This is a genomic window from Roseateles sp. 22389, from assembly GCF_052044995.1.
GTDB lineage: Bacteria > Pseudomonadota > Gammaproteobacteria > Burkholderiales > Burkholderiaceae_C > Roseateles.
This window is the reverse complement of the sequence record NZ_JBQEOF010000003.1, coordinates 55,713-168,665: the sequence shown is the minus strand read 5'-3', so window position 1 is coordinate 168,665 and position 112,953 is coordinate 55,713. Positions and strand designations below refer to the sequence as shown.

The 112,953-nt window shown below is 70.2% G+C and carries 92 protein-coding genes and 2 pseudogenes (2 of these 94 running past the window's edge); 40 read left to right on the top strand and 54 right to left on the bottom strand.

Annotated elements, in window-relative coordinates; genetic code table 11:
- Positions 1-3,491: the 5' portion of an indolepyruvate ferredoxin oxidoreductase family protein gene (locus ACTJKJ_RS05740; protein WP_440819852.1), read on the bottom strand. 97 nt of this gene lie to the left of the window's left edge; only the first 3,491 of its 3,588 coding nucleotides appear in the window; the start codon lies at positions 3,489-3,491; its stop codon lies off the left edge, out of view.
- Positions 3,492-3,644: 153 nt separating this feature from the next.
- Between ACTJKJ_RS05740 and ACTJKJ_RS05735 the strand changes: the two genes are divergently transcribed.
- On the top strand, positions 3,645-4,115 hold the full coding sequence (locus tag ACTJKJ_RS05735; protein ID WP_147241570.1) for an Lrp/AsnC family transcriptional regulator: 471 nt from the start codon (positions 3,645-3,647) through the stop codon (positions 4,113-4,115).
- Positions 4,116-4,354: 239 nt separating this feature from the next.
- Positions 4,355-5,044 (top strand): CBS domain-containing protein, encoded by a 690-nt coding sequence (locus ACTJKJ_RS05730; RefSeq protein WP_440819851.1) that lies wholly within the window; start codon positions 4,355-4,357, stop codon positions 5,042-5,044.
- A gap of 31 nt (positions 5,045-5,075) precedes the next feature.
- Here ACTJKJ_RS05730 and ACTJKJ_RS05725 read toward each other — a convergent pair whose 3' ends face one another.
- Positions 5,076-5,522 carry a hypothetical protein gene (locus tag ACTJKJ_RS05725; protein ID WP_440819850.1) on the bottom strand — a complete coding sequence of 149 codons (447 nt, stop codon included), beginning with the start codon at positions 5,520-5,522 and terminating at the stop codon, positions 5,076-5,078.
- 296 nt (positions 5,523-5,818) lie between these two features.
- Between ACTJKJ_RS05725 and ACTJKJ_RS05720 the strand changes: the two genes are divergently transcribed.
- The gene (locus ACTJKJ_RS05720) at positions 5,819-6,370 is read left to right on the top strand and encodes a protein phosphatase CheZ (RefSeq protein ID WP_440819849.1); all 552 of its coding nucleotides are present in this window, start codon (positions 5,819-5,821) and stop codon (positions 6,368-6,370) included.
- Positions 6,371-6,388: 18 nt separating this feature from the next.
- Here the strand turns inward: ACTJKJ_RS05720 and ACTJKJ_RS05715 are convergent, their stop codons facing one another.
- Complete coding sequence (locus ACTJKJ_RS05715) at positions 6,389-7,207, bottom strand: zinc-dependent peptidase (RefSeq protein ID WP_183489014.1); 819 nt, start codon at positions 7,205-7,207, stop codon at positions 6,389-6,391.
- A 354-nt stretch (positions 7,208-7,561) separates the two neighbouring features.
- Here ACTJKJ_RS05715 and ACTJKJ_RS05710 point away from each other — a divergent pair, with 354 nt between their 5' ends.
- Both ACTJKJ_RS05710 and ACTJKJ_RS05705 read left to right on the top strand, forming a co-directional pair.
- Positions 7,562-7,948, top strand: a complete 387-nt coding sequence (locus tag ACTJKJ_RS05710) for a hypothetical protein (protein ID WP_141225185.1) — start codon at positions 7,562-7,564, stop codon at positions 7,946-7,948.
- A 67-nt stretch (positions 7,949-8,015) separates the two neighbouring features.
- Positions 8,016-8,840: a lectin gene (locus ACTJKJ_RS05705; RefSeq protein ID WP_440819848.1), complete on the top strand. Its 825-nt coding sequence runs from the start codon at positions 8,016-8,018 to the stop codon at positions 8,838-8,840.
- On the opposite strand, the gene ACTJKJ_RS05700 is transcribed toward ACTJKJ_RS05705, so the two are convergent.
- From ACTJKJ_RS05700 to rsmI, 3 genes are all read right to left on the bottom strand, one after another.
- Positions 8,841-9,989: a 3-deoxy-7-phosphoheptulonate synthase gene (locus tag ACTJKJ_RS05700; protein ID WP_183484652.1), complete on the bottom strand. Its 1,149-nt coding sequence runs from the start codon at positions 9,987-9,989 to the stop codon at positions 8,841-8,843.
- A gap of 315 nt (positions 9,990-10,304) precedes the next feature.
- A complete protein-coding gene (gene tldD, locus ACTJKJ_RS05695; protein WP_440819847.1) occupies positions 10,305-11,768 on the bottom strand; it encodes a metalloprotease TldD in 1,464 nt (487 codons plus the stop codon).
- A 101-nt stretch (positions 11,769-11,869) separates the two neighbouring features.
- Positions 11,870-12,850 (bottom strand): 16S rRNA (cytidine(1402)-2'-O)-methyltransferase, encoded by a 981-nt coding sequence (rsmI, locus tag ACTJKJ_RS05690; protein ID WP_183489020.1) that lies wholly within the window; start codon positions 12,848-12,850, stop codon positions 11,870-11,872.
- On the opposite strand from rsmI, the gene ACTJKJ_RS05685 reads away from it, so the two are divergent.
- From ACTJKJ_RS05685 to ACTJKJ_RS05670, 4 genes are all read left to right on the top strand, one after another.
- The gene (locus ACTJKJ_RS05685) at positions 12,849-13,256 is read left to right on the top strand and encodes a YraN family protein (RefSeq protein ID WP_183484657.1); all 408 of its coding nucleotides are present in this window, start codon (positions 12,849-12,851) and stop codon (positions 13,254-13,256) included. The genes rsmI and ACTJKJ_RS05685 overlap by 2 nt on opposite strands.
- Before the next feature lie 204 nt (positions 13,257-13,460).
- Positions 13,461-14,030, top strand: a complete 570-nt coding sequence (locus ACTJKJ_RS05680; protein WP_091720410.1) for an SIS domain-containing protein — start codon at positions 13,461-13,463, stop codon at positions 14,028-14,030.
- 29 nt (positions 14,031-14,059) lie between these two features.
- Positions 14,060-14,719 (top strand): BON domain-containing protein, encoded by a 660-nt coding sequence (locus tag ACTJKJ_RS05675; RefSeq protein WP_091720414.1) that lies wholly within the window; start codon positions 14,060-14,062, stop codon positions 14,717-14,719.
- A gap of 204 nt (positions 14,720-14,923) precedes the next feature.
- Positions 14,924-15,982 (top strand): hypothetical protein, encoded by a 1,059-nt coding sequence (locus ACTJKJ_RS05670; RefSeq protein WP_440819846.1) that lies wholly within the window; start codon positions 14,924-14,926, stop codon positions 15,980-15,982.
- 35 nt (positions 15,983-16,017) lie between these two features.
- On the opposite strand, the gene ACTJKJ_RS05665 is transcribed toward ACTJKJ_RS05670, so the two are convergent.
- The 4 genes from ACTJKJ_RS05665 to ACTJKJ_RS05650 form a co-directional block, all read right to left on the bottom strand.
- A complete protein-coding gene (locus ACTJKJ_RS05665; RefSeq protein WP_440819845.1) occupies positions 16,018-18,285 on the bottom strand; it encodes a molybdopterin-dependent oxidoreductase in 2,268 nt (755 codons plus the stop codon).
- 113 nt (positions 18,286-18,398) lie between these two features.
- Positions 18,399-19,169 (bottom strand): LytR/AlgR family response regulator transcription factor, encoded by a 771-nt coding sequence (locus ACTJKJ_RS05660; RefSeq protein ID WP_091720425.1) that lies wholly within the window; start codon positions 19,167-19,169, stop codon positions 18,399-18,401.
- Entirely contained in the window at positions 19,166-20,281 is a 1,116-nt protein-coding gene (locus tag ACTJKJ_RS05655) for a histidine kinase (RefSeq protein ID WP_440819844.1), read from the bottom strand. The genes ACTJKJ_RS05660 and ACTJKJ_RS05655 overlap by 4 nt, the downstream gene beginning before the upstream one ends.
- Positions 20,278-21,459, bottom strand: coding sequence for a sensor histidine kinase (locus ACTJKJ_RS05650; RefSeq protein ID WP_440819843.1), 1,182 nt, complete (start codon positions 21,457-21,459; stop codon positions 20,278-20,280). The genes ACTJKJ_RS05655 and ACTJKJ_RS05650 overlap by 4 nt, the downstream gene beginning before the upstream one ends.
- A gap of 111 nt (positions 21,460-21,570) precedes the next feature.
- On the opposite strand from ACTJKJ_RS05650, the gene ACTJKJ_RS05645 reads away from it, so the two are divergent.
- On the top strand, positions 21,571-22,419 hold the full coding sequence (locus tag ACTJKJ_RS05645) for an alpha/beta fold hydrolase (protein ID WP_440819842.1): 849 nt from the start codon (positions 21,571-21,573) through the stop codon (positions 22,417-22,419).
- 87 nt (positions 22,420-22,506) lie between these two features.
- Here the strand turns inward: ACTJKJ_RS05645 and ACTJKJ_RS05640 are convergent, their stop codons facing one another.
- The gene (locus ACTJKJ_RS05640) at positions 22,507-22,872 is read right to left on the bottom strand and encodes a PilZ domain-containing protein (protein ID WP_091720443.1); all 366 of its coding nucleotides are present in this window, start codon (positions 22,870-22,872) and stop codon (positions 22,507-22,509) included.
- A 28-nt stretch (positions 22,873-22,900) separates the two neighbouring features.
- Complete coding sequence (locus ACTJKJ_RS05635) at positions 22,901-23,329, bottom strand: hypothetical protein (protein ID WP_440819841.1); 429 nt, start codon at positions 23,327-23,329, stop codon at positions 22,901-22,903.
- Between the two features lie 253 nt (positions 23,330-23,582).
- Between ACTJKJ_RS05635 and ACTJKJ_RS05630 the strand changes: the two genes are divergently transcribed.
- Positions 23,583-24,242 (top strand): DUF1134 domain-containing protein, encoded by a 660-nt coding sequence (locus ACTJKJ_RS05630; protein WP_255489907.1) that lies wholly within the window; start codon positions 23,583-23,585, stop codon positions 24,240-24,242.
- 14 nt (positions 24,243-24,256) lie between these two features.
- Here the strand turns inward: ACTJKJ_RS05630 and ACTJKJ_RS05625 are convergent, their stop codons facing one another.
- Positions 24,257-24,907: a GGDEF domain-containing protein gene (locus ACTJKJ_RS05625; RefSeq protein WP_440819840.1), complete on the bottom strand. Its 651-nt coding sequence runs from the start codon at positions 24,905-24,907 to the stop codon at positions 24,257-24,259.
- Between the two features lie 251 nt (positions 24,908-25,158).
- Here ACTJKJ_RS05625 and ACTJKJ_RS05620 point away from each other — a divergent pair, with 251 nt between their 5' ends.
- Positions 25,159-28,128 (top strand): adenosylcobalamin-dependent ribonucleoside-diphosphate reductase, encoded by a 2,970-nt coding sequence (locus ACTJKJ_RS05620; RefSeq protein ID WP_440819839.1) that lies wholly within the window; start codon positions 25,159-25,161, stop codon positions 28,126-28,128.
- Between the two features lie 144 nt (positions 28,129-28,272).
- Positions 28,273-30,123, top strand: coding sequence for a peptide-N4-asparagine amidase (locus ACTJKJ_RS05615; protein WP_440819838.1), 1,851 nt, complete (start codon positions 28,273-28,275; stop codon positions 30,121-30,123).
- Positions 30,124-30,210: 87 nt separating this feature from the next.
- Here ACTJKJ_RS05615 and ACTJKJ_RS05610 read toward each other — a convergent pair whose 3' ends face one another.
- Together ACTJKJ_RS05610 and ACTJKJ_RS05605 are read right to left on the bottom strand one after the other, a co-directional pair.
- Positions 30,211-30,735, bottom strand: coding sequence for a hypothetical protein (locus tag ACTJKJ_RS05610; RefSeq protein ID WP_440819837.1), 525 nt, complete (start codon positions 30,733-30,735; stop codon positions 30,211-30,213).
- 147 nt (positions 30,736-30,882) lie between these two features.
- On the bottom strand, positions 30,883-31,293 hold the full coding sequence (locus ACTJKJ_RS05605; protein ID WP_175538127.1) for a hypothetical protein: 411 nt from the start codon (positions 31,291-31,293) through the stop codon (positions 30,883-30,885).
- A 483-nt stretch (positions 31,294-31,776) separates the two neighbouring features.
- On the opposite strand from ACTJKJ_RS05605, the gene ACTJKJ_RS05600 reads away from it, so the two are divergent.
- The 4 genes from ACTJKJ_RS05600 (at position 31,777) to ACTJKJ_RS05585 (ending at position 36,437) form a co-directional block, all read left to right on the top strand.
- Positions 31,777-33,768 (top strand): methyl-accepting chemotaxis protein, encoded by a 1,992-nt coding sequence (locus ACTJKJ_RS05600; protein ID WP_440819836.1) that lies wholly within the window; start codon positions 31,777-31,779, stop codon positions 33,766-33,768.
- A gap of 256 nt (positions 33,769-34,024) precedes the next feature.
- Positions 34,025-34,711: a class I SAM-dependent methyltransferase gene (locus ACTJKJ_RS05595; protein WP_221211196.1), complete on the top strand. Its 687-nt coding sequence runs from the start codon at positions 34,025-34,027 to the stop codon at positions 34,709-34,711.
- Positions 34,712-34,795: 84 nt separating this feature from the next.
- Positions 34,796-35,806 (top strand): VTT domain-containing protein, encoded by a 1,011-nt coding sequence (locus ACTJKJ_RS05590; RefSeq protein WP_440819835.1) that lies wholly within the window; start codon positions 34,796-34,798, stop codon positions 35,804-35,806.
- 52 nt (positions 35,807-35,858) lie between these two features.
- Positions 35,859-36,437: a 3'-5' exonuclease gene (locus ACTJKJ_RS05585; protein ID WP_297387315.1), complete on the top strand. Its 579-nt coding sequence runs from the start codon at positions 35,859-35,861 to the stop codon at positions 36,435-36,437.
- Positions 36,438-36,453: 16 nt separating this feature from the next.
- Here the strand turns inward: ACTJKJ_RS05585 and ACTJKJ_RS05580 are convergent, their stop codons facing one another.
- The 5 genes from ACTJKJ_RS05580 to ACTJKJ_RS05560 form a co-directional block, all read right to left on the bottom strand.
- Positions 36,454-38,766 carry a diguanylate cyclase domain-containing protein gene (locus ACTJKJ_RS05580; RefSeq protein ID WP_440819834.1) on the bottom strand — a complete coding sequence of 771 codons (2,313 nt, stop codon included), beginning with the start codon at positions 38,764-38,766 and terminating at the stop codon, positions 36,454-36,456.
- 39 nt (positions 38,767-38,805) lie between these two features.
- A complete protein-coding gene (locus tag ACTJKJ_RS05575; protein WP_440819833.1) occupies positions 38,806-39,057 on the bottom strand; it encodes a cysteine-rich CWC family protein in 252 nt (83 codons plus the stop codon).
- A 22-nt stretch (positions 39,058-39,079) separates the two neighbouring features.
- Complete coding sequence (locus ACTJKJ_RS05570; protein ID WP_440819832.1) at positions 39,080-40,630, bottom strand: malonate--CoA ligase; 1,551 nt, start codon at positions 40,628-40,630, stop codon at positions 39,080-39,082.
- Between the two features lie 29 nt (positions 40,631-40,659).
- Positions 40,660-41,670: a Bug family tripartite tricarboxylate transporter substrate binding protein gene (locus tag ACTJKJ_RS05565; RefSeq protein WP_183489075.1), complete on the bottom strand. Its 1,011-nt coding sequence runs from the start codon at positions 41,668-41,670 to the stop codon at positions 40,660-40,662.
- 106 nt (positions 41,671-41,776) lie between these two features.
- On the bottom strand, positions 41,777-43,054 hold the full coding sequence (locus ACTJKJ_RS05560; RefSeq protein WP_440819831.1) for a malonyl-CoA decarboxylase domain-containing protein: 1,278 nt from the start codon (positions 43,052-43,054) through the stop codon (positions 41,777-41,779).
- Between the two features lie 232 nt (positions 43,055-43,286).
- On the opposite strand from ACTJKJ_RS05560, the gene ACTJKJ_RS05555 reads away from it, so the two are divergent.
- The 9 genes from ACTJKJ_RS05555 to ACTJKJ_RS05515 all read left to right on the top strand — a co-directional run bounded on the left by ACTJKJ_RS05555 (position 43,287) and on the right by ACTJKJ_RS05515 (position 53,937).
- Positions 43,287-44,879, top strand: a complete 1,593-nt coding sequence (locus tag ACTJKJ_RS05555; RefSeq protein ID WP_440819830.1) for a sigma-54 interaction domain-containing protein — start codon at positions 43,287-43,289, stop codon at positions 44,877-44,879.
- A gap of 170 nt (positions 44,880-45,049) precedes the next feature.
- The gene (locus ACTJKJ_RS05550; RefSeq protein WP_147242027.1) at positions 45,050-46,687 is read left to right on the top strand and encodes a methyl-accepting chemotaxis protein; all 1,638 of its coding nucleotides are present in this window, start codon (positions 45,050-45,052) and stop codon (positions 46,685-46,687) included.
- A 219-nt stretch (positions 46,688-46,906) separates the two neighbouring features.
- Positions 46,907-48,109 (top strand): substrate-binding domain-containing protein, encoded by a 1,203-nt coding sequence (locus tag ACTJKJ_RS05545; RefSeq protein ID WP_297387331.1) that lies wholly within the window; start codon positions 46,907-46,909, stop codon positions 48,107-48,109.
- A 63-nt stretch (positions 48,110-48,172) separates the two neighbouring features.
- On the top strand, positions 48,173-49,432 hold the full coding sequence (locus tag ACTJKJ_RS05540; RefSeq protein WP_440819829.1) for an extracellular catalytic domain type 2 short-chain-length polyhydroxyalkanoate depolymerase: 1,260 nt from the start codon (positions 48,173-48,175) through the stop codon (positions 49,430-49,432).
- Positions 49,433-49,458: 26 nt separating this feature from the next.
- Complete coding sequence (locus ACTJKJ_RS05535; protein WP_147241545.1) at positions 49,459-50,214, top strand: ABC transporter ATP-binding protein; 756 nt, start codon at positions 49,459-49,461, stop codon at positions 50,212-50,214.
- Positions 50,211-50,972: an ABC transporter ATP-binding protein gene (locus tag ACTJKJ_RS05530; protein WP_091720511.1), complete on the top strand. Its 762-nt coding sequence runs from the start codon at positions 50,211-50,213 to the stop codon at positions 50,970-50,972. The genes ACTJKJ_RS05535 and ACTJKJ_RS05530 overlap by 4 nt, the downstream gene beginning before the upstream one ends.
- Entirely contained in the window at positions 50,969-52,006 is a 1,038-nt protein-coding gene (locus ACTJKJ_RS05525; RefSeq protein WP_297387337.1) for a branched-chain amino acid ABC transporter permease, read from the top strand. The genes ACTJKJ_RS05530 and ACTJKJ_RS05525 overlap by 4 nt, the downstream gene beginning before the upstream one ends.
- 21 nt (positions 52,007-52,027) lie before the next feature.
- On the top strand, positions 52,028-53,095 hold the full coding sequence (locus ACTJKJ_RS05520) for a branched-chain amino acid ABC transporter permease (protein WP_440819968.1): 1,068 nt from the start codon (positions 52,028-52,030) through the stop codon (positions 53,093-53,095).
- Complete coding sequence (locus ACTJKJ_RS05515) at positions 53,092-53,937, top strand: alpha/beta fold hydrolase (RefSeq protein ID WP_440819828.1); 846 nt, start codon at positions 53,092-53,094, stop codon at positions 53,935-53,937. The genes ACTJKJ_RS05520 and ACTJKJ_RS05515 overlap by 4 nt, the downstream gene beginning before the upstream one ends.
- Positions 53,938-53,959: 22 nt before the next feature.
- On the opposite strand, the gene ACTJKJ_RS05510 is transcribed toward ACTJKJ_RS05515, so the two are convergent.
- From ACTJKJ_RS05510 to ACTJKJ_RS05500, 3 genes are all read right to left on the bottom strand, one after another.
- On the bottom strand, positions 53,960-54,220 hold the full coding sequence (locus ACTJKJ_RS05510; protein WP_297387342.1) for a hypothetical protein: 261 nt from the start codon (positions 54,218-54,220) through the stop codon (positions 53,960-53,962).
- Between the two features lies 1 nt (position 54,221).
- Positions 54,222-54,440, bottom strand: a complete 219-nt coding sequence (locus ACTJKJ_RS05505; RefSeq protein WP_440819827.1) for a hypothetical protein — start codon at positions 54,438-54,440, stop codon at positions 54,222-54,224.
- Positions 54,441-54,631: 191 nt separating this feature from the next.
- Positions 54,632-55,153: a response regulator gene (locus ACTJKJ_RS05500; protein WP_440819826.1), complete on the bottom strand. Its 522-nt coding sequence runs from the start codon at positions 55,151-55,153 to the stop codon at positions 54,632-54,634.
- A 336-nt stretch (positions 55,154-55,489) separates the two neighbouring features.
- On the opposite strand from ACTJKJ_RS05500, the gene uvrA reads away from it, so the two are divergent.
- Positions 55,490-61,126 (top strand): excinuclease ABC subunit UvrA, encoded by a 5,637-nt coding sequence (uvrA, locus tag ACTJKJ_RS05495; RefSeq protein ID WP_440819825.1) that lies wholly within the window; start codon positions 55,490-55,492, stop codon positions 61,124-61,126.
- 115 nt (positions 61,127-61,241) lie between these two features.
- On the opposite strand, the gene ACTJKJ_RS05490 is transcribed toward uvrA, so the two are convergent.
- Together ACTJKJ_RS05490 and ACTJKJ_RS05485 are read right to left on the bottom strand one after the other, a co-directional pair.
- The gene (locus ACTJKJ_RS05490; RefSeq protein WP_091720540.1) at positions 61,242-61,538 is read right to left on the bottom strand and encodes a hypothetical protein; all 297 of its coding nucleotides are present in this window, start codon (positions 61,536-61,538) and stop codon (positions 61,242-61,244) included.
- Between the two features lie 65 nt (positions 61,539-61,603).
- Positions 61,604-62,215: a hypothetical protein gene (locus ACTJKJ_RS05485; RefSeq protein WP_440819824.1), complete on the bottom strand. Its 612-nt coding sequence runs from the start codon at positions 62,213-62,215 to the stop codon at positions 61,604-61,606.
- Positions 62,216-62,357: 142 nt separating this feature from the next.
- Between ACTJKJ_RS05485 and ACTJKJ_RS05480 the strand changes: the two genes are divergently transcribed.
- From ACTJKJ_RS05480 to ACTJKJ_RS05460, 5 genes are all read left to right on the top strand, one after another.
- On the top strand, positions 62,358-65,027 hold the full coding sequence (locus tag ACTJKJ_RS05480; RefSeq protein ID WP_440819823.1) for a prolyl oligopeptidase family serine peptidase: 2,670 nt from the start codon (positions 62,358-62,360) through the stop codon (positions 65,025-65,027).
- A 200-nt stretch (positions 65,028-65,227) separates the two neighbouring features.
- Positions 65,228-66,214, top strand: coding sequence for a hypothetical protein (locus ACTJKJ_RS05475; RefSeq protein WP_440819822.1), 987 nt, complete (start codon positions 65,228-65,230; stop codon positions 66,212-66,214).
- 78 nt (positions 66,215-66,292) lie between these two features.
- A complete protein-coding gene (locus ACTJKJ_RS05470) occupies positions 66,293-66,841 on the top strand; it encodes a hypothetical protein (RefSeq protein ID WP_440819821.1) in 549 nt (182 codons plus the stop codon).
- Positions 66,842-66,936: 95 nt separating this feature from the next.
- Positions 66,937-68,211 carry an HlyD family secretion protein gene (locus tag ACTJKJ_RS05465; protein ID WP_440819820.1) on the top strand — a complete coding sequence of 425 codons (1,275 nt, stop codon included), beginning with the start codon at positions 66,937-66,939 and terminating at the stop codon, positions 68,209-68,211.
- 1 nt (position 68,212) lies between these two features.
- Positions 68,213-70,360 (top strand): peptidase domain-containing ABC transporter, encoded by a 2,148-nt coding sequence (locus ACTJKJ_RS05460; RefSeq protein WP_440819819.1) that lies wholly within the window; start codon positions 68,213-68,215, stop codon positions 70,358-70,360.
- Between the two features lie 23 nt (positions 70,361-70,383).
- Here the strand turns inward: ACTJKJ_RS05460 and ACTJKJ_RS05455 are convergent, their stop codons facing one another.
- Both ACTJKJ_RS05455 and ACTJKJ_RS05450 read right to left on the bottom strand, forming a co-directional pair.
- Positions 70,384-71,094, bottom strand: a complete 711-nt coding sequence (locus tag ACTJKJ_RS05455) for a response regulator transcription factor (protein WP_297389276.1) — start codon at positions 71,092-71,094, stop codon at positions 70,384-70,386.
- A 49-nt stretch (positions 71,095-71,143) separates the two neighbouring features.
- Complete coding sequence (locus tag ACTJKJ_RS05450; protein WP_440819818.1) at positions 71,144-71,725, bottom strand: DUF4148 domain-containing protein; 582 nt, start codon at positions 71,723-71,725, stop codon at positions 71,144-71,146.
- A gap of 335 nt (positions 71,726-72,060) precedes the next feature.
- On the opposite strand from ACTJKJ_RS05450, the gene ACTJKJ_RS05445 reads away from it, so the two are divergent.
- Positions 72,061-72,666 carry a DUF4148 domain-containing protein gene (locus tag ACTJKJ_RS05445; protein ID WP_440819817.1) on the top strand — a complete coding sequence of 202 codons (606 nt, stop codon included), beginning with the start codon at positions 72,061-72,063 and terminating at the stop codon, positions 72,664-72,666.
- 47 nt (positions 72,667-72,713) lie between these two features.
- Here the strand turns inward: ACTJKJ_RS05445 and ACTJKJ_RS05440 are convergent, their stop codons facing one another.
- From ACTJKJ_RS05440 to ACTJKJ_RS05425, 4 genes are all read right to left on the bottom strand, one after another.
- A complete protein-coding gene (locus ACTJKJ_RS05440; RefSeq protein WP_440819816.1) occupies positions 72,714-74,210 on the bottom strand; it encodes a M48 family metalloprotease in 1,497 nt (498 codons plus the stop codon).
- Between the two features lie 85 nt (positions 74,211-74,295).
- On the bottom strand, positions 74,296-74,907 hold the full coding sequence (locus ACTJKJ_RS05435; RefSeq protein WP_091720550.1) for a UPF0149 family protein: 612 nt from the start codon (positions 74,905-74,907) through the stop codon (positions 74,296-74,298).
- 67 nt (positions 74,908-74,974) lie between these two features.
- Positions 74,975-75,217, bottom strand: a complete 243-nt coding sequence (locus tag ACTJKJ_RS05430; RefSeq protein WP_091720554.1) for a hypothetical protein — start codon at positions 75,215-75,217, stop codon at positions 74,975-74,977.
- 6 nt (positions 75,218-75,223) lie between these two features.
- A complete protein-coding gene (locus ACTJKJ_RS05425; RefSeq protein WP_440819815.1) occupies positions 75,224-76,138 on the bottom strand; it encodes a DUF808 domain-containing protein in 915 nt (304 codons plus the stop codon).
- A gap of 113 nt (positions 76,139-76,251) precedes the next feature.
- Here ACTJKJ_RS05425 and ACTJKJ_RS05420 point away from each other — a divergent pair, with 113 nt between their 5' ends.
- Positions 76,252-76,737: a thioredoxin family protein gene (locus ACTJKJ_RS05420; RefSeq protein WP_091724904.1), complete on the top strand. Its 486-nt coding sequence runs from the start codon at positions 76,252-76,254 to the stop codon at positions 76,735-76,737.
- Between the two features lie 200 nt (positions 76,738-76,937).
- Positions 76,938-77,768: a transposase gene (locus ACTJKJ_RS05415; RefSeq protein ID WP_440819814.1), complete on the top strand. Its 831-nt coding sequence runs from the start codon at positions 76,938-76,940 to the stop codon at positions 77,766-77,768.
- A gap of 182 nt (positions 77,769-77,950) precedes the next feature.
- Here ACTJKJ_RS05415 and ACTJKJ_RS05410 read toward each other — a convergent pair whose 3' ends face one another.
- From ACTJKJ_RS05410 to ACTJKJ_RS05375, 8 genes and pseudogenes are all read right to left on the bottom strand, one after another.
- A complete protein-coding gene (locus ACTJKJ_RS05410) occupies positions 77,951-78,427 on the bottom strand; it encodes a hypothetical protein (protein ID WP_440819813.1) in 477 nt (158 codons plus the stop codon).
- Between the two features lie 191 nt (positions 78,428-78,618).
- Positions 78,619-79,992: a bifunctional UDP-N-acetylglucosamine diphosphorylase/glucosamine-1-phosphate N-acetyltransferase GlmU gene (glmU, locus tag ACTJKJ_RS05405; RefSeq protein WP_440819812.1), complete on the bottom strand. Its 1,374-nt coding sequence runs from the start codon at positions 79,990-79,992 to the stop codon at positions 78,619-78,621.
- Positions 79,993-80,144: 152 nt separating this feature from the next.
- Positions 80,145-80,786, bottom strand: coding sequence for a DUF4136 domain-containing protein (locus tag ACTJKJ_RS05400; RefSeq protein ID WP_343602591.1), 642 nt, complete (start codon positions 80,784-80,786; stop codon positions 80,145-80,147).
- A gap of 437 nt (positions 80,787-81,223) precedes the next feature.
- Complete coding sequence (ttcA, locus tag ACTJKJ_RS05395) at positions 81,224-82,219, bottom strand: tRNA 2-thiocytidine(32) synthetase TtcA (RefSeq protein WP_440819811.1); 996 nt, start codon at positions 82,217-82,219, stop codon at positions 81,224-81,226.
- Between the two features lie 106 nt (positions 82,220-82,325).
- Positions 82,326-82,694: a dihydroneopterin aldolase gene (locus ACTJKJ_RS05390; protein ID WP_254783363.1), complete on the bottom strand. Its 369-nt coding sequence runs from the start codon at positions 82,692-82,694 to the stop codon at positions 82,326-82,328.
- Positions 82,695-82,778: 84 nt separating this feature from the next.
- Positions 82,779-83,759 (bottom strand): annotated as a pseudogene (locus ACTJKJ_RS05385) (NAD(P)/FAD-dependent oxidoreductase); the annotation flags it as partial.
- Between the two features lie 219 nt (positions 83,760-83,978).
- Positions 83,979-84,641 carry a LuxR C-terminal-related transcriptional regulator gene (locus ACTJKJ_RS05380; protein ID WP_297390103.1) on the bottom strand — a complete coding sequence of 221 codons (663 nt, stop codon included), beginning with the start codon at positions 84,639-84,641 and terminating at the stop codon, positions 83,979-83,981.
- Between the two features lie 149 nt (positions 84,642-84,790).
- Positions 84,791-85,621 (bottom strand): APH(3') family aminoglycoside O-phosphotransferase, encoded by an 831-nt coding sequence (locus tag ACTJKJ_RS05375; protein ID WP_440819810.1) that lies wholly within the window; start codon positions 85,619-85,621, stop codon positions 84,791-84,793.
- 94 nt (positions 85,622-85,715) lie between these two features.
- Between ACTJKJ_RS05375 and ACTJKJ_RS05370 the strand changes: the two genes are divergently transcribed.
- Positions 85,716-86,213, top strand: a complete 498-nt coding sequence (locus ACTJKJ_RS05370) for an NUDIX hydrolase (protein WP_440819809.1) — start codon at positions 85,716-85,718, stop codon at positions 86,211-86,213.
- A gap of 51 nt (positions 86,214-86,264) precedes the next feature.
- On the opposite strand, the gene ACTJKJ_RS05365 is transcribed toward ACTJKJ_RS05370, so the two are convergent.
- The 6 genes from ACTJKJ_RS05365 to ACTJKJ_RS05340 all read right to left on the bottom strand — a co-directional run bounded on the left by ACTJKJ_RS05365 (position 86,265) and on the right by ACTJKJ_RS05340 (position 93,322).
- A complete protein-coding gene (locus ACTJKJ_RS05365) occupies positions 86,265-86,837 on the bottom strand; it encodes a hypothetical protein (protein WP_440819808.1) in 573 nt (190 codons plus the stop codon).
- 294 nt (positions 86,838-87,131) lie between these two features.
- Positions 87,132-87,806: a sulfite oxidase heme-binding subunit YedZ gene (locus ACTJKJ_RS05360; RefSeq protein WP_440819807.1), complete on the bottom strand. Its 675-nt coding sequence runs from the start codon at positions 87,804-87,806 to the stop codon at positions 87,132-87,134.
- Positions 87,807-87,876: 70 nt separating this feature from the next.
- Positions 87,877-88,869: a protein-methionine-sulfoxide reductase catalytic subunit MsrP gene (gene msrP, locus ACTJKJ_RS05355; RefSeq protein ID WP_091720610.1), complete on the bottom strand. Its 993-nt coding sequence runs from the start codon at positions 88,867-88,869 to the stop codon at positions 87,877-87,879.
- A 186-nt stretch (positions 88,870-89,055) separates the two neighbouring features.
- Positions 89,056-90,474, bottom strand: coding sequence for a c-type cytochrome biogenesis protein CcsB (ccsB, locus tag ACTJKJ_RS05350; protein ID WP_440819806.1), 1,419 nt, complete (start codon positions 90,472-90,474; stop codon positions 89,056-89,058).
- A 1-nt stretch (position 90,475) separates the two neighbouring features.
- A complete protein-coding gene (locus tag ACTJKJ_RS05345; protein WP_440819805.1) occupies positions 90,476-92,614 on the bottom strand; it encodes a cytochrome c biogenesis protein ResB in 2,139 nt (712 codons plus the stop codon).
- A 126-nt stretch (positions 92,615-92,740) separates the two neighbouring features.
- Positions 92,741-93,322 (bottom strand): c-type cytochrome, encoded by a 582-nt coding sequence (locus ACTJKJ_RS05340; RefSeq protein ID WP_404932364.1) that lies wholly within the window; start codon positions 93,320-93,322, stop codon positions 92,741-92,743.
- Positions 93,323-93,837: 515 nt separating this feature from the next.
- Between ACTJKJ_RS05340 and yihA the strand changes: the two genes are divergently transcribed.
- Entirely contained in the window at positions 93,838-94,554 is a 717-nt protein-coding gene (gene yihA, locus ACTJKJ_RS05335) for a ribosome biogenesis GTP-binding protein YihA/YsxC (protein WP_440819967.1), read from the top strand.
- On the opposite strand, the gene ACTJKJ_RS05330 is transcribed toward yihA, so the two are convergent.
- From ACTJKJ_RS05330 to ACTJKJ_RS05310, 5 genes are all read right to left on the bottom strand, one after another.
- A complete protein-coding gene (locus ACTJKJ_RS05330; RefSeq protein ID WP_343602613.1) occupies positions 94,530-96,872 on the bottom strand; it encodes a patatin-like phospholipase family protein in 2,343 nt (780 codons plus the stop codon). The genes yihA and ACTJKJ_RS05330 overlap by 25 nt on opposite strands.
- A gap of 97 nt (positions 96,873-96,969) precedes the next feature.
- A complete protein-coding gene (locus tag ACTJKJ_RS05325) occupies positions 96,970-99,042 on the bottom strand; it encodes a DUF1631 family protein (RefSeq protein WP_440819804.1) in 2,073 nt (690 codons plus the stop codon).
- Positions 99,043-99,368: 326 nt separating this feature from the next.
- Positions 99,369-101,006 (bottom strand): chaperonin GroEL, encoded by a 1,638-nt coding sequence (groL, locus tag ACTJKJ_RS05320; RefSeq protein ID WP_183484771.1) that lies wholly within the window; start codon positions 101,004-101,006, stop codon positions 99,369-99,371.
- A gap of 56 nt (positions 101,007-101,062) precedes the next feature.
- Positions 101,063-101,353, bottom strand: a complete 291-nt coding sequence (groES, locus tag ACTJKJ_RS05315; RefSeq protein ID WP_091720640.1) for a co-chaperone GroES — start codon at positions 101,351-101,353, stop codon at positions 101,063-101,065.
- A gap of 176 nt (positions 101,354-101,529) precedes the next feature.
- The gene (locus tag ACTJKJ_RS05310) at positions 101,530-103,803 is read right to left on the bottom strand and encodes a LamG-like jellyroll fold domain-containing protein (protein ID WP_440819803.1); all 2,274 of its coding nucleotides are present in this window, start codon (positions 103,801-103,803) and stop codon (positions 101,530-101,532) included.
- A 396-nt stretch (positions 103,804-104,199) separates the two neighbouring features.
- Between ACTJKJ_RS05310 and ACTJKJ_RS05305 the strand changes: the two genes are divergently transcribed.
- Positions 104,200-106,371, top strand: a complete 2,172-nt coding sequence (locus ACTJKJ_RS05305; RefSeq protein ID WP_440819802.1) for a dockerin — start codon at positions 104,200-104,202, stop codon at positions 106,369-106,371.
- A gap of 134 nt (positions 106,372-106,505) precedes the next feature.
- Entirely contained in the window at positions 106,506-107,609 is a 1,104-nt protein-coding gene (locus tag ACTJKJ_RS05300) for a non-reducing end alpha-L-arabinofuranosidase family hydrolase (protein WP_440819801.1), read from the top strand.
- Positions 107,610-107,654: 45 nt separating this feature from the next.
- Here ACTJKJ_RS05300 and ACTJKJ_RS05295 read toward each other — a convergent pair whose 3' ends face one another.
- Positions 107,655-108,617: a pectate lyase family protein gene (locus tag ACTJKJ_RS05295; RefSeq protein ID WP_297389680.1), complete on the bottom strand. Its 963-nt coding sequence runs from the start codon at positions 108,615-108,617 to the stop codon at positions 107,655-107,657.
- Between the two features lie 793 nt (positions 108,618-109,410).
- On the opposite strand from ACTJKJ_RS05295, the gene ACTJKJ_RS05290 reads away from it, so the two are divergent.
- Positions 109,411-111,531: a LamG-like jellyroll fold domain-containing protein gene (locus ACTJKJ_RS05290; RefSeq protein WP_440819800.1), complete on the top strand. Its 2,121-nt coding sequence runs from the start codon at positions 109,411-109,413 to the stop codon at positions 111,529-111,531.
- Between the two features lie 66 nt (positions 111,532-111,597).
- Here ACTJKJ_RS05290 and ACTJKJ_RS05285 read toward each other — a convergent pair whose 3' ends face one another.
- From ACTJKJ_RS05285 to bufB, 3 genes and pseudogenes are all read right to left on the bottom strand, one after another.
- Positions 111,598-112,095 carry a DoxX family protein gene (locus ACTJKJ_RS05285; protein ID WP_440819799.1) on the bottom strand — a complete coding sequence of 166 codons (498 nt, stop codon included), beginning with the start codon at positions 112,093-112,095 and terminating at the stop codon, positions 111,598-111,600.
- Positions 112,092-112,853 carry an HvfC/BufC N-terminal domain-containing protein gene (locus ACTJKJ_RS05280; protein WP_440819798.1) on the bottom strand — a complete coding sequence of 254 codons (762 nt, stop codon included), beginning with the start codon at positions 112,851-112,853 and terminating at the stop codon, positions 112,092-112,094. The genes ACTJKJ_RS05285 and ACTJKJ_RS05280 overlap by 4 nt, the downstream gene beginning before the upstream one ends.
- A pseudogene (bufB, locus tag ACTJKJ_RS05275) lies at positions 112,850-112,953 on the bottom strand (MNIO family bufferin maturase) (it continues 732 nt past the right edge of the window). The gene ACTJKJ_RS05280 and the pseudogene bufB overlap by 4 nt, the downstream one beginning before the upstream one ends.

Sequence of the window (112,953 nt, the reverse complement as noted above, 5' to 3'; positions counted from 1 at the left end):
AGGTCCTTCCACTGCGCGCGCACGGTCACGACGTTGGCCAGCTTCACGTGACCGTAGCCGCGGATGCCTTCCGGCAGGCGGGCGAGCTTGATCGCGAGGTCCAGCTTCTCCGCGCTCAGGCCGGCGAGCAGCTCGTCGACGAGGGCTTCGTAGTCGCGGATCAGCTGGCGCTCGATGCGGCGTTCCTCGGTCTTGCCGAAGAGGTCCAGCGCGCCGCCGCGCAGGCCCTTGAACTTCGCCAGCGTCTTCAGCGCCTTGAAGGTCCACGAGCCGAGCTCGACCTTCTTCGCGCGGCCATCGGCGCCGGGCTTGGCGATCAGCGGCGGGGCCATGTGGAAGCTGAGGTGATCCCAGTCCTCGAACTGCGCCTTCAGCGCGGCCTCGAACTTGCCGTCGGTGTACAGGCGCGCGACCTCGTACTCGTCCTTGATCGCCAGCAGCTTCGCGTAATAGCGCGCCACCGCCTTGGTCAGGCGCAGGCCCTTGCCGGCCTCACCCAGCGCCGATTCGGCGGCGCGCACGCGCTGCACCAGCGCCTCGTAGCGCGACGCGTAGGCGGCGTCCTGGTATTCGGTCAGGAAGGCCTTGCGGCGCGCGATCAGGCCGGGCTGGCCGTCCTTGTCGTCGAGCTGGTCGAAGTTGAACCACTGCACGGCCGAGCCGCTCTGCTCGCCGGCCAGGCGGCGCAGCGCCTCGGGCGCGGCGATCGCCAGACGGCCCAGCGCGAAGGCGGTCTTGTTGTTCTCCACCGCCACGCCGTTGAGCTCGATCGCGCGCATCAGCGCCTCGAAGGACACCGGCACCAGGCCGCGTTGCCAGCACGCGCCCAGCATCACGATGTTGCTGGGCATGGTGTCGCCCATCAGGCGCTGCGCGATGTCCTGCGCGTCGATGCTGGCCAGCAGGTCCTGGCCCTCGCCGACGGCGTGGCGCATCTTGGCCAGCAGCGAGTCCGCCTGCAGGCTCGCATCCGGGTTGCGGACGAAGGCGGCGGTCGGCAGCTCATGCGTGTTGGCCAGGATCACCGTGCGGCCGGCCTTCACCGTCGCCAGCGCATCGGCGCTCGCGCCCACGACCATGTCGCAGGCCAGCAGCACGTCGGCCTGCTGCGTGTCGATGCGGACCTGGTTCAGCAGGTCCTGCGTCGGCGCCACGCGCACGAAGGACAGCACTGCGCCGCCCTTCTGCGCGAAGCCCATGAAGTCCAGCACCGAGCTCTGCTTGCCCTCCAGGTGCGCGGCCATCGTCACCAGCGCGCCCACCGTCACCACGCCGGTGCCGCCAACGCCGGTGACCAGCATGTCGAACGGGCCGGTCCACGCCCAGGCCGCGGGCGGCTGGATCGCGGCGATCTCGCGCGCCAGGTCCGCGGGCCCGAAGGCCGCGCCGGCGCGCTTCTTCAGCTTGGCGCCATGCACCGACACGAAGCTCGGGCAGAAGCCGTTCACGCAGCTGAAATCCTTGTTGCAGCTGCTCTGCTCGATCGCGCGCTTGCGGCCGAAGTCGGTCTCCACCGGCACCACCGACAGGCAGTTGCTGGCCTGGCCGCAGTCGCCGCAGCCCTCGCAGACCGACTCGTTGATGAAGATGCGCTTGTCCGGGTCGGGGAACTCGCCCTTCTTGCGGCGGCGGCGCTTCTCGGCGGCGCAGGTCTGGTCGTAGATCAGCACCGTCACGCCCTGGATCTCGCGCAGCTCGCGCTGCACCGCGTCGAGCTCGCTGCGATCGTGGAAGGTCGTGCCGGCGGGGAACAGGCCGTGATGGCCGTCGTACTTGCCGATCTCGTCCGAAACCACGACCAGGCGCTTCACGCCCTCGGCCTCGACCTGGCGCGCGATCTGCGGCACCGAGGTCTGGCCGTCGACCGGCTGCCCGCCGGTCATCGCCACCGCGTCGTTGTAGAGGATCTTGTAGGTGATGTTGGCCTTGGCCGCGATGGCCTGCCGGATCGCCAGATAGCCCGAGTGGTAGTAAGTGCCGTCGCCCAGGTTCTGGAAGACATGCTTCTCGGTCGTGAAGCGCGAGTGGGCGGCCCAGTCCACGCCCTCGGCGCCCATCTGGATCAGGCCGGACGTGCCGCGCTCCATCCAGCTCGCCATGAAGTGGCAGCCGATGCCGGCCAGCGCGCGCGAGCCCTCGGGCAGCTTCGTCGAGGTGTTGTGCGGGCAGCCCGAGCAGAAATAGGGCTGGCGGCGCACCGCGTCGGCGCTGTTGGACAGCAGGCAGGGCGTCAGGAAATCGACGACCAGATGGCGGCGGTCCAGCGCCGGATTCAGCCGCGCCAGCCAGTCCGCGACGGTCGGCATGATGCGCGACGGCCGCAGCTCGCCGAGCGCGCTCAGCACCGCCGCCCCGTGTTCATCGGACTTGCCGACCACGCGCGGACGCTGCGCGTCGGGCAGGTGATAGAGCAGCTCCTTGATCTGGCGCTCGACGACCGGCGCCTTCTCCTCGATCACCAGCATGTCGGTCAGGCCCTGCGCGAACTCGCGGATGCGCGTCGGCTCCAGCGGATAGACCAGGCCGACCTTGTAGACCCGCACGCCGGCCGCGGCCAGCGCGTTCGGGTCCAGGTCCAGGCGCCGCAGCACTTCCATGAAGTCGTAATGCGCCTTGCCGACGGTCACGATGCCCAGCGACGCGCGCGGGCTCACCACGATGTGCTTGTCGATCGAATTGACCTTCGCGAAGGCCAGCACCGCGTCGATCTTGTGTGCCAGGCGCGACTCCAGCTCCAGCGACGGCAGGTCCACCGAGCGGATGTGCAGGTCGGTTGGCGGCTTGTGGTCGACCGGCAGCTCGAAGTCCAGCGGCACCGCGTCCAGGTCGACGGTCATGCCGGATTCGACGACTTCCGAGATCGCCTTGAACCCGACCCACGCGCCCGAGTAGCGCGACAGCGCCCAGCCGTAGAGGCCGAACTCCAGGTACTCGGCCACGTTGCCGGGATGCACCAGCGGCATCGACCAGGCCTGCAGCGCGAGGTCGCTCTGATGCGGGGTCGAGGAGGACACGCAGCCATGGTCGTCGCCGCAGACGACGAGCACGCCGCCCTGTTTCGCGGTGCCGTAGACGTTGCCGTGCTTGAGCGCGTCGCCGGAGCGGTCCACGCCGGGGCCCTTGCCGTACCACATCGCGAAGACGCCATCGACGGTGCGCTTCGGATCCAGCGCCACGCGCTGCACGCCCAGGCAGGCGGTGGCGGCGAGGTCCTCGTTGATCGCGGGCAGGAAGTTGACCTCGGCCTTGTCGAGGAACTTCTTCGCCTTCCACAGCTGCTGGTCGACCATGCCCAGCGGGCTGCCGCGATAACCGCTGACGAAGCCGGCGGTCTTCAGGCCCTGGCGCTCGTCCTGGGCCTTCTGGGCCAGCAGCAGCCGCACAAGGGCTTGCGTCCCGGTGAGGAACACCTGGCCGGACTGCGCGGCGAGGTTGTCCGACAGCTGGTAGTCGCGCAGGGCCGGCGCAGCGGCAAGACGGGCTTCGGTCATGGCTTGTCTCCCCAACGGGAAGAGCCGGCCGGCAGGACCGGTCGGCTCGAATGTATGAATGAGGAGATTCTTTCCTAGACAATCGGCAGTTTCTTGCTCCGTTTGCTCGCTGCATCGCAAGGATCGATAGAGACATTCTCAAAAGAGGCGGATATGGAGAACGAACGTTTCGACCGGGCAACGCGCCTGATCCTGGAGGCGCTCCAGGCCGACGCCCGCCAGAGCACCCAGCAGCTGGCCGACAAGGTCGGACTCTCGGCGACGCCAGTCTGGCGACGCGTCAAGGAGCTGGAGGAGCGCGGCGTCATCCGCCGCCATGTCGCGCTGGTGGACCGGGAGCAACTGGGGCTCTCGATCTGCGTGCTGGCCAATGTCAGCCTGGTGAGGCACACCGAGGGCGCGGTCGAGGCCTTCGAGGCGATGGTCGCGGGCAGCCCTGAGATCGTCGAATGCCAGGCCATCACCGGCGAGGCGGACTACGTGCTGAAGATCGTCGCGCCCGACATGAAGGTCTACGACCAGTTCCTGCAGAGCAAGGTCTTCAAGGTGCCCGGCGTCGCGAGCGTGCGCAGCAACGTCGTGCTCCGCGAGGTCAAGTACGAGACCGCCTACCCGGTTCCCTGATCGCCTCCCACGCCACCACCACCTCCATCCCACCGCCACGCCCCGCCTCCCGCCTCCGCCTCCGCCTCCGCCTCCCGCGGACCTCTTCCTGGAAGGCAGCAAGTGGCGATGGGGCCGGAATGATGCGAGGGGGTCCAGGAGGGAGCCCCCTCGCGTCGTGGAGAGCCCGCGCTTGTCCCTCCGGAGTTAGGCGTTCTCCTCAATGGCCCCCACCGCCTCCCCATGCCATCCTCCCCCGCATGTTTTCCGTCTACGGCACCTCTGGAAAGATCCTGACGGGCGGCCTTGAGCAGGTGCGCGACCTCGCGCCGGTGCAGGCCGTGGCCCGCACCCGTGCGGTGGCGCCGACCGCGCGCCAGGGGGATCTGACGCCGTCGACTGTCGTGCTGGCTGGCGTGGGTCAGGGCGGTGCCGGGAGCGGGATGGCGAGCGGCGCGTCGGCCTATGTCGCGCACGAGGCGCTGGCGGCCTATGCGGGCGACACGCAGCGCCAGGTGCTCACGCAGGTGCATCAGCTGATGAGCCGCAAGCTGATCAGCGTCATGTCGGGCGCCCCGCTGCGGAGCGCGATGCGGATGATGTCGCGTGCTGGCGTTGCGCAGGCGCCGGTGCTGGGTCCGATGGGCGAGGTGCGCGGTCTGGTGTCGCGTGGCGATCTCACGCGGGGTTTGGCGGACGATCTCGACGAGATCGCCGAGATGATGGTCATCGCGCGGCGCCTGGCCGCGCCGGTGGATGACGTGATGTGGACGCCGGTGCCGGTGGCGCAGCCGGACACGCCTTTGCGCGAAGCGGCGCAGCTGCTGCTGGACCTGGGGCTGCCTGGCTTGCCGGTCGGCGACGACAACGGCCATCCGATCGGCTTTCTCTCACGCAGCGACCTGCTGCGCGGCATGACGCACGAGCCGCCGCTGGACCTCTGGACTTGACTGCGCGACCCGGGCCGTCGGCTCGGAGGGGTCAGTACTTGCGCATGCCCCGCTCGGCTTCTTCCTGCTCGATCGCCTGCAGCGTGCGCCAGTCGGTGCAGACGAACACGCCGTCCTCGATGATCCGGTCGGACAGGGATCCGTCGCCCCGGGCGATCCGGCCGTCCTTGCAGACCAGCGCGCCGCGCGCCTGTCCCTGCTCCGTCAGCGCCTTGCCGACCGCCATCGAGTCGCGGGTGTAGAGCGCCAGCACCAGCAGCGCGAACAGCACGCCCAGGATCAGCGCCACGCCGACCATGACGTCGCTCACGTCACGCAGCGCCGAGGCCTGCGGGGCCGCAGCCTGCGCCCGCGGCGCGGCGGCGAAGCTGGCGCCGTCGCCGCGGGAGGACGACGATGGACGCGCGGTGCCGGACGAGCCGGACCGCGAGGGAGCGCGATGGAAGCCGGGCGAGGGACGGGTGGTGGCCATGTTCATGAGACGGATCGCTTTGCCAAGAAGGGACAGCAGCAAGGACGGGCCGCGGACGGACGAAGCGAAGGCTACAGGGGCGCCGGCCGGTCGCTGACTTAAATGCAGGACTCCTCACCAAAAATGCACGGGTGACCCTCCCCCTTTCCGTTGGTTACACTAGTTGCAGAACTAAGATTTCCGGGTAATGAAAGCGGCGCTCCAGACCGCTCCCCAGCGCCAGCGCCAATGGCGCCCGCACCGCGCCGGTGCCATCCGCAACCCCGCGTTTCCTTCGCGCTCACCCACCGCGATCCGCCGCCATGTCTCAATCCGAATCCCCGCTCACGGCCGCCGCGCATCAGGCGTTGCACAAGCTGTCCCAGGAGCTGCCGGATGCCTGCGAGCGTCTGGACTACGTCAAGGGCATGACCGACCAGGCCGCCAGCAAGGTGCTGGGCATCGTGGAATCGGCGCAGGAGGACGCCCAGGCGGTGGGCCGGCAGGGGCATGAGTTGTCCGAGTCGCTGCAGCGGCTGGCGGCCGCGCCGGACCTGAGCGTCGAGCGGGCGCGCGCGATGATGCGCCTGTGCGCGGCCTACGCGGCCGGCGCCGCCGGTTTCGCGGATCGGGTGAAGGGTTTGCAGACCGAGATCATGATGGCCCAGGACTTCCAGGACCTGTCCGGCCAAGTGATCAACAAGGTGCTGGCCATGCTGCGGCCGGCCGAGGCGCCGCTGCAGCAGCTGCTCGCCGCGCACGACCATGTCGAGCCGGAAACCGCGGCGCAGGAGCAGCTTGCCGGCGTGCAGACGCCCGACAAGGCGCTGCAGCAGGACGACGTCGACGCGCTGCTGGCCGAGATGGGGTTCTGATCCCCGTCGCCGCGGCGCTCAGGACCAGAGCAGCGGATCGACCTCGTAGAAGCGCCGCAGTTCCCCGTACAGCGCGGGATGCGCCTGCGCCAGCGCCCACGGCTGGCCGAAGAAGCGCTCGCTCGCGACCGCGAAGAACTCCGCCGGCTCGGTGGCCGCGTAGTCCCCCAGCGGATCGGGCTCGCCCGCCGCGAGCCGCGCGCGCAGCAGGTCGAAGCTCTGCTGCATCACCGCCGCCCAGCGCGCCTGCCGCGCGCGGTTGCCCAGCCAGGGCGCGCCATTGGCCCATCCCTTGACCTGATCCAGCTGGTGCGCGAACTCGTGCACCGCGACGTTGTGGCCGCGCTCCGGCAGCGAGGCGTCGCGCAGCACGTCGTCCCAGGACAGCACGACCTGTCCCTCGCCCCAGGATTCGCCGCTCAGCACCTGGCGGTCCTGCATCTGCAACGGGCCTTGATGACGCACGCGATCGACGATGAAGGCGCCGGGATAGACCAGCACCGTGTGCAGCTTCGGGTAGTAGCCGCGAGCGCGGCCCAGCAGCGGCAGCGAGGCCAGCGCGGCGATGGTGACGCGGACCTCGTCGGTGATGACCTGGCCGGCGCAGCCGATGAAGGATTTTTCCGCCAGAAAGACCTGCATCTGGCGCTTGAGCTTGAGCTGCAGGTCCGCCGGCAGCCGCGCCGCCTGCGGCACGTTGCGGCGCAGGATGGCGCGCCATGCGGCGGGGAAGGCCTTCGCCCGCAGCGCGGCCCGGCGCCGGGCCTGCCGCCAGGGCTGGCTCAGCAGCCAGAAGCACAGCAGCGCGGCGGTCAGCGCGAGGAAGATCAGGGCCATGGCTTCGGCGCCTGGGGCGCGTCGCATCGAAGCTTCGAACATGCGCTCAGGGAGCGATGTTTTCAAGAGCGGGCCAGGTCTTGCGCCCGCTTGTGGGTGGGGCGACGGGCGCTTCGCCCGATGCTCGAACACATCTGCGGCGTCGGCGCGACGCTGGGCGCGCGGGCGGGCGATTGACGTCCGACGGGCAGCGGCGCATGTCGGTTTCCAGCGGCTCGCCCCGGACAATTTCGGCCTGGGCGGCGCCGGCTTGAGCGCTCGATGAAGCGCGGCGCGCGGCGCTCGCCCACAGGCACACACGCATCAAGAGGGAGGGCGGCGGACGGTCGGGAAGATCGGGCGCCGTCGGGCGATTTGAAGTTTTCGGAAGTACAGGCGACGCCGCTCAGGACGTCGCCGTTCGATGTCAGTCCGCTGCAGCAGTACCGCGCCAGGATCCAGCAGGAGATGCTGGACGGGCCGCCACCGTCGGTGGTGCTGAAGCTGTCCCCGTTCATCGGGACGGAGGGGCCGCTCCAGGAGATGTACGCGCGCAACCGCGCGGACGTCACCTATGGCCGGCATCCGCTCGGCCAGGAGGCGCCGCCGGCCAGCCGCGTCGAGACGCCGGCCTATTCGCGGGGCACCTACACCGCCGCGAGCTTTCCCGACCTGCAGGTCCAGGTGACGCTGGGGCCCCTGCTCGTCAGCGAGGTGGAGCGCGCCGGCGGCACGCCGCGCGTGCTGGACGTCACCGCCTGAGGCGCCTTAGCATCGCCCGCAGTCGCGTGCGCATGGCGCGCGACGCAGGGAGAGGCAGGAGGCGACCATGGATTCCAAAAACCGGCCTCGCCGCGGGACGCGGCGCGTCATCGCGCTGCCCGTCGCGGCGGGACTGCTGATCGGCAGCCTGCCCGCGCGGGCGGCGGACCAGACCATCGAGCTGAGCTCGCGCGGCGGCTACCAGAGCCATCGGCTGCCGGACGGCACGACCGAGGTGGAACTCGTGCAGCAGACCGCCGGTGGCTGCCGCTTCGGGCGCACCTGGGGCTACGACCTGACGAGCAAGGAGCTGTGGGTCGATGGCGGCTGCAGCGGCCGCTTCAAGATCACGACCTCCGCGGCGGCCAGCGGCGATGGCGCCAGCGGCTCCGACAACTCGAGCAACATCGGCGCGGCGGTCGCGGCGGCGGCGGTGATCGCGGGCATCGCGCTGATCGCCAGCAAGGACAAGGACAAGGATCGCGACCGCGACGACGGCTGGCAGGACGACGGCGGCTGGAACGCGCGCCAGATCCGCGGCAAGGGCGACCTGTGCCTGGACATCGAAGGCGGCGCGCGGCCCGGGCGCAAGCTCATCGTCTACGACTGCAACGGCGGCGGGAACCAGCGCTTCGAATGGAACCGCAACGGCGAGCTGCGCGTCGCGGGGCTGTGCCTCGATGTCGCCGACCGCAACACCGCCGATGGCGCGCGGGTGATGGCTTTCACCTGCAACGGCGGCGCCAACCAGCGCTGGCGCGCGCGTGGCGGCGAGATCCGCAGCGCCGACTCCGGCAAGTGCCTGGACATCGAAGGCGGCCGCGCCCGTCCGGGCACGGCCGTCATCCTGTATCGCTGCAACGGTGGCGACAACCAGCGCTGGTCGTGGTGATCAGCGCGCGACCGTCTCGGTGCGGGCCGCCCGCACCGCCTGGCTGAGCACGTCCAGCACCGCGATCGAATCGTCCCAGGCCAGGCAGGCGTCGGTGATGCTCTTGCCGTACTCGAGCTGCGAGGGATCGTCCTTGCCGGGGCTGAACTTCTGCGCGCCGCCCTTGAGGTGGCTCTCGACCATCACGCCGAAGATGCTGGTGCTGCCGGCGCGGATCTGCGCGGCGATGTCCTTGGCGACGTCCAGCTGGCGCTCGTGCTTCTTGCTGCTGTTGGCATGCGAGCAGTCGACCATCAGCCGGGCGTCGAGCTTGGAGGCTTCCAGGTCCGCGCAGGCGACGGCGACGCTCTCGGCGTCGTAGTTCGGCGCCTTGCCGCCGCGCAGGATCACGTGGCAGTCGCGGTTGCCCTTGGTCTCGACGATCGCGACCTGGCCGTTCTTGTGCACCGACAGGAAGTGGTGCGGCCGGGCGGCGGCCTGGATCGCGTCGGTGGCGATCTTGATGTTGCCGTCGGTGCCGTTCTTGAAGCCGATCGGTGCCGACAGGCCGGAGGCCAACTCGCGGTGGACCTGGCTCTCGGTGGTGCGCGCGCCGATCGCGCCCCAGCTGATCAGGTCGCCGATGTACTGCGGCGAGATCACGTCCAGGAACTCCGAACCCGCCGGCATGCCCAGGCGGTTGATCTCCAGCAGCAGCTGGCGCGCGATGCGCAGGCCTTCGTCGATGCGGTAGCTCTCGTCGAGGTAGGGATCGTTGATCAGGCCCTTCCAGCCGACGGTGGTGCGGGGCTTCTCGAAGTAGACGCGCATCACGATCTCGAGCGTGTCGGCATGCTGCTCTCGCATCGTCATCAGGCGCTTGGCGTATTCGAGCGCCGCGCCCGGATCGTGGATCGAGCACGGGCCGATGATCACCAGCAGGCGGTCGTCCTTGCGCTGCATGATGTCGCGGATGCGCTGGCGCGTGCCGACGACGAGCTGCTCCATGGCCGTGCCACGGATCGGGAAGAAGCGGATGAGGTGTTCAGGAGGCGGCAAGGGCGTGATGTCCAGGATGCGTTCGTCGTCGGTCTGGGAGGTCTTGTCCTGCGGCGAATACCAGCGCTCCGCCTGTTGGGCGCTGGGATACGGGGTCGACTTGGCATTCATGGGAATCACGCTTTCTATGAGGGCTGGGGGTGGTGCTCGGGGCCCGGCCGAAAAAAAACCGCCGGGCTTGTGGGCCCGGCGGTTTCTTGAGGATTCTTGGCGCGCTTGCTTATGCGTTCGCCTCTCCTCCGCCGGGGCGGTGCGAGAACCAAAAATAAGCAAAGTAAAACTTCGGTGCGGAACGCATAAGGGCCAATAGTGCCTGCGCGGGTCGCGGCGCGTCAAGCGCCGCGAGGGGACGGCCGCGGGTGTGGCGCGACGGCATCGGGCAAGCGAGCCTTCGCGGAACCGTGGGGATGCGCGGCCGGCATGGGGTCAGGCCGTGCCGCCGACGGTCAGGCCGTCGATGCGCAGCGTGGGCTGGCCGACGCCCACCGGCACGCTCTGGCCTTCCTTGCCGCAGACGCCGACGCCGGTGTCCAGCTGCATGTCGTTGCCGATCATGCTCACGCGGGTGAGCGCGTCCGGGCCGTTGCCGATGATGGTTGCGCCCTTGACCGGGTACTGGATCTTGCCCTTCTCGACCCAGAAGGCCTCGCTGGCGGAGAACACGAACTTGCCCGAGGTGATGTCGACCTGGCCGCCGCCGAAGTTGGTCGCGTACAGGCCCTTGTCGATGCTGGCGATGATCTCGGCCGGATCCTTGTCGCCGCCCAGCATGTAGGTGTTGGTCATGCGCGGCATCGGCACGTGGGCGTAGCTTTCGCGGCGGCCATTGCCGGTGGGGGCGACCTTCATCAGCCGCGCGTTCATCGCGTCCTGGATGTAGCCCTTGAGGATGCCGTCCTCGATCAGCACGTTGCGCTGCGAGGCGCAGCCCTCGTCGTCGACGTTGAGCGAGCCGCGGCGGTCGGGGATGGTCCCGTCGTCCAGCACCGTCACGCCCTTGGCCGCGACGCGCTGGCCGATGCGCCCGGAGAAGGTCGACGAGCCCTTGCGGTTGAAGTCGCCCTCCAGGCCGTGGCCGACGGCCTCGTGCAGCAGCACGCCGGGCCAGCCCGGGCCCAGGACCACGGTCATCTCGCCGGCCGGGGCCGGGCGCGACTCCAGGTTGGTCAGCGCCGCGCTGACCGCCTGCTCGACGTAGGACGCGATCATCTCGTCGGTGAAATAGGCCAGGCCGAAGCGGCCGCCGCCGCCGCCCGAGCCTACTTCCCGGCGGCCGTCGCTCTCGGCGATGATGGTGACGGACAGGCGCACCAGCGGCCGCACGTCGGCGGCCAGGGTGCCGTCGGCGCGCGCGATCAGCACCACCTCGTGCTCGGCGGCCAGGCCGGCCATCACCTGCTTGACGCGAGGATCCTTGGCGCGGGCCAGGCGCTCGGTGCGCTCCAGCAGGGCGACCTTCTGCGTGCTGTCCAGGCTGGCGATGGGATCCGCGTCGCCATACAGGGCGCGGCTGCCGGACACCACCGGCTCGGCCGGCACCTTGACGCGTTTGCTCTGCCCGGCCGACGCGATCGCGCGCACGGTGCGCGCGGCGTCGAGCAGCGCGGCCTCCGAAATGTCGTCCGAATACGCGAAGGCCGTCTTCTCGCCGGCGACGGCGCGCACGCCCACGCCCTGGTCGATCGAGAAACTGCCGCTCTTGACGATGCCTTCCTCCAGGCTCCAGCCCTCCGCGCGGGTGGTCTGGAAGTAGAGGTCGGCGTCGTCGACGCGGTGCTCGGTGATCAGCCGCAACGCCTGCGACAGCGACGCGTCGGTCAGGCCGAAGGGTTCGAGCAGCTGGGCACGGGCGGTGACCAGGCGGGCGAGGGTGGGTTCGCGCGAAATCATCGGGCGATTGTAGGCATCGCCCATGGCGGCCGGGGGCCGGGCGCGGCGGCCGACCCTGCCGCAAGGATGGGGACCGGGCGGCCCCGGGGTGGAGGGCCGGCTCAGTCGGAGCGGGCGCCGGTGTCGGTGTCGGAGTCGGAGTCGGTATCGCCGTCGCCGTTGGCATCGCCCCCGGCGTCCTGCTTCCAGGCCAGCGCCAGCTGGTACAGCGCCTTGCGCGATTCGCCGGTCAGCTCCGCGGCGAGGGACGCCGCCTGCTTCAGCGGCAGCTCGCGCATGAGCACGCGCAGCGTGCGCTGGGCGTCCTCGGGCAGGCCGGCTTCGCCTGCCGGCGCGGGCGCGGCATGCAGCACCAGCACGAACTCGCCGCGCTCGCGCTGCTTGTCGGCCGCCATCCAGGCGGGCAGCGTGGCGCAGGGCGCGGTGTGGATGGTCTCGAACTGCTTCGTGACCTCGCGGCAGATCGTCAGCGTCTGTTCGGGCGCGAGCTCGGCCAGCAGCGCGATCAGTTCCTGGATCCGATGGGGCGCCTCGAACAGCACCTGGCTGTGGGGCGCGCCGGTCAGCGCCTGCAGCGCCGCGCGCCGCTCGGCCGCCTTGGTTGGCAGGAAACCGACGAAGCGGAAGCCCTGGGCGCGGGCGTCGCCGGCCACGCTGAGCGCCGCCGCCGCGCTGCTCGCGCCGGGCAGCGGCATGACGCGCACGCCGGCGCGCGCGGCCGCGGCCACCAGCACCGCGCCCGGATCCGAGATCGCCGGCGTGCCGGCGTCGCTGACGTAGGCGATGCGCTCGCCGGCGAGCAGCCGCGCGACCAGGCCTTCCGCCGCCTGTTGCTCGTTGTGCTGGTGCAGCGCCAGCAGCGGCTTGTGCAGGCCGAGCCAGCGCAGCAACTGAGCGCTGACGCGCGTGTCCTCGCAGGCGACGGCGTCGACCAGCCCCAGCACGTGGATCGCGCGCAGGCTCAGGTCGGCGAGGTTGCCGATCGGGGTCGCGACGACGTAGAGCGTGCCGCCCGGGAATTGCTGATGACCGGCCGCGGCGGAAGCGGCGGCGATCAGCGAGGCGGACGGGGACGTCGACATGTTCAAGAAACTCTCCATCGGACGGGACGGCGCGGATGCGCAGGCACGGGGCGCCGGCGCCGAGCAGCGCGCCCTGGACTACCTGAGGCGGCAGGGGCTGCGGCTGGTGGCGCGCAATTATCGGGTCGCGCGCGGGCCGTCCGCGCGAGGCGGGGAGGTCGACCTGATCCTGTGGGCGCGGGACGGGACGCTGGTGTTCGTCGAGGTGCGTGCCAGGGAACGCGATGCGCATGGCGGTGCGGCGGCCAGCGTGACGCGGGCCAAGCAACGGAAGGTGATCTTCGCGGCGACCTGTTTCCTGCGCACGCTGGCGGAGATCCCGCCTTGCCGATTCGACGTGGTGGCCATCGATGGCGACCGCGTCGAGTGGCTGCAAGGGGCCTTCGACGTGCCGGCCGAGCACTGAGCTCTGCCACGGCCGCTGGCCCTCACCCCGGCCCTCTCCCGCAAGCGGGAGAGGGAGTCGGGCGCTGACCTTTCACCCCTCGTCCGCTTGCGGAAACATCCCCGCAGCGCTCTTGCATTACCCCCTCTCCCGCTTGCGAAGTGGGAGAGGGAGGGGTGAGGGCCAGCAGCGATGGCCGTGCAGCACCCTTTATCATCCGCGCTCATGTTGGAACAACGCATACAACAACAATTCTTCGAGAGCGCGGACCTGCTCTACCAGGTCGCCGAAGGGCTGTCCCGCCCGCTCGCCGTCGCGGCGCAGATGATGGTGGACGCGCTCACCGCCGGCGGTCGCGTGCTCACCGCCGGGCTCGGCACCTCGGCGGCGGACGCGACCTACATGGCCTCGCTGCTGTCCGGCCGCTTCGAGCAGGAGCGCCCCGGCCTGGCCGCCATCGCGCTGGACGCGCAGGCCCAGGGCTACGCCGATCCCGCCTCCGCGCTGATGCGCCAGATCCAGACCTTCGGCCATCCCGGCGACCTGCTGCTGCTGTACGAGGCGCAGGCCAGCGGCGCGGCCGCCGCGCTGCTGCAGGTGGCGCATGCGCAGGAGATGAGCGTGATCGTGCTCAGCGGCACCCAGGACGACGACTGGCGCGGCACGCTGCTGGACACCGATGTGCAACTGCGCGTGCCGCACAGCCGCTTCGCGCGGGTGGCGGAAGCGCACCGCCTGCTCTCCCACTGCCTCAGCGACGCGATCGACCTGCAGCTGCTCGGCGCGGGCGAATGACCCTCCTCCCGACTTTGAAGGACCTCCCGATGACCTCCGTGACCCGAAGCTCCCGCCGGACCCGCCGCCTGATCCTTGCCGCCGCGCTGGGCGGCGCGTTGCTGCAGACCGCCTGCGTGCCGCTGATCGTCGGCGGCGCGGCGGTGGGCAGCGCGATGGTGGCGACCGACCGGCGCACCTCCGGCACGCAGCTCGAGGACCAGGGCATCGAGCTCAAGACCGCCAACCGCATCCGCGAGCAGCTCGGCGACCGCGTGCACATCAACGTCAACAGCTACAACCGCATGGTGTTGCTGACCGGCGAGACCCGCAACGACGAGGACCGCGCCGCGGTCGAGCGCATCGCGCAGGGCGTCGAGAACGTCGGCAACGTGCTCAACGAGGTGGGCGTGGGCATGCTGAGCTCGCTGTCCAGCCGCGCCAACGACGTGGCCATCGCCGCCAAGGTCAAGGCCAGCCTGGTCGACGCGAAGGACCTGATCACCAACGCGTTCTACGTCGTCGTCGAACGCGGCAACGTCTACATCATGGGCCGGGTGACCGAGCGCGAGGCCACCCGCGCGACCGAGATCGCTCGCGGCGTGCGCGGCGTGCAGAAGGTGGTGCGCGCGATGGAGATCATCAGCGAGGCCGAGCTGGCCGCGATGGGCCAGGCCCAGCAGCCGGCCAAGCCGAAGAGCACGCCCTGAACCGCGCTCGTGCCGGCCGACGCGCCGGCCGCCCCGCCCAGCAAGGGACCGCCACGCGGTCCCTTTTTTCTGGGCGCGACGGGGCCCGTGATTTTTCCGGGTCCCTTGATCTGGCGCATTGATGGAAGGGATCGCTGCTGACGGATGAGCCAGTGCTCATCATCATCGCCCCTCCCTCAATCGAGACAGTTGGAGGCGAAGACCATGTACTTCCCCTATCTCCATGGCAAACAGAAGGAGGTGCTGGCCTTGCGCCACCTGGCGCAGGTGCTGGGCGCGGAAGGCCAGGTGCAGCCGGTGATGGAGCCGGTGCGGGTGATGGCGACCTCGATGCGGCACACGCTGGAGGCCTGCGAGGCGCATCGCCTGCCGGTGTGGCTGGTGGTCAATCCGGTGCGGCAGGATTTCGACCTGCTGCTGCCCGCCGAGGCCTTCGACTGGGGCCGGCAGCTGTTCACCTCGTTGCCGACGCGCCAGTGGATCCATCCGACGCTGATGCTGGGCCCGACGCTGACGCCCGACGTGGTGCGACGCTTCGTGCAGCTGTTCGGCGCGCGGCCGATGGGGCTGGTCGTCGGCCCCGAGGCGCCGCCGCTGTCCGAGCTGATGACGATGCTCGGCGGCGCGCGGGTGCGGCAGGTGTTCTTCAAGGGCGTCGAGCCGACCGCCGCGGACCGCGCCGCGCTCGGGGACACCGCCTGCGTGCGGGTCGAGGACCGGCGCCTGCCGGACAGCCCCGACCTGCGCCAGCATCACCGCCACCCGTTCCTGGATCCGCTGCCCAATCCGCTGTCCAATCCGCTGCCCGACCCGCGGCGGGAAGGCGGCGCGGACTTCTCGGACTACACGACGCTGCCCTCGCGCCCGGACACGCCCGAGGCGCCCTCGCGCCTGGCGGCGTTCCGGCTCAGCTACCTGCGCATCGCGCCAGCGCCGGCGCCGGCCGCGATCTGGCTCGAGTCCTTCCTGAGCGGCCGGCTCGCGCCCGACGAGGACAGCGCCGACCAGCGTTTCCGCCGCGCGCTCCGCGTGTTCCAGGCGGCGCTCGACCGCGACGACGCCTGTTTCGGTCCCACCGAGGCGGTGCGGCGCTACCTGGCCGGCCTCATCGATGGTGTCCAGCCTTCACGGGCGCTCAGCAAGCAGTGGGAGCTGATGCACCACCTCGAGCTGATCAGCGGCGTGCTCGCGGGACGCTTCCCCCAGGCGAGCCCCGCCGGCGTGCCGACCAGCCTGCTGGCGCCCGCGCCGGCCCGGGCCTGAGGCGCGCCGCCGACGTGGTGCCGGGGCGCGGCCGTTCAGGCCTCGGCCGCGCTCAGCCGCACCGGGATGCCGCTGAGCACCGAGGTGCCCGAGACCGGGTCGCGGGCCTCGTCGTCCAGCAGCAGGTTCATGTTGACGCCCGGATGGCGGGCGGCGACGTTCAACTGGCTGCCGCTCAGGTCATGGCCCCAGCCGTGCGGCAGGCTGACCACGCCCGGCCGCATGTCGGGGCTCAGCGTGACCGGGGCGATCACGCTGCCGCGCGCGTTGCTCAGGCGCGCGGACTGTCCGTCCACCAGCCCCGCGCGCGCCGCATCGTCGGGATGGACCAGCAGGGTGCAGCGCTCGCGGCCCTTGGCCAGCACCGGCAGGTTGTGCATCCAGCTGTTGTTGCTGCGGGTCTCGCGCCGGCCGATGAGCAGCAGCTCGTCGCCGGTCGGATGACGCAGCGCCGCGTCCGCATGCGCGAGGTCGGCCAGCAGCGCCGACGGCGCCAGGTCGATGCGGCCCGAGCTCGTGCGCAGGATTTCCGGGACGCGCGGCTGCAGTTCGCCGAGATCGATGCCGTGCGGCGCGGCCTTCACCTTGGCCAGCGTGAGGCCGTCCGGCTTCGCGCCGAAGCCGTCGCCGTAAGGGCCTGAACGCAGCCCCAGGTCGAGCCAGCGCGCCGGGCCGGCGCCGCCCTCGAGCATCCCGAAGACGGCCTCGGCCTGGTCGCCGGCGTGGCGCTTCAGCTCGGCGCGCAGCGCGGCATCGTCGACCGCCTGCAGGTCCGCGTCGACCGGCAGGCCCGAAGCGATCGCCGCCAGCCGCAGCAGCGTCTGCCATTCGGCCCGCGGCGCGTCCGGGGCGTCGGCATCGACGGGCAGCACCGGGCCGGACCAACGCGCATGGTTCCGCCACGAGAGCTGCGCGAAGACCATGTCGTAATGCCAGTCCTCCAGCGGAGAGGGCGGCGGCAGGATCAGGTCGGCGTGGCGGCTGGTCTCATTGATGTAGGGGTCCAGGCTGACCATGAAGTCCAGGCCGTCGAGCGCGCGCGCGAGCCGCGCGCCGTTCGGCGAGGACAGCACCGGGTTGCAGGCCACGGTGATCAGCGCATGCACCTGGCCGTCGCCGGGGGTCTCGATCTCCTCGGCGAGGCAGCTGATGGGGAACTCGCCCATCACCTCCGGCGCCTTGCCGACGCGGCTGTGCCGGCGCCCGGTGGCCACGCCCTTGCCCTGGCCCGGCCGGCCCAGCGTGTTGGCGGCGAAGGCGGCGGCCTTGGGGAACATCAGGCCGCCCTCGGTGTCGAAGTGGCCGGTGACGATGTTGAGCGCGTCGATGAGCCAGCTGTTCAGCGAGCCGAAGCGCTGCGTGCAGGTGCCGAAGCGGCCGTAGAGCACCGCCTTGGGCGTGGTCGCGAATTCGCGCGCGAGGCGCCGCTGGGTCTCGGCGGGGATGCCGCAGTGCGCGGCGCCGCGCTCGGGCGGGAAGTCGGCGACGGCGGCCCGCAGCGCGTCCAGGCCCTCGACATGCGCTTCCAGGCGTCCGAGCCGTTCCAGGCCTTCGTCGAACACGGTGTGCAGCAGTCCCAGCAGCAGGTAGACGTCGCCGCCGGGGCGGATCGCGAGGTGCTCGTCGGCGGCCTGGGCGGTCTCGGTGCGGCGCGGGTCGATGACGACGATGCGCCCGCCGCGCGCGCGCATCGCCTTGGCCTTGCCGCGGTAGTCGGGGCTGGTCCACAGGCTGCCGTTGCTGACCATGGGGTTGGCGCCCAGGCAGATGAAGAGGTCGGTGCGCGGCAGGTCCGGCACCGGCACGCTGAGCCAGTGGCCGTACATCAGCCCGCAGGCGAGCTGCTTGGGCATCTGGTCCAGCGTCGAGGCCGAGAACAGGTTGCGCGTGCCCAGCGCGCGCGCCAGATGCGGGAAGTAGCTGAACAGGCCGATCTTGTGCGAGGCCGGATTGCCGATGGTCAGCGCGACCGCGTCGGCGCCGTACTGCTCGCGCAGCGGCGGCAGCCGGCGGGCGACCTCGGCGAAGGCCTCGTCCCAGCTGATGGGCTCGAAGCCGGCGCGGTCGGCGCGGCGGCGCATCGGCTGGCGCAGGCGGTCGGGGTCTTCGTGCAGGTCCTTCAGCGCGACGCCCTTGGGGCAGAGGTAGCCGTGGCTGAAGGGATCGGCGTCGTTGCCGCGGATCGAGATGACCGAGCTGCCCTCGGGCGTGGTCCGGGTGCGGATCTCGAGGCCGCAGCAGGCCTCGCACAGCGGGCAGATGCGGGTGTGGGTGTGCTCGGTGGCTGTGGCGTCCAGGGCCATGGCGTGTCTCCCGTCGTTTGCCGGCGATTGTGGGAGGCGGCCGCAGGGCCGGTGGTCATGTAGGCGACAGAGGAGGGATGACGTGATGCGCGGGGCCAGCGGCGTCGGCAGTCCTACATCTGCCGGAACAGGTGGGTATAGCTCTCCGCGACGATCAGCGCGTCCTCGCTCTCCTTGAGCTTGACCTGCATGCGGCCGCGGAAGTCGCGCGAGACACCGGCCACCGCCGCCGCGTTGACCAGCGTCGAGCGGTGGATCTGCCAGAACTGCTGCGGATCGAGCTCGTCGACCAGCTCCTTGAGCGGCTTGCGGATCAGCGCCTCGCCCTGGCGCGTGGCGACGCGGGTGTACTTGTTGTCGGACTGGAAGTACAGCACCTCGTCGACCGTGATCAGCTTCAGCGTCTGGCCCACCGACGCGTTGATCCAGCGCAGGAACTGCCGCTGCGGCAGCTTGCCGGCCTGGGCGCCGAGCTGGCTCAGCACCGCGCTCAGGTCCGCCGGCGGGCCCGCCATGCGCTGCTTGACGCGCTGGATCGCGGTGAACAGCCGCGCCGGCTCGAGCGGCTTGAGCAGGTAGTCGACCGCGCCCTCGTCGAAGGCGGACACCGCGTACTGGTCGTACGCGGTGACGAAGACGACGTGCGAGCGCCCCTGCACCTGCCGCGCGACGTCCAGCCCGGTGGCGCCGGGCATCTGGATGTCGAGGAAGAGCACGTCGGGCCGGCATTCCTGCAGCAGGCGCAAGGCCTGCACGCCGTCCGCGGCCTCGCCGACGATGACCAGTTCCGGCCACAGCTGCGCGAGCCGGTCCATCAGTTCATGGCGCAGCGTCTCCTCGTCCTCGGCGACGACGGCGGTCGGTGCGGCGGAATGAAGGCTCATGCGGGCAGCTCCAGCGTGAATTCGGTGTCGTCGGCATTGCTGCGGCATTGCAGCCGCGGCGGCGGCGCGCCGGGCGCGCGGTCCAGGCGCTCGAGGCGCTCGCCGAGCGCGCGCAGCGCGGTCTCCTCGCCGCACAGGCCGCCGCGGTCGAAGGACAGCCGCAGCCGCAGTCCGCCGCCGCTGGCTTCCTGGGCGCTCAGCCGCGCCTGGGTCGGCAGCCGCGCCGCGTCGCGCAGCATCAGCTGGGCCAGCGGCAGCAGCAGCATCGGCGGCACCGGCCGCGGGGCCAGCCAGGCGGACCACTCGGTCGACAGCGGCAGCGCGCCGCGTTGACGGCCGGCCACCACGGCCAGGTAGCTGTCGAGCAGCGCCGCCTCGGATTCGAGCGTCACGCCGCGCTCGCGCAGCCGCGGCAGCGCCACCCGCAGATGGCGGATCAGGCGCTCCATCTGTTCCGGCGCCGCGGCGTCGGCACGCTCATAGGCGCGCTCGATGTCGACCAGCGTGTCGAACAGGAACTGCGGCTCCACCTGCGCCTGCAGCGCCGCCAGGCGCGCGGCCACGGCGTCGCGCTGCATCGCGCTCTGCTCGCGCAGCAGCGCCTCCAGGCGGGTGCGGGTGCGACGGCGGCGCATCGCCATCTCGTACCAGGCCACCGACAGACTGGCGGTGACGCAGATCGACAGGCACTCGCCGATGAAATTGAGCCAGCGGATGGGCTGATGAGGCATCTCGCCCTTGCGCTCGCGCGCCAGGTCGGCGATCGATGGCCAGCCCAGCATCGGCATCAACTGGTCGTAGAGCAGCTTGGCGAGCACCGCGCCGATCAGCACCGCGATGCCCAGCCGGGCGACGCGCCAGGGGCTCTCCAGCGCGCTGCGCGACGCCGGCAGCCAGGTGAAGAGGATGACCAGCGCCACCAGCAGCGGCGTGAGCATCTGGTTGGCGAGCGCCGATGGCCAGCGCGCGTTGTCCATCACATAGAAGATCGACGACGCGTCCACCAGGCCGTAGAAGACGCCCATCAGCAGGAACCACGACAGCTCCTCGCGGCGCAGCGAGCGCCACGCGTGCCAGAGCTGGACGGCGCGCTCGCGCAGGGCCTCCGTCATGGGAGCGCTCCGGCGGGCGTCGCCGGGGCCGCGGACGCGCCGCGCGCCGCGCCGGCCAGCGGCACGCGCACCCGCGCGATCACGCCGCGCGGCTCGGCCGCCTCCAGTTCCAGCCAGGCGTCGCGCCCGAACATCGCCATCAGCCGCGCCCGGGTGTTGGCCAGGCCCACGCCGCTGCCGCCGCTGGCGGCGAAGCCCTGGCCGGTGTCGCGCACCTCCAGCAGCAGGCCCAGGCCGGCGGGTTCGCGCCGCGCGGTGATGTCGATGCGGCCGCCCTCGGGCAGCGGCGACAGGCCGTGCTTGATCGCGTTCTCGACCAGCGTCGGCAGCACCATCGGCGGCAGCGAGGTGGCGAACAGCGCGGCGTCGGCCTCGATGTCGAAGCGCAGCCGCTCGCCCATGCGCATCTGCAGGATGGTCAGGTAGCTGCGCGCCAGCTCCAGCTCCTGGCCCAGCGTCGACATGCCCTGGCGCATGCTGGGCAGGGCCGCCCGCAGGTAGGCGATCAGGCTGGCCATCATGTCGCGGCCGCGCTCGGGCGCGGTTTCGTACAGGCGCTTCACGTTGGCCAGCGTGTTGAACAGGAAGTGCGGCTCGATCTGCGCGTTCAGCGCGGAGAACTGGGCCTCGAGCTGCTGGGCCTGCAGGCGGTCGTGCTGGCGGGCCAGCTCGGCGAGCCGGGCCTGGGCGCTGCGCTCCTCTCGCACGCCGTGCAGCAGCGCGGCGAAGAAACCGCCCAGCACCAGCCACAGCAGCGTGGTCGACAGCAGCCAGTCCCAGTGCAGCGGCGCGTCCGGAACCCCCAGGTTGGCGACCTGGAAGCGCAGCAGCGTGCCCACCGTCGCGCCGGCCGCGACCGCCACCGCCCGCAGCGCCAGCGGCCAGCGCACCCGGATCCGCGCCAGCAGCGCCTCCGCCAGCGCCAGCGCGGCCAGCACGCTGAGCGCGGTCAGCAGCGTCTGGCGGGTGAAGCGCAGCCACTCCATGAGCCAGTCGCCGACGCCATCGTCATGGGTGAGCCAGGTCAGCGAGCGCGCGCCCGCCATCGCCAGGCAGAAGTAGAAGGCCGCCGCGATCATGCGCAGGTTGAAGAGCTGCAGCGCGGCGTCGCGCGCCGAGCGGCGGGGCTCGGTCGGCGCGCCGGCGGGGCCGGTCGGGGACGGGGACGCATCGGACATGGGCGGCATTCTGGCCGCGGGGCCCGGGGCCCGCCAGCAGCCGTGCGACGAAGCCGCCCTGGGCCGGACGAGTCCGGCCTGCGGGGGGCGAAGGCGGCATACTCGCCGCCCATGAAGATCCATATCGGTAACGGCGCGCGACTCTTCGTCGACGTCGAGGGGCCCGGCCTGGTGCCGGACGGGGCGCGGATGCGAGAGAAGCCGACGCTGATCTGCATGCATGGCGGCCCCGGTTTCGACCATGCGGCGTTCAAGCCGGCCTTCAGCCAGCTCGCGGACCTGGCGCAGATCGTCTACTACGACCACCGCGGCCACGGCCGCAGCGATCCGCGGCCGTCGTCGGAATGGACGCTCGACACCTGGGCCGACGACATCGTGCGCCTGTGCGACGCGCTGGGCATCGAGCGGCCCATCGTGCTGGGCCAGTCCTTCGGCGGCTTCGTGGCGCAGCGCTACATCGCGCGGCATCCGGGGCACGCGTCCAAGGTGATCCTGTCCAGCACCTCCCACCACATGGGGCTGGAACGCAAGCTGGCCGCCTTCGAGCGGCGCGGCGGTCCCGAGGCCCGTGCGCTGGCGCAGGCCTTCTGGAGCCGCCCGTCGCGCGAGACCTTCGAGGCCTACTGGTCCGGGGTGCGCCACCTCTACAACACCCGTCCGGCCGCCGACCCGGAAGCCAGCGGCCGCACGCTGGTGAACCTGGACATCCTGCTGCACTTCGTCGGCGGCGAGAAACAGGACCTGGGCCTGCTGCGGGGCCTGGAGCAGGCCCGCTGCCCGGTGCTGGTGATGGTGGGCGAGGACGATCCCGTCTGCCCGCTGGAGGATGCGCTGGAGATCCACGACGCGCTGCCGCCGCAGTGGCGTCAGCTGGCGCGCTTCCCCGGCGTGGGCCACGGCGCATGGCGCGACGACCCGACCGCGGCCTTCGCGGTGCTGAGGAAATTCATCGCCGAATGAACGGTAGTGTTGCTCCCTCTCCCGCTTGCGGGAGAGGGCAGGGGTGAGGGCCAGCGCCCGACGAAGTCCCGCTTGTCCCGCCGCCCCTCAGGGCGCCACCAGCGCCTTGAAGTCACGCTCGGCCAGCGCCGCGTCGCCCAGGTTGAGCTCGATGACGCGGCGCAGGTGGGTGATGCTCTCCAGGTCGATGCCCAGGCAGAGCAGCCCGGCGCGGTCGCCATTCACATGGGCGAGCTGCGCCGCCATCGTGATGCGCCCCTCATGCGGCGCGAGCGGCAGGTCCAGCAGGCACAGCTCCCCGGGCTCGACGCCCGATGACGCCGGCAACAGCAGCAGCGCGCCCTTGAGCGACAGGTCCAGCACCTGCACCGGCAGGCGCTGCTCGACCGTCACCAGTTGCGCCGGCCCGGCGAACGCGATGCGGGAGAAATGACGGCGTTCGGCGGAGCTCATGGTGTCGCTCGGTGGGGGTGGCGCGAGCTCAGAGCTCGGCGTAGATGGTGCTCTTCTCGATGGCCTGGTGCAGGCGCGAGGGCGCCAGCGGCTCCAGGCCCATCGTCTCCAGCAGGTACCACGAGGCGCGCAGCAGCGCGGAGGTGGCCTGGCGGAGCTCGGTCGATTCGGGCGATTCCTGGCGGGCCAGCATCGCCTGCAACTGCCGCGACTGGTTGTGCCCGGCGACTTCCGGCGCCTGCTGCGGCACATGCTGCTGCGTCAGGCGGGCCAGCAGCTGCTGGACCTCGTGGCCGTGCTCGGGCGACTGGATCAGGCGGGCCAGGTCGCCGAGCAGGCGTTCTCCGGCGGCCGCCAGCAGCTGGGCGGAATGGTCCGCGCCGCCGGCGACGTAAAGCGCCGAGGCCATGTCCAGGTACTCCAGCGCGCGCGCCAGACGGGGCAGATCACTGCTCACTGCATGTCCTCCTTGATGCACTCTTGTCATGACTGCTGTTTGCATGCATCGCCGCTCCTTGTTGTGGATTCGGTCCCTCTCGACGGCGTGAGGCCGAGTGTATCGGGGTGCCGCCGCGGCGCGCACGCCGTTTGTCACGCCCGGGGGTAGCATCCATCGGTTCGTAGAGCGGGCACTGTGTTTGCCCGCCCGACCAGGAACGCGCCGGGCGACGCGATTGCCCGACGCCATCCAGACTTACCCGGAGATCCGCATGAATCGCCATGACCGCCAAGACTTTTCGACCGAAGGTCCGATGGAGCTGAACGAAGCGCCGAGCGCGCCGGCGCGACGCGACGCGCTGGGCCGCCTGGGGCGTTACGCCGCCGCGGGGCTGGTGTTGCCGCCGGGCCTGGCGGTGTTCCCCGCGCTGGCGGCCGAGGGCGAGGACGACACCTACGACCAGGATTCGGTGGTGCATGCCGCGACCGAGTTCTTCGGGGAGACGACCGAGGGCCTGGCCAAGGTGATCGAGAAAGCCTTCAAGGAGCAGGGCCGGCCGAACGCCTACATCAAGGGCCAGGAAGCCGGCGGCGCGATCACCGTGGGCCTGCGCTATGGCGAAGGCCAGCTGCTGATGAAGCGCGGCGGCGGCGGGATGGTGTACTGGGCCGGACCGTCGGTGGGTTTCGACCTCGGCGCGAACGCGTCCAAGGTCTTCACGCTGGTCTACAAGCTGCCCAAGGCGAGCGCGATCTACCGCCGCTTCCCCGGGGTGGACGGCAGCCTGTACTACATCGGTGGCGCGGGCATCAACTACCAGCGCGCCGACGGCATCACGCTGGCGCCGATCCGGCTGGGCGTGGGCCTGCGCGCTGGGGCCAGCGTCGGCTACATCCACTACCGGCGCGAGAAGACGATCAATCCGTTCTGATCGACCGGCGCCGCTCAGCCGGTGCGCAGCGGCGCGCCTTCGCGCTGGCTGCGGGTGAGCGCCTGCTCGGCGCGGGCGAGCAGGCCGCTGCCGGTGTCGCCCGGCCCGCGCCAGGCGGTCAGGCCCATGCTGAGCGGACCGGCCGTCGGCTGCTGCTGCATCCAGACCGCGCGGAAGCGCTCGCAGACCTTGCGCCCGGTGGGCAGGTCGACGTCGTGCAGCAGCATCAGCATCGCCTCGCCCTGGCCGAGCGCGAGCACATCCTGCGCGCGGCACTGCTGGCGCAGCATGTGCGGCAGGGCGCCCGCTGGCGCGCGCGCGGCGGCCAGCGCCACCAGGCACCAGGCCATGTCGGGGGATCGCTGCTCCTGGCGCTCGACCAACCGCGCCAGCAGCTGATCGCGCGATGCCAGCGGCGAGGACACGCCGGACTGCACGGCCAGCGCATGGAAGCGCTTGTAGTGGGCCAGGGCGATGTTGAAGTCGCCATGGGCCTCGGCCAGCGCGCTGAAGGTCTCCTGCATCGGCGCATGGTCGTCGCCATGGACCTTGCGCAATTCATCCAGGCGGGAACGGGCCGCGTCGAGCTGGCCGTCGAGGATGAGACGGTGGGCGTCGGCGCAGCCTTGTTCCAGATCGCCCAGGGTGCCGGGACTGGACCGCAAGACCTTCTCGGGAGTCATATCACCAAAGAATAACGTCCGATATCCGACCATCCCATGGGGGCTAACCAGCGGAGAAGGGGCTGAAGACGCATCAAACCGTGTCTGCGCCGCAAGTGCGCGCTTACCGGAGGACACGCGGTTGACGGTTCCGTGACGAGGCGGCGAGGTCGGGATGACGGATTCGTGGCCGGGGGGAGGCGGGCCGGCCGGGGCGGGACTAGGATGGCCCGCGTCGTTCGATGGAGACCCGCATGAGCCAGCAGCCCGCCCCCCAGCACCTGTCGCCGCCGGTTCCGGCCGCCTCGCCCCTGCAGGCCACGGCCGACACCCTGCCGCCGCAGGACATCAGCGCGGAGGTGCTGCTCGAGAAGTACGCCAAGGACGGCGAGCGCAGCCTGGACGAGGTCCGGACGCGGGTGGCCCGGGCGCTGGCCGCGGCGGAGTCGCCGGAGCAGCGCGCGCACTGGGAGGAGAAGTTCCTCGAGGCGCAGCGGCGCGGCTTCGTGCCGGCGGGGCGGATCGCCTCGGCGGCGGGCACGGCCTTGTCGGCCACCCTGATCAACTGCTTCGTCCAGCCAGTGGGCGATGCGATCGCCGAGGAAGAGGACGGCCACCCCGGCATCTACACCGCGCTGACCGAAGCGGCGGAGACGATGCGGCGCGGCGGTGGGGTGGGTTACGACTTCTCGCGGATCCGGCCGCAGGGCGCATATGTCAAGTCGACGCAGTCGAGCGCATCCGGCCCGATCAGCTACATGCGGGTGTTCGACCGCAGCTGCGAGACGGTGGAGTCGGCCGGCTCGCGGCGCGGTGCGCAGATGGGCGTGCTGCGATGCGACCACCCGGACATCGAGGCCTTCATCCATGCGAAGGACCAGGGCGACCTGAAGAACTTCAACATCTCGGTGGGCGTGACCGACGCGTTCATGGAGGCGGTGGAGGCCGATGCCGACATCGAGCTGGTGCACAAGGCCGCGCCCGGCGCCAAGCTGCGCGCCGCCGGCGCGACGCAGCGCGCCGACGGGCTGTGGGTCTACCGCCGGATGCGGGCCCGCAAGCTGTGGGACCAGGTCATGCGCTCCACCTACGACCACGCCGAGCCGGGCGTGCTCTTCCTGGACCGGATCAATGCGGACAACAACCTGCATTACTGCGAATCGATCAGCGCGACGAATCCGTGCGCCGAGCAACCCCTCCCTTCCTACGGCTGCTGCTGCCTGGGATCGGTCAACCTGACGACTTTCGTCAGACAGGCCTTCACCTCGCAGGCCAGCTTCGACGAGGCCGAGTTCACCGACATCTGCAAGACCGCCACGCGCATGCTCGACAACGTGCTCGACGTGACGCCCTGGCCGTTGCCGCAGCAGGCCCGCGAGGCCGCCAACAAGCGCCGCGTGGGCCTGGGCTTCACCGGGCTCGGCGATGCGCTGGTGATGCTCGGCCTGCGCTACGACAGCGACGCGGCTCGTGCGATGGCGCGCCGCATCAGCGAGGTCATGCGCGACGCCGCCTACGAGGCCTCCGCCGACCTCGCGCTCGAGCGCGGTGCATTTCCGCTGTTCAACGCGGATCTCTATCTCTCGGGGGGCAACTTCGCTTCACGTCTGCCCCCTTGGTTGAAGGACAAGATCCGCGCGCAGGGGCTGCGCAATTCGCACCTGCTGTCGATTGCACCGACCGGCACCATCTCGCTGGCCTTCGCCGACAACGCGAGCAACGGCATCGAGCCGGCGTTCTCCTGGAGCTACACCCGCAAGAAGCGGATGCCGGACAACAGCTTCAAGGAGTACGCCGTCGAGGACCATGCCTGGCGGCTCTACCGCCATCTCTTCGGCCCCGACGCGCCGCTGACTGACGCCTTCGTCACCGCGCTCGAGCTGCAGGCCGCCGATCACGAGGCCATGGTCGCGGCCGTCGCGCCGTGCATCGACACCTCGATCTCCAAGACCGTCAACGTGCCGGCGGACTATCCCTACGCCGACTTCCAGGACCTCTACCGCTGGGCCTGGCAGAGCGGCCTGAAGGGGCTCGCGACCTACCGGCCCAACAGCGTGCTCGGCGCGGTGCTGAGCGTCGAGCCGATCGCCAAGCCCGAGCCGCTGAAGGCCGACACCGGTCCGAATCAGCGCCTGCGCGTCGAGCGGCTGCCCAAGCCGGTGCTGGCCTCGCTGCGCTGGCCGAGCCGGCCCGAGATGCCCGGCGGCAATCCCGCGTGGTCGACGATGATCCGCCACCCGCATGGCGACTTCGCGCTGTTCGTCGGCGAACTGCCGGCGGAGGGGCCCGACGCCGGCCTGTTCGGCCGCACGCTGCCCTTCGAGGTCTGGGTCAACGGCGCGGAGCAGCCGCGCGGGCTCGGTGCGATGGCCAAGACCTTGTCGATGGACCTGCGCGCCAACGACGCCGCGTGGCTGCGGCTGAAGCTCGACGCGCTGGCCACCGTCGCCGAGGAGCGCGCCTTCGAGATGCCGATGCCGCCGCTCGGCGAGCCGCGGCTGTTCCCGGGCGTGGTGGCGGCGACGGCCGCGGTGATCCGCTGGCGCTGCGAGCAGCTCGGCGCGCTCCAGGAAGGCGGCCCGACGCCGGTGCTCGACGCGATGTTCTCGCGCGAGGAACCGCGCACCGGCACGGCGGGGACGCTGGCGTGGGCGGTCGACGTCGACAACCCCGCGACCGGCGAGCTGTTCACGCTGACGTTGAAGGAGGTCAGCCTGCCCACGCCCGACGGCGGCAGCGTCACGCGGCCGTGCGCGATGGGCTTCTCGGGCAACTATCCGAAGGCGCTGGATGGATTGGCGCGGCTGCTGTCGCTGGACATGCGCGTGCTCGATCCGGGCTGGATCGGCATGAAGCTGCGCAAGCTGCTGAATGTCGGCGAGCCGCTCGGCCACTTCATGGCGCCGGTGCCGACGCTGTCGGGCGAGCGCAGACAGCAGGTGTGGCCGTCGACGGTGGCCTACGTCGCGCGGCTGGTGATCCACCGCTACGCGATGCTGGGCGTGCTCGACGAGAACGGCTATCCGCTCGTGGACATGGGGCTGATGCAGCAGGCGCCGCTGAAGGTGGGCAAGGCGGGCGCGGTGGCGCGTTCAGCGTCGGAGGCGGGCGGCATCGTCGCGATGGCCGGCAAGAAGTGTCCCGAGTGCGGGAACTCGACGCTCATCCATCGTGATGGGTGCGAGTTCTGCACCGCCTGCGGGTTTGTGGGGCAGTGTGGGTAACAGGCTTGACACACACCGACGCACAAGCCCCGTCTTGGTGAACCCTGGACGACAGACGCTGCCTTTCGGCGTGGCACAGGTCTTGCGCCCGATCCCTGGTCGCCTGACGCGCGACCTTCTTCGTCATTGACCTGGATCTTCCCGATGTCCTTCTTCCTTCCGTCCCCTTCAGCGCTTCGAGCGCCCCGGCAGCGCCGGTTCCTGCACGCACTCGCCGTGTGCGCGCCCTTGTGTCTGCTCAGCGCCTGCGGCGGTGGCCGCGACGCCGCCGCCCCGCCCCCGGGCGATCTGGTGGCCGTGGCGGCGTTCGCGCCGGCCGCGAGCGCTGCTGGTGTCGTCGTCGCCGATGCGCCGCTGCCGCGGCCGACGACCGCGGCCTGCACGGTCAAGCTGTATGACGGCATGAGCTTCCAGGGCTTCGACGCCCACTCGTTCGCCTATGCCGGCGCGGGCGCCTGCCCCGGTCCCTGGGCCAAGGTGGTGCTGGAAGCGGACTTCGCCGTCAACGCCGGCCGCCAGTTCGACCGTACCGCCCTGATCTCCATCGGCGGCATCAACCTGTACGCCGGCACCACGCAGGAGCCCTCGGCCAACGTGGCGCCGAGCTGGCATGTCGAGCGCGACGTCACCGACTACGCCAAAGCCCTGACCGCCTCGGCCGATGGTTTCGTGCGTCTGGACAACGTTGTCGACACGACCTACACCGGCTTGCTGACGGGCTCGGCGCGGCTGGTCTTCTATCCGGCGGGCAGCTCGGCCGATGCGGCCAGCACCCGGGCGGCGGACCTCGTGATCCCGCTGGCGGGCGACCTGAAGACGGGCGACCCGGCCAATCTCAAGTCCGCGGCGGATGCGCTGCAGCGCACGATGTCGCTGCCCACGAACATGGTGCGCCTCTACCTGGACGTTCAGGCGGAGAGCCAGGGGGGCGACGAGTTCTGGTACACCTGCGTGCCCGACGACCAGGTGCAGGTCCTGCAGAGTTGCGGCGGCGGCAGCTTCCGCGAAGTGCTGGTCCGCATCGACGGGCAGCCGGCCGGCCTGGCGCCGGTGGTGCCGCGGGTCTATACCGGCGGCGTCGATCCCGGCCTGTGGCGGCCGACGCCAGGGGCGGAAACGCTGTCATTCGTCCCCTCGCGCGTGGACCTCACGCCCTTCGCCGGTGCGCTGAGCGATGGCACGCCGCACACCGTGGCCATCTCCGTGCAGGGCGCGCAGGATCACTTCGCGGTCGTCGGCAGCCTGCTGGTCTACCAGGATGCCGCCGCGAGCCAGACCGGCGGGGCCCTCAGCAGCAACACGCTGGCGAGCGCGGCGCTGACGCCCCCCGTCACGAGCAACGGCATCACCACGGCCGCCGACAGCAGCGTCGGCGGCACGCTGGGGGTCACGGCGGCTCACAGCTATGCGGTCACGGGCTACGTCAACACCTCCAACGGCCGCGTCACCACGACCGTGCAGCACGACCTCACGTTCAGCAACCAGCAGAAATTCAATATCGCAGGCGCCATCTATCGCCAGACACTGACGCAGAGGACCACCAGCACGGCCACCGTCACGACGGAGGGCAGCGGCCGCCGGACCGTCGACCGGATCGCGTTGAGCTACCCGCTGGACATGGATTACACCTATGACGGCGACAAGAACCGGCAGGACGCCACGGCCGCGCAGGACTTCCGCACCGACGTGTCCCGCACGGTGAACGGGGGCGATGCCTTCCACAGCGCGTTCAGGAACACGCTGGCCGTCAAATCGGCGCTCCTCTTCAGCAGCACCGGCGGTCCCGCGCAGCGTGGGGGCGAGGAGGGCAGCCAGACCGTCACCTACGAAGACAGCCTGGGCAGTTGCTACCAGCGCAGCGTGGTGACGGCGGCCAATGTGCTCGCCTCCTTCCAGGACGGCGCGGGCTGCACGGGCGGCAACCGCCTGAACTGGCTGGCCCAGCCGGATGGCGCGCCGGCGCAGGCGCTGCTGGGCCGCATCTCGGAGCCTTGAGGCACAAATGCCCGCTCCCGGCCGACGCTGGGGGCGGGCGGTACGAAGGCGCCTCTGGCCGGTGTCGCGTCGCGCCGGCCGGCGCTCTCAGGAGCGCAGGTCCTTGCCGTGGAACGCGCGCTCGAACTCCATGAACGCCGACGGCGAGTCATCCCTGACTTCCAGCCGCGAATCCGTGTAGAACTCGGAGCGTCGGTCGGACACCGGTCCACCGAAGGGATCGTCGGACCGGCGCAGCACCGCCACCGCCATCTGCGACCGCAGGCCCGCGAGCACGGGATCGGACCAGTTGCTGACGAGGGCTTCGAACTGCTTCAGCGCCTTCGCGATCACTTCCACCGGCAGATCGTTCAGCGCGTCCTGGCCACGGGCCGCCAGCGCGCGCTCGACGTAGCCGAGATGACGCATCACCCGCCGTGTCTGGCGATGCGTGTCGAGCAGTTTCTTGAGCGCCATGCCGGTGGACTTCTGCGCCTCGAGGGCGCTGCTGTCCGGCGGCGAGGGTTCGGGCGGAGGGGCCGCCACGCGGATGCCGATACGCCGGCCCTTGCGCTCCAGGCGCACGTCGGTCGAAAGGAGCCGGGCCATGCGGCGGAAGGGCGCCGCGAGCAAGGCGACGCCTCTGAGGGAGGCCAGGCGGGACGTGGACATAGGCGGCGGAGGATCCCAGACCCCCCACCGCGAGTCAGCACCAATTCCTAACGGCCTCTCGCGATGCCGTCGGCAACGCGAACTAGCTCACCAAAAGGACCGCGGCGCTCAGGCCGGGCCGGGCTTCTCGCCGTCGGGGGTCTCCGACGCAGGCGCGGGCGGCGAGCCAGCAGCCTTGCGCTGGGCCTTCTCTTCCTTCTTCTTTTTCTTGGCGAGTTCGCGTTGACGTTTCTCGTACTGGTAGTTCGGGGTAGCGATGGTGGCCTCCGTGAGGTTGGGGGTGATCGAGGAGCCTGAGGACGACTCGGCGAGGGCGCGAACGCGGACGATCTCCTGACGGTGGATGTTGGCCCCGGTGGTCGTGAGACGCAAATTGCCACCATGCCACTCCAGCCAGTCCAGATCCACCAGCCGATCGATCAGCTGTTCGGGGATCTCGCTGGCCTGGCGTCTTTGCAGGGCATCGACACTTTGGCGCAACGACACCCGGAGCTCGTCGAGGGTTTGGGGGACAGGCATGGAACACCTCCGCGCGTGTCGCGCCGCGACATGCGGCGCGAACAGAGTCGCCAAGCAATCAAGGCGAGGGCTTGCACGGCGTCCGTCGGAGGAAAACCAGGCGAAGACTTCGGGATGACAGGCTCACGGTCTATCGGGCGATCGTAGCGCAGCGGCACGGACGCTCGTTTCGCGCCCGCCAACCCCCTCACGATCCCCGTGTCAGGCCCCCCGGGCCGCGCTCCCGAACGCCACCGTGGACGACCATTCAGACGAGAAGGCGAGCCCCCGATCTCCCGGGCCGTGACACCGATCACGGTGCTCCTCCCCTCGTTCGCGGGGGCCGGGCCCCCCCTTCCGTACTGCGTCACGCTCGTCCGAAGTGGTGATATCGGCAGCGACGATTTCAAAAATATCATTTCATCAACCCATGCCGCCAGACTGATCGGCCGCCCACCGCGACCGCCCGCGCCTCCCGGCGCCGCTTGTCTCAAGAGCAGATCCATGAATGGTCTTTCCATCAAGAAGCAGCTGTCGTTCGCCTTCGCCGCGCTGGTCGCGGCGGTGATGCTGGTCAGCGTCGTCGCGCTGCGCGGCCTCGCTGCCGCCGATGCGCGGTTCGCCGGTTTCGTGCACGGCATCGATGAACGGGAATCGATGGCCGTCGACGTGCGCATCGCCGCCAACCGCCGCGCCATCGGCGTGCGGGACATGGTGATCGTCAAGGAGGCGGCGGACGTCGAGTCCGCCCGAAAGATGGCCCTCGACGCCCACTCGGCGATCGGCGAGCACCTGCGCAAGCTCAAGGACGCGGTGGCCGCCGCGCCTGACGCCAGTCCCCGCGAACGCGAGTTGGTCGCGCGTCTCCTGGAGGTGGAGGGGCGTTACGGCCCGGTCGCGGCAGGCATCGTCGAGCTGGCGTCCTCCGGCCGGCGCGATGAGGCGATGACCGCCATGACCCGTGACTGCCGCCCGCTGCTGGCGGCGCTGCTGGCCGCCACACGCGAGTACGTCGACTTCGCCGCCCGTGCGGCCGACGAGGAGATCGCCGCGTCCTCCGCCCAGTACCAGGCGCAGCGCTGGTGGCTGACGCTGCTCAGCCTCGCCGCCGTGGCGGCCGCCTGCGGCCTGGGCTGGCTGATCACGCGCCGCCTGATGAGCGCGCTTGGCACCGAGCCGGCGCAACTGGCCGACGCCGCCCGCCGCATCGCCGACGGCGACCTGCGTCCGGTCGAAAACGCCGCGCAGGCGCCGGCGGCCAGCGTGCTCGCCTCGATGGGGGCGATGCAGGGTCAACTGCTCGCGCTGATCGGCCAGGTACGCGGTTCCGCGGAGCAGATCGCCGACGCCAGCACCCGCATCGCGCAGGGCAACAACGACCTGTCGTCGCGGACCGAGGAACAGGCCGCGGCGCTCGAGGAGACCGCCGCCTCGATGGAGCAGCTCAGCGCCACGGTGCGCCAGAACGCCGACAACGCCCAGCAGGCCAACCAGCGGGCGCGCGAGGCCAGCGAGGTCGCGACCCGCGGCGGCGAGGTCGTGGGCCAGGTGGTCGACACCATGCGTGGCATCCACGAGAGCAGCCGCCGCATCGCCGACATCATCGGCGTCATCGACAGCATCGCGTTCCAGACCAACATCCTGGCGCTCAACGCCGCGGTCGAGGCCGCCCGCGCCGGCGAGCAGGGCCGCGGCTTCGCCGTCGTCGCCGCCGAGGTCCGCAGCCTGGCGAGCCGCTCGGCCGGAGCCGCCAAGGAGATCAAGCAGCTCATCGGCGACAGCGTCGCCCGCGTCGAGTTGGGCAGCGGGCTGGTCGACCAGGCCGGCGCCACGATGACCGAGGTGGTCGGCGCGATCCGGCAGGTGTCGGACATCGTCGGCGAGATCAGCGCCGCCAGCGTCGAGCAGAGCGCCGGCGTCGCGCAGGTCGGCGAAGCCATCACGCAGATGGACCGCGCCACGCAGCAGAACGCCGCGATGGTCGAGGAGAGCGCCGCCGCGGCGGACAGCATGAAGCGCCAGGCGATCGACATGGTCGGCGCGGTCGCGGTGTTCCGCACCGATGGGCAGTCGCCGCTCTCCGCGCAGCCCGTGCAGGCAGTGCAGCGGGACGGGCAGGAGAAACCGGCCTGGCAGGACCGCCAAGTGCGGCCTGGTCACCAGTTCCCGCAGGCGAAGCAGTTGCCGCGCGCGCTCGAGGCGAGCCGTCCTGCGGCCATCACGTCGCCGGCGCCCGCGTTGCGCCGCGACAACCCGCGCGCCGAGCCGGCACGGGCAGCCCCGGTGACGTCGTGGGTGCCACGCAAGCCCGCCTCCGCACCTGCACCCGCACCCGTGGCGGCGGCGAACGCGGTCATCCGTGTCGTGGCCGCCACGGCGACCCCGGCGAGACGGGGCGCGCCGGCGCCCGAGTTGCTGGTGGTGCCGACGAAACCGGCCTCTCGCAAGACCGCCGAGCCGGTCCTCGCCGGAGACGACGACTGGACGACGTTCTGACCGGCGATCCGGCCCTCGGGCAGCGCGAGCCAGAGCGGCCCCGGCCGTCTCCGCGACCTCCCAGGCGAGCGCGACCATGCTCGGCGCGAGCTGCAACCCGCGAGCTGCAGCCCGCGAGTTGCAGCCCCGCAGGCACCGGCCCGCGAGCCGTTAGCGCCTCGGGACTTTCCTGTCCCGAAAGCAAAGGATGTTGTCGGCGGCCGGGCGTGACTATGCTGCCCGCACCGCCGCGGTGCCTGCCGCCAAGGAGACGCCCATGCCGGCCGCCCATTCCGCCAGTCCGCTGGTTCGCATCGATTACCCCCACATCGCCCGGCGCGAGATGCTGGCCTTCCTGCCGCCGGACTGCCTGCGGGTGCTGGACGTCGGCTGCAACACCGGCGCGTTCGGGGAGGCGGTCAAGACGGCGCGCCCCGGCACCGAGGTCTGGGGCGTGGAGCCGGACGCCGGCGCCGCCGAGCGCGCCGGCCAGCACCTGGACCGCGTGCTGCAAGGTTATTTCGACCCGACGCTGCCGCTGCCCGAGGCGCATTTCCACGCCATCGTCTTCAACGACGTGCTCGAGCACATGCCCGATCCCTGGGCCGCGCTGAACCACGCCGCGCCGCTGCTGGCGCCCGGCGGCGTGGTCCTGGCCTCGCTGCCCAACCTGCTGCACCTGGACACGATCTGGCCGCTGCTGCACGACCGCGACTTCCGCTACGAGCGCTGCGGCGTCCGCGACCGCACCCACCTGCGCTTCTTCACTCGCACCAGCGCGATGAGGATGTTCGACGAGTGCGGCTACGAGGTGCTCAGCGTGCAGGGCATCAACGAGCAGTGGTACACGCCGTCGATCAAGCGGCGGCTCGCCTTCCGGCTGTTCGGGCGGCAGCTGGAGGAGACGAAGTACGTGCAGTTCGCCTTCGTCGCCCGGCCGGCGCCGCAGCGGCTGGCGTCCTGAGCCGGCGGGGCGCGCGGCGTTCGCGCCATCGCCCAATCGCCCCACCGCCGACCGGAGTCCTCGCCAGCCGCGACAATGCGCCGCATGCGCGCCCTGATCGACCTGCTGATCCAGCACGACTTCCTGCTCGTCTTCCTCGTGACGCTGGCCGCGCGCATCGGCGCGCCGTTGCCGGCGGCGCCGCTGCTGGTGGTGGCCGGGGGGCTGGCGGCGGCGGGGCGGCTGTCGGCGCTATCGCTGGTCGTGGCCGCGGTGCTGGCCAACGTGCTGGGCGACGCGATCTGGTTCATCGCCGGGCGCACCCATGGCCACCGCGTGCTGCGGCTGCTGTGCCGCGTCTCGCTGTCGCCGGACGTCTGCGTGCGCCAGAGCGAGAGCCTGATCGCGCGCTGGGGCGGCAGCTCGCTGCTGGCGGCCAAGTTCCTGCCCGGCATCTCGGTGGTCGCCGCGCCGATGGCCGGCGCGCTGGGCATGGGCTGGCGGCGCTTCGTCGCCTACGACGCCGTCGCCGGCCTGGTGTGGACGCTGTGTTTCCTCGGCCTGGGCCTGGTCTTCAGCGACCAGATCCAGGACGTGCTGGACGCGCTGTCCAACGCCGGCCTGCTGGCGCTGGCGGCGCTCGGCGCGGTGCTGTTGCTGCTGGTGGGCAACCGCTGGCGCCGTCGCCGCCAGATGGCGCGGCTGCAGGGCGAGGTCGAACGCATCAGCGTCGAGGACGCCGCCGCGCTGGTCGACCAGGACATGGCGCCGCTGTTCATCGACGTGCGCAGCGACCCCGGTCGCGCCGCCGATCCGCGCACGCTGCCCGGCGCGCTCAACATCCCGCTGACGCGCCTGCCCGACTACGCCGACCAGCTGCCCCGCGACCGCCTGCTGGTCCTTTATTGCAACTGCCCGAACGAGATCTCCGCGGTGCAGGGCGCCCACGAGCTGCTCCAGCGCGGCCATGCGCGGGTGCTGGCGCTGGACGGCGGCCTGGACGGCTGGCATGCGCTGCAGCGCCGCCGCGGCCGGGATCGCGGCGACAGCGGCGACGGCGATGCGGTCGATCCGCCGTCCTCGCCCGCGCCGACCGCCGCGCCGGCCGTCCCCTGATCTGAGGAGGGGCGACGGCCGGGGCTGGCGCGCCGCTTGCATACTCGCTCCCATGACCGTCGCTGCCCTGCCTGCCGCCGTCCCGGTGCTCGCGCCGACCATCCTCGACCTGGAAGCCTCGGGCTTCGGTCGCGGCAGTTATCCGATCGAGATCGGCTTCGTCGAGCCGGGCGGGCTGCCGTTCTGCTCGCTGATCCAGCCGGCGCCCGAGTGGTCGCACTGGGACGAGCAGGCCGAGGCGCTGCACGGCATCTCCCGCGAGCTGCTGCTGCGCCATGGCCGGCCGCGCGAGTGGGTCGCGGACGAACTCAACCGGCGCCTGGCCGGGCAGACGGTCTATTCGGACAGCTGGGGCCACGACTACAGCTGGCTGTCCAAGCTCTTCGACAGCGCCGACCGGCTGCCGCGCTTCCGCCTCGAGGACCTGCGCCGGCTGCTGTCCGAGGACGAGGCCGGCCGCTGGAACGCGGTGCAGCAGGAAGTACGCGCCGAGGCGCAATTGCGCCGGCACCGCGCCAGCGCCGACGCCAAGGTGCTGCAGATGACGCTGATGCGCCTGAAACACGGCGCCGCGACGCCGACGGCGGGCCTGAACGGCCGCGACCCGGCCGACTTCGGCCAGTGCGGCTGAGCCCGCTCCGCGGCGGTCAGCCCCGGCTTGCGGGCGGCGTCTCGCCGGACGGCCCGAGCCGGTCGGCGCAGAGGCTGCCGTTGGACCGTCCACGGCCCGCGCGCTTGGCGCGGTAGAGCGCCTCGTCGGCGCGGGTGACGAGGTCGTCGATGTCGGCCTGCCGGGCCCATTCGACGCAGAAACCGACGCTCGTGCCGATGTGCAGCTCCAGCGCCCCGATGCGGAAGGGCATCGTCAGCGCATGCACCAGCTTGTCGGCGACCACCTGTGCGTCGACGGGCCGGGCGACGTGGGTCAGGAACACCGCGAATTCGTCGCCGCCGAGGCGGGCGACCAGGTCCTGCGGCCGCAGCGCATGCCGCAACCGCCCGGCGACAGCCTTGAGCAGCGCGTCGCCGACCGGATGGCCGTACTCGTCGTTGACCGGCTTGAAGCGGTCCAGGTCCAGGTAGAGCAGCGCCACCAGCTCGTCGCGGTCGACCGCCCGGCCCAGCGCCGCGTGGACCTGCGACGCGAAGCCGGCCCGGTTGAGCAGCTCGGTCAGCGGGTCGGTGTTGGAGGCGCGCAGCAGTCGCAGCTGTTCCTGCTTCACGTCGGTCACGTCGCGCGCCACGCCGTAGGCGCCGAGGATGGTGCCGTCGTCGTTGAGCAGCGGCGCATAGGTGAGCTCGACGTAGCGGGTCTCGCCGCGATCGTCGCCGTCCAGCGGCATGGGCCGGCTGACGCCGTCGTCGTCGCGCATCTCGACCAGGCTGGTCTCGCCCGCGAAGGCGCGCTGGATCAGCGGCTGCACCGCCGGGTAGAGCTCGTCGAAAACCTCGGACGCATGCCGGCCCAGCCAGGACCGCTCCGGGATGTCGAAGCGGCGCTCGAAGGCCTTGTTGCAGAACAGCACCCGTTCGTCGGTGTCGACGGCCAGCATCATGACGTTGACGCTCTGCGCCATCGCGCCCATGACGGCCTGGCTGCGTTCGCGCTCGCGGCGCGCGGCCAGCTCGGCGCTGATGTCGGCGAGGGTGCCGGCATGGGCGACGATGCGGTCGCCCAGCCGCATCGGTCGCATGCGCAGCCGCACTAGCAGCGCGCTGCCATCGCGGCGGATGAGCTGATGCACGCGGTCCACCGGCTCGCCGCGCGCGACCAGCGCCACCCATTGCGCGCGCGTGGGCTCGCGCTCGGCCGCCGGCAGCCGCTCCAGCCAGCCCCAGGCCAGCGCGTCGCGGTCGACCTCCAGCAGGCGCAGGTAGGTCTCGTTGGCGTAGACGGTGCGGCCGCCGAGGTCGCAGCGGAACAGCCCCATCGGCGAGGCGTCGGCGGTGGCCTCGCTCTCCGCCTCGCGCAGCCGCGCGCGCTGCTGCAGCCGGGTGAACCAGGCCATCAGCCCGACCGCGATCGCGCTGATGACGACCGAGAAGACCAGCACCGCGCGGCGCTGCTGCAGGTAGCCGGCGAGGATGCGGTCGCGCTCGAAGGAGACGAACAGGCGCAGCGGATAGTCCTGCAGCACGCGGTAGGAAACGATGCGCTCGCGGCCGTCGGCGGGGCTGCGGGTCACGATGAACTGGCCGCTGGCCGGCGGGTTGGGCGGCACCACCTCGTCGCCGGGCACCTCGCGCAGGTTGCTGCCGATCAGTCCCGGCACCTCCGGCCAGCGCGCCATCGCGATGCCGTCGTCGCGTTCCAGCAGCACGGCCATGCCCGAGCGCATCGAGCGCGCGCGGTAGCTGCGCAGCAGCGTCTCCAGGTCGATGAAGCCGACGGTGGCAGTGAAGGGGCCGGTGGGCGCGCTCAGCCGGGTGGCCATCGGCATCACGACATGGGCGCCCGGCCGCAGCCGCAGTGGCGCGCCGACGATGACGCTGGGCCCGCCGGGCCGGCCCAGTTCCGACAGGAAACTCTTCGGGCCGAGGTCCACGTAAGGCTCGCCGGTCACCGAGGGGATGCGCCACAGGCGGCCCTCGGGGCTGGCCAGCATCACGTCGGTCAGGCCGCGCGAGTTGTCGCGCAGCGAGTCGGCCAGCAGCGACACCGTCGCGTCCAGGTCCTGCCGCTCGTTGCGGCGCGTCATCAGCAGCAGGTCCAGCGTGCGCAGGCTGCCCTCGGTCTCGCGCAGCAGCTGCTCGGTGTCCTGCGCCGCGTTGAGGGCGATCGCATGCAGGTCCTGCTGGAGGTCCTCGACCAGCGAGCGCGGATACAGCAGCGCGAACCACAGCACCAGCGCCCACAGCACCACCAGCACCAGGCCCAGCGCGAGGAAGGGGCCGTAGACCAGCAGGCGCCGCATCCGCAGGCGCTCGGCGACCGACTGGCTGAACAGGGAGGGAGCCATCCGCGGCATTTTGGACGCGCGGCGCCGGGGTTCAAACGCTCAGAAAGGGGGCACCGGCGGCCCTGTTCGGGACCCATCCGGCACATGGCTGCCGGGGTCGTCGCGAGCCAGTTCCGCGAGGCATTTCAGGCACAGGCATTGCTCGGGCCAGCGCGCCGCCAGGTCCCGCTTGAGGTCCTCCCCCAGGCGCGTGCCGAAGCACGCGCACCAGCCGTCCTCGACGCCGCAATGAAAACCGCCGCCGCAGCGCGGGCAGGCGGTGTTGTCGGGGAGCGGCGTGGGGAGGCTCATGGGGCGGGATTGTCAGCCGGGCTCAGGCGAACAAGCCCCGATGCCGGTCCCGCAGCAGGTTCTTCTGCACCTTGCCCATCGCGTTGCGCGGCAGCTCGGTCTCGACGAACACCCGCTTGGGGACCTTGAACCCGGCGATGCGGTCCTTCAGCGACGCGATCAGGGTCGCGCCGTCCAGCGCGGCGCCGGCGCGCGGCACGACCACCGCGATCACGCCCTCGCCGAAGTCCGGGTGCGGCACGCCCACCACCGCGGACTCGGCCACGCCCGGCAATTCGTTGAGCCAGCCCTCGATCTCGGCCGGGTAGACGTTGTAGCCGCCGCTGATGATCAGGTCCTTGCTGCGGCCGACGATCGTCACGTAGCCCTGCTCGTCGCGGCGGCCGACGTCGCCGGTCTTGAACCAGCCGTCGGCGGTGAACTCCTCCTTCGTCTTCTCCGGCATGCGCCAGTAGCCGGCGAAGACATTCGGCCCGCGGACCTGGATGTGGCCGATCTCGCCCTCGCCGGTGCTGGGGCAGGGCGCGCCGGCGTCATCGACGACGCGCAGGCCGACGCCCGGCAAGGGGAAGCCCACCGTGCCGCCGCGGCGCGGGCCGTCCTCGGCCCGGTAGGGGTTGGAGGTCAGCATGACGGTCTCGCTCATGCCGTAGCGCTCCAGGATGGTGTGGCCGGTGCGGCGCTGCCATTCCTGGAAAGTCTCGATCAGCAGCGGCGCCGAGCCGCTGATGAAGAGCCGCATCCGCGCGCAGGCGTCCGCGGTCAGCGTGGCCTGCTCGAGCAGGCGCACGTACAGCGTCGGCACGCCCATGAACAGCGTCGCGTCGGACAGGCGCGCGATGACGGCGCGCGGCTCGAAGCGGTTGAACCAGAGCATGCGCGCGCCGGCCAGCAGCGCGCCGTGCGACGCGACGAACAGGCCGTGCACATGGAAGATCGGCAGCGCATGGATCAGCACGTCGTCCGTCTGCCAGCCCCAGGCATGGCGCAGCACCTCGGCGTTGGACAGCAGGTTGCCGTGGCTGAGCATCGCGCCCTTGCTGCGCCCGGTCGTGCCGCTGGTGTAGAGGATGGCGGCCAGGTCGTCCGGCTGCTTCGCCGCCACCTGGTGGGTGTCGGGCATCTGCACCGCGCGGTCCAGCAGCGTGCCGCTGCGGTCCTCGTTGAGGGTGAACACCCAGGGCACCTTGGCCTGGAAGGCCAGCTTGCTGATCCAGCCGAAGTGCTTGCCCGCGCAGACCACCACGGCCGGTTCCGCGTTGCCGATGAAGTACTCGAGCTCTGCCGCCTGGTAGCCGGTGTTCAGCGGCAGGTAGACATAACCGGCGCGCAGCACCGCGAGGTAGAGCAACAGCGCCTCGACGCTCTTCTCGGTCTGCACCGCGACGCGGCTGCCGGCGGGCAGGTCCAGCGAGTCCAGCAGGTTGGCGATCATCGCCGTGGCGCGGTCGATGTCGCGCCAGCTGTAGCGCTGGCCGGCATCGGGGCCGTCGGCCAGCTCGATCGCGCAGGCGTCCAGGTCGTCGGAGAAATTCGCGCGCAGTGCCGCGAAGAGATTGGCGTTGGGTGTCATGTCCGTCGGCGGGAGTCAGGCAGGGAGCATCAATCCAGTTTCGCACCGGAGCGCTTGACCACGTCGGCCCAGCGCACCACCTCGCCATGCACGTACTTGCCGAAGGCGTCGCCGTAGAGGTTGGGCATCTCGGTGCCCAGGCCGGTCCAGATCGTCTTGAGTTCCTCGGTGGCGAAGGCCTTGCGCAGCTCGGCCTGCATCGCGGCGACCGCTTCCTTGGGCGTGCCCTTGGGCGCCCACAGGCCGTACCAGGTCGAGACCTGGTATTGCGGGATGCCGGCCTCGACGGCGCTGGGGATGTCGGGGAAACCGGGCGCGCGCTTGGCCGAGGCCACCGCCAGCGCCTTGATGCGGCCGCCGCGGATGTGGGCCGCCGACGAGCCCAGGCCGTCGAACATCAGGTCCACCTGGCCCGCCATCAGGTCCTGCAGCGCCGGACCGGCGCCGCGGTAGGGAATGTGCGTGATGAAGGTCTGCGTCTGCAGCTTGAAGAGCTCGCCCGCCAGGTGGTGGGAGGTGCCGTTGCCGGCCGAGCCGTAGTTCAGCTTGCCGGGGTTCTTCTTCAGCAGGTCCAGCAGGCCCTTCACGTCGGTCGCCTGGACCTTGCCCGGGTTGATCACGATCACCTGCGGCACGCTGGAGATCAGGCCGACGGGGACGAAGTCCTCCTCCAGCTTGTACTCGAGCTTCGGATACATGGCCGGCGCGATCGCATGGTGGACCGCGCCCATGAAGAAGGTGTAGCCGTCGGGCGCGGCCTTGGAGGCGAGCGTCGCGCCGACGGTGCCGCCGGCGCCGCCCTTGTTGTCGATGATGAACTGCTTGCCGGTCTGCTTGGTCAGCACCGCGGTCAGCGGCCGCGCGAAGGCGTCGGTGCCGCCGCCGGCCGGGAAGGGCACGACGATGGTGACCGGCCGGCTCGGCCAGGCGCCCTGCGCGAAGGCCGAGGGCGCGAATGCGGCACCGAAGGCGCCCGCGCCGACGGCGGCCAGGGTGGCGGCGCCGAGCACGCGGCGGCGGGACGGGGAAGTCGAAGTCATGGCGGTCTCCTCTGGGCCTCTGCGGGCGGTGGTGTCGTGATGAAGGGCAGGCGATCGGGGTGGGAAATCGGGGCGTGGCATCGGTGGGGGACGGCGCGGCGCCGGCTCACAGCAGTCCGCTGACGGCGCGCGCGGTGGCGATCTCCCCTTGGGTGAAGGCTTCGTGGTGTTCCTCGATCCGGTCGAGGTCGTACAGGTAATTGACCATCATCCCGTGCGACTGTTTCAGCCCCTTGGCGGAGCGGTCGCCCCCGGGGTTCAGGCGCTCGAGCCGCGCGCCGTTGTCCAGGTGGAAGCGCGCGACCGGATCGCCGCCGGGCAGCGGCGTCTGGCCGATCAGGTAGACGGCGGCGAGCTGGCGCAGGTCGGCCTGCAGCGCCTCGTCCTCGAGCGCGGCCGGCCCCGCGAGCGCCGCGGCCGTGTGGTGCCGCACGCGCTCCAGCGCCTGCGCGGCGCGCTCGCGCTGCGCCGGCTTGAGGCCCGCCAGCTCCTCCAGCGACGACAGGCCCTGCAGCCAGGCGGCGAAGCCGGGCAGCGGCGACAGCGTGCAGAACTGCTTGATCCGCGGCAGCTCGCGCTTGAGGTGCTCGGCGACGCGCTTGATCAGGAAGTTGCCCAGCGACACGCCGCGCAGGCCCGGCTCGCAGTTGCTGATCGAGTAGAAGACGGCGGTCTTGTAGCTGCTGGCCGGCAGCGGCTCGGCGCGCTTGGCGATCAGCGGCGCGATCGCGTCCGGCATGTCCGCCAGCAGCGCGACCTCGACGAAGATCAGCGGCTCGCTGGGCAGCTGCGGATGGAAGAAGGCGAACAACCGCCGGTCCGGCAGCAGGCGCCGGCGCAGGTCGTCCCAGCCATCGATCGCATGCACCGCCTCGTGGTGGATGACCTGCTCCAGCAGCCGCGCGGGGGAGTTCCAGTCCACCTGCCGCATCTCCAGGAAGCCTGGGTTGAACCAGGAGGACAGCAGGTGCAGCAGGTCGGCGTCGACCATGCGCCAGTCGGGATGGGCCTTGAGGCCTTCCAGCAGCCGGCGCCGCATCCGCACCAGGGTGCCGGTGCCGCCCGGTGCCCGGTTCAGGCGCCGGAAGAGCTCCTGCCGGGGCGGCTCGCTGAGCTCGGTGAGCGCGCGCAGCGTCTCGGTGCCGGGCGCGTCGGCGTAGGCCTGCGCGGCGCGGAGCACGGCGGCCGGCTCGGGATTGAAATCGGCGGCCAGCTTGTCGAAGACAGCCGGCCAGGCGGGCGCAGGCAGCGCGCCCATGCGGCCGATCAGGTCCTGCGCCAGGCCCAGGCTGTTGGCCTGGCCGCGCTCGGACAGGAGCTTGCGCGCCAAGGCCAGCACCTGCCTTGCCGCGCGCGCCGAAGTCCAGGAGTCCACGATGGCCATGAGGGCGGTTTATAGCTGGATCGGCCGCGACGCGGGCAGGCCGCCGCCTCAGGGAATCCCCAGGGCGGGCGTGCGGGCGGGATGGCCCTCGCACCGCCGGGCCGGCTGCTACATTGCCTCGCATCAGATCCGAGGCGGCCTCACGCAGTGGCGGCTCGACCCGGACACGGCCCCGGACAGGGCCCGGACGCTTCGCCCAGGAGCGGCCTGGGTGCAGCCAAGGAGACAAGCCATGAACGACATTCCGCAGGATGCCGACGCGGTGCTGCGGCTGGCGGCGCAGTCGATGTTCGACGTGCTGGCCAGCACGGCCCAGGGCGCGATGGTGGTGAACCGCGCGCACCGCGTCGTCTGGATCAGCGAGGGCTACAAGCGCTTCCTGCCGGCGCTGGGTTTCCGCGACGAGTCCGAGTTCGTCGGCCGCCGCGTCGAGGAGGTCGTGCCCAACACGCTGATGGCGCAGGTCATCGACACCGGCCAGCCCATCCTGGTGGACCTGCTGACCAACAAGGCGGGCACCTTCCTCGTCAGCCGGCTGCCGCTGCGCGGCCCGGGCGGCGAGGTGATCGGCGCGATGGGCATGGTGCTGCTCGACCATCCCGAGACGACGATGCAGCCGCTGATGAACAAGTTCGCCTGCCTCCAGGCGGAGCTCGACGAGACCCGCCGCCAGCTGGCCGCCGAGCAGTCGCGCAACCGCCGGCCCAAGCACCGCATCATCGACTTCGTCGGCGCGAGCCCCGCGGCGGTCGAGGTCAAGCGGCAGGCGCGCCGTGTCGCGCAGGCCGATGCGACGGTGCTGCTGCTGGGCGAGACCGGCACCGGCAAGGAGCTGCTGGCGCATGCGATCCACGCGGCCTCGCGGCGGGCGGGCAAGCCGCTGGTGTCGGTCAACATCGCCGCGGTGCCGGAGACGCTGCTGGAGGCCGAGTTCTTCGGCGTCGCGCCCGGCGCGTACACCGGCGCCGAGCGCAAGGGACGCGACGGCAAGTTCCGGCTGGCCGATGGCGGCACGCTGTTCCTCGACGAGATCGGCGACATGCCGCCCGCCTTGCAGGCCAAGCTGCTGCGCGTGCTGCAGGAGCAGGAGCTCGAGCCGCTGGGCAGCAACGAGGTGGTCAAGGTCGACGTGCGCGTCATCGCCGCCACCAGCCGCGACCTCGAGGCCATGGTGCGGCGCGGGGAATTCCGTGCCGACCTGTTCTACCGGCTCCATGTGCTGCCGATCCGGCTGCCGTCGCTGCGCGAGCGGGCCGAGGACATCGAATCGCTGGTCGAGGTGCTGCTCGAGGACATCGCCCGCCGCGGCGGACTGGCGCCGAAGACGCTGAGCGCCGCGGCGCTGCGCGCGCTGACGGCGCGGCCGTGGCCGGGCAATGTCCGCGAACTGCGCAACGCACTGGAGCAGGCCTTCCTGATGAGCGACGAGGCGCAGCTGGAGCCGCGCCACTTCGGCCTGAGGGATCCCGGCGTGCCGACGCCATGCGCGCTGGGCGCGGGCCTTGCGCGCGCGATCGCCGCGATGCCCGAGCCACCGGCGGGCGCCCCGGGGGCGACGGCCTTCCAACGGACGCCGGGTGGCGAGCCGCAAGCGCCCTGGGCGCAGGACCGGATCGAGGACGGCGCGTCCATGCCGGCCTCGATGGCGGCGTCCGGTCCCGCCGCGACGCTGCCGGCCCGCAAGGCCGAGCTGGAGCGTGCCGCCATCGCGCAGGCGCTGCGCCGCACCAACGGCAACCGCATGGCCGCGGCGCGCCTGCTGGCGATCTCCCGCGCCACGCTCTACGAGAAGCTCGCCAAGTACCCGGAACTGGCTTCAGGCTGACGCGTACGCCAGCACCCCGGCGTGAGCCCGGCGCCACATCGTCACGTTTGCGCCGTGTTCATGGGCTTCATCGAGGGTTCGAGGGCTTGCCGCGCGCGGGGCGGCATGCGCATATTGCAGGGCAAGGAACACGACAAGGGCCGGACCCACCGGCTCGCCCAGGAGACCCCATGAACACGCTGACCACGCCCGCGACCGGTTTCCATGCGACCGCGCCCACTGCTTCCACCGCAGGCGCCACGGGAACGGCGAGACCGGCATCGCGCCGGGCCTGGACGCTGGCGACCAAGCTGCGCGTCGCGGTGCTCGCGGCCGTGGTCGGCTTCGTGGTGCTGGTGATGTGGCTCAGCCACCGATCGGCGATGAGCCTGCTGGACGTGAAGATGATCACGACGGTGGAGCAGGTCAAGAACGCCGAGCAGATCGCCAAGCGCTACTTCGACCGCGTCGGCGCCGGCGGCCTGACCGAGGCCGAGGCCCGCAAGCAGGCGGCGGCCGAGATCGGCAAGATCCGCTACTCCGGCAACGAGTACCTCTGGATCAACGACATGAGCCCCAAGATGGTCATGCACCCGATCAAGCCGGAGCTCAACGACAAGGACCTGTCCGGCAACAAGGACCCGAACGGCCTGAAGCTGTTCGTCGCCTTCGTCGACACGGTCAAGAGCCAGGGCAGCGGCTTCGTCGACTACCTCTGGCCCAAGCCCGGCGCCAAGGATCCCGAGCCCAAGCGCTCCTACGTCGCCGGCTTCAAGCCCTGGGGCTGGGTCATCGGCTCGGGCGTCTACATCGACGATGTCTCCGCGATCGCGCGACGCGACGCGACGATCGCGCTGACGCTGGTGATTGCGGTGGGCATCGCCGCGATGGTGGCGGTCGAGTGGTTCGCGCGCGGCCTCAAGCGCCGGCTCGACCAGATGCGTGAAGTCGTCGAGGCCGTGGCCAACGGCGACCTGCGCGCCCAGGTGCTCGGCAACCAGGCGGCCGGCAGCGACGAGATCGGCGTGGTGCTCACGCAGGTGGCGGCGATGCAGGTCCGGCTCAGCGACCTGGTGCGCGCGATCCGCGACGCCACCGACTCGATCCAGCATGCCTCGCAGGAAGTGGCCATGGGCAGCCAGGACCTGTCGCAGCGCAGCGAGCAGGCGGCCTCCAGCCTGCAGCAGACGGCGGCCTCGATGCAGGAGCTGACCCAGCAGGTGACGAACTCCGCGCAGGCGGCGCACCAGACCAACCAGCTCGCCATCGGCGCGGCGGACCGGGCCAAGCTCGGCGCCGACGTGATGGGCGAGGTGGTGCAGACCATGGACGGCATCGCCGGCGCCAGCCGCAAGATCTCCGACATCATCTCGGTCATCGACGGCGTGGCCTTCCAGACCAACATCCTGGCGCTGAACGCCGCGGTCGAGGCCGCGCGTGCCGGCGAGCAGGGCCGCGGCTTCGCGGTCGTCGCCAGCGAGGTGCGGGCGCTCGCGCAGCGCAGCGCCAACGCCGCCAAGGAGATCAAGGCGCTGATCAACGACTCGGTCTCGCGCGTCGACGCCGGCAGCGCCCAGGTCGGCCGCGCCGGCGAGGCGATGGGCCAGATCCTGCAGTCGGTGCAGCAGGTCAGCGGCACCGTCGCCGAGATCAGCCAGTCCAGCGCCGGCCAGTCCGACGGCCTCGCGCAGATCAACCAGGCCGTCGCCCACCTGGACGACATGACGCAGCAGAACGCGGCGCTGGTCGAGCAGACCGCCGCCGCGGCCGAATCGCTGCAGCAGCAGGCCCGCCTGCTCAACGCGCAGGTCGCGACCTTCCGCACCTGAGCCCGCGCGGCCGGGCCGCGCGCACCGCCTGGACTCCGGACACAGCGTCTGGAGTCCGGACAGGCTTGTGTTCGCCACCGCACGCCACTGTCTGGAGTCCGGACGGTGGCGTGGCCATGGGTGCGGTGAATCCGAGGGTTCTCCCGCACGGCACGGGCCTTGCGAAGGAGGGGCACGAGACCGGCGCACGACCGGTCCGCCCCACAGGAGACCCGGCCCATGACCCCTGGCTTCATCCGCGCCACCGCTGGCGCGGCCCTGGCGCTGAGCGCCGCCTTCGGCGCGAGCCTTCCCGCGTTCGCGCAAGGCAAGGAGATCCGTATCGTCCACGTCTACAGCCGCACCGGCCCGCTCGAGGCCTACGGCAAGCAGACGCAGACCGGCTTCCTGATGGGCCTGGACTACGCGACCGGCGGCACGATGACGGTCGCCGGCCGCAAGCTGGTCGTCCTGGAGAAGGACGACCAGGGCAAACCGGACGTCGGCAAAAGCCAGCTGGCGGCGGCCTACGGCGACGATAAGGCCGACCTGGCCGTGGGCCCGTCCTCGTCGGGCGTGGCGCTCGCGCTGCTGCCGGTGGCCGAGGAATACAAGAAGATCCTGCTGGTCGAGCCGGCCGTCGCCGATTCGATCACCGGCGACAAGTGGAACAAGTACATCTTCCGGACCGGTCGCAACAGCTCGCAGGACGCGATCTCCAATGCGGTGGCGCTGGACCGGCCGGGCACCGTCATCGCGACGCTGGCCCAGGACTACGCCTTCGGCCGCGACGGCGTGAAGGCCTTCAAGGATGCGATCAAGAAGGCCAGGGTCGTCCATGAGGAGTACCTCCCCCCGACGACCACCGACTTCACCGCCGGCGCGCAGCGCCTGATCGACAAGCTCAAGGACCAGCCCGGCCGCAAGGTGATCTTCATCATCTGGGCCGGCGCCGGGAACCCGTTCAAGATCGCCGACCTCGACCTCAAGCGCTACGGCATCGAGATCGCCACCGGCGGCAACATCCTGCCGGCGATGGCCGCCTACAAGGCGCTGCCCGGCATGGAGGGCGCGACCTACTACTACTTCGGCATCCCGAAGAACCCGGTCAACGAGTGGCTGGTGGCCAACCACTACAAGCGCTTCCAGTCGCCGCCCGACTTCTTCACCGCCGGCGGCATGAGCGCCGCGATCGCGGTGGTGGAGGCGCTCAAGAAGACCGGCGGCGACACGACGACGCAGAAGCTCATCAAGGCGATGGAGGGCATGAGCTTCGAGACGCCCAAGGGCCGCATGACCTTCCGCGCGGAAGACCACCAGGCGATGCAGTCGATGTACCACTTCAAGATCAAGGTCGACCCCGCCTTCGCCTGGGGCGTGCCCGAGCTGGTGCGCGAGATCAAGCCGGAGGAGATGGCCATCCCCATCCGCAACGCGCGTTGACCGGCGGCGACCCACCACCGTCCCCCAACGTCCAGGAGGTTTCCATGAAGTCTTCCGCAGTCCGTGGTTCCACGATCCGGGCGCTGGCGCCCGCCGCGCCGGCCTTCGNTGGCGGTCACGCTGGCCTTGGCCGCGGCGGGCGCCGCGCAGGCGGCGGCGCCGCTGCCGGTGCTCAACATCGACAAGACGAAGATCACCGTCTCGGGGCTGTCGTCGGGCGGCTTCATGGCCAACCAGCTCGGCTACGCGCATTCATCGACCTTCAAGGGCGTGGGCGTCTTCGCCGGCGGGCCCTACATGTGCGCCGGCCACAGCAACTACACGGCCTGCATGTACAACGCGACGATCCCGGCATCGGCGCTGAGCACGATGCAGGCCGACCTCAACAACTGGAGCGGCACCGCGATCGACGCCAAGAGCAACGTGGCCGCGCAGAAGGTCTACCTGTTCGTCGGCACCAGCGACGCAACCGTCGGGCCCAACCCGATGAACGCCGTGCAGACGCAGTACCTCGACAACGGCGTGGCGGCGGCCAACCTCTCCTACGTGCAGCGCAGCGGCACCGCGCACGTGCTGCCCACCGACTTCGACGCGAGCGGCAACACCAGCTGCGGCACCAGCGCCTCGCCCTACATCGCCAACTGCGGCTACGACGGCGCCAAGGCTGTGCTGACGCAGCTGTACGGCCCGCTCAACGCGCGCAACGACAGCCCGGCCGCCGCCAACTACGTCGAGTTCGACCAGACCGCGTTCAGCACCAACCCCGGCCTGGCCACCAGCGGCTGGGCCTACATCCCGGCCAACTGCGCGGCGGGCCAGCCCTGCAAGCTGCATGTCGCGCTGCATGGCTGCCAGCAGAACTACGCGACCATCGGCGACAAGTTCGTGAGGAACACCGGCTTCTCGCGCTGGGCCGACACCAACAGCATCGTCGTGCTGTTCCCGCAGACCCGGGTGGACAACACCGCGCGCTCGACGGCCGCCAGCGGCCTGCTGCCCAATCCCAACGGCTGCTGGGACTGGGTGGGCTGGTACGGCTCCAACTTCGCGCAGAAGGCCGGGACGCAGGTCGCCGCGATCAAGGCGATGGTGGACCAGGTGTCGGGCGGCGATCCCGGCGACCCCGGCGATCCGGGCACGCCGGCGCCGGTCTGCTTCACCTCGTCGAACTACACCCACACCGTCTCCGGCCGCGCCTACGCGCTGTACGGCCTGACCTACGCGAATGGCTCCAACCAGGCCATGGGCCTGTGGAACATCTACGCCACGACGACGCTGAAGCGAACCGCGCCCAACTACTACGTGATCGGCACCTGCCCCTGAGGCGCCGGCCAGCCACCCCTGCACGCATGCTCGAGACCCGCGACCTCACCATCCGCTTCGGCGGCCACACGGCGGTGGACCGCGTCAGCTGCGCCTTCCATCCGGGCACGCTGACCGCCATCGTCGGGCCCAATGGCGCCGGCAAGACGACCTACTTCAACCTGATCTCGGGCCAGCTCGGCGCGAGCGCCGGGCGCGTGCTGCTCGACGGCGAGGACCTGACGCGCATGGCCGCGCCGCTGCGCACCCGGCGCGGGCTGGGGCGGGCCTTCCAGCTGACGCAGCTGTTCCCGACGCTGAGCGTGCGGGAGAACGTGCGGCTCGCCGTGCAGTCGCGCTGTGGCGAGGGACTGCGGATGTTGTCGGTCTGGCTGCATCACCGGGAGCTGCTGGACGAGGCGCAGGCCATCGTCGAGCGCGTCCGCCTGGGGCATCGCGCCGACGCGCCGGCGGCCAGCCTGCCGCATGGCGACCAGCGCAAGCTGGAGGTGGCGATGCTGATGGCGCTGCGCCCCAAGGTCTACCTGTTCGACGAACCCACCGCCGGCATGAGCGTCGACGAGGTGCCGGTCATCCTGGACCTGATCCGCGCGCTGAAGGCGGAGGGGACCCACACGATCCTGCTGGTCGAGCACAAGATGGATGTGGTGCGCGAGCTGGCCGACCGCATCGTCGTGCTGCACAACGGGCAGTTGGTGGCGGACGGCGAGCCGGCGGCGGTGATCGCCTCGCCGGTGGTCCAGAACGCCTACCTGGGTCTGGCGATGCCGGAGGCCGCATGAGCGCCGCCACCGATCGCGCGCTGCTGCGGCTGGAGGGCGTGCACACGCACATCGGCGCTTATCACATCCTGCATGGCGTCGACCTCGCGGCGCGCGAGGGCGAGGTCACGATGCTGCTGGGCCGCAATGGCGCCGGCAAGACGACGACGCTGCGCACGGTGATGGGGCTGTGGCGCGCGGGCGCCGGTCGCGTGCTGCTGGACGGGCGACCGATCCAGGCGCTGCCGACGCCGGAGATCGCGCGCCTGGACATCGCCTACGTGCCGGAGAACATGGGCATCTTCGGCGACCTGACGGTGCGCGAGAACCTGTTGCTGGCCGCGCGCGGGGCGCGCTCGCTGGACGAGCTGGACACCGCGCGGCTGGACTGGCTCTTCGGCCTGTTCCCGGCGCTGCGCAAGTTCTGGCTGTATCCGGCTGGCAAGCTCAGCGGTGGGCAGAAGCAGATGCTGGCGATCGCGCGCGCGATGGTGGAGCCGCGACGGCTGCTGCTGATCGACGAGCCGACCAAGGGCCTGGCGCCGGCCATCATCCGCAACCTGATCGAGGCGCTGCAGGAGATCAAGCGCGGCCGTGACGGCGCGCGCACGACGGTGCTGCTGGTCGAGCAGAACTTCATGGTCGCGCAGGCGCTGGGCGATGGGGTCGCGGTGATGGACGACGGCCGCGTCGTGCACGCTGGACGCATGGCCGAGCTGGCGGCCGACGAGGCGCTGCAGCAGCGCCTGCTGGGCCTGTCGCTGGCGGCGCACCAATGAGCGGCTTCTCGACGCCATCCTCCGTCGCGCCGTCGCCGGCGACCGACGCGGTGCCGCAGGCGCGCTTCGACCGGGTTCCGCTGCTGCTGATCGCGGCGCTCGCGCTGGGCGCGCTGCCGCTGATCGGGTCGGCGTCGAGCTGGGCGACGCTGACGATCGCCGGGTTGGCGATGGGCCTGATCGTCTTCGTCATCGCCTCCGGCTTGACCCTCGTCTTCGGCCTGATGGACGTGCTGAATTTCGGCCACGGCGTGTTCATCGCGCTGGGCGCCTTCGTGGCCACGACGGTGATGGGCGCGATGGGCGGCTTCGTGGCGAGCCCCTCGCTGGCCGCGAACCTCGGCGCGGTGGCCGTGGCGGCGCTGGCGGGCATCGTCAGCGCGGCGGCGCTCGGGCTGGTGTTCGAGCGGGTGCTGGTGCGGCCGGTCTACGGCATGCACCTGAAGCAGATCCTGATCACGATGGGCGGGATGATCATCGGCGAGGAGCTGATCAAGCTCGTCTGGGGGCCGCAGATGATCCCGCTGCAGCCGCCCGAGTCGCTGCGCGGCGCGCTCATCGTCGGCGACGTGGCGGTCGAGAAGTTCCGGCTGCTGGCCGTCGTGGTGGGGCTGCTGGTCTTCGCCGGCCTGCTGTGGCTGCTGAACCGCACCAAGCTGGGTCTGCTGATCCGCGCCGGCGTGCAGGACCGCGAGATGGTGGAGAGCCTGGGCTACCGCATCCGGCGGCTGTTCGTCGCCGTGTTCGTCGCGGGTTCCGGCCTGGCGGGGCTGGGCGGCGTGCTGTGGGGGCTGTACCAGCAGAGCGTGATCCCGCAGATCGGGGCGCAGGTCAACACGCTGATCTTCATCGTCATCATCATCGGCGGGCTGGGCTCGACGCTGGGCTGCTTCGCCGGCGCGCTGCTGGTGGGGCTGATGGCCAACTACTGCGGCTTCCTGGCGCCCAAGGCGGCGCTGTTCTCCAACATCGCGCTGATGGTCGCCGTGCTGCTGTGGCGGCCGCAGGGCCTCTATCCGGTCAGCCACCGTTGAGCGGAGCCCGCCCTCATGTCCCTGATCCGATCCCTGCTGTCCCATGACCTGCCGCGCAGCCGCGTGCTGGCGGCGCTGCTGCTGCTCACGGTGCTGGCGCTGGCGCTGACGCCCTTCGTGTTCCCCGGCACGAAGGCGCTCAACGTGGCGGCCAAGATCCTCGTGTTCATCGTGCTGGTCGGCAGCTACGACCTGCTGCTGGGCTACACCGGCATCGTCAGCTTCGCCCACACGATGTTCTTCGGCATCGGCGCCTACGGCGTCGCCATCGTGAGCACGCGGCTGGAGCCGGGCTTCACGGCGCTGGCGATCGGCATCGGCGGCGCGCTGGGGCTGTCGCTGCTGCTGGCGCTGGTCATCGGCCTGTTCTCGCTGCGGGTCAAGGCGATCTTCTTCGCGATGATCACCCTGGCCGTCGCCGCGGCCTTCCAGGGCCTGGCGTCGCAGCTGTCGGACTTCACCGGCGGCGAGGACGGCCTGAACTTCCGCCTGCCCGCGCTGCTGTCGCCGTCGACTGAATTCCTGGAGGAGCCCTTCCTCGGCGTCTCCGTCGACGGCCGGCTGCTGAGCTATTACCTGCTCTTCGTCATGACGCTGGTGCTGGTGCTGGCCTTGCTGCGCATCGTCAATTCGCCCTTCGGGCGGGTGCTGCAGGCGATCCGCGACAACGACTTCCGCGCCGAGGCCATCGGCTACCGGCTGGTGACCTACCGGACGCTGTCCACGCTGCTGGCCGCGCTGTTCGCGACGCTCGCGGGCGCGCTGCTCGCGATCTGGCTGCGCTACAACGGGCCCGACACCTCGCTGTCCTTCGAGATCATGCTGGACATCCTGCTGATCGTCGTGATCGGCGGCATGGGCACGATCTACGGCGCGGTGATCGGTAGCGCGCTGTTCGTGCTGGCGCAGAGCTACCTGCAGGACCTGATGCGGGTCGGCGCGTCGGCGGTGGAGGGCGTGCCGGTGCTGTCGCAGCTGATCGCGCCCGAGCGCTGGCTGCTGTGGCTGGGCGTGCTGTTCGTGCTGGCCGTGTACCACTTCCCGAACGGCCTGGTCGGGCGCCTGCGGCAGGCGAGGAGAAGTACTTGAAGTCGACGTCGAACTACCTGCGCTGCGAGGGCCGGGAACTCCATTACATGGACTGGGGCGATCCGGGCGCGGCGCCGGTCATCGCCTGGCACGGCCTGGCGCGCACCGGGCGCGACATGGACGACCTGGCGGCGCACCTGGCGCAGTCCGGGCGTTATCGCGTGATCTGCCCGGACACGATCGGGCGGGGGCTGTCGCAGTGGAGCCCGGACCCGGACAACGAATACCACCTGGCCTTCTACGTGAAGCTCGCGGTGGCGCTGGTGGACCAGCTCGGGCTGGCGGACTGTCACTGGGTGGGCACGTCGATGGGGGGCGCGATCGGGCTGCTGGCGGCGGCGACCTCCCTGCGCGGCCGCATCCGGCGGCTGGTGCTGAACGACATCGGGCCGGAGCTCGCCGAACCCGCGATCCAGCGCATCCGTGCTTATGCCGGCGATCCGGCGGCCTTCGATACGGTGGGCGAGCTGGAGCGCTATTTCCGTCAGATCTACCAGCCCTACGGCTGGATGAGCGAGGCGCAATGGCGCCGGTTGACGGAGACCTCGACACGCCGCCTGCCGGACGGCCGGGTGACGCCGCATTACGACCCGGCGATGGTGCGCCAGTTCTTCGTCCACCCGGACGATTACAAGCGCTGGACCGAATGGGATTCGCTCAGCCTGCCGGTGCTGTGCCTGCGCGGGGAGAGCTCCGATCTGCTGTTGCCGGAGACAGCCGAGGCGATGCGGGTGCGTGGGCCCCGCGCGGAGGTGGTGACGGTGCCGGGTTGCGGGCACGCGCCCGCGCTGAACGTGCCGGAGCACTTCGAGATCGTGGAGCGCTTCCTGGCGGGGGACTGACGGTCGGTGCGCGTCAAGGCGTTCATCGCTTGATCAGCCAGCCGAGGATGCCGCCGAAGGCGGCTGTCAACGTCGACGTGGCCCACCAGCGGTCCTCTTGCGGCGCGCAGGCGTCGAGCAAGGTGACGATGCTGAATCCAACCAGCGTCAGCAGCACCAGCACGCTCACGAAGAACAGCGACAGTTCGCGGATGCGCCGCGCCGTTGCATCGGCCATCGGTTCCCGGGGCGCGATCGCCGAGCGCAACTCATGGTCTTCGGGGAGCAGGTCTGACGGTGGCATGTCAAACCCCTTCGAGCGCTTCGGTCAGCAGGTCCTTGCGGTGCGATTCGATGAACCCGAAAGCGGCCCCGGCGCGGACGCGTCGGCGGATCTCGAAGTACAGCCGGAGCGCTCGAAGGACGACCTGGGCATCCGTGCGCTTGTCCTCCAGCGCGATGAGGTGGATCTCGGTCTGCAGGCGCTCGCTCGGCTCGTACGACGTGAGCGGGTAGGAATACATGCTTCAACCTCCTGGCGGTGGATACGCCCGCAGGTCGGGCGCGGACTGGCAGTGAAGCACGCGCGCATTGTTCCGCGCCAGTCCCGCGAAGGGGGATCCGAGTCAGCTCTGAGCAAGATCAACAGGCCGCGGCGGGCCTGTCGTGTGCACGCCGCGTCGACCCACGGTCCAGCGCGACGGGGCGTGCGGCGTCAGTCGTTGAGCTGCGGCAGATCGAGCCAGCGCGCCAGGCGCCGGCGCAGCGTCAGGAAGTCCAGCGGCTTGGTCAGGTGCTCGTCCATGCCGGCCTTCAGGCTGTCGGCCACGTCGCTGTCCAGCGCGTGCGCCGTCAGCGCCAGGATCGGAAAGCGCGGCAGCCTGCCCTGCGCCTGCTGCTCCCGCAGCCGGCGCGCGCATTCCAGGCCGTCCATGCCCGGCATCTGGATGTCCATCAGCACCAGGCTGGGCGCCGCGTACTCGCACAGGTCCAGCGCTTCCTGGCCATTGCGCGCGAGCTGCGTCTTCAAGCCCATCAGCGCCAGGAATTCCAGCGCCACCACCTGGTTGATCGGGTTGTCCTCGACCAGCAGCACGAAGGGCTCGCCCGGGGCCGGGCGCTGGCCGGAAATCGTCGGATCGGTCATCGAGGAAGGGGGCGACGGCTTGGCGGACGCGTCCGACGTCATCAAGACCAGCGTGGTCTCGGAAATGGGATGGCCGTCGTTTCTGTCCATGTCGCTTGTCGTCCCCGCTCCGGTCGGGAGGCGAGGTATTCCCTGAAAAACGTCGCCCGCCGTTCAGGTCGAACCGGGGTCGGTGTTGCTCGGCGGCGACGGGGTCCATTGTTGCCGCACCCCCCGAAGACTAGCAAGTGTGCGGAAGTCATCGGTCGGAGGCCTTGACAAGAGGTATGCGAAGGCTTCCTGAACGGTCTTCTGTTTTCAATTGCTTACCACTGCGTCACGCCGGTCACGCCGCGCGCGTCCCGCCGGCTGCTGCCAATTCATGGCGGCCGCCCTCCCTAGAATCATCGCCCACTGCCTTTTTCGAGGCTCCCGAGCCCACACCTCATGTCCGACGCCGATATCCGCATCCGCGGCGCCCGCCAGCACAACCTCAAGAACCTCGACCTGGATCTCCGGACCGGAGAACTGACCGTGGTGACCGGGCCGAGCGGCTCGGGCAAGTCCAGCCTCGTGTTCGACACGCTCTACGCGGAAGGCCAGCGCCGCTACGTCGAGACCTTCTCCGCCTACGCGCGCCAGTTTCTCGACCGCATGGACCGCCCCGCGGTCGACAAGGTGGAGGGCGTGCCGCCCGCCATCGCGATCGACCAGACCAACCCGGTCCGCACCAGCCGCTCCACCGTCGGCACGATGACGGAGCTCAACGACCATCTGAAGCTGCTGTTCGCGCGCGGCGCCGACCTCTTCGATCGCGACACCGCGCTGCCGGTGCGCCACGACACGCCGCAGACCATCCACGCCGAGCTGCTGGCGCGCACCGTCGACGGCGACCCGCGCCTGGTGCTGACCTTCCCGGTCGAGCTGCCGGAGACCGTCAGCGCTGGCGAGGTCGAGCAGTGGCTCTCCGCCTCCGGCTTCACGCGGGTGCAGTCGGAGCGCGTCGTCAACGGCCGCAAGGTGCTGGACGTGGTGGCGGACCGCTTCCGCATGCAGGGTGTCGAGCAGGCGCGCGCGATGGAGGCGATCGAGCTGGCGCTCAAGCGCGGCAGCGGCCGCATGACGGTCTACGTGCTGCCGGCCGGGGAGGGCGCCGAGCCGCTGCTCTGGCGCTACTCGACCGGCCTGCATTGCCCGGAGAGCGACATCCGCTACGCCGACCCGCAGCCGGCGCTGTTCTCGTTCAACTCGGCGATGGGCGCGTGCGAGACCTGCCGTGGCTTCGGCCGCGTGATCGGGGTGGACCTAGGCCTGGTGATCCCCGACGAGCGCAAGACGCTGCGCGGCGGCGCGATCAAGCCGATGCAGACGCCGGCCTGGAAGGAGTGCCAGGACGACCTGCTGAAGTACGCCGGCGATGCCGGCATCCCGCGCGACACCGCGTGGAGCCAGATGACGCAGGCGCAGCGCGACTGGGTCATCGAAGGCAGCCCGAACTGGAACGGCAACTGGAACAAGCAGTGGTACGGCGTGCGCCGGTTCTTCGACTACCTGGAGAGCAAGGCCTACAAGATGCACATCCGGGTGCTGCTGTCCAAGTACCGCAGCTACACCGAATGCCCCGCCTGCCGCGGCGCGCGGCTCAAGACCGAGGCGCTGCTGTGGCGCATCGGCTCCAAGGCGCTGGCCGACGCGGCACTGCCGGCCGCGCAGCGCTTCATGCCGGAGGGCGTGAAGTGGACGCGCGCGCAGCTCGAGGCGCTGCCGGGGCTGTCGGTCCATGACCTGATGCAGCTGCCGATCCATCGGCTTAGACGCTTCATGGACGAGCTCCAGTTGCCGGGCTCGATGCTCGACGAGGCGCTGAAGCTGCTGCTCGACGAGATCCGCAACCGGCTCAAGTACCTGGTCGATGTCGGCATCGGCTACCTGACGCTGGACCGCCAGAGCCGCACGCTGTCCGGCGGCGAGGTGCAACGCATCAACCTGACGACGGCGCTCGGGACCTCGCTGGTCAACACGCTGTTCGTGCTGGACGAGCCCAGCATCGGCCTGCATCCGCGCGACATGAACCGCATCGTCGAGGCGATGCAGCGGCTGCGCGACGCGGGCAACACGCTGGTGGTCGTCGAGCACGACCCGGCGGTGATGCTGGCGGCGGACCGCCTCATCGACATGGGCCCCGGCCCCGGCCAGCAGGGCGGCCAGATCGTCTTCGACGGCACGCCGGAACAGATCCGCGCCGCCGACACGCTGACCGGCGCCTACCTCGGCGCGCGCAGGCATGTGGGGATGGGCCTCAAGCGCGTCGTCGAGGAGAACACGCCGCGGCTGATCCTCGAGGGCGCGCGCGAGCACAACCTCAAGAACGTCAGCGTCGAATTCCCGCTGCAGCGCATGGTGGCGGTCACCGGCGTCTCCGGCTCGGGCAAGAGCACGCTGATGCAGGACGTGCTCTATCCGGCGCTGGCGCGCTGGTTCGGCCAGGCCACCGAAGCGCCGGGCGCGCATGACCGGCTCCTGGGCGCGGACTGGCTGGCCGACGCGGTCTTCGTCGACCAGTCGCCGATCGGCAAGACGGCGCGCTCGAACCCGGCCAGCTACGTCGGCGTGTTCGACGAGATCCGCAAGCGCTTCGCCGACACGCCGATGGCCAGGGAGCGCAGCTACGGCGCCGGCATGTTCAGCTTCAACGCCGGCGACGGCCGCTGCCCGACCTGCGGCGGCTCGGGCTTCGAGCACGTCGAGATGCAGTTCCTGTCCGACGTCTACCTGCGCTGCCCCGATTGCGACGGCAAGCGCTTCCGCGCTGAGCTGCTCGAGGTCAAGCTGGAGCGCGCCGGACGGCAGCTCAGCGTCTCCGACGTGCTGGACCTGACGGTGGCCGAGGCGCTGGGCGTCTTCAAGGACGACCGCGAGGTGCTGAACAAGCTGCAGCCGCTGTCGGATGTCGGCCTGGACTACCTGACGCTGGGCCAGCCGGTGCCGACGCTGTCGGGCGGCGAGGCGCAGCGGCTGAAGCTGGCCGGATACCTCGCGGAGGCGGCCTCGAAGCCGCGCCAGGCGACCGCGACCAAGGGCACCCTGTTCCTCTTCGACGAGCCGACCACCGGCCTGCACTTCGACGACATCGCCAAGCTGATGCGCGCGATGCGCAAGCTGCTGTCGGCGGGGCATTCGCTGATCCTGATCGAGCACAACCTGGACGTGATCCGCGCGTCGGACTGGGTCATCGACCTCGGGCCCGAGGGCGGCGAGGACGGCGGCGTGGTCGTCGCGGTCGGCACGCCGGAGACGCTGAAGGACCACCCGACCTCGCACACCGCGCAGGCGCTGCGCGAGTACGCGCTGGAGATGGACCGCGCGCCGGTCAAGGTGGCCGAAGGCAAGCCGCTGCAATCGCTGCTGCGCCAGCGCCGCAAGGCCGATGAAGCGATCCGCATCGTCAACGCGCGCGAGCACAACCTGAAGTCGGTCGACGTCAGCATCCCGCGCGGCAAGTTCAACGTCGTGACCGGCGTGTCGGGCTCCGGCAAGAGCACGCTGGCCTTCGACATCCTGTTCAACGAGGGCCAGCGCCGCTACCTGGAGTCGCTCAACGCCTATGCGCGCTCGATCGTGCAGCCGGCGGGCCGGCCCGAGGTCGACGCGGTGTGGGGCATTCCGCCGACGGTGGCGATCGAGCAGCGCCTGTCGCGCGGCGGCCGCAAGAGCACGGTGGCCACCACGACCGAGGTCTGGCACTTCCTGCGCCTGCTGTATGTGAAGCTCGGCGTGCAGCACTGCGCCAACGACGGCACGCCGGTGAAGCCGCAGAGTGTCGAGGCCATCGCCGCGCAGCTGCTGCGCGACTACAAGGGCCGGCACATCGGGCTGCTGGCGCCGCTGGTGGTCAACCGCAAGGGCGTCTACACCGACCTGGCGAAGTGGGCGAAGCAGCGCGGCTACACCCACCTGCGCGTCGACGGCGAGTTCCTGCCGACCAGTCCCTGGCCCCGGCTGGACCGCTTCAAGGAACACACGATCGAACTGCCGGTGGGCGACATGACCGTCACGCCGGAGACCGAGGCCGAGCTGCGCGAGCTGCTGGCCAAGGCGCTGGACCACGGCAAGGGCGTGGTGCATGTGCTGTCGCCGCTGGACGGGCTGCACGATGCGCTGCGCAATGCGAAGCCCACGCGCGGCATCGGCGAGTTGCGGGTGTTCTCCACCAAGCGCGCCTGCCCGCAGTGCGGCACGAGTTATCCGGAACTGGATCCGCGGCTGTTCAGCTACAACTCCAAGCACGGCTGGTGCACCACCTGCGTCGGCACCGGCCTGGCGCTGACGCGCGAGCAGCGCAAGGCCCTGGACGACAGCCAGCAGGACAAGGACAACCGGGGCCGTGAGCAGAGCTTCCCCGCCGAGGAAGCCGAGATCGAGGACCTGAGCGACGCGCCCTGCCCGGATTGCCACGGCTCGCGGCTGAATCCCGTGGCGCGCGCGGTGAGCTTCGAGCACGAGACCATCGGCACGGTGGCCTCGTGGAGCGTGACCGAGGCGCGCGAGTGGATCGCCGGTCTCGCGCTGACCGGCCGTGATGCCGAGATCGCGCGCGACGTGATCGCGGAGATCCGCGGGCGGCTGGAGTTCCTGGAAGAGGTCGGCCTGGGCTACCTGACGCTGGACCGCGCGGCGCCGACGCTGTCCGGCGGCGAGGCCCAGCGCATCCGCCTGGCGGCGCAGCTCGGCAGCAACCTGCAGGGCGTCTGCTACGTGCTGGACGAGCCGACCATCGGCCTGCATCCGCGCGACAACCAGATCCTGCTCAAGGCGCTGTCGACGCTGGGCGACAAGGGCAACACGCTGGTCGTCGTCGAGCACGACGAGGACACGATCCGTCGCGCCGACCACATCATCGACATCGGGCCGAGCGCGGGCAAGCGCGGCGGCCGCGTGATCGCCGAGGGCACGGCCGAGCAGATCGCGAAGAACCCCGATTCGCTGACGGGCCGCTTCCTGTCCAGGCCGCTGGTGCATCCGCTCAAGGAGCGCCGCGAGATGGACGCCGACGCGCCCAAGCTGACGGTGCTCAACGCCACGCTGCACAACCTGCGCGGCGTCACGGTGGACGTGCCGCTGCACCGGCTGGTGGGCATCACGGGGGTGTCGGGCTCGGGCAAGTCGACGCTGGCGCGCGACGTGCTGCTGGCCAACATGGCGGCGGCGGTGCCGCTGCGCCGGGCGCCGTCGACCTGGCTGGGCTGCGACGCCATCGAGGGCCATCAGCAGGTGGACCGGGTGCTGGAGGTCGACCAGACGCCGATTGGCAAGACGCCGCGCAGCTGCCCGGCGACCTACATCGGCTTCTGGGACGCGATCCGCAAGCTGTTCGCCGAGACGCTGGAGGCGAAGGCCCGCGGGTATGGCCCGGGCCGCTTCAGCTTCAACACCGGCGAAGGCCGCTGCCCGGGCTGTGAGGGGCAGGGCATGCGCACCATTGCAATGAGCTTCCTGCCGGACGTGAAGGTGCTCTGCGACCAATGCCATGGGCAGCGCTTCAACCCCGAGACGCTGGCGGTGAGCTGGCGCGGCAAGAGCATCGGCGAGGTGCTGCAGATGGAGGTGGACGAGGCGGTGGAGTTCTTTGCCGCGATGACCTCGATCGCGCATCCGCTGAAGCTGCTGCAGGACGTGGGACTGGGCTACCTGACGCTGGGGCAGCCGAGTCCGACGCTGTCGGGCGGCGAGGCGCAGCGGATCAAGCTGGTGTCGGAACTGGTGAAGGTGCGCGACGACGTGACGCGCCGCGGTCAGAAGCCGCCGCACACGCTGTACGTGCTGGACGAGCCGACGGTGGGCCTGCACATGGCGGACGTGGAGAAGCTGATCCGCGTGCTGCATCGCCTGGTCGACGGCGGGCACAGCGTGGTCGTGATCGAGCATGACCTCGACGTGATTGCCGAAGCCGATTGGGTGCTGGACCTGGGACCGGAAGGCGGCTCGGCGGGCGGACGCGTGGTCGCGCAGGGTCGGCCGGAGACGCTGGTGGCGCAGGGCACGCACACCGGACGGGCGCTGGAGCCGGTGCTGGCAAGACGCTGACCGGCGGGGCGCTCCGGAACCGGGGCGTCCGGCACGCCGCCGCAAGCGCCAACGACAACGGCCTCTCAAGGAGGCCGTTGTCGTTGGAAGGCGGGAGGAGGGCCGGTACTGGCGCTCAATGCGGCTTGCGTCGCTGGCGCTGCTCGAAGTCGTCGCCGTGATAGACGTTGCCGTCCCAGGTGCCCGAGCGGTGCTTCGCGCGGGCGATCGCGTCGAGGGCCGCGTCATGGGCGGCGCGACGGCGGTCGCGTGAATTGAAGCGACCCTTCAGACCGATGCCGCTACCCATCAGAAGGCCCGGACGCCGGACCCATGCGCGCCAGGCCATCTGGTGCCGCCGCGGCAAGGCCATGTCGATCGCGAGCAGCACGCAGATCAGCAGTCCAAGGGCGGCGATGACTTTGGCGAACATACGTCGGCGCGGTGAATCACGCCTTGCTGGCGTGCAAGCGGCCGACTATACGCGAGGGGAAAACCTCAGTCGCGATGATGGCCGCGTCCATGTCCGTGGCCACGATCACCGCGATCGCCGCGGTCACCGTCGCGGTCCCAGCCGCCGCGACCGCCGCCGCGATGGTCATCGCGGCGTTCTTCCCAGCGCCGGCCCTCCCAGCCGCGATGGTCGTCGCGGTGGTCGTGCCAGTCGCGGCGGCCGTCCCAGCGGCCATCCCAGTCCCGGCGCACCGGCTCCCACCGGGGCGGCGGCGGAGGGGCATAGACCGGCATCGGATGCACGCGCGGGCGACCGTAGTAGACCGGGGCGTAGGTCCGCGTGTACCAGTCCTCGCGGACGAAATACACCGGCCGGCCGCAGGCGCGGTAGTAGCCGCAGTGGCGCGACCAGGCGTGGTAATGCGCGGGCGGTACGCGCAGGTACATCGGCGGGGCGGGGTCGTAGACCCGCTCGATCACCATCGGCTGCGCGTAGATCACGTCCGGGCGGACGTTGCCGACGTCGATGCGGCCATAGAAGCCGGGCTGTCCGACGCTGATGGACACGCCCACGTCGCCTGCGAAGGCCGTTGGCGCAGCCAGTGCGCCGGCGGTCAGCGCCACGGCGCCGAGGATGCGTTGGATCAGGTGCTTCATGGAACCTCCGACCTACCTAGGGAAAGTATGGACGGTTAACGCGCGCTTGACGGATCCGGTGCACAGCGCAGCGGTAAGCAGTTGTTGACCCCTCCCTAGAATCCCGCGTCCCTGCTGACCTTGCGGGGCGTGGAGCAATGATTTGAAGCAATGGATCCTGACTTCCCTGGCGCTGGCGACCCTGGCGACGGGGCTGGGCGCCGGCGAGCCCTCGCTGGCGCAGACGACGACGGCCCCCGTCGCCGTGGCCAACCGGCCGCTGACCCTGGAACAGCTGTTCCGTGCCGAGTCCTACCGCGGCGAGTCCGCCAAGGACCTGAAATTCAGCGCGAGCGGCCGTTACGTCGCTTACCTCTGGAACCCGTTCGGCGAGCCCGGCAGCGACCTGTACGTCCATGACACCCAGACGGGCAGGACGGTCCGCGTGAGCTCGCCGGCGCTGATGGGCGTGGTGGAGACGCCGGAGAACCTGGAGCGCTACGCCCGCAAGCTCAAGCAGAAGCGCGACGAGCTGGCCGAGCGCCAGGCCCGTGAGGAGGCCCAGGCCGCCTACCTGCGCGGCGAGCCGGTGGACCTGGACCAATGGGAGCGCCAGGCGATCGCCGACCTGAAGGTGGAGCTGGCCGAGCGCAAGGCGCGCGAGGACGCCCGCAAGGCGGCCGAGAAGGCGGCCTGGGGCGAGGCGCCGGCCGCCGCGTCGGCGCCGGCCTCGGGCGCGTCCGCGGCGGAGGCGAAGAAGCCGGCCAAGGATCCCAAGGACATGGCGCTCTGGGAGCTGCGCGACGAGCTGAAGAAGAAGCGCGAGCGCGAGAAGCTCAAGCCCGAGGACCTGTACCCCGGCGTCTCGCAGTTCGTGTGGGCGTCCAAGGCGGATGAACTGGTGCTCGCCTATCGCGGCCAGCTGCTGCGCTGGAAAGCGGGCGCCGACCGCGCCGAGCCGCTGCTGTCGACGGGTCGTACGCTCAAGCCGGTCGCCTACGCGCCGGACGACCAGTCGCTGATCGTGCAGGACGAGACCCGCGTGCTGCGCGTGCGCCTGGCCACGGCCGGCATCGAGGTGATCAACCGCGAGCTGTTCAACCCGGACGACGAGGACCGCAAGTTCCGCATCGCCCAGACGGCGCTGAGCGAGGACGGCCGCTGGATGGCGCTGGTCGCGAACGCGCCGCTGGTGAACGCGGACGGCAAGCCGCTGCCCAAGCCGGGCCGGCAGGTCGAGATCATGAACTACGGCGACCGTTTCGCGACGGCGAAGAAGGTCGACCGCGAGGTCTCCGACGACAAGCGCGGCCTGCCCTCGATGGCGATCTACATCCGCAAGGTGCCGGCGGCCGGCGCGGCGCCTGAGCGCCAGCCCGAGCCGGTGTTCACGCACCCGGGCGGCGATGCCTGGTTCGAGATCTCGCCGGTGGTGTGGGCGCGCGACGGCAGCCATTACGCGTTCACCACCTTCGAGCGTGAGAAGGACCAGTTCCGCGTCTACCTGGGCAAGCCCGGCGACGCCAGGCCCGAGATGGTGCTGGAGCGCCGCGCGCCTATCCACCACGAGCTGGTCAACGTGATGACGCCGTCGTTCACGCCGGACTCCAAGCAACTGGTGCTGATCCTGGCCGACAACGGCTGGCGCCAGCCCTACGCGATGAGCCTGGCGGCGGGCGCCGACCGTTCGGTGACGCCGCTGGTGAAGGGCGAGTTCGAGGCTTTCCAGGTGCTGGGCTTCACGCCGGATGCGAAGACGATGTTCGTCGTGTCCAACAAGGACGACTACGCCGCGATGAATGTCTGGCGCGTCGAGCTCAAGGACGGCCGCATGACGGCGCTGGGCCGCTCGCCGGACTACCACCGCAACGCGGCGGTGGCGCGCAATGGCCAGTGGGCGGCGGCGGTCGCGGGCAACTGGGCCGAGCGTCCCGAGTTGAAGCTGCTGAAGGGCCAGGCGGCCGCGTCGGGGGCCGAGCCCGGCAAGTTGCTGACGCAGAGCCACGACCCGGCCTGGGCCCAGGTCGACGTGCTGCGGCCGGAGCGCTTCAGCTTCCGCAACCGCCACGGCGACATGATCCCGGCCTACGTCTTCAAGCCGCTGGGCTGGGCGCCGAGCGACAAGCGCGCGGCGGTCGTCTACACCTACGGCGGGCCGCTCAACGATCGCCATTCGGTCGAGACCGACAGCTTCCAGCCGACCGGTTATGTCTTCGCGATGTACATGGCGGCCAAGCATGGCTACGTCACGGTGACGGTGGATCCGCGCGGGCATTCCAACTACGGCGAGAAGTTCGCCGATGCCAACTGGGAGCAGCCGGGCGCGCCGCAGACGGAGGACCTCGAGGACCTGGTCGCCTACATGAAGACCAACCTGGGCGTCGACGGCCAGCGCATCGGCCTGAACGGCTGGAGCTTCGGCGGTTTCCAGACCCAGTACACGATGTACACGAGGCCCGATCTGTTCGCGGCCGGGATCGCCGGAGCGGGTCCGACGGAATGGGAGAACTACAACAGCTGGTACAGCGGCCGGACCATCGGCAAGGTGGACCGGACCAAGCCGGTGCTGCGCAAGTATTCGCTGCTGCCGCTGGCCAGGCAGCTGAAGAAGCCGTTGCTGCTGGTGCACGGCATGCAGGACCCGAACGTGCTTTATCAGGACACGGTCAACGTGTACCGCGCGCTGCTGGAGTCGGGCAAGGAAGGGCTGGTCGAGCTGTTCCTGGATCCGGATGGCGAGCACGCCCTCGGCGGCGCGGTGAAGCCCGCCGGCTGGCACCGCAAGTACGAGGCGTTCTGGCTGGCGCATCTGGGCGCAGCGCAGCGCAAGTAAGGCGCCAACCCTCCAAAGGCCCGCAGCTGAAAGGCTCGCGGGCCTTTTTCATTTCACGGGGTATTTATATTGAATAAACGATATCTTGACGATTTCGTGTCGACTTATTTAGAAATTCCCCCATCGAGGGGTATTGGCAATGCTGGTGGTACCGGAAAGAATCGGTCGCAATGGATCAACGAGGTCTTCGGAGATATTCGATGCGAGCGCTGGGCTTGGCAATTTTCAGGAAGCTGATGCGAGGGTTTTCACTGCTTGGCGTCCTGCTGATGACGGCGGCATCGGCTTCCGTATCCGCCGCTGGAGATGAGCCGATCCGTCTCTGGAAGATCACGCCGCATCCCGGCACCACCGTCTTCATTCTCGGCATCTCGCATTTCGGCAGCCGCTTGGAACAGGACGACTATTTCCAGAGAACGGTCCTTCCCGCGTTCGACAAATCGGACGTGCTTCATATCGAGGGGGGCGAGCGGACCTTCGTCAACGACATGCCGGAATGTCCAACCCCTTTGACTGGGAAGGATGCCGAGGTGGTCGATCAGGCGCGCGACGTTCTTCGCCGCGGCGCGGTGCCGTACTTCAGGACCGTGCTTGCCGATCTCCCCAACGGGCCGCCCAGCGAGGAAATCCTTCGGAGCAACGCCGCCCTGCACGTACGGGACATATCCGAATTCGGTCTCCTGCTGATGCTGCGGCTGCAATATCAAGTGCTGGAGGGCGGGTTGCCGCAGGCGCAGGCGGACGTCCTTCCGACGCCCGTCGTCACAACCCTGATGCAACGCCGGACAAATATCGATATTCGTTCGGTGGATGAGCATGATGATTTATGGGCCGCCTATTGCGGCAGCAATGCGCGGGCCGAAATCCTGAAGTGGCATATCCAGAACTTCGATCCCGAACATCCGCTCAAACAGGCGACGGTGGCCGACGCGGCGAGTCAGGTCGAAAACCTCGCGCGCCGGGTTTTCGTGGACAGGCATATCGATCCGAATCCGTTCCTGGACATGTTCGTCTGTCCAAGGAATGAGCGCTGGCTGCCGCGCCTGCTCGAACTCGACGACGGGAAGACGCATTTCGAAGCCCTGGGGGCGGCGCATCTCTTCCCTTACGAGGGCATCACCCGCCACTGTGACGGGCTGCTCCAGGATCTGCGGCGCAGGGGGGTGGCGGTCACGCCCGTGCCCTGAGTCGCCGATGTCGTGCCAGTCACGACTCCCGGCCGGTCACGCCGGCCCTTTCAAGCAAACCAAGGTGAGGAAGAAACAATGGAAGTTCTTGATCGTGCCCTGTTCCGCCACGTCTCCGGCGCGGGAAGTACGGCACCCGTGCAGAAGCCGGTCTCCAGCACCCTCAAGGATGGCGTGCAGGTGGACAAGTTCGACCTCGGCAACGGGGGCATCGCGATCGTGACCTGCACCGGGGTCTCCGTGTCCCTCAGCCTGGGTCTCCAGGGCACTAAGCTGGTCAACCTGAACGGCGGTTTGGGCACCACCGTCACCTCCTGCAAGATCACCACCATCGACAAGGATGGAAAGATCATCGATCAGAAGAACGCGGACGCCAGCGACGTCGACAAGGGCGACGTGCAGATCGCCGAGAACGGCACCGTGGAAGACAGCAGCGACGGCAGCAGTGGCGACCCGGGCAGCAGCGGCGGAGCCGGCGATACCAGTGAGCCGGGCGACACGGGCAGCGGCGACACCGGCGGCGGCGACACCGGTGGCGGCGACGCTGGCGGTGGCGGTGATGCCGGCGGCGGTGGTGGCGGCGGTGGTGGGGGCGACAAGCCGATCTACGAAGAAGAGCAGGACTGATGCCTCGCTGAGGAAGGGCGCCCGCGGGCGCTCTTCCTCTTCCGTCTTCCACCGGCCCGGCCGTTCGCGGCCGCCCGCCCAGCCCGGACTCCGACGTGAACTCATTCTTCAGGCGCGAGGTGCTGCCTTCCGGCGACCTGCAGCCCGGCGGCATCCTGCTCGTGCGGCCGCCGTCGCACACCGCGTTCGCAGCCCTGGCCGGCGTGCTGCTGGCGCTGCTCGTGGCGGCGATGACGCTCATCAAGTACACGCGCCACGTGGAGCTGCAGGGCGTGCTGGAACCCGAGTCCGGCGTCGCGAAGATCTACGCGCCGCAGAACGGCGTGCTGGCCGAGGTGCTGGCCCCGGTGGGCACCGAGGTGCGTCGCGGCGACGTGCTGCTGGTCTTCAGCACCGAGCACCTGGGCCGCGATGGCGGCGCCGTGGAGGACCGGCTCGACCGGTCGGCGGCGGCGAAGGTGGCGTCGCTGGAGGCGGAGCTCGCCGCGACGCGGCAGTCGCATCGCGACGAGCTCGACAACGCCGCCAAGAGCCTGAACGAACAGCGCGGGCTGGCACAGATCCAGCGCGATCAGCTCGAGGGCCTGGCGCAGCGCATCCAGAGCGCGCAGACAGAGGTCGATCGCTACCACGGCCTGCAGGCGCAGGGCTATGCGTCGGCGCAGATGCTCGACAGCAAGCGCGCGGAGCTGCTCGATCAGCGGGTGCGGTTGCAGTCGGCGCAGCACGACCTGCAGTCCACCCTGGCCGAAATCGGCCGCCTGCAGCGCGACATCGCCGCGATGCCCGCGCGGCAGCAGGTCACGCTGGCGCAGCTGGAGCGGGCGCTGGACGCCGCGCAGAGCGAACTCCGGCAGCAGCAGGGCTCGCACCGCTGGTCGATCGCGGCGCCCTTCGATGGCGTCGTGAGCTCGCTGGAACTGTCGCCGGGACAGGCCGTCGGCCCCTCCACACCGGCCGCGACGCTCACGCCGCGCGGCCAGCCCCTGGTGGCCAAGCTCTACGCGCCCAGCCGCACCATCGGCTTCCTCAATGGGGGTGAGACCGTCCACATGAAGGTGGACGCCTTCCCCTTCCAGAAGTTCGGCCTGCTGGACGGGCAGGTGACGCGCGTGTCCCGCACGCCGGTGGCGGCGAGCGAACTGTCGTCCGCTTCCCACCTCGCGGTGCTGATGCCCGAGGCGCAGCAGGCGCCGGAACCGTCCTACGCGGTGACCGCGCAACTGGCGGCGCAGGCCATCCCGGCCTATGGCCGTGCCGCGCCGCTGCGCCCCGGCATGCAGGTCAGCGCCACCGTCGCGCTGGACGAGCGCCGGCTGTACGAGTGGATCTTCGAGCCGCTGCGCGAGAACGGACATTTCGGGATCTGACATGGACATGACCCTGCTCGGTTTCGGCGGCGGCCCGCGGCTGCCGGTGGTGCTCCAGGCGGAGGCCTCGGAGTGCGGACTGGCCTGCATGGCGATGGTGTTGTCCGCCCATGGCCATCACGTCAGCCTCGCGGAGCTGCGGATGCGTTTCCCGGCCTCGCTCAAGGGCACGACGCTGGAGACGCTCGCCTGCATCGCGGAGGCGACCGGCATGGTGCCGCGCGCGCTGCGGCTCGAGTTGCACGAGCTCGCGGCGCTGCAGACGCCGGGCGTGCTGCACTGGGACCTGCAGCACTTCGTCGTGCTGCGCGAGGTCCGCGGCGAGGTGCTGCACCTGCACGACCCGGCCGCCGGCGCCGTGACGCTCACCGTCGCCCAGGCCTCGCCGCATTTCACCGGCGTGGCGATGGAGTTCAGTCCGGGCCTGGAATTCGGCCGCAAGCCGCCGGCGCCACCCGTCGCGCTGGCCCAGCTGGTGGGGAAGATGCGCGGCGTGGCCCGGTCCCTGTTCCAGCTGTTCCTGCTGGCTCTGGTGCTGGAGGCCTTCGCGCTGCTCACGCCGGTGCTCACGCAGTGGATCACCGACGAGGCCATCCTCGCCGGAGACGCCAGCCTGCTGAACGTGCTGGCGCTGTCGGCGCTGACGGTCGGGTTGATCTCGGTGGCGATCGGGGCGATGCGGTCGTGGATGGGCCTGTACGTCACCACCTCGTTCACCGCGCAGTGGATGGGGCAGGTCATGACGCGGCTGCTGCGGCTGCCGGTCGCCTTCTTCGAACGCCGGCACCTGGGCGACGTCGTGTCCCGCTTCGGCGCGGTGGCGCCGCTGGCGGAGACCGTGACCCGCACCGCCGTGGAGCTGGCCCTGGACCTGGTGATGGTGTGCGGCAGCCTGGCCATGATGCTGCTGTACTCGCCATCGCTGGCGCTGGTACCGGTGGGCACGGCGCTGCTGTACGTGCTGGTGCGGTGGAGCCGCTATGCCTCGATGCGGCTGTGGTCCGCCAGCTATTACGCGAAGCAGGCCAAGGAGCAGTCGCACTTCTTCGAGACCGTCCGAGGCGTGCGCACGATCAAGCTCTTCAACCGCGAGAACGAGCGCCGCAGCGCCTGGATGCGGCTGTGGATGGCGGCGACCAACGCGCACGTGAAGATGCTGCGGCTCAACCTCTGGTTCGGATCGGGCTGGTCCGCGCTGCAGACGGCGGAGCGGGTGGGCCTGTTGTGGCTGGGCGCGAGCCTGGTCCTGGGTCACCGCATGTCGCTGGGCATGCTGCTGGCCTTCATCTCCTTCGCCGAGCAGTTCACCTCGCGCGCCAATCTGCTGATCGATCGCGTGGCCGAATGGAAGCTCACGGCGGTGCAGACGGAGCGGCTGGCCGACATCGTGCTGGCGACGCCCGAGGAGACGCGGCCGTTCGCGTCCGAGCCGCCGGCGGACACCTCGGTCGCCCTGGACCGGGTGACCTTCCGGTATGGCACCGATGAGGCGCCGGTGCTGTCGCAGGCCTCGCTGCGCGTGGCACCCGGCGAATGCGTCGCGCTGACCGGCGCCTCGGGCGCCGGCAAGACCACCTGTCTCAAGCTGATGCTGGGCATGCTCAAGCCCGCGAGCGGCGCGGTCCTCGTGGGCGGGCGGCCGCTGGACCGGCTGTCGGTCCAGGGCTATCGCGAACTCGTGGCGACCGTGCTGCAGGACGACCACCTGTTCGCCGGCACGCTGCTGGACAACATCTGCTTCCACGACGCGAAGCCCGACGTCGAGTTCGCCATGGCCTGCGCCCGCGTGGCCCGCATCGACGACGAGGTCCGCGCGATGCCGATGGGTTATCACACGCTGGTCGGGGACATGGGCACGGCGCTGTCCGGCGGCCAGAAGCAGCGCATCCTGCTGGCGCGCGCGCTGTACAAGCGCCCGCGGATCCTGTTCCTCGACGAGGCCACGAGCCACCTGGACCTGGAGAACGAGGGCGCGATCGCCGAGGCCCTGGCGAGCCTGGACATCACGCGGATCATGATCGCGCACCGGCCGCAGACCATCGCCATCGCGGACCGGGTCCTGCGGCTTGAGGGCGGGCGCTTCGTGCCGGTGCGGCGCGGTGAACCCGCAGCGACGGAGGCCGCGCCGCACCTGGTGGAAGTGGCCTGAGGGGACGGCTCACGCCGTCCGCATCACGCCGTCCGGAGTGCCGGCCCCGGGACGGCGTCGTCCAGCCGGTAGCCGATGCCCCGGACCGTCTTGAGCAAGGCGCGGCCGTGCCCCAGGTCGATCTTCGATCGCAGGCGCCGCATGTAGACGTCCACGATGTTGGTCAGCGGATCGACCTGATCGCCCCAGACCTTGGCCAGGATGCGCTGGCGGCTGAGCACGCTGCCCGGCGAGACCATCAGCAGCTCCAGCACCGCCATCTCCTTGGCCGTGAGCGGGATCGCGCGGCCCGCGCGCCGCACCTGCCGCCGCTCCAGGTCGAAGACCAGGTCCGCGGCGCGCAGCGTGGTCGACGCCGGTCGATAGCTGCGGCTGCGCCGGAGCAGCGCCCTGACGCGCGCCGTCAGCTCCTCGGGGTCGAAGGGCATGGCCATGTAGTCGTCGGCTCCCAGCCGGATCCCCTTGGCCTTGTCCTTGCTGCTCGCGGCGTCCGCCAGCATCAGGATGGGCACCTGGCTCCCCTTGGCGCGCAGCAGGCGGCACAGGTCCAGCCCGTCCAGCCGGGGCAGCGCCAGATCCAGGATCACGAGGCTCCATTCGAGCTCCAGGGCCAGGCGCAGCCCTTCTTCGCCGCAGCAGGCGATCCGCACGATGAACCCCGCGGCGGTCAGGCACCGCCGCAGGAGATCCGACACGGCGGGGTCATCCTCGACGACCAGCAGCCGCTGAATCATCGGAGTCGGCGAGGGACACCCACCCGCCCGCCTCGCGGCGGGCGGCCCCTCACGGCTTGGCCGACTGGTCGTTGTCGTTGATGCGGCGCAGCTCGCCGCTGCGGCGCGCCTCGTCGAACTGCTGCTTCACGTCCTGGCGCGTGGTCGCCGGCTTCTTGGCCGCGCCGGCCGTGCCGGGCCCCGAGTGGGCACGCGACTCGTGGAAGGCGTGGTCGACGTCGCCGTTGGCGCGCGCGGTCGCCAGCTCCGCCTTGACCTGCGCCCGCGTCTTGGGCCCGCTGGTCTTGACACCCGCGCTCTGGGTCTTCGCGTGGGCGGCCGACTCGTGGAAGGCGTCGCGCTTCGCGCCGGACTTGCGCGCTTCGGTCAGGGCCTGGCGCGCCTGTTCGCGCGTCTTGGTGCTCTTGCCCTTGACGCCGAGCTCTTCCTTGGAGTGCTGACCGTTCTCGTCGAACGCCGCGTCGATGGCGCCGGAGGCCTGTGCGCGGTCGCGCTCGGCCTTGACTTCATCCCGGGTCGGGGGACGCGCGGTCGCGTCTTCGGCATGCGCCCACATCGAGGCACTCGCAGCGGCGGCGGCGAGGATCGACAGCAGGGCCGTCCGGGTCGTGCTTCGAGTGTTGCGGTTCATCACTTTGCTGTTCCTTTCACTTCCTGTCAGACGGCCGGACATGGCGTGCTGCCTGTCGGACGTCGCACCACTGCGCGGTGCAGGATGAATTCTCAGAACCCGCAATGAACGTCAGCGGCGAGCCCAGTTAATTGAATGTGAGCGAGAGATGAACGGATCATGAAAGCAAGCCCCTGCTTGCGCTGTTCATGTGCTGCTCATGCGCGGTTCATGTCCGGGGCCACCGACGTTCATCCCGCGCGGCCAGACTTCATCGCACACCACGCCGTGGTGCGATGCCGGGGCCGCCTGATGGCGGGGCCAGGCATGCGACTGGAACTGAAAGGAACAAGCAGGTGAAGTACCGCGACGCTCGACGCGCCACCCGTCTCACGCTCATGTCGGTCTTGATGACCATGGCCACCGGCGCCGCGATGGCGCAGTTCGCCGAGAACGGCCAGTACACGCCTCGGGAACTGGGCCAGTCCGACCGCGCGATGACCCGGGCCCAGGTGGTCGAGGAGCTGGCGCGCGCACGCGCCAATGGCGAGCTCGATCCCGTGGTCATCGAGCTGGGCGAGCAGGCCCTCTCCGGGGCGCAGCGCCGTCAGGCCCTCACGCGCCAGGAGGTGAAGCAGCAATTCGACGAGGCGCGCCGCAGCGGCGAACTGCGCCGCCTCAACGACAACGATCAGTCGCCCCAGCCGGGCCGGGACGCCGGCGGCGGGGACGAGGGCGGCCTGACCCGCGAGCAGGTGAAGGCGGAACTCGCGCGCGCTCGCGCGGCTGGGGAACTCGACCACGCCTTCCACGAGTCCTTCGCGCACGGCCAGCCCTACGGGCAACGTCCGGCCGTCAGGTCGGCGACCACGCGCGCCGAGGTGAAGCAGCAGCTGGACGAGGCGCGCCGCAACGGAGAGCTCAGGCGGCTCAACGACAACGATCAGTCGCCGAAGCCGTAAGGCCGCCGCGGGCGCGGCGAGGACGCAGGACGGGCGACGGCGCGCGCTCAGGACGTCGCGACCACCGTCTTCACGCGCTCGCCCGGCTTGGGCGGCGCCTCGCCACCGTAACGGCCGTTGAGCAGTTTCAGCTGCGCTTCGGTCAGCACCGAGCTTTTCGCCATCTCGGCGAAGCCGCCCGCCGGATACGGCCGCAGCGCGATCTTCCACGGCCGGGCCTGCTTGCGGTCGTCGGCATTCAGCGCGCGGAAGCTGCCCTCCGCCTGCGCGAGGCCCTCGCGCCGCGCCTGCAGCGCCTGGCCGTCCTTCGCGGCGTAGACCAGCGCGTAGACCGCGCCCTTCGAACTCGTCACCAGCGTCAGCTCGGCGTTGCCGCGCTGGCCCTGTGCGTTGCGACGCACGCCGGCGAAGTGGGTCGCCTTCAGCCCGTTGATCGTCTTCGCGTCGGTGCGGCCCTGCTCGGCGCCCAGGTTGCGCAGGATCTCGTCGTGCGAGTTGCCCGCCTTGGCCGGCACCGGCTGCAGGATCAGCGCCGCGTCGCGCTGCGGGCTCATGACTGTCACCGCGTCATTGCCGTTCTGGATCGCCCAGCCCGCCGGCGCCGTCAGCGCGAAGTCCAGGTCCGGGTGCAGGAACTGCTGTCCCCGCACCAGCCCTTGCGCCGGGCTGTCGCCGAAGACCATGCCCTCGATCGCCTGCAGGAAGGCGGCGCGGTTCTCGTCCACCGCCTGCCCGGCGGTCAGCTGCGAGGCCTCGTCGCGGATGCGCTGCAGGCGCTGCTCGTTGCTCGGGTGCGAGGCCAGCCAGTTGTTGCCCGTCTGCGGCTGGCGGCCCTGTGCCCGCGCCTGGTCGGCGGCGAACTGCTCCTGGTCCTTCAGCACCTGGATCACGTCGACCATGTGCCTGGGGTCGTAGCGGTTGCGCGCGAGGTACTCGGCGCCGAGCTGGTCCGCCTGCAGCTCCTGCTCGCGGCTGTAGGAGGCGATGTAGCCGGCCGCGGCGTTCTGCGAGAGCTGCCCGGCGATGTCCGTCGCGCCGCCGACGCCGCGCGACTCCAGCACCGCGCCCAGCACCGTCGCGGCGAGCACGCCGATGCCGGCGTTCTGCTGGCGCGTCGCCCGCTGCGCGCCGTGGCGAGCGGTCACGTGGCCGATCTCGTGGCCCATGACGCCGGCCAGGTCGGCCTCGTTCTCCATGTAGGCCAGGATGCCCCGGGTGACGTAGACGTAGCCGCCCGGCAGCGCGAAGGCATTGACCTCCGGACTGTCGAGCACGGTGAAATGCCACTCGAGCTCGGCCCGGTGCGACTGCGCGGCGAGCTTGTTGCCCAGCGCGGTGACGTAGGCCTGCAGCCGCGCGTCATCGACGACCGCGTACTCCTTGAGCACGCCCTGGTGGGCCTCGCGGCCGGCGGCCACCTCCTGCTGCAGGCTCATCGCGCTGCGCTCCGTGCGGCCGGAGACCGGGTTGACGACCTGGGTGCCGCAGCCGGCGATCGTCAGCAAGGCGGCGGCCAGCACCGCGAACGGAAAGTGGCGCTTCATCGGATCAACTCGGCGGGACGGAAGAAGGAAAAGGGAAGGGCGGGACGGCGGGCGTGAGGCCCGCCGGCGGCAAGGCGGGGAGCGCTCAGGTGGCCTGCTGGCGCAGCGTCCACAGCGTCAGGACGCCCTCGGGCACTTCGCGGCTGAGCGCGTCGCGCCAGTGCAGGTCGGTGAGCTTGTCCTGGTCCTCGGCGCTGAGCTGGCTCTCGTCGCCGCCCAGCAGCGCTATCGGCGCCAGCGCGGCCGCGGTCTTGACGTGCTCGAACAGCGGCGCCCAGGCCTCGCCGTCCTGGTCCACGCCGATCATGAAGCCGGTGCACCAGTCCTCGGCATCGACCAGCTGCTGGTCGCCTTCCTCGGCAACGCTGAAGATCGGTTCCCATTCGTCCTGCTTCGACGACCACTGCACCGCCAGGCTGTGCACGTGGCGCAGCAGCAGCAAGGCGATCTTCTTGCGCTGCTTGCCGCTGGCGAAGGGGTCGCCGCCGCCCCACACCGGGCTCATCCATTCGGCGCCGGGCTTGTCGCTCAGCGACAGCGGGCTCAGCAGCTGCGCGCTGAGGTAGCCGTCGAGCGCCTCGATGTTCATCGCCGCGTCGTTGTCGATCTCGGACAGGAAGTCGTCGAGGTCCGACAGCTCATCGTCGGTCAGCGGGGTGTATTGCGCCTTGTCGGGCTGGTACTGCGGGAAGTCCATGTCGGATCCTGGAAAGTCGGGCGGGGTCGGGCGGAGTCGGGGAAGCAGAGAAGGCGAGGGCCGGCGCTCAGCCGTGGCGGCCGTGACGGCTCTTGGGCTTGCGGCCGTCCATGTCGGTGAGCTGGGTCTTGAGCAGCGCCATCAGGACGCGGGCGTTGGCCTCGGTCATGACCAGCAGCGTGCTGGGTTCGATGCCCTCGACCGGTTCACGCTCCTTGACGAGGGCGTCCACCTTGAAGGTCACCAGGCCGCTGGTGCTGGAATTCGAGGCGGCCTTGAACTTCTGGACTTCGATGTGATGCGTCTTCATGGGGCGTCATTCTCGGCGATGGCGCAGGCGCTGGATACCGGTGACCACGGCCACGACGACGATGCCGGCCAGGATGCCGGCGATCGCATCGCCGAGCAGCTCGACGAGGGTGCGGGCGAAGCCGCTGGCGCCGAGCGCCTCCACGACATGCTGGATCGCGTGATGAAGGAAGGGCGCGCCGTGCGTCAGGATGCCGCCGCCGACCAGGAACATCGCGGCGGTGCCGGCCACCGACAGCGCCTTCATCAGCCACGGCGCCAGCCAGAGCAGCCCGCGGCCCAGCGCCTGCTGCCAGGCCGCGGCCTTGCGGCTGAGCCACAGGCCGGCGTCGTCCAGCTTGACGATGCCGGCGACCAGGCCGTACACGCCGATCGTCATCAGCAGGGCGATGCCGGAGAGCACCAGCACGCGCGTCATGAAGCTGGCCTCGGCCACCGTGCCCAGGGTGATGGCGATGATCTCGGCGGAGAGGATGAAGTCGGTCCGGATCGCGCCCTTGACCTTGTCCTTCTCCAGCGCGGCCAGGTCGATCGCCGGGTTCCTGGCGGCCTCGGCCAGCGCGGCCTCGTGGGCGTCGTCGTCGGCGGTGTGCAGCCACTTGTGGGCGAGCTTCTCGACGCCCTCGAAGCAGAGGTAGGCGCCGCCGATCATCAGCAGCGGCGTGACCAGCCAGGGCGCCCAGGCGCTGATGGCCAGCGCCGCCGGCACCAGGATGGCCTTGTTGATCAAGGAACCCTTGAAGACGCCCCAGACCACGGGCAGTTCCCGGTCGGCGCTGACGCCGGTGACCTGCTGCGCATTGAGCGCCAGGTCGTCGCCCAGGACGCCGGACGTCTTCTTGGCGGCCATCTTGGAAAGCAGGGCCACGTCGTCCAGGACCGTGGTGATGTCGTCGAGCAGTGCGAGCAGGCTGGAGGCCATGGCGGAGGTGTCCCGTTCCCTGAGGGTGATGATTTGTGCGAAGCCCGTCTTTGTACCCGAAGCCGGGCCTCAGCTTCGTCGCGGTCTTGCCGGTGGTGGCAAACTCCGACGCCATGAAACGCCGCACCGCCACCCAGCTCTTCGCCGCCGCGCTCGTCGCGGCGTCCGCCACCGCAGTCCACGCCGCCGACGCCGCTGCCGGCGGGCCGGGCCCGTACGACGAACAGGCCGACGCCCGCGCCGACATCAACACCGCCGTCGCCCGCGCCGCCAAGGAAGGCAAGCAGGTGCTGGTGGTCTACGGCGCCAACTGGTGCAAGGACTGCCTGGCGCTGAACAAGGGCTTCGGCCAGGGCCACCTGGGCGGCGCGGTTGACAAGCGCTTCGTCACGGTCAAGGTCAATGTCGGCCGCTTCGACAAGAACGTCGACCTCGCCAACCAGATGGGCGTGACGTTGAAGAAGGGCATCCCCACCGTCGCGGTGCTGGGCGCCGACGGCCAGGTGCTGGGCACGACCAAGGGCGGCGAGCTCGCCGATGCGCGCAACATGGGCGAGGACGCCGTGATGCGGGTGCTGGAGTCGCTGGGCAAGTCCTGAGCGCAGCCTTCGCGGGGCGCGGACCCATGCATAGGCAGGCATCCGGTTCCAGGCTTTGCTGTTGAGTCCTGACCCCCGATAGCGCTCTGGCTATCGACCGGGGACGCGGACCCCGCGATCAGGGGTCAAGTCTTGCGCCCGTGGTCGCGACAGCGGTCCGGGCGCTTGTCTTTTGTGCGGTCTTCGCCTAGTTATTGGGCATGGCCAGGCCGCTTCGCATCGAGTTCCCCGGCGCCGTTTATCACGTGGCGACGCGTGGTGATGCGTCCGTGTTCGCGGATGACGAGGACAGGCTGGCGATGCTGGGCCTGATCGAGCAGGCCGCCCAGCGCTTCGATGCCCAGGTGCTGGCCTACGGGCTGGGGCGCGAGCATTACGAGCTGCTGCTGTTCACGCGGCAGGCGAATCTGTCGCGATTGATGCGGCATCTCAATGGGGTGTATACGCAGGCGCACAACCGCCGGCATGGGCAGATCGGGCATGTGTTCCAGGGGCGCTTCAAGGCGGTGCTGGTGGATCGGGAGCATCTGCTGCTGGACGCCTGCCGGTATGTGGAGTTGATCGGGCGGCGCGCCGGGTTGGCGTCGTCGCCGGTGGCGTGGCGCTGGAGCAGCCTGCAGGCGCATGCGGGGCTGGTGGCGGCGCCGGAGTGGCTGGAGGTCGAGGGGCTGTGGACGAACGTGCTGGGGCGCGTGCCGCAGAACGCGGCGGATCGGCGCAAGGCGGCGCAGCGCTACCAGGCGATCGTGGAGTCGGAACCGGATCTGGATATCTGGGGGCAGTTGCGGCACCAGATCTTTCTCGGGGATGCCGCCTTCGTGCAGCGCACCGTGCGGCTGAGCGAGCATCCGCCTCGTACCCCACGCCCCAGGCGCTGGGGCGACTGGCTCAAAGCCTCCGCCAGCCGCGAAGAAGCCCTCTACCGCGCCCACACCGAAGGCGGCCAATCCATGACTGCCCTCGCCCGCGAACTCGGCTTGTCTGTATCCCGCGTCAGCCGCCTCATCTCCTGCCACGAACGGCAGCGCTAAAAGGCTGCCACTCGTCGTTGCAAATGCTCGCCATAGCCCCGCTATGGCTGCGCTTTGCGCCTAGATTGGCAGCCTTTTAGCGCTGCCGTGGCGGTTGCGAAAAGCCGTGGCGATTGCGAGAAGCCGCGGGGGGCGGAAAGCCACTGGCGGTTGCCGAAAGCCCGTGGTGGGGCGCGGCGGAGTCAGTGCAGCGCGTGGGCGGGCGCCGCAGGGCAGGCGGCGATCGACGCGTCGGATTCGGTGGCTTCGTGCCACGCGGCGGTCGTCAGATCACGGGCAGCGCTCAGCTGATGACAGAGTTCCGCCACGCCGAGACCATCGGCCTCGCCTTCCGGCAGCGGCATCGCCGAGACCTCGCTCGGCAAATCCGCCAGCGCACCCAACAGCTGGAACAGCAACTCCAGATCAGGCGCCGCATCCGGCGTCTGCTGCTGACGCGCCAATCCCAGGCTACGGCACAGGTAGAAGCAGGCATCCGCCGCCTGATCGCACATCGCGTGCGACATCGCCAGCTGCTCCAGCGCCTCGGCACGAGCCGCCTGCGCCGCCGGATCCTCGGAACCATCCGCCAACGCATCCAGCGCGGCAGACGCCGGCGGCACGACCGTCACGTCGTCATCCTGGGGCAGCAGCAGAGCAGCAGTTTTGGGGTTCGCCATAAGGATTCAGCTGGGAACAGCGGGTCAGCCGGTCAACGGAAAGGATCCTAGGGAAGCCGTGGCAAACGCGCCTCCCGCAGCTTGGGGGGAACGCCAACCCGGCAAACGCCGTGGATCTCAATCCCGTGAACTTGTCACACTTCGTGACACGAATGGCAGAGCTTACGCAGTTCCTGGCCTATTTGGGTGAATCACTTCACCTTCTTGGGGCGGGACCAGCCGGAAATCACGGTTTGTCGGCCGCGCGCCACAGCGAGGCCGCCCGGCTCGACGTCCTTGGTGATGGTGGAACCGCCACCGATGGTGGCGCCGTCGCCCAGGGTGACCGGGGCCACCAGCACGCAGTTGGAACCGACGTGCACGTCCGCGCCGATGGTGGTGCGGTGCTTGTTGGCACCGTCGTAGTTGGCGGTGATGCTGCCGGCGCCGTAGTTGACCCGCTCGCCCACCGTGGCATCGCCGAGGTAGGCCAGGTGATTGGCCTTGGCCCCCTTGGCCAGCGTGGAGTTCTTGACCTCGACGAAGTTGCCGATGTGGACCTCGGCGCCCAGCTTCGCACCGGGGCGCAGCCGTGCGAAGGGGCCGATGAGCGCGCCCTCGCCGACGCTGGCGCCAGCGGCCTCGCCGTCGATGTGGGTGAACTCATGGATGCGGGCGCCGGCGCCGATCGTGGCGTTGCGGATCACGCAGTTGGCGCCGATGCGCACGCCGTCGCCCAAGGTGACCTCGCCTTCGAAGACGCAGTTGACGTCGATCTCGACATCCTTGCCGCAGTGCAGCGTGCCGCGCAGGTCGAAGCGCGAAGGATCGGCCAGGCGCACGCCGGCAGTCATCAAGGCCTCGGCCTGCACGAGCTGGAAGCGGCGCTCCAGGTGCGCCAGCTGGGACGGGCTGTTGACGCCCAGGACCTCGGTCTCGTCCGCGGTCTTCACGCCGACCACCGGCACGCCCTCGGCCACCGCCATCGCGACGATGTCGGTCAGGTAGTACTCGCCCTGCGCGTTCTTGTTGTCGAGCTGGCCGACCCAGCGCTTCAGCGCCTCGGTCGGCGCGGCCATGATGCCGGTGTAGCACTCGCGGAGGCGGCGCTGCTCGTCGCTGGCGTCCTTGTGCTCGACGATGGCCTGGACCTGCTCGCCATCGCGCACGATGCGGCCGTAGCCGGTGGGATCGGCGTATTCGATGGTCAGCAGTACCAGCCGCTCGCCGCCGCAGGCCTCGACCAGGGCACGCGTCGTGGCGGTGCTGATGAGCGGGGTGTCGCCGCTGAGGATGAGCGTGCTGCCGCCGGCCGTGAGCGCCGGGACGGCCTGCTGGATCGCATGGCCGGTGCCCAGCTGCGGCTCCTGACGCACGAAGCGCACGCCTTCGCCGCCGATGGCCGCCTCGACCTGGTCGGCACCGTGGCCGGTGATGACGATGCGCGCGTCCGCCTGCAGGGACGCGGTGTTGGCCAGCACGTGTCGCAGCAACGCGCGGCCGGCCAGCTTGTGGAGCACCTTGGGCAGGCTGGACTTCATGCGGGTGCCCTTGCCCGCGGCCATGACGACGATGTTCAGCGACATAAGAAAAATCGCGGTTCCCTGTTGGAGAGACCGCGATTATCGGGGGCGCCCGCGACGCCCCCGAGGCCGGCGCCGTGACCGGTTGTCGCCGTTTGTTGGCACCGGCGGCGGGCGCCGTGCGTGGCGCCCGCCGTGGTCCGGCGCCTGCAGGCTTACTTGGAAGGCGTCAGCTGCACGCTCACGCGGTGCGGCTCGGGGCGGGTGGCCGGGAAGTCGGCCATCGAGGCCTCGAACAGCGCGCCGAACAGCTCCTTGCCGCCCTCGGTGAAGCCGTCACTGGAGGCGCGGGCCTCGTACAGCGGCTCGTTGGACTTGCGGTCGCGCAGCAGCATGGCGACTTCGCGGTCGTAGCGGCGCTCCATCATCGGGTCCATCGGGTAGGCGTAACCCCAGCGGCTGTAGTACGGCCGCCAGGCGGGGCCGTAGCGCCAGCCCCAGTAGCTGCCGTTCCAGCGCCACCACAGCGGGTCGTCCCACGGCGCGGTGGCGGTGCGGGTGACGCGGGCGCCGAGCGACACCAGCACGTCCGCCGCCTTCGGATCGCTGGCCTCGGTGAAGCCGGCCTTCAGCAGCGCGCCCCGGGCGGCGTCCTCGAGCGTCGCCTGGCCCGCGGCGTCGCGTTGCTGCGAGGGCAGCCGCTCGAAGGCGAAGGTGCCCGCCTGCCGGGCAGCGGGCCAGGAGCCGAAGCTCTGGGCATCGGCCGAAACGGAATTGAGCGAGGCACACGCGGTGAGCGACAGCACGGCTGCCGCGCCGAGGCTCGCCAGGGCCAGTCGACGATTCAAGGTGAACATGGAGACCTCCAGGTCAAATGCCGCTGACAGTCATCAGCCGGGGCAGTTGCCGCGCCCGGTGACGCCAGTACGCGGCGTGACGGTGCAACGATTGTGGCCTCGCGCGGTTGACCCGTGTGTGGGAGCCGCGTGACGGCACGGTCAATGCGGGGTATCTCTTCGTATGGAAGCACGAAGCCGGCGTGCGGCATGACTGCTACGGTCGCTGGCCCTCACCCCAACCCTCTCCCGCAAGCGGGAGAGGGAGCAAGAAGAGCCCTCCCGCTCGGACGTGGCGAGGAACGAGGGATGAAGGATGAAGGATGAGGGGGGCGGGATGAAGGACGGGGGCGGGGGACGAGGGATGCCGGTATTGCTCCCTCTCCCGCTTGCGGGAGAGGGTGGGGGTGAGGGCAGCCCTCTCACGCATGAACCGTCGCTACGCTGGCGATGGTTACTCAATCGTCCGCCGCCGAATAGGCCTCGCCCGCATCGTCCAGCGGTGCCGGGACTTGCCCGGGGCGAACCAGCTTGACCACCCCGGTGGCCGGCGCCGGCGTGCCGCACTGCTCATCCTCATCGAACGCGATGTCCCCGTCGGCGACCGGCGCCCCGGTGGCCTTGATCGTCTGGAACGGGAACAGCTCGCGATCCATCATGTGCGAGGTCACGATGTTCCCCATCGCGGTGAACATGTTGTCGACGCGCCCCGGGAAGCGGCGGTCCCAGTCCTGCAGCATCGCCTTCACCGTCGCGCGCTGGAGGTTGGGCTGGCTGCCGCACAGGTTGCACGGAATGATCGGGAACTCGCGGTGCTCGGCCCAGCGCTCCAGGTCCGATTCCTTCACATACGCCAGCGGCCGGATGACGACGTTCTTCCCGTCGTCGCTGACCAGCTTGGGCGGCATGCCCTTCATCCGGCTGCCGAAGAACATGTTCAGCATCAGCGTGGTGACGATGTCGTCGCGGTGGTGGCCGAGCGCGATCTTGGTCGCGCCGAGCTCGCCGGCGACCCGATACAGGATGCCGCGGCGCAGCCGCGAGCACAGCGAGCAGGTCGTCTTGCCCTCCGGCACCAGGCGCTTGACGATGGAGTAGGTGTCCTGCTCCTCGATGTGGAAATCGACGCCGCGCGACTTCAGGTAGGCGGGCAGCACGTCCTCCGGGAAGCCGGGCTGCTTCTGGTCGAGGTTGACGGCGACGATGTCGAACTTGATCGGCGCGCGGTCGCGCAGGTTGATCAGGATGTCCAGCAGCGAGTAGCTGTCCTTGCCGCCGGACACGCAGACCATGACCTTGTCGCCGTCCTCGATCATGTTGAAGTCGGCGATCGCCTGGCCCACCTGGCGATGCAGGCGCTTGCTGAGCTTGTTCATCTCATGCGCGTGCTTCTTGGCCGCGGCGTCCGCGGCGGCCAAGTCGAGACCTTCAATGGTGGTGGTCGAGTCGGTCATGTTCTGTCCTCAATGTATTCATCAAGCGGCGCCCGCGGAGCCGGCTCTGCCGGGCCGCCAAGCCCGCCCCCTTGAGGGGGCGCGCGTCAGCGCGTAGGGGGTGGGGTTACCAGGTGCCGCATTCGGCGGAGATCGCCACCTGGCAGTCGGGGAAGATTTCGAGCTTGGTCACCTTGATGCGCACGCCCACCACGCCCGGCAGCTTCATCAGCCGGACGCTGAGCTTGCCCAGCAGGGCCTCGAGCAGGTCGGTGTGTTCGGCGGTGCACTCGTCGATGATGATCGCGCGCACGCGGCGGTAGTCCAGCACGTGGCCGATGTCGGCATCGCGCGAGACGATGGTCTGGGCGCCGAGGTTCACTTCGGCGTCGACCTGGATCGGTTGCGGGCCCTCGCGCTCGAAGTCGAGCACGCCGAGGTTGGCGCCGAAGCGCAGCCCGTTGATGTGGATGACCTGGCGGTTGTTGCGCCGCAGCGCGGGCGGCGGCTGCGACTCGCGCAGCGGGCGCAGGAAGGCCTCGATCTGCTTGGCGGCGACGACGCCGTCGCCCAGCGCGGTCTGCACGCAGGGATGCTGCCGGCCGCTGGCGTCGCCGGCCACGAACAGGCCCAGCACGCCGAAGCGCGGCTCGTCGCGGAAGGGCTGCGACGGCGCCGTGACGCCGGCCCGCTGCAGCGCATCGGCGACCTTGAGCCAGGCGGAGGGCTCGGGCTCGTAACCGAGCAGCACCGCGACATGGTCGAACGCTTCCTCGCCGTGCGCCTTGGAGGTGACGGCCACCCCTTCGGCCGAGGCGGTGACCGCGGTCGGCAAGGCTTGAGCGGGACGGCGGCGCAGGCCGGGCAGGCTGTCCAGCTGCTGGACCAGGTGGCTTTGCGCGCGCCACTCGGAGCGCGACCAGAGCGTGACCGCATGGCCGCGACCGGCGAGGTACAGCGCGTTCTCGACGGCGTTGTCGCCGCCGCCCAGCAGCAGCACCTTGCCGGGCGGCAGGCGGTCGCGTACCGCCGTCAGCTCGATCGCGTCGAGCACCCGGTCGTGGCGGTCGCTGGCGGGGTACAGCGGCGCCGGATGGCGCGGCGTCAGGCCGGTGGCGAGCAGCAGCGCGCGGGCGCGCAGCGGGCGCAGGCCGGCCGCGTCGCGTGCGCCGGGTGCGTCGGCGGCATCCGGCGCGTTGACGGCGAAGGCCGGGCCGCCGTCGAAGTAGAGCGTCCAGCCCTGTTCCGCCTGCCAATCGAGGTGGTGGATCGTCTGGTCCGTCAGCGCGTGCACGCCGGACTGGGCAGCGACATGGGCCGCGTAGCGCTCGCCCAGCTCGGCCAGCGACTCGCCGGGCGCGCCGAGCAACCAGTCCTGGCGGTACTCGAGCGGGCGCAGGCTGTCGCACAGGCGCGGGGCGCGCTCGATCAGCGCGACGCTCAGGCCCAGCTGGGTCAGCCAGCTGGCGGCGCTGCAACCGGCCGGACCGCCACCGACGATGGCGGCATCGACGAGCGCGGGCAGGCTGGCGGGCAGGCGGTCGGGCGAGTTCTGGGACATGGGCGGGCGTGGCGTCGGCCGGCGGGGCGCCGGCGCAGGGAGGCCGGTCAGCCCGGCCCGGGCCCGGCGAGGCGGCGTCCGCCATCCCGAGCAAACCGGGGATTATCCCGGATGGGCGCCGGAAACCGCCATCGGGGGCCTTCCGCGGACGCGACGGGGCGCCAGCCGGTGACGCGTGTCACGGCCGACCGGGTCGGATCTCCCGAACGGCCCGCGCGCTCAGAGCACCGCGCTGTCGGCCGTGAGCAGGCCGCGCTCCCGCGCGATCGTGGCCGCCTGGGTGCGGGTGGCGGCGGCGAGCTTGCCCAGGATGCCCTTCATGTGGGTCTTCACCGTGCCGGCCGAGATGTCCAGCGCCAGCGCGATCGCCTTGTTGCTCTTGCCGTCGGCGACCAGGCGCAGCACCTGGCGCTCGCGGCCGGTGAGGCGGCAGCGCGTCATGCTGTCGGCGACGCGCCGGGCGGCGAGCGCGCTCAGGTAACGCGAGCCGCGCGCCAGGTGCCGCACGCCGGCCACCAGTTCCTGCGACGCGCAGCCCAGCTCGACATACCCGTCCACGCCGGCCTCCAGCGCGCTGCGCACGTCCTGTTCGCGGTCGTGGGCGGTGAGGACCATCACCCGCGGCGCGGATGTCTCGCCCGAGCCGGTCGCGCGGTCGGCGTCGTCGCTGGCGCGCAGGGCGGCCAGCGCCATGGCGCGGGCGTAGTCGGCGATGACGACGTCGGTCCGTCGGCCCGCGCGCGCGACGCCGGGCAGCTCGATGCGGTCGTCGAGGACGTCGATGTCCCCCTCGCGCGACAGCAGGCTGGCCAGGCCGGCGGCGACGACGGGGTCGGAATGGGCGACCCGCACCTGGATGCGGGCGAAGGCGGCATGGAACACGGCGGGCGTCCTTTCTACTCGGTCCTGCGGGCCGCGCGCCGAGCGTCGACCCCGGGCGCAAGGGTAGGAGCGCGACGCGGCCGCCGACATCCTGCGTTGGTATAGGTCGGCTCAGCCGGAGGCAGGGGCGGCGACGGCGCGCCGCGGCCTCAGAAGCACTCGTCCAGCAGCAGATGGAACTCGAGCTTGCGCGCGTCCGGCGTGGCGAGGCCGTAGGCCGAGAAGAAGACCTCGCCCAGCGACGGACCGAACTCATCGAGGCAGTTGGCCAGGATCGCGAGGTCGCGATAGCGGTCGGCGATGCCGGCGCGACCGACGTCGATCACGCCGGCCACCTCGCCCTCGGCGCTCATCAGGAGGTTGTCGAGCGAGAAGTCGCCGTGGCTGACGACGCGGTCTTCCTCCAGCGGCAGCAGCTCGCCGAGCGCGCGCCACACCTGCTCGGGCGCCCAGCCCTGGCGCGCGTCGTCGAAGTCGTCGGCGTCGATCAACCCGGCCTCAAGCCGCTGGCGGGCGAGGTCCAGTTGCAGGCGGTGGCTCGCGTTGAGCGGGCAGGTTTCCACCGGCAGCGCATGCAGGCGGCGCAGGCAGCGCCCGATCGACGCGACGATCGCCGGCGCGCGATCGGGCGCCGCTTCGAGCCATTCGTAGGCGGTGCGGCCGGGCAGGGCCTGCGTCAGCAGCCAGGCGGTCCCGCCGGTCGCCTCGAAATGCGCGACCGCCGGCACGGGCCAGCGCCCGCTGAGCCAGCGCAGCCGGGCGAACTCATCAACGATGGCCGCGGCGGCTTCCCCATCGCCGTGCTTCAGGTAGAGATCGGGCGAGCCCTCGCGCCGCAGCCGATGCACGAGGGCGCCGGCCTCGCCGACCAGATTGCGGTGCCACTCGCGGCCGGCAAGCGCCCCGGCCAGCGACGGTGGCAGCGAAGGCGCGGAAGCGGGAATCTCACGGAGGTCGTCGGTCTTGGCGTCGTCGGTCATGTCGCGTGAAGGAGAGGCGATCGCGCGAGTATCGGCGTGTGGCACGCACAGGCCGGAGGACACGGTAGGCGCGCTGCGCAGAGAATCGCCGCCCATGACCGCTCCGACAGCCCCGACCGATTCGACCGTTCCGCCGGCCTCGATGCGACGCCGCCCTTCGGCGCGACTGCTCGTCCTCGATCCTGAGGGCCATGTGCTGCTCTTCCGCTTCGTGCACAAGACTGGCCCGATGGCGGGTCAGGACTTCTGGGCGACGCCGGGCGGCGGCGTCGAGGATGGCGAAAGTTTCGCCGAGGCCGCGATCCGCGAGCTGCGCGAGGAGACGGGGATCGTCGTGCGCGAGATCGGCCCGGCGATCGCATCGCGCGACTTCGAACTGCTGCTGCCCGACGGCGAACGCGTGTGGGCGCAGGAGCGCTTCTTCGTCGTGCGCGTCGCCGATCGGCGGCTGTCTCGCGAGGGCTGGACGACGCTGGAGCAGGAGGTGATGGCGGACCACCGCTGGTGGTCGCCTGCGGAGCTCGCGTCCACCCCCGCGACGGTGTGGCCGGAGCGTCTGGCCGACCTGCTGCGGACGGTCGGCAGTCCCTGAGCGAAGCGGCGCAGCGCGACGGGGCGCCGAGGTCGCCCGCCCGAGTCGACCTCAGCGTCGATCCAGGCAACTGCGGTTGTACTGGTCCTGCAGCGTGTGCAGCAGCTCTTTCTGGCGGGCATCCATCGTCGCGACGGCCGCACGGCGATCAGCGATGACCGAGCGCATCTGGTCGCATTGCTGCGCGGTCTTGCCGCGTTCATCCTCGGCCTTGCGCTCTTCCTGCCGGCGATCGCGGTACTGGCGCTCGCGTTCGTTCCGTTCCTCCGACACGCGCTCCTGCGCGCGGCGGCGCTGAACCTCGCACTTGGTCTCGAAATCGTTCTGCACGCTCCGCAGCGTGTCTCCGCGCAGGCCGCGCTGATACGCGGTGCGCGACGCCTCCTCCAACTGGGCGCAGTCCGGCGGTAGATGGACGGCGTACTCAGGCGCCCTCGGAGCGGCGGTCGTGTTCAGCGAGGAGGTTCTGGGCGGTGGGGGCTGGTAGCGCGACGGCCCCACACCCCCGACGGTCGGTGCGATGGGCGCGGCGGTCTGGCCGCAGGGCCGGTCCGCGTACTGCACCGAGCCATCCGGCGCGGTGCATCGATAGGTCGCGGCTTGTGCTCCCGCGGCCGCCAGCATCAGCAGCCCTGCGGCTCCCCATTTCTCCCATCCCATCGCGCGCACCGTCCATCCACTGTTTTCGGAATCGCGCGATTCTGTCCGAGTTGTGACGAAACCTTGCGGGGCGCTGTCCGCCTTCCCCCATCCTGGGGTGGGCGCGCGACGCAAACGCAACGCGTGGCGGCCAACTCCTCGAGTTCAGCGGCATGAGCGAGCGGCGCTCGCCTGCAAGGCCGCTCAATCGGTGGGCGGCGGCGTGGCGGTGTGGGGTGGTGTGGCGGCGAGCACGTCGCCTGTCGCCCGCGGGCTCTGTCAACGGCGCAGCCGCCGCCACGCCCGCCATCCCAGCAGCACCGCCAGGATCGAGCCGTAGACCAGCGGCTCGGCGAAGTTGTTCTTGCCGGCGCGCATCCAGATGAAGTGCATCAGCCCGACGATCGCGATCGCGTACACCAGCTTGTGCAGCGCCTGCCAGCGCGGCGCGCCCAGTGCCTTGATCGCGCGGTTGAACGAGGTCGCCGCCAGCGGCACCAGCAGCAGCCAGGCGGTGAAGCCCATCAGGATGAAGGGCCGCTTGGCGATGTCGCGCAGGATGTCGGCCAGGTCCAGCCCCTTGTCCAACCAGCCGTAGGCCAGCAGGTGCAGGCTGGCGTAGAAGAAGGCGAACAGGCCCAGCATCCGGCGGAAGCGCGCCAGCGCCGGCTGGTTCGTCCAGGTGCGCAGCGGCGTCACCGCCAGCGTGATCCACAGCAGGCGCAGTGCCCAGTCGCCCAGGCCTCGGATCAGTGTCTCGGCCGGGTTCGCGCCCAGCCGTTCGGTGAAGGCGCCGAACACGTACCAGGCCAGCGGCAGCAGGCACAGCAGGAAGAGCACGACCTTGGCCGCCGGATGCAGCAGCGGATGACGCTTCGCCGGCGCGCGGCGCGCGGCAGCCGGCGCCGTCGCGGAGGTGGACGTGGCAGCGGTGGAAGGGGGAACGGAGGTCATCGGTGGATGCAATGGCGATGGCCGGCGGCGGCGTCCGGTGGTCGTGGCGGGGCCGGGCGGCGCGCCGCGCTCAGAAGTTCTTCTTCAGGTCCATGCCGGCGTACAGCTGCCCGACCTGCGCCTCGTAGCCGTTGAACATCAGCGTCGGGCGGCGCTTGGCGAAGAGACCGTCCTCGCCGATGCGGCGCTCGGTGGCCTGGCTCCAGCGCGGGTGGTCGACCGTCGGGTTGACGTTGGAATAGAAGCCGTATTCCTGCTGCGCCGCCTTGGTCCAGCTGCTCACCGGCTGCTTCTCGACGAAGCGGATCTTGACGATGGACTTGGCCGACTTGAAGCCGTACTTCCAGGGCACCACCAGCCGCAGCGGCGCGCCGTTCTGGTTGGGCAGCACCTCGCCGTACAGGCCGAAGGCCATCAGCGTCAGCGGATGCATCGCCTCGTCGATGCGCAGGCCCTCGACGTAGGGCCAGTCCAGCACGCCCGAGCGCACGCCCGGCATCTGCGCCTTGTCGGCCAGCGTCGTGAACTCGACGTACCTGGCCTTGCCGGTCGGCTCCGCCTTCTTCAGCAGCTCCGACAGCGAGTACCCCACCCACGGGATCACCATCGACCAGCCCTCGACGCAGCGCAGCCGGTAGACGCGCTCCTCCATCGGGGCGACCTTGAGCAGGTCCTCCAGGCCGAAGCGGCCCGGCTTGGCGCATTCGCCCTCGATGACCACGGACCAGGGCCGCGGCTTCAGCGTGTGGGCGTTCTCCGCCGGGTCCGACTTGTCGGTGCCGAACTCATAGAAGTTGTTGTAGGACGTGACATCCTTGTAGGCGGTCAGCTTCTCCATGACGGTGGCGCCCGCGACGGCGCTCTTCGCGCCGGGCAGCTTCGCCAGCTTGCCCGGGCCCGCCGTCTGGGCCTGGACGCCTGCGGACAGGCCGCTCAGGCCGATCCCGGTCAGGCCCAGCGCGCCCGCCGTCTTCAGCCAGTCGCGGCGGGCGTCGTGGACCTCGCGGGGCGTGATCTCGGAAGCGGGGATGCGCTGGCCGTCGCGTGGCTTGTGGAAATGCATGGCAGACCTTCGGGGGAGGGAAGCCTCGCACCTTACGCCGCCCGCCGCCGGATTTCATGAGATCGCGCTTAAGTCCCCTCGTTCAGGACCCGGAGGGGACCCGGCGCGTGGCGCGGCCTACCTCGAAAGAAGGAGGGCGGCGTGGACTCCTCGCCCGACGCCGCCCTCGATCGTGCCCGTGCCGCCTTACAGCGTGCCGTAGGAATGCAGGCCCGACAGGAACATGTTGACGCCCAGGAAGGCGAAGGTCGTGACCAGCAGGCCGATCAGCGCCCACCAGGCGCTCACCACGCCGCGCAGGCCCTTCATCAGCCGCATGTGCAGCCAAGCCGCGTAGTTCAGCCAGACGATCAGCGCCCAGGTTTCCTTCGGGTCCCAGCTCCAGTAGCCGCCCCAGGCCTCGGCGGCCCAGAAGGCGCCCAGGATGGTCGCGATCGTGAAGAAGGCGAAGCCCAGCGCGATCGCCTTGTAGGCCAGGTCGTCCAGCGTCGACAGCGCCGGCAGCCGCGCCGTCAGCGGGCCGCGCAGCGCGACGCTCGCCGCCAGGAACACCGCCACGCCGGCCATCTTGCCGGCCCAGCCGTTCAGGCCGGCGGCCAGCTCCGGCGACACGTTCGCGCCGAAGCGGAAGGCCAGCAGCACCGCCACCAGCCCCACCGGCACGCCGATCAGGCCGATCACCAGCGCGCGCGGCGTCGCGGTCTTGAGCAGCGTCGCCAGCGCCACCATCGCCGCCATCGCGAAGCTGCCGTAGCCGATGAAGTTCGCCGGCACATGGATCTTCATCCACCAGCTCTGCAGCGCGGGCACCAGCGGCTGGATCTCATGCGCCTCGCGCGCCACCGTGTACCAGAGCAGGAAACCGACCGCCGCGCTGACCACCAGCATCACGTAGGCGCCCAGCGCGCGCGTGGCGAAGCGCTGCTCGTAGTACAGGTACATCAGCGTCGTCAGCCAGGTGAAGAGCACGAAGACCTCGTAGAGGTTGCTCACCGGGATGTGGCCGATGTCGGGCGCGATCTGGTGGCTTTCGAACCAGCGCACCATCGTGCCGATCAGCGCCATGCCCACCGCGCCCCAGGCCAGCCGGGTGCCGATCGCCTCGGCCGCGCTGTGGCCGCCGGCCTTCTGGAAGAAGCCCAGCCAGTAGAAGAGGGTGCTCATCCAGACCAGCACGCTCATCCACAGGATCGCGCTCTGGCTGGACAGCATGTACTTCAGGAAGAAGACCTTGTCGGCCGCGGCCAGGTCGGCGCCGAAGTCGTCGGTCTGTCTCAGGTAGAGCTGGATCGCGAACAGGCTGGCCGCGCCGACGATCAGGCACAGCGGCCGCAGCGGCCGCCAGAACCAGCCCAGCGCGATCAGCGCTGGCGCCGCGCCGGCCAGGATGCCCTTCTCGTAGACGTCCATCGACGCGTGATAGCGGCTGAACGCGAAGCCCGCGCCGACCAGCACCAGCGCCGCGAAGATCCAGTCGAACGCATTGCGGCCGTGGAAGTAGCCGCGCCGACCGATCACCAGCGAGCGCTGCGGCGTGGCCTCGTGCGCGCCCGGCAGCTGCGAGGGCAGGGCCGATGACTCGGCGGGGGAGTAGGTGCTGTTCATGTCAGGCCTCCTCATGCAGCAGCCGCTGCTTGAGCGCTTGGAATTCGACGGGCAGGTCGGGCGAATCGCGGTTGCTGGACAGGGCCATGCGGACCCGGGTCTGTTCGCTGCGTCCCGGCGCGGCCTCGAGCCACAGCCACAGCCGCCGCTCCTTGACGTAGAGCATCGCAAACACGCCGACGATCAGCAACACGGCGCCCAGATAGACCAGGGTCTGTCCAGGGGCGCGGGTCACCTGGAACACGCTGGCCTGGACCTGCTGGAAGTCGTCCAGCTGCATCAGGACCGGCGCGGGATAGAACATCGCATCCGACAGCGACAGCACCGCCTGCGTCATGAAGGCCTGCGTCGCGTCGCCGGGCGTCGGCTTGGGACGGCCCAGCTGCTCCTCGGCCTGCTTGTGCAGCTCGAACAGGCTGCCGTTGAGGATGCGCAGCAGCACCTCGGACACGCGGGCGCGCTCGGGCTCGGGCACCTCGCGTTCGATGAACTGCGACAGCGCCGGCAGGCCGCCCAGCGCCGCGCCCTGCGCGGGCGCATCGGCCTTCAGGCCTTCGGCCCCGGCGAACAGGGTCAGCGTGCGCAGCGCCGTGGCCTCGAGCTGCGCCTGCATCGCCGGCTTGTCGGGCGGGCTGGCGCCCAGCGCGTACTGCCGCGCCGCGAGCAGCCGCTGCGCCGGATCGGCCAGCACGCGGCGCAGCGCCAGCCAGCTTTCCATGCTGTCCTTGCTGTCCACCGGCACGCGCAGGTAGCGGAAGTTGTCGGCCAGCGTGTCGCGCACGCCGAGCAGGTAGACCCGGTGGCCCTCCAGCTCCAGCGGCAGCATGTAGTTGTTGTACTCGCGCGCCTGGCCGCTGGCGTCGCGCAGCTTGTAGCTGAAGGACGGGCCGACGTTGCGCAGCGTCTTGCGGTCGCTGACGTTCGCGCCCGAGCCCAGGTGCTGCTCGAGCCGGCCCACCAGGTCGACCTTGCGCACGTCGGTGCCGGCCTGGTCCTTGCCGTCGTTGGCGAAGTTCTCGACGTTGATGACGCGCAGCCCGGTGAACTCCAGGCCGTAGGACTCGCCGTCCACCGTCAGCGTCGTGGTGCCGTTGACCTTGGCGTCCAGCGGCGTGTCGTGCGGCGACTGCAGCGAGCGCAGCTTGAGCTTCATGCCCGAGCCGCCGTCCTCGAAGCTGCTCTGGTAGAGCGTGACGCCGCGGTAGGTGACCGGCTCGTTGACCTTGACGGTCGCCTTCGTCGACGACCCGTCGCGGCGGTCGTGGATGACGATGTCGCTCGCGAACAGCTTGGGCATGCCGGTCGCGTAGTACTCGACGATGAATTTCTTCAGCTCGACGTCGAAGGGCAGATCCTGCACCACCACGCCGGTGGGCATGGACAGCAGCGCGGTCGACGAGCGGCTGCCCTCGGGCACGAACAGGTTGCCGCGGAAGCTGGGGTTGGAGGTGCCCAGCCGGTTGACCGCCGTCATCTGGTTCAGGTCGGCGCCCTGGTAGATCTGCTTGCCCTGCGCCCACATGATCGCGCGCACGATCAGGTTGCCGTCGAGCAGCCCGCCCAGGCAGATCAGCACGATGGCCGAGTGCGCCGCCAGGTAGCCGATCTTGTGCGCTGCGCCCTTGCGCGCGCCGATCATCACGCCGCCGGTGCGCACCTGCGCGCGCGCCTTCCAGCCCTCGGCCGCCAGCCAGGCGTTGATCTGGCCCAGCGCCGCTTCCGGATTCATGTGCAGGTAGCCCAGCGCCTTGAGCTTGAAGGCCTGGATCGACTGCTCCCGCATCGTCTCCTTGTAGGTCTTCAGGTCGCGCAGGATCCTGGGCGTGTGCCGCGCGATGCACAGGCTGGTCGACACGACCAGGAAGCCCAGCATCAGCAGGAACCACCAGGCGCTGTAGACGGTGTAGAGGTCGAGCTTGCCGAACAGCTCCGACCAGAACGGCCCGAACTGGTTGACGTAGTTCGTCATCGGCTGCTGCTGCTGCACCACCGTGCCGATCACGGAGGCGATGCAGATCACCGTCAGCAGCGCGATCGCGAAACGCATCGACGCCAGCAGCTCCATCGCGTCGTCGAGCGCGACACGGGCCGCCACCTGGGCGGCGGGCCGGGGGGGACGGTCGGGGGACTTCTCGGTCATGGCCGGCATTCTCGTTGCCCGGAACGACGAATCGGGCGAGGGCCGGCAAAAACGAAGGCCGGTGATCGGATCACCGGCCTCGTTCGTCGGCACCTGCCCCGAACGGGGCGTGGCGGAGACGGCCGCTCAGCGCAGCCCGGCGATGTAGTCGGAGACCGCCTTGATCTCGCGGTCGCTCATCTTCGCGGCGATGGCCAGCATCTGTGGGCTGTTGGGCCGGCCGCCAGCGCGGAACGCGGTCAGCTGGGCCTCGGTGTAGTCGCTGTGCTGGCCGCCCAGGCGCGGGTACTGCGCGGGGATGCCGGCGCCGTTGGGGCTGTGACAGCCGGCGCAGGCGGGCACCTGCTTGTCGGCGATGCCGCCGCGGTAGATCTTCTCGCCCAGGGCGATCAGTTCCTTGTTCTTCGCGAAGCCGGGCTTGGCGCCCTTGCTGGCGTAGAAGGCCGAGACGTTGCGGATGTCGGCATCCGACAGCGGCGCGGCCATGCCCGACATCACCGCGTTCTTGCGCTTGCCCGACTTGAACTCGTGCAGCTGCTTGGCCAGGTAGTCGGCATGCTGGCCGGCGATGATGGGATTGGCGGGACTGCCGCGGGAGCCGTCCGCCGTGTGGCAGGCGGCGCAGACTTGAGAGCTGATGGCCTGGCCCTTGGTCAGATCGGGCTTGGTGGCTGCTTGCGGTTCGGCGGCGTTGGCGGCGCCGGACATCAAAACCATACTCGACAACAAGAAAGCGGCAGTCTTCATGAATTGTTGAGGGTTGGGTGAGCGCAACCGTGGGATCTTACAATGGCACCTCTTTTGAGCCCCGCAGCGCGATGACCGATTCCAACAAGAAACCCGCTCCCGCGGCCCCAGGGAAACCCGCAGGCCGTGGTGCGGGACGCGCAGTGGGCCCGAAGAAGAAGCCCGGTCCGGGCAAGACCGGCCAGCGTGCCGCCGCCAAGGCGCGTGCCAAGGCCAACGAGAAGCTCAAGGCGCAAGGCCTGCCCCCGCCGGTCAAGCCGGCCAGCACCGAACCGCTGACGGCCGGCAAGCGCGCGCTGGCGTGGACGCACACCGCGCGCTTCCTGACGACCGCCAGCCAGCTCAAGCATCTGCCCGTCAACGGCGTGCTGCCCGCCGAGGCCCAGGCCCGCGCCGAGGCCGCGGGCGCCGACGAGTTCGACGAATTCCTGGACGACGCCGACGTCGGCGCGCCCGAAGGCGACGCCGGCTCCGCGCTGGCGAGCGAGGGCGAGGCGCTCGCGCACGACCTGGCCCCGCGCCAGCTGCCGGAGATCGCCTTCGTCGGCCGCTCCAACGCCGGCAAGTCGACGGCGGTCAACACGCTGGCGCAGCAGAAGCGCCTGGCCTTCGCGTCCAAGACGCCGGGCCGCACCCAGCACATCAACCTGTTCGCGGTGGGCCCGCGCGACGCGCCGGACGCGCTGTTCGCCGACCTGCCGGGCTACGGCTACGCCGCGGTCGCCCGCGACGCCAAGCTGCGCTGGCAGCGCGTCATGGCCGACTACCTCAGCGAGCGCGAATCGCTGTCGGGCGTGGTGCTGATGGTCGATTCGCGGCTGGGCCTGACCGACCTCGACAAGCAGCTGCTGGAGTTCGTCTCCGACCGCGTCACCGCCGGCGAGGTCAGCCTGCTGATCGTGCTGACCAAGGCCGACAAGCTCAACCGCAAGGAAGGCGCCGCCGTCCTGGCGCAGGTCGAGAAGGACATCGGCGTGCTGGCCACCGAGGACGCGGACATCGGCATCACGCTGTTCTCGGCGCTCAGCAAGCAGGGCCTGGAGGACGTGGCCGAGGTGCTCTACGACTGGGCCCACCGCGAGCCGGTGCTGCGATCGGACGATGAGGACGCCGATGCCGATGCCGACCCCGATGAGGACGCCGACGCCGACGCCGACGCCGAGCCCGATCAGGGCCGGCCGATGAACACGTAGAGCGCGGTGCCGCCGCGCGGCGCGTAGCCGATGCCCACGTACAACGGACCCAGCCCCGTGTCCGAGCCGAGGAACACGCTGCTCGCGTAGCGCAGGTCCTTGATGTTGATGTCGCGGCGCGACAGCCAGGTGTTGCCGGCCTCGAGCGTGCCGCCGACGAAGAAGCCGCGGGACAGGAAGGGCTGGTCGTTCAGTCGCCGGTAGTAGGTCGCCCGCGTGAACAGCAGCGAGTTGCCGCTGAGCTGGTTGGGGTTGTAGCCCGACAGCTGATGGAAGCCGCCCAGCGTGTAGCCGCCCAGGCCGGTGTCGTCCGGCTGCTGCGATCCGACCGCCCGCGCGTACAGGCTGACGGTGTGGCCGCCGAAGCTGCGCACCATGTTGCCGTCCATGTTCAGGCGCAGGAAACGGCCGCTGCTGAGGTTGCGGTTGTCCTGGCGGCCGCCCTGGGCCTCGACGGTGAAGCGGTAGCCGTGCTGCGGGAAGTTGGCGTAATCGAGCTGGTCGACGACGGTGCGCAGGCGGAAGCCGCGCTCGTAGCTGGTCCAGCGCAGCTTGCCCATCGCGGGCGTGGCGACGGTGATCAGGTCGGGCTTGGCATGGCGGACCTGGCTGATCACGCCCAGCCGCACCTCGCCCCAGCGGCCCCAGGGCTGGCCGACGTCCAGTCCCAGCGTGCCGTCGCGCCGCACCAGCCGCGCCTGGCCCAGGCTGGCGTTGTCGGGGTCGTTGTCGTCATAGACGATCTGCTTGCGCTGGTTGGCCTCGGCCCAGGCGCTGACGAACCAGTCGTCCGCCACGCCGAGCTTGAGCCCGAGCGGGTGGTAGAGCTCGGTGTAGAGCCGCGGCGTCTCGCCAATGGTGATCTGGTTGCGCCACTCGGTGCCCTTGCTGGTCAGCCAGTGGCGGTTGTGGCTCAGCCGCAGGTTGAAGAAGCTGTCGCCGCCCGAGTCGGTGGACAGGTCCATGCCGACGCGGAAGTAGTTCGGCCCCCAGGGCTTGTCCTCCATGTTGAAGACCAGCGTCTCGCCGTCGGCGCGTTGCTCGACGTGATAGTCGACGCGGTTGTAGTCGCCGCTGGAGGAGAGGAAGCGCATGTCGCGCTCGGCCGTCTCGTTGTTGAAGACCTGGCCGGGCTTCGATTCGAGCTGGCTGCGGAAGCGCTCCGGATTGGTGTTGTCCGAGCCCTCCAGCTTGACCGCCGCGAGCACGACGGCCGGCGGTTTCAGCCCGATGCGCGCGAACTGCCAGTCGGCATAGGTCTTGTCGTCGACGGCATAGGCGCGCAGCTGCGGCAGCAGCGCCTGGGCCGCCTCCTCGCCAGCGCGGATGAAGTCGCGCGCCTTGTCGAAGTCGCCCGAGGTCAGCTTGCCCAGCTGCGGCGTGATGAGCAGGTCCTCGCCGGCGGACATGCTGGCGATCGAGCGCTGCACGTTCTGCTCGGTCAGGATGTTGATCATCTGCGCCGTCAGGCCGATCAGCGAGTTCAGCGTCTCGCGCCCACCCACCGGCGTGCCGACGTTGACGGCGATCAGCCGCGTCGCGCCCATCTCGCGCGCCACGTCCACCGGCAGGTTGTTGACCAGGCCGCCGTCGCCGAGGATGCGGTCTTCCCACTCGACCGGCGCGAACACGCCGGGCACGCTCATGCTGGAGCGCAGCGCCAGCGCCAGGTCGCCCTCGGCCAGGATGCGCTCCTGGCCGTTCTCCATGTCGGTGGCGACGGCGCGGAAGGGCGTCGGCAGGCGGTCGAACTGGCGCACGTTGCGCACCGGCAGCGTCAGCCGGCGCAGCAGCGCCTCCAGGCCACGGCTGGAGAGGGTGCCGGTGGGCACGCGCACCTCGCCGTCGCGCAGGCCGAATTCGATCGTCGCGGAGAACTCGAAGTCCTCCTCCTTGCGGCGCTGCGACAGGTCCTGCCGATCGACGCGGCTGGCGAAGAGCCGGTCCCAGGCGATCCTCGACAGCTCGCGATCCAGGTCCTCGGCGGACATGCCGCTCGCGTAGAGCCCGCCGATGATGGCGCCCATCGAGGTGCCGGTGACGATGTCGACGGGGATGTGCTCGCGCTCGAGCACCTTCAGCACGCCGACGTGGGCCAGCCCGCGCGCGCCGCCGCCGGACAGCACCAGCGCCAGCTTGGGCCGCTGCGCCTGGTCGGCGGCGGGCGTCGGCACCGGGCCGGGGGACGGGTTGGGCGGCACGGTCTGAGCCAGCACCGCGGGCGCGGTCAGCGCGGCGGCCAGCACGGCCGCCAGCATCAGGGCGGGCAGGCCGGAGGCACCGGCGAGGCGGAAAACGGCTCGGGAATCGCGGAACACGGCGGGCATCGACGGACAGGGGACGGAACGCCCGCGGCAAGCGCGCGAGGCGGGCGCATTGTGACCCGAACCGGCCCCGGCGGCGGCCGCGTGTCCGTCAGCGATCGTCGCCGTCTGCGGGCGCGCGGTCCAGGTCCAGCATCAGCGTGCCGATCGCGCGCTGCAGCAGCGGCGCATCCTCGAGCTGCGTGATCAGCCCGGCGGCCACCAGTTGCTCGAGCGCGCCGCGCGTCACCGAGTGGCGCTCCTCCGGCGCCTGGCCGATGAACAGGAACATCTGGCGGCTGTCGCTGATCCAGGCGATCTGCGCGGTGATCCATTCGCTCCGGTGGAACAGGTGGTACCAGCCGCCGATGTGCACGCCGGCGATCCAGTCCTGCAGCGCGGCCTGCGCGTGCGGCGAATGTTCCTCGCTGTAGAGCGCCACCGGCACGGTCGGCAGCTGGCCGCGGTCGACCCGCTCGTAGGCCCAGCGCGAGGGCAGCTGCGATTCGCGCTCGTCCAGCAGCTGCTGCAGCAGCTCCTCCGGCGTCTGGGCGGGGCGGCGGGGCGCAGGCGCCGCCGGCGCCGCTTCCTCGACCGCCGGCAGGCCGCGCAGCACGCGGCCATGCTGGCGCATCAGCTCGTCGAGGAAGGTCTGGCGCTGCATCGGCGGCAGCGCGATCGAGTCCATGCCGCGTTCCAGCGCCCGGACCAGGTCCGGCAACTGGCTGCGCAGCCGCTGGCGCGCGGCCTCGTCCGGCTGCGGGGACACGCTGTGCAGCAGCGCGTCGACCAGCTCGATGGAGGTCTGCGCCTCCACCGCGTCGCGGCCGTGCTGGACCATCGCATGCGCGATGACCTCGACCCAGGGGCCGAGCAGGAAACGCCGCATCAGCTTGCCGGCCTGCGCGTCGTCGAGCTGGTGCTCCAGCTGGTCGCGCAGCATCCGCTGCCACTCCTGCCGGCGCTGCTCGCGATCCAGCCGCTCCAGCGCCACCGCGCTGCGCTGGCCGCGGGCCTCGGCCTGGGCGCGGATGTGGCCGTCGACCTCGGTCAGCGCCTGCTGGAACTGCAGCGCCGAGGGATGGGCGCTGTCCAGCAGCGGCTGGATCACGCGCTCCAGGAATTGCAGGAAGGCCTTCAGGTCGACATCGTCCGGCCGCTGGAAACCCGCGCCATGCGCGGCGATGCGGTTCAGCAGCTGCCAGGTCGGATGGTCCTGGCGCCGCAGCAGCGTCGCGTCGGCGCGAGACAGCCGCACGATCGCGACCTGCAGCCGGCCCATCAGCACCTTCAGCGGCGGTTGCAGGCTGTCGTCGGCCAGGATCTGGTCGTACAGGCGCGACAGCAGGTCGGTGCCCGGCGCGCCGGTGCCGGGGCCAAGCTTGGGCGGCGGAGCGGCCGGCGCGGCGCCGGCGGGGCCGGGGTGTGCCATCGCCGGGGTCAGCTCGGCGGCGCGGGTGTTCATCAGGTCCAGCTTCAGCGCGACCTGGTCCAGCGTCGCGTTCTGCGTCGGCGTCTCGGTGATGCTCTTGAACTGGCGCCGCCGCAGGTCCGATTCCTTCGGCGCGGCGCCGTGGCTGGTGAGCATGCCGCTCAGCTGCGCCTGCCGCAGGCCCTGGCACAGCGAGGCGTAGATCGGCTGCAGCTTCAGCGCCAGCGGCAGCGCGGCCATGCGCATCAGCGCATAACGGCCTTCGGCATCGAGGTCCACGCCCTCGATCGCGCGGGACAGCGCCTGCGCGAATAGCGCGGCTCGCAGCGGGTTGTCGTTCTTCAGCGGCCGGGCGATGCCGCGCAGCGCCGCGAAGAAATTGCCGAGCTGGTGGAGCTCGGCGCGCGACTGGTCCTCGATGGCGGTGATCACGTGCGCGATCGCGACGTCCTTCAGCGCCTGGCCCTCGTCGACCAGGCTCAGCGACAGCTCCCCGCGACCCGCCGCCTGGCGCTCGCGCTGCAGCGGATCGCCGCCTTCGCGCGCCAGGCTCAGCAGGCGACCCAGCGAGCCTTCGAGGTCGGACGCGAAGTGGGCGCGCCGCTTGGACCATCCGGCCAGCAACTGGTGGTGCTCCAGCCGGCTCTTGAGCTCGTCCTGCAAGCCGTTGTAGACCGCATGCGACAGCGCGGGCACGTGGGCGAGGGTCTCGTCGACCAGGCTTTGAAGGGAAGGCGAAGCGGCGTGGGCCATCGTTTGTGACAAGTTGTCAGCGCATTATGGTCGCCCCTGATTCAAGTGACATCCCCCAGGCCCGTGGGGCCGTGCGACCTGGGGAAAGCCCCTGCGGTGCCGAGCCGAAGAGGCTGGCGGGTCCGGCAATTCTGGGCGCATGCCGACCGGGATGACCAGCACGCGCGTTGCCCGGTTCGTATCCAACGGAAACAGCGCGGCCCCGGGCGGCGATCTTTTTCCCGTTGCGGCCCGCGCAATGAAAAAAGGGGTCGCCGAAGCGACCCCTTTTGCTGAGCGTCGACGATCGACGGCGGGCGTCGATCGTCGCGGGCTCGGCCGGACTCTTACATGTCCATGCCCATGCCGCCCATGCCACCCGGCATCGCGGGCGCGGCGGACTCGTCCTTCGGCGCTTCGGCGACCATGCACTCGGTCGTCAGCATCAGCGAGGCCACGGAGGCGGCGTTCTGCAGCGCGGTGCGGGTCACCTTGGTCGGGTCCAGGATGCCCATCTCGATCATGTCGCCATAGGTGCCGTTGGCGGCGTTGTAGCCGTGGTTGCCCGAACCGGCCAGCACGTTGTTGACGACGACCGAGCTTTCTTCGCCGGCGTTGTAGACGATCTCGCGCAGCGGGGCTTCGATGGCCTTCAGGATCAGCTTGATGCCGGCGTCCTGGTCGGCGTTGTCGCCCTTGATGTCGCCAGCGGCCTGACGGGCGCGCAGCAGCGCGACACCGCCACCGGCCACGATGCCTTCCTCGACGGCGGCACGGGTGGCGTGCAGCGCGTCTTCGACACGGGCCTTCTTCTCCTTCATCTCGACTTCGGTGGCGGCACCGACCTTGATGACGGCCACGCCGCCGGCCAGCTTGGCCACGCGTTCCTGCAGCTTTTCGCGGTCGTAGTCGCTGGTGGCTTCCTCGATCTGGACGCGGATCTGCTTGACGCGCGCCTCGATGTCGGCGCCGGCGCCGTTGCCGTCGATGATGGTGGTGTTTTCCTTGCCCACTTCGACGCGCTTGGCCTGGCCCAGGTCAGCCAGCGTGACCTTCTCCAGCGACAGGCCGACTTCCTCGGCGATGACCTTGCCGCCGGTCAGGATGGCGATGTCTTCCAGCATGGCCTTGCGGCGGTCGCCGAAGCCCGGGGCCTTCACGGCGACGACCTTCAGGATGCCGCGGATGGTGTTGACCACCAGGGTCGCCAGCGCTTCGCCGTCGACTTCTTCCGCGATGATCAGCAGCGGACGGCCGGCCTTGGCGACGGCTTCCAGCGTCGGCAGCAGGTCGCGGATGTTGGAGATCTTCTTGTCGTAGAGCAGGACGAAGGGGTTGTCCAGGATCGCCGACTGCTTCTCCGGGTTGTTGATGAAGTAGGGCGACAGGTAGCCGCGGTCGAACTGCATGCCTTCGACGACGTCCAGCTCGTTGGCCAGCGACTTGCCGTCCTCGACGGTGATCACGCCTTCCTTGCCGACCTTGTCCATCGCGTCGGCGATGATCTTGCCGATCGAGTCATCGGAGTTGGCCGAGATCGTGCCGACCTGGGCGATTTCCTTGGACGTGGTGGTGGCCTTGGAGGCCTTCTTCAGCTGCTCGACCAGGGCGGCGACGGCCTTGTCGATGCCGCGCTTGAGGTCCATCGGGTTCATGCCGGCGGCCACGTACTTCATGCCTTCGCGCACGATGGCCTGGGCCAGCACGGTGGCGGTGGTGGTGCCGTCACCGGCGTTGTCCGAGGTCTTGGAAGCGACTTCCTTGACCATCTGGGCGCCCATGTTCTGCAGCTTGTCCTTGAGCTCGATCTCCTTGGCGACCGAGACACCGTCCTTGGTGACGGTGGGGGCGCCGAACGAGCGCTCCAGCACCACGTTACGGCCCTTGGGACCCAGCGTGACCTTGACCGCGTTGGCCAGGATGTTCACGCCTTCGACCATGCGGGCACGGGCTTCGCCGCCGAAGACAACGTCTTTTGCTGCCATGTGTATCTCTCCGAATCTCTATCTAGATGAATGGGGTCTGTGAGGGTGGTCGCCGATTACTTGGCGATGACCGCAAACAGATCCTCTTCGCGCATCACGAGCAGCTCTTCGCCGTCGACCTTGACGGTCTGGCCGCTGTACTTGCCGAACAGCACGCGGTCGCCGACGGCGACGTTCAGGGCGATGAATTCACCCTTGTCGTTGCGCTTGCCCGGGCCGACGGCCAGCACCTCGCCCTGGTCGGGCTTCTCGGCGGCGTTGTCGGGGATGACGATGCCGGAGGCCGTCTTGGTTTCGTTTTCCAGGCGCTTAACGATCACGCGATCGTGCAGAGGACGCAGTTTCATCAGATCTCCTTGACTGTGCGGACTTGCTTCAAGGGCCCGCCGTGCGGTTCTCGCACTGGCCAACCCCCACAAGAAGTAAGCCCCGCGAGGGACGTCGTGGGGCTTGTTAGCACTCGACCGATGCGAGTGCTAGCAGGGAGATTATATGGACGGGCTTGGCGCTTTCAAGGGCGGTGTCACTTCGCCAGCGCCGCGATCTCCGCCGCGCTCAGCGCGCCCACCTGGACGCGGAAGTCCTGGATGCGGCCGTTGAAGGACGGATGCGCCCAGTTGCGACCCAGGAAGGTGACCTGGTCACCGACCTGCCGCGGCGACAGCAGGATGTCGTCGGCCCTCGCCACCTCCACGCCGTCGAGGTAGAGCCGCCCGGTGCCCGCCCGGAGCGTCACCGCCACATGAGCCCAGCGCCGGATGGGCAAGGGCCCCGGCGCCTCCATGCCTTGCGAGTCGTTGTGGGTCGCGCCGGCGATGGCGAATCGCAGCCCGCCCCGGCCGCTCTGGGGCGCGATGCACATATAGGAGAAAGCGTCGTTCCCGGCGAAGAACAGGCAGGTGTCCCAGCGCAGCGCATTCGCATACGCCCACAGCGACACCGTGAAGTCCTCGAGCCCGCTGAAGATCCCGGCGGGCAACTGCAGGCCCGCCTTCTTGCCGTCGAAGACGATGGCCTTGTCCTCCCGGCGTCCGTCGCCCCAGGCCGCGCCGTCCAGCAGCTTGCCCTCGATGACGCTTCGGTTGCCGTCGGCGCCCAGCAGCGCGCCGAAGGTCTCCGTGCCGTTCCGGCCGTTCAGCGGCAACGACAAGCGGTCCTCGCCCGGCATCACGGCCCGCACCGCCGGCGAACTGGCGCTCACGCCGTTGCCCTGCGCGGTGACCTGGTAGAACCAGACGCCGCCGGGTGGCGCGTCGCTGTAGGTCAGCACCTCGCTCGCCGAGACCGTGCCCAGCAGCGTGAACGGCCCGGTGGCCCGGCTGCCGCGCCGGACGGCATAAGCGGTGGCGCCCACGCTACCCCACCACGACAGCACGACGCGATCGCCGCGCGTGTGCGCCGTGAGGCCGGAGGCCGGCTTCATCGGGGCGGCGTAGTCCGCGCGGCGGTGGATCAGCGTCGGCCACCAGATGTCGTCGCTGCTGCCGCCGTACTTCGGCTCGCACAGCTTCACCATGCGCGCCACGTTCGGCGCCGCCAGCCCCATGCGGTTCACGTAATGGTTGTAGATCGGCTCCCAGGCGTTGCGGCCGTGCTGGAAGGACTGGTTCACCTCCGTCCACAGCGAGGTGTGAGGCTGCGTCGGATTGTGTTCACGGGCGAACGGCATCGGATAGGGCTTGCCGTTCTCGTCGAGCAGGTTGGAACGCGCCACGTACTCCGCCGCCGACAGGAAGCGGTTGTTGCCCAGCCCATAGAGATCGTCGCCCTGGTTCCAGGCCATCTCCATCACGTCGCCGCCCAGCGACATGCCCAGCGTCGCGTGGCCCTGGTCGCGGCCGCTTTCCTCCCACTGCCCGAAGTGGCCCGGGTGCATGAAGTACACGCCGTGGACCATGGAGCCGTTGCCGAAGTTCCTGAGCTTGCCGCGGTTGTTGCCCGCGTAGCAGTCGCAGGCCAGCCGGTACAGGTCGGGCTGGTCGCAGAAGATGCCGATGGCCATGGCGCCGACGATCGAGGCCATGTCCCAGTTGGCATGGGACCCGATGCGCCCGTCGCTGAGGAACCAGGACGAGATCGAGCCGAAGACCTTGAGCAACATGTCCTGGAAGCGCTTCAGGCTCTCCGGCGCCCAGCCCGTAAAGGTGCGCAGGATCTCGCCGATCTGCGCCAGCTGGTGGCCCTGCATGCCGGCCATCAGGATGAAGGTGTGGTCGTCATGCGCGGTCGATCCGGGCGGCACCGTCCCGACCTCCTTCAGCGTGCTGGCCCAGGCGTCCAGGAACTCCACGGCCTTGTCGGCATAGCGGTTGTCCGGCGGGTCCGACAGCTTCCAGCGCAGGGTCAGCGTCCAGGCGCGCCAGATGTCGACGTACAGGTTGTTCTTGCTGCCGTCGGCCCGGTAGACGGCAGGCAGCGGAAAGGGCCGGGTGTCCAGGCTGGCGAAGCGGTCGGCGCTCAGCTTGCTCCACCAGCCCGTCCACGGCTCCTGGCCCGCCTTGATGTGCGCGCGGATGCGCGTGAAGTCGTCCTCCGTCACCAGCAGCCCCGGGTGGCGGAAGACGCCGCTCTGCGAGGCCGGGATGCGTCCCGCTGGCGAGCCTGCGGAGCCATCAGGCGTCTTCGCATCGGCCACGGCCTCGCCCCCGGCGGCCTTGCCTTCCGAGTCGCCGTTGACGCCTCCACAGGCGGGCAGCAGCGGCAGCATCGGCAACCCGAAGAGTCCCGCCGACAGCCTGCGGCGGGTGGTGTTCACGGGGACGTCACCGTCGTTGAGGGGGGACTTGTTGCTGGACATTTCGTGCCTCCAACCACCGGTGACCCGGTAGGTGTTTTCCTTCAATAGTTGATGCGTCGGCCGAACTAACATGCCGGAGATTTATCGTTATATCAACAACCCGGTCGGGCCTCCGTTACCTTTCGTTCCCCGCTCCTCATGAACACATCAATCAAGAGACAACGACTTGCCGCCCTGTCCCTCGTCGCGGTAGCCCTCGCGTCGGGCTGCGGAGGAGGTGGGGGCGACAGCGGCACCACGACGACTCCCAGCCCGACTTCGGGCTCGGGCGCACCGGCCCCGGCGCCCGCGCCCGGGCCTGCTCCCGCGCCAGCGCCTGCGCCAGAACCCGCGCCGGCGCCACCTTCCGCCCCGGCCCCCGCGCCTGCTCCGTCGCAGGCGACGTCCTGGAACAGCATGAAGTTCGGCGGCGGCGGCTACGTCACCGGCCTGGTGTTCCACCCCAGCACGGCGAACCTGCTGTATGCGCGGACCGACATCGGCGGCGCCTATCGCTGGAACCCGGCCGCCTCGTCGTGGACCCCGATCACCGACGGCCTGGGCTTCAGCGCCGCGGAGAGCTCCTACCACGGCATCGAGAGCATGGCCGTCGACCCGAACGACGACCGCCTCGTGTACATGGCCGCCGGCATGTACAACACCGACAAGGCCGATGCCCGCCTGTACATCTCCAGCGATCGCGGCGATCACTGGAGCTTCGTCAACCTGCCGTTCTCGACTGGCGGCAACAACGGCGGCCGCGCGATGGGCGAGCGCCTGATGGTCGACCCCAACAAGCCGTCGACCTTGTTCTACGGCTCGCGCACCGCCGGCCTGTGGAAGAGCGAGGACTCGGGCCGCAGCTGGGCGCAGGTCAGCGCGCTGTCCAGCGCCAGGATGACCCAGGACCAGATCAAGGCCGCGGGCGGCAGCGCGATGGGCATCGAGCTGGTCGTGTACGACACCGGCACGAAGGGCACCGGCACCGCGACCTCCACGCTCTACGCCGCGGTCGCGCCGGACTACGCCAGCGTCGCGGGCCTGGGTTCCAACATGTACCGGTCCACCAACGGCGGCGCCACCTGGACCGCGGTCACGACGCCGGTCTCGGGCTTCCACATCCCGCACATGGTGCGTGCCGCCGACGGCGTCTTCTACGTCGTGTTCACCAAGGACGCGGGACCGGGCGCCGGCGGCCCTGGCCGTCTCTACAAGTTCGACGGCACCACCTGGACGCTGCTCAAGAGCGTGGACCCGGCGGGAGGCACCAACTTTGGCCTGGGCGGGGTCTCGGTCCAGGGCAGCGGGGCCAGCACCCGCATCGCTCTGGGCGTGACGAACTCCTGGGGGAACTGGAACGGCCAGCAGATCGTCCAGCTGTCCGACGACGCCGGCCTGACCTGGCGCGAGATCGAAGCGCAGATGCCGGGCGAGATCGCCTCGGGCTGGGTCGACGACGTCGAGATCGATCCCTCCGACCGCGACCACATCCTGCATGTCCACGGCGGCGGCGTCGTCGAAACGCGCAACGCCTCCTCGGCCACGCCGACCTGGAGCGGCGTCATCGCCGGCATCGAGGAGATCGCCGCGCAGGCCATCGTGGCGCCGCCGCCCGGTGCGTCCTACCTGCTGATCAACAGCTCGGGCGACGTGGGCACCTGGATCCACACGGACGTGACGACCACGCCGACCCGGTCGCCGGGCCTGGGCTGGAGCAACGGCATCGCGGCCGACATGGCCTGGTCCGATCCGCAGTACATCGCGGCCTCCGGCGCCATCAACTCGAGCAACACCGGCACCGGCTACTGGTCCGGCGACGGCGGCAAGACCTGGACGACCTTCGCCAGCCTGCCGGCCGGCGCCGCGACCAACACCTCCAGCGAGTCGAGCCTGGTCGTCACCGCGCGCAACAAGGCGGTCTGGGCGCCCGCCAATTCGGTGCCGTCCTACACGACCGACAACGGCGCCACCTGGACCGCGACCAACCTGCCGGCGCTGCCCGCGGTCGGCTGGAACCGCGGCTACCGGCTGGTGGTCGATCGCAAGAACCCGAACAAGGTCTATGCCTACGACTCGGGCGGCGCCTGGTGGGCGTCGGCCGGCCGGGTCTACGTCTCGACCGATGGCGGCCACAGCTTCGCGCTGAGCCAGGGCTCGGTGACGGCGGCGCTCGCGCCCAACGGCTGGTGGGTGACCTCGATGGCGGTCAACCCCAACGCGGAAGGCGACCTCTGGATGGCCGACGGCAATGCCGTGTACCACTCGGTGGACTCGGGCGCCACCTGGCAGAAGCTCAGCCAGTTCGCATCGGTCCAGGGCAGCAACGCCTGGCCCGACCTGCAGGGCGCCACCGTGGTGGCCCTGGGCAAGGCGAAGGACGGCGCGTCCTACTCGGCGGCGGTCTACGTGGTCGGCACCGTCGGCGGCGTGTGGGGCGTGTACCGCTCCGACGATGGCGGCGCCACCTGGACCCGCTTCAACGACGACGCCCACCAGTTCGGCGGCATCGGCGTGATGGCTGCCGACCAGAACGTCTACGGGCGCGTCTACCTCAGCGGCACCGGCCGTGGGCTGCTGTACAGCAACTGAAGTTTGATCGCCCCTCGCCGGCGTCCGCGTTGCCCCGGGCAATGCGTCGACGCCGGCGGGGCATCACCACCTCGTCACCATCCCGATTTCCGCGCCGTCACGCTGCGAGGCGAGATCGCCGGAAACCTTCGACCATGCGCAACTTCAACATCACGCCGAACTGGCCGTCCGCCCTGTGGCTGGTCCTCTGCACGGCCCTGAGCCCGCTGGCCCACGCGGCGGAACCCGCGGCCCAACCCGCGGTCAAACCCGCGATGGCGCCGGCCCCCGCTTTCGCCTGGGAATCCAGTGAGCCCCTGATCAAGCCGCCCGCCGACGCGGAGGGCCTCTTTGGCGTCAAGGACCCGTCCGTCGTCTTCCACGACAAGCGCTATCACGTCTTCTTCACGACAGCCGGCACCAAGGGTTGGGGCATGGCCTACACCAGCTTCGCCGATTGGAAGGACGCGCCCCAGGCGCCGGTCTTCATGCTCGAGAAGTCGCCCATCGGGCCTGGCTACCGGGCGGCGCCGCAGGTCTTCTACTTCGCGCCGCAGAAGCTCTGGTACCTCATCTACCAGGGCGGCGATCCGATGTATTCCACGACCACGAACCTGGCGGATCCCCGCTCGTGGACGGCGCCGCGGCCGCTCTACGCGGCCGCGCCGGACATCGTGAAGGACGAGAAGGGCCAGGCCGCCTGGCTCGACTTCTGGATCATCTGCGACGACCGGAAGTGCCACCTCTTCTTCACCAACGACAACGGCAGCTTCTTCCGCGCGGAGACCTCGATCGAGCGTTTCCCTCAAGGCTTCTCCACGCCCGTGCTCGCCATGAAGACCGAGCGGCGTGAAGACCTGTTCGAGGCGAGCAACACCTACAAGATCGAAGGCACCGGGCACTACCTGACCTTGATCGAGGCCATGGGTCCGACCGGGCGCTACTTCCGCGCCTGGCTGGCCGACCGGCTGGACGGCGAATGGCGGCCGATCCCGGGCAGCGCGATGAACCGGTTCGCGGGCGCCGAGAACCTCAAGTTCAACGGCCGCGTCTGGTCGGAGGGCGTCTCGCACGGCGAGATGATCCGCGCGGGCGTCGATCAGACGCTGACGATCGATCCGTGCAAGCCGCTCCAGTTCCTCTACCAGGGCCTGGACATGACACCCGGCAAGAAGTACGAGTACATCGAGCTGCCTTATCGGCTGGGCCTGATCACGGCTGTCGGTCGCAACGCCATCAGCGATCTTTGCAAGCGCTGACGGCCTTCACGAAACGGGGCCACCGCGGAAGGCGGCGGCCGCCGCTCACTGGCAGCTCAGCTTGGCCAGCGAGGTGCCGGCCCCGGCCACCTGGGGCAGCTTGGCCTTCACGCAGCTGGGCGTGTCCGGCGTGTAGCTGTAGGAGATGCTGACCGGGTAGGCGGCCGTGGTGGTCCAGTCCGACGCGTTCTTGGAGGGACTGCTGTCCGAATCGGTCCACGACACCCCGTAGGTGCTGAAGTCCGCCACCTTGGTGATGTTGTTGTTGCGCAGCTCCCAGTAGCCGAGCGTGGGGCTGTCCCGCGAGGTCACCGGGTTCTTGGCGTTCTCGAAGTAGTTGGCCTCGATCAGCGAGTAGCCCCCCATGCGCACGTTGATGCCGGAGGCCGTCACGCCGCTGTAGAGGTTGTTGTAGAGGTGGGTGTAGCCACCCCGCTGCAGCGGCAGGCGCGAGCCGACGTTGCGGTAGTAGTTGTGATGGAAGGTGATGTAGCGGTCGCTCGAGTCGCTGTCGCTGCTGCCGATCAGGCCGACCTTGTGGTGGTCGTGGATGGCGTTGTAGCTGTAGGTGATGTGGTGGGCGCCCGCCTTGTTGTCCACCAGGCCGTCGAACTCCAGGTCCCCCGCGCCGGCGCATTCGGCGAGCGAGCTGAACAGCGTGTTGTGGTCCACCCAGATGTAGGCGGGGAACTTGCTGCCCAGGCCTTCGATGCCGATGGCATCGATGGAGCCGGGCAGCAGGCCGATCGTCATGTTGCGGATGATGATGTTGCTGGCGTCGGCCTTGATGGCCAGGCCGAAATTGGCGGCCGAGCCGGTGGCGCCCTGGATGGTGATGTCGCGCTTGCCCTTGAGCTCCACGATGTCGCCTGCCGGCTTCTTCCATTGCGTGCAGGGGTCGGGGATGGTGCCGAAATCGAAGCTGCCGGCGTAGGTGATCACCAGGCCGCCGGAGCCGCTGTAGGCATCGACCGCCGCCTGCATCTGCGCGGCCGTGGTGACCACCACGGGCTTGGCCGTGCCGCCGCCGGTGACCGTGCCGGCATAACCGCCGCTGTGGTTGTCGGTCGGTGTGGGCGGCGGGGTGGACGGCGCGGGTGCCGGTGCCGGTGCCGGAGCTGGTGCAGGAGTCGGCGCAGGCGCAGGAGCCGGTGTAGGCGCTGGTGCAGGCCCAGGGGCTGGCGATGGCGACGGTGACGGTGACGGTGACGGTGACGGTGACGGTGACGGTGACGGTGACGGTGACGGTGCGGGCGCCGGGGCGGGCGAGGGTGAGGGCGACGGCGATGGCGTCGGGGTTGACGCGGTCGGTGGCGCGGTGCTCGCCGTGGTGTCCGCATTGCCGGAGCCGCCCCCGCCGCAGGCGGTCATCAGGCTGGTGGCCGCCACTGCGGCAGCGAAGTAGCGGAGTTGGGCCAGCTCCACGGGGCCCACCTGCGTGCGTCTTGTCATGATCTTGATCTTCGATGTGCGCGGACCGGCCTCGCCATCGGCCAGGCGATCGTCCGCTCCCAAACCAGCCCTTGCTGCCGCACCGTGTGCATGCCGATGCAAAGGCGCCCCTCGTCTCCTGCGACGGAGTGCCGCTCCCGCATGCGGGAGTCGGAGCCTCCGCTCCCTGTGCGCTGACAACGTAGTCAGCGGCGCGGATGCTAAGAGGCGTTCGCCATGCGACTGCGTGACAAGTGGTAAGTGCTGTCAGCGACTGCCTGAACGCCGTGGTGATAACTCCGCCACACCGATGACATGACCGGCAGGCAAGGTGACGGGGTTGTTGTTCTTCGTTGTTGGACCACCGCCCATGTCGTCAAAGCATCCGAGCGCCTCGTCGCTGCCCCTCTCCTCGCTGCGTCAACTCGAGGGCCTTCCCGACCGCCAGCGCCGACTGCTGCTGCGCGCGGGCCTGGGCCTGTCCCTGGGCGGCGCCGGCCTTCTCACCGCCTGCGGCGGCGGCGATGACAACGACGGTGGCAGCGGCCCGGACGCCGGCGGCGGCACCCCGGCGGGAACGCCGGCCCAGGTCTCGAGCTTCGCGCTGGCCGTGCTGCCGGACACGCAGTTCTATTCGCGCTACGCCACCACCGACGAGAACCTGCAGTTCCAGCGCAAGTACGGCTCGACGCCGTATGTGGCGCAGACGAAGTGGATCGCGGACAACGCCGCGGCGCTGCGCATCCCGTTCACCATCCACCTCGGCGACGTGGTCGACCAGCAGGGCAAGCCGCTGCAGTGGCAGGTCGCGGATTCGGCGATGAAGGTGCTGGAGTCGGCCAAGATGCCGTACTCCATCCTGGCCGGCAACCACGACGTGATCTCCGACGTGGACTATGTCGATGCGAGCAGCCAGTCGGCCAACACCGATGCGCAGCGCAACCTCGCCAAGGAGCCCTACCTGCAGGCCTTCCCGACCACGCGGGCGCAGCAGCAGTCCACCTTCGGCGGGCGCGACCCGTCGGGCTTCCACGAGTACCACGTCGTCAACGTCGACGGCAACGCCTTCATGGTGCTGTCGATGTCCTGGCGCGCGTCCGACGCCGCGATCGCCTGGGCGCGCGGCGTGCTCGCCAAGCATCCGACGCTGCCGACCATCCTCGCCACCCACCAGCTGCTCAACATCGCGGCCGACGGCGTGAGCCCGCTCGAGGTCCCCTACGGGCTGATGCTGTGGGACAAGCTGATCCGCGACAACGACCAGATCTTCATGACCCTGAACGGGCATTACCACGGCGGCGCCCACCTGACGAAGACGAATGACTTCGGCAACGCGGTCGAGGAGATGGTGGTCGACTACCAGATGGCCTACATGGGCGGCAACGGCCTCATGCGCCTGTACGAATTCGACCTGACCAACAACAAGATCAAGGTGATGTCGTTCTCTCCCTGGGTCACGCAGAAGCCGACCGACACGCTCAACGAGTTCGACGTGGCGGTGCTCTCCGACGCGAACCACCAGTTCGAGATCAACATCGACTTCAAGAAGCGCTTCGCGCGCTTCAACCCTGGATTCGCCCAACCGGCGGCCGGCAACGCGCCCATCAACGAGCGTGCCAAGGCGGCCCTGCTGACCCACTTCACCGAGCCGGCCCCCAGCGTCAAGAAGGCGGCGGCGGACCCGAGCGACTACCCGGTGGTGGCGTCGACCGTCGCGCACTGGCGCTTCTTCGGCGGCACCGATGGCGGCGCCGTGCCGGTGGGCCAGGTGATCCAGGACGAGACCGGCGCCAATCCGATCGCGCGCCAGCCGCTGGCCCAGGGCGGCGCTGCGCAGGAGGGCGACCTGACCTGGTCGAGCGACCACCATTACCTTTCGGCCGCGCCGGGCAGCGTGCGCTTCTCCAACTCGGTGAACTCGCCGCTGCGGATGAGCGCGTTCGCGACCGACGTGACGGCGCCGCTGAACGGGCTGAGCTTCAGCGCCGGCTACACGGTCGAGGCCTTCCTCAAGCTGCCCGCCAACTGGACGGCGGCCAACAACGCGTGGATGAACATCATGGAGCGCGAGGGGCGACGCGGCGATGTCGCCGGCATCGACGCCGGCGCCGATGGCGACGAGAGCGCCCTGATCTTCGCGATCTCCAGCCTGCGCGAGGTGCAATGGGAAGTGACGCCGAGCACGCCGGGCACGCGCTCGCCGGCGGCGAATTTCTCCGGCGAGATCGTCACCGAGCGCTGGATCCACGTCGCCATCGTCAACGACCCGGCGCAGAACAGCACCGTCATGTACGTGGAGGGCGCGCCCATCCTGCGCAACGCGTCCAACACGAACGGCATCGCGTTCAGCAGCGCCAGCGACCGGATGATCATCGGCGGCGGCGTCTACGCGAACGCGCCGTCGAACGGCTTCCTCGGCAGCCTGGGCGAGATCCGCATCTGCAGCGAGCCTCTGAGCGCCGACAAGTGGCTCACCGCGCGCAAGCGATGAGCCCGACGCGGCGGGCGAGCTGAAGGCGACGGGCCCGCCCGCGCCCGGGTTGNGCCGCGCGGGCTGTCACGGCAGTCGGGGTCTGGCGCTGGAGGACTCGAACAGGACATGGTCCAGCGACCACCGCCCCGGACCCCGACCCACCAGATACAGCATCGGCGCCGCCCAGCTCAGGTGGGTCGGCCAGCCCGACGGATAGACGAAGAGCTGGATCACTGCCGTCATCCCCAGCACCCCCAGCGCCGCCAGGCGGGTGAACAGCCCCAGCACCAGCAGGATGGGCAGGAGATGCTCGGCGCCGGTGGCGAGGTAGGCCGCCCATTCGGGCGGGATCAGCGGCAGCGCGTAGTCCTGGCGGAACAGCAGGAAGGTGGTGTCGGTGAGCGTGAACCAGCCCTCGACCTTGGTGCGGCCGGACAGCCAGAAGACGCCCGCGATGCTGAAGCGGCAGGCCAGCGCGATCAGGTCGTGCGAGATCAACCGCTCCAGGCGCGCGCGCAGCGCGGCGAGCGACCACGAGGCGCCGCTCAGGGCGCGGGACGAGGACGTGGACAGGGTGTTCATGACGGCATCTCCGTGAGGGCGGCGAAAGCGCCTTGTTGAAGCAGGCGACCCAGCGAGGCGCCGGGGTCGAAGCAGGCATGGCGGGCCTGGACCGCGTCCAGCGCCTCGCCGAGTGGCTGACCGGCGGCGCAGGCCTCCAGCAGCGCGCAGTCGGCGCTGTCGATGGCCAAGCCCAGCACCGCGCCGGCGGGCCGCGTCAGCAACGCGCCCTGGCCGTGCCAGCACGGCGGATTCGGATCGGCGGCCGCGGTCCTTGCGGCCTGCCAGAGCGAGAAGGCGGGCCAGTCCGCGTACCAGCGCCAGCGGGCCGCGGGATGCGGCACCAGCCGCGCGGTGGCGAGCCGCGCGGGATCGAGTGCCGCAATCGTGTGGAGATCGAGCACCGGCGCGTCGGCCGCCACGTGGCATTCGCTCCAGAGGCGGTCCAGCCGCGCGACCTCGCCCAGCCAGGGCCAGTCGCCGCCGGCTAGCGCCTGATCGAGGAAGGCCGGGAAGTGGGCGCCGTAGTGCTGCAGGTCACCGCCCGCGGGCGGGGCGGCCCGCGCGGCGTCCAGCGCGACGGCCCGCATCCAGTCGTCGCCGACCAGCCGGTGGACGGCCGGGTACAACGAGACCAGCGCCTCCGCGCAGCCCTTCAGCACGGTGTTGCGATAGACGGCGAATCCCGGCTGCGCCGCCGGCCCCTCAAGCGGGGCCCGATCGTCGGCCTCGGCCCACAGGTCGCGCCAGAACGCGGTCTGGAATTCAACGAGCGTCATGCGGTCACCTCCAGCGCAAGGCGCGGGGCGGCCGCGAGCACCGACTGGGCGCGGCCGCGCTCGGCGATCAACTCGGCGAACGGCGGCAGGTGGCCGTCGC

Excerpts from the sequence above, each read along its gene's own strand:
- ACTJKJ_RS05735 (WP_147241570.1), top strand. The coding sequence starts at position 3,645 with ATGGAGAACGAACGTTTCGACCGGGCAACGCGCCTGATCCTGGAGGCG.
- ACTJKJ_RS05730 (WP_440819851.1), top strand. The coding sequence starts at position 4,355 with ATGTTTTCCGTCTACGGCACCTCTGGAAAGATCCTGACGGGCGGCCTT.
- ACTJKJ_RS05725 (WP_440819850.1), bottom strand. The coding sequence starts at position 5,522 with ATGAACATGGCCACCACCCGTCCCTCGCCCGGCTTCCATCGCGCTCCC.
- ACTJKJ_RS05720 (WP_440819849.1), top strand. The coding sequence starts at position 5,819 with ATGTCTCAATCCGAATCCCCGCTCACGGCCGCCGCGCATCAGGCGTTG.
- ACTJKJ_RS05715 (WP_183489014.1), bottom strand. The coding sequence starts at position 7,207 with ATGGCCCTGATCTTCCTCGCGCTGACCGCCGCGCTGCTGTGCTTCTGG.
- ACTJKJ_RS05705 (WP_440819848.1), top strand. The coding sequence starts at position 8,016 with ATGGATTCCAAAAACCGGCCTCGCCGCGGGACGCGGCGCGTCATCGCG.
- ACTJKJ_RS05700 (WP_183484652.1), bottom strand. The coding sequence starts at position 9,989 with ATGAATGCCAAGTCGACCCCGTATCCCAGCGCCCAACAGGCGGAGCGC.
- tldD (WP_440819847.1), bottom strand. The coding sequence starts at position 11,768 with ATGATTTCGCGCGAACCCACCCTCGCCCGCCTGGTCACCGCCCGTGCC.
- ACTJKJ_RS05685 (WP_183484657.1), top strand. The coding sequence starts at position 12,849 with ATGTTCAAGAAACTCTCCATCGGACGGGACGGCGCGGATGCGCAGGCA.
- rsmI (WP_183489020.1), bottom strand. The coding sequence starts at position 12,850 with ATGTCGACGTCCCCGTCCGCCTCGCTGATCGCCGCCGCTTCCGCCGCG.
- ACTJKJ_RS05680 (WP_091720410.1), top strand. The coding sequence starts at position 13,461 with ATGTTGGAACAACGCATACAACAACAATTCTTCGAGAGCGCGGACCTG.
- ACTJKJ_RS05675 (WP_091720414.1), top strand. The coding sequence starts at position 14,060 with ATGACCTCCGTGACCCGAAGCTCCCGCCGGACCCGCCGCCTGATCCTT.
- ACTJKJ_RS05670 (WP_440819846.1), top strand. The coding sequence starts at position 14,924 with ATGTACTTCCCCTATCTCCATGGCAAACAGAAGGAGGTGCTGGCCTTG.
- ACTJKJ_RS05665 (WP_440819845.1), bottom strand. The coding sequence starts at position 18,285 with ATGGCCCTGGACGCCACAGCCACCGAGCACACCCACACCCGCATCTGC.
- ACTJKJ_RS05660 (WP_091720425.1), bottom strand. The coding sequence starts at position 19,169 with ATGAGCCTTCATTCCGCCGCACCGACCGCCGTCGTCGCCGAGGACGAG.
- ACTJKJ_RS05655 (WP_440819844.1), bottom strand. The coding sequence starts at position 20,281 with ATGACGGAGGCCCTGCGCGAGCGCGCCGTCCAGCTCTGGCACGCGTGG.
- ACTJKJ_RS05650 (WP_440819843.1), bottom strand. The coding sequence starts at position 21,459 with ATGTCCGATGCGTCCCCGTCCCCGACCGGCCCCGCCGGCGCGCCGACC.
- ACTJKJ_RS05645 (WP_440819842.1), top strand. The coding sequence starts at position 21,571 with ATGAAGATCCATATCGGTAACGGCGCGCGACTCTTCGTCGACGTCGAG.
- ACTJKJ_RS05640 (WP_091720443.1), bottom strand. The coding sequence starts at position 22,872 with ATGAGCTCCGCCGAACGCCGTCATTTCTCCCGCATCGCGTTCGCCGGG.
- ACTJKJ_RS05630 (WP_255489907.1), top strand. The coding sequence starts at position 23,583 with ATGAATCGCCATGACCGCCAAGACTTTTCGACCGAAGGTCCGATGGAG.
- ACTJKJ_RS05620 (WP_440819839.1), top strand. The coding sequence starts at position 25,159 with ATGAGCCAGCAGCCCGCCCCCCAGCACCTGTCGCCGCCGGTTCCGGCC.
- ACTJKJ_RS05615 (WP_440819838.1), top strand. The coding sequence starts at position 28,273 with ATGTCCTTCTTCCTTCCGTCCCCTTCAGCGCTTCGAGCGCCCCGGCAG.
- ACTJKJ_RS05605 (WP_175538127.1), bottom strand. The coding sequence starts at position 31,293 with ATGCCTGTCCCCCAAACCCTCGACGAGCTCCGGGTGTCGTTGCGCCAA.
- ACTJKJ_RS05600 (WP_440819836.1), top strand. The coding sequence starts at position 31,777 with ATGAATGGTCTTTCCATCAAGAAGCAGCTGTCGTTCGCCTTCGCCGCG.
- ACTJKJ_RS05595 (WP_221211196.1), top strand. The coding sequence starts at position 34,025 with ATGCCGGCCGCCCATTCCGCCAGTCCGCTGGTTCGCATCGATTACCCC.
- ACTJKJ_RS05590 (WP_440819835.1), top strand. The coding sequence starts at position 34,796 with ATGCGCGCCCTGATCGACCTGCTGATCCAGCACGACTTCCTGCTCGTC.
- ACTJKJ_RS05585 (WP_297387315.1), top strand. The coding sequence starts at position 35,859 with ATGACCGTCGCTGCCCTGCCTGCCGCCGTCCCGGTGCTCGCGCCGACC.
- ACTJKJ_RS05580 (WP_440819834.1), bottom strand. The coding sequence starts at position 38,766 with ATGGCTCCCTCCCTGTTCAGCCAGTCGGTCGCCGAGCGCCTGCGGATG.
- ACTJKJ_RS05575 (WP_440819833.1), bottom strand. The coding sequence starts at position 39,057 with ATGAGCCTCCCCACGCCGCTCCCCGACAACACCGCCTGCCCGCGCTGC.
- ACTJKJ_RS05570 (WP_440819832.1), bottom strand. The coding sequence starts at position 40,630 with ATGACACCCAACGCCAATCTCTTCGCGGCACTGCGCGCGAATTTCTCC.
- ACTJKJ_RS05565 (WP_183489075.1), bottom strand. The coding sequence starts at position 41,670 with ATGACTTCGACTTCCCCGTCCCGCCGCCGCGTGCTCGGCGCCGCCACC.
- ACTJKJ_RS05560 (WP_440819831.1), bottom strand. The coding sequence starts at position 43,054 with ATGGCCATCGTGGACTCCTGGACTTCGGCGCGCGCGGCAAGGCAGGTG.
- ACTJKJ_RS05555 (WP_440819830.1), top strand. The coding sequence starts at position 43,287 with ATGAACGACATTCCGCAGGATGCCGACGCGGTGCTGCGGCTGGCGGCG.
- ACTJKJ_RS05550 (WP_147242027.1), top strand. The coding sequence starts at position 45,050 with ATGAACACGCTGACCACGCCCGCGACCGGTTTCCATGCGACCGCGCCC.
- ACTJKJ_RS05545 (WP_297387331.1), top strand. The coding sequence starts at position 46,907 with ATGACCCCTGGCTTCATCCGCGCCACCGCTGGCGCGGCCCTGGCGCTG.
- ACTJKJ_RS05535 (WP_147241545.1), top strand. The coding sequence starts at position 49,459 with ATGCTCGAGACCCGCGACCTCACCATCCGCTTCGGCGGCCACACGGCG.
- ACTJKJ_RS05530 (WP_091720511.1), top strand. The coding sequence starts at position 50,211 with ATGAGCGCCGCCACCGATCGCGCGCTGCTGCGGCTGGAGGGCGTGCAC.
- ACTJKJ_RS05525 (WP_297387337.1), top strand. The coding sequence starts at position 50,969 with ATGAGCGGCTTCTCGACGCCATCCTCCGTCGCGCCGTCGCCGGCGACC.
- ACTJKJ_RS05510 (WP_297387342.1), bottom strand. The coding sequence starts at position 54,220 with ATGCCACCGTCAGACCTGCTCCCCGAAGACCATGAGTTGCGCTCGGCG.
- ACTJKJ_RS05505 (WP_440819827.1), bottom strand. The coding sequence starts at position 54,440 with ATGTATTCCTACCCGCTCACGTCGTACGAGCCGAGCGAGCGCCTGCAG.
- ACTJKJ_RS05500 (WP_440819826.1), bottom strand. The coding sequence starts at position 55,153 with ATGGACAGAAACGACGGCCATCCCATTTCCGAGACCACGCTGGTCTTG.
- uvrA (WP_440819825.1), top strand. The coding sequence starts at position 55,490 with ATGTCCGACGCCGATATCCGCATCCGCGGCGCCCGCCAGCACAACCTC.
- ACTJKJ_RS05490 (WP_091720540.1), bottom strand. The coding sequence starts at position 61,538 with ATGTTCGCCAAAGTCATCGCCGCCCTTGGACTGCTGATCTGCGTGCTG.
- ACTJKJ_RS05485 (WP_440819824.1), bottom strand. The coding sequence starts at position 62,215 with ATGAAGCACCTGATCCAACGCATCCTCGGCGCCGTGGCGCTGACCGCC.
- ACTJKJ_RS05475 (WP_440819822.1), top strand. The coding sequence starts at position 65,228 with ATGCGAGCGCTGGGCTTGGCAATTTTCAGGAAGCTGATGCGAGGGTTT.
- ACTJKJ_RS05470 (WP_440819821.1), top strand. The coding sequence starts at position 66,293 with ATGGAAGTTCTTGATCGTGCCCTGTTCCGCCACGTCTCCGGCGCGGGA.
- ACTJKJ_RS05460 (WP_440819819.1), top strand. The coding sequence starts at position 68,213 with ATGGACATGACCCTGCTCGGTTTCGGCGGCGGCCCGCGGCTGCCGGTG.
- ACTJKJ_RS05455 (WP_297389276.1), bottom strand. The coding sequence starts at position 71,094 with ATGATTCAGCGGCTGCTGGTCGTCGAGGATGACCCCGCCGTGTCGGAT.
- ACTJKJ_RS05450 (WP_440819818.1), bottom strand. The coding sequence starts at position 71,725 with ATGAACCGCAACACTCGAAGCACGACCCGGACGGCCCTGCTGTCGATC.
- ACTJKJ_RS05440 (WP_440819816.1), bottom strand. The coding sequence starts at position 74,210 with ATGAAGCGCCACTTTCCGTTCGCGGTGCTGGCCGCCGCCTTGCTGACG.
- ACTJKJ_RS05435 (WP_091720550.1), bottom strand. The coding sequence starts at position 74,907 with ATGGACTTCCCGCAGTACCAGCCCGACAAGGCGCAATACACCCCGCTG.
- ACTJKJ_RS05430 (WP_091720554.1), bottom strand. The coding sequence starts at position 75,217 with ATGAAGACGCATCACATCGAAGTCCAGAAGTTCAAGGCCGCCTCGAAT.
- ACTJKJ_RS05425 (WP_440819815.1), bottom strand. The coding sequence starts at position 76,138 with ATGGCCTCCAGCCTGCTCGCACTGCTCGACGACATCACCACGGTCCTG.
- ACTJKJ_RS05420 (WP_091724904.1), top strand. The coding sequence starts at position 76,252 with ATGAAACGCCGCACCGCCACCCAGCTCTTCGCCGCCGCGCTCGTCGCG.
- ACTJKJ_RS05415 (WP_440819814.1), top strand. The coding sequence starts at position 76,938 with ATGGCCAGGCCGCTTCGCATCGAGTTCCCCGGCGCCGTTTATCACGTG.
- ACTJKJ_RS05410 (WP_440819813.1), bottom strand. The coding sequence starts at position 78,427 with ATGGCGAACCCCAAAACTGCTGCTCTGCTGCTGCCCCAGGATGACGAC.
- glmU (WP_440819812.1), bottom strand. The coding sequence starts at position 79,992 with ATGTCGCTGAACATCGTCGTCATGGCCGCGGGCAAGGGCACCCGCATG.
- ACTJKJ_RS05400 (WP_343602591.1), bottom strand. The coding sequence starts at position 80,786 with ATGTTCACCTTGAATCGTCGACTGGCCCTGGCGAGCCTCGGCGCGGCA.
- ttcA (WP_440819811.1), bottom strand. The coding sequence starts at position 82,219 with ATGACCGACTCGACCACCACCATTGAAGGTCTCGACTTGGCCGCCGCG.
- ACTJKJ_RS05375 (WP_440819810.1), bottom strand. The coding sequence starts at position 85,621 with ATGACCGACGACGCCAAGACCGACGACCTCCGTGAGATTCCCGCTTCC.
- ACTJKJ_RS05370 (WP_440819809.1), top strand. The coding sequence starts at position 85,716 with ATGACCGCTCCGACAGCCCCGACCGATTCGACCGTTCCGCCGGCCTCG.
- ACTJKJ_RS05365 (WP_440819808.1), bottom strand. The coding sequence starts at position 86,837 with ATGCTGGCGGCCGCGGGAGCACAAGCCGCGACCTATCGATGCACCGCG.
- ACTJKJ_RS05360 (WP_440819807.1), bottom strand. The coding sequence starts at position 87,806 with ATGACCTCCGTTCCCCCTTCCACCGCTGCCACGTCCACCTCCGCGACG.
- msrP (WP_091720610.1), bottom strand. The coding sequence starts at position 88,869 with ATGCATTTCCACAAGCCACGCGACGGCCAGCGCATCCCCGCTTCCGAG.
- ccsB (WP_440819806.1), bottom strand. The coding sequence starts at position 90,474 with ATGAACAGCACCTACTCCCCCGCCGAGTCATCGGCCCTGCCCTCGCAG.
- ACTJKJ_RS05345 (WP_440819805.1), bottom strand. The coding sequence starts at position 92,614 with ATGACCGAGAAGTCCCCCGACCGTCCCCCCCGGCCCGCCGCCCAGGTG.
- ACTJKJ_RS05340 (WP_404932364.1), bottom strand. The coding sequence starts at position 93,322 with ATGTCCGGCGCCGCCAACGCCGCCGAACCGCAAGCAGCCACCAAGCCC.
- ACTJKJ_RS05325 (WP_440819804.1), bottom strand. The coding sequence starts at position 99,042 with ATGGCCCACGCCGCTTCGCCTTCCCTTCAAAGCCTGGTCGACGAGACC.
- groL (WP_183484771.1), bottom strand. The coding sequence starts at position 101,006 with ATGGCAGCAAAAGACGTTGTCTTCGGCGGCGAAGCCCGTGCCCGCATG.
- groES (WP_091720640.1), bottom strand. The coding sequence starts at position 101,353 with ATGAAACTGCGTCCTCTGCACGATCGCGTGATCGTTAAGCGCCTGGAA.
- ACTJKJ_RS05310 (WP_440819803.1), bottom strand. The coding sequence starts at position 103,803 with ATGTCCAGCAACAAGTCCCCCCTCAACGACGGTGACGTCCCCGTGAAC.
- ACTJKJ_RS05305 (WP_440819802.1), top strand. The coding sequence starts at position 104,200 with ATGAAGTTCGGCGGCGGCGGCTACGTCACCGGCCTGGTGTTCCACCCC.
- ACTJKJ_RS05300 (WP_440819801.1), top strand. The coding sequence starts at position 106,506 with ATGCGCAACTTCAACATCACGCCGAACTGGCCGTCCGCCCTGTGGCTG.
- ACTJKJ_RS05290 (WP_440819800.1), top strand. The coding sequence starts at position 109,411 with ATGTCGTCAAAGCATCCGAGCGCCTCGTCGCTGCCCCTCTCCTCGCTG.
- ACTJKJ_RS05285 (WP_440819799.1), bottom strand. The coding sequence starts at position 112,095 with ATGAACACCCTGTCCACGTCCTCGTCCCGCGCCCTGAGCGGCGCCTCG.
- ACTJKJ_RS05280 (WP_440819798.1), bottom strand. The coding sequence starts at position 112,853 with ATGACGCTCGTTGAATTCCAGACCGCGTTCTGGCGCGACCTGTGGGCC.